This is a genomic window from Streptomyces sp. NPDC007875 (genome assembly GCF_042868035.1).
GTDB classification, from domain to species: Bacteria; Actinomycetota; Actinomycetes; order Streptomycetales; family Streptomycetaceae; genus Streptomyces; species Streptomyces antimycoticus.
Genome location: NZ_JBIADZ010000007.1, coordinates 248,426 through 360,936, shown reverse-complemented (window position 1 = coordinate 360,936; position 112,511 = coordinate 248,426). Strand labels below are relative to the sequence as shown.

Sequence of the window (112,511 nt, the reverse complement as noted above, 5' to 3'; positions counted from 1 at the left end):
AGGGGGACGGGGCAGGGGCCGCGTGGGCGGCGGTCCAGCTGAGGGTGGCGAGAGTGAGGGCGCTGAATAAGGTGGCGACACGTCTCATGCGGTGAGCTCCAAGTCCGTTGGAGGTACCCGAGAGCGTCGGACAACGTTGTCTGACGCTGGTCGCCGGTAGAGTGCCACGACTGGTCCAGACCTGCCATGGTGCCGGACGTCACAATTAGGGATCCCCCTAGCCGGGACGGTCCCTCCAACGCGCTCCTAACGCGAGCCCGCCGGGGCCAGGGTCGCCTCGATGCCCGCCACGACGGTGCGCGACCCCTCCTCGAAGCGCGCCTCGTAGTCCTGGAACAGGTCCGCGCTCACCTCCGCCGACAGCTCGTAGCCCTCGGCGGCCATGCGCTCCTCGCGCTCGGTGACGTCGTAGCCCGGGGCCCGCTCGCCCGGCGGGGGCTCGACCGACAGGGGCGGGCGACCGGGCCCCGGACGCCCCGTGCGCACTGCCGGACGGGACACCCGTCCGCCTCTTCGACGTGCTGCGAGGGCCGCACTTCACCCTGCTGGTCCTCGGCGACGCGACACCGCCGCCCACCGACTTCGGGGGCCTCGCCCCCACCCTGGCGGCGGCCGAACGCCTGCACACCATCCGCGCCGGCGGCCCGAACCCCGACCTCCTGGACCCGGACGGCCACCTAGCCGCCGCCTACGGCCCCGGCCCGGCCGCCTTCCTCATCCGCCCGACGGCCATGCCTGCTGGGCGACGGACGACGCGCGGGGACGACTGCCCACTCGCTGAGCGCGACACCCGCCCCACGGCGGCAAGCGACTCGTGCCACCGGCGGGGGGCCGCAAACGACGGGACGGGAGGGGCCGCACCCCACCCGGCACCCGGCCCCGGGGCCGAATACCGAGTGCGGACCGTGGGCGCCTGGGGCGGAAAGTCCCCCACCCCGCCCCTTCCCGAAACGAGGGACTCTGCCCCTCGCCCCCGCCGGGGCTCAGCCCCGGACCCGCTCCTCAAACGCCGGAGAGGCTGAACTCCCGCCACCGGCGGGGAGCCACGAATGAGACGGGAGGGGCGGGGACGCAGGGGCGGTGTCCTGGACGCTTTCGCATATGTGTGGCGCCAACCCCCGGCCCACCCCACGCCCCCGGGCACCGGCCCCGTAAATATGCGGTCCAGGGCGCCGTACCGGAGGCCCCGCCCCCGGCACACCCACCACACAACGGACCGCGCACCCCAGCACCCCAGCACCCCAGCACCCCAGCACCCCAGCACCCCAGCACCCACCGTGCACCCGCACAGGGCACGATCAGTTGGCGAAGTCCAGCAGCACCTTGCACGACCGACTGCGGTCAGCCGCCTGGCCGAACGCCTCCACCGCCTCCCGCGCCGGCCGCACCCCGCTGATCAACGCGTCGAACGACGGCTCGGCCGCCAACAGCCGCAACGCGTCGTCGAACTCGGCGTGGAACCGCAGCGCGCCGCGCAGCTCGATCTCCCGGGCGACCAGCAGGTTCCCGGCGAACGGGCTCTGCCCGGGGGGCAGCATGCCGAGCTGCACCACCACACCGCCGCGCCGCACCCGGCGCAAACAGGTGTCGAGCCCAGCCGCAACGCCCGACGCCTCGATCGCGACATCCATCTCGTCCGAGGGCCAGTTCGGGTCGTCCGGATCGTCGGCCCGTACGCAGGCCGTCGCCCCGGCCGCCGCCGCGAACTCCAGGGCGCGGGGCAGCAGATCGGTCGCCGTGATGGTCGCCGCGCCCGCCGCGCGGGCCGCCGCGATGGTCAGGCAGCCGATCGGACCGGCGCCCGTGACCAGCACATGGCGGCCCTTCACCGCTCCCGCCCGCCGCACCGCGTGCAGCGCCACGGCCAGCGGTTCGGCAAGCGCGGCCCGGCGCGGCTCCAGCCCCTCGGGCAGGGCCCGGAGCTGCACCGCCGGGACGGCGATCTGGGAGGCGAAGCCGCCCTGGACATGCGGGGTGCGCGCGGCGCTGCCCAGATAGCGGGTGTCGCGGCAGACGTTGGCGCGGCCGTCGGAGCACTCCGGGCACACCCCGCACGGGGTGGCCGGATGGACGGCGACCGGGGTGCCGACCGCGGGTCCGGTCGCGCCCTCGCCGTACGCCACGACCGTGCCGACGACCTCGTGCCCGAGCACCATAGGCTCCTGGAGTCGGAAGTCGCCCACCCCGCCGTGCCGGTGGTAGTGGAGATCCGATCCGCAGATCCCGCCGTACCGGATCGCCACGAGCGCCTGTCCTGGCGCCGGTTCCGGCTCGGGGAGTTCCTCGAGCCGCAGATCACCCTGCCCGTGGATCACACAGCCCAGCACCATCCGCCCAGCCTCCTCAAGTGGTTTCGCGAGGTTTACAGAACGCTCGTCATGCCGCCGTCGACATACAGGACCTGTCCGCTCACGAAGTCCGCGGCGGGCGAGGCGAGATAGAGCAGCGCGCCGACCAGGTCCTCGGTGCGGCCCCAGCGCCCGGCCGGGGTCCGGCCGCGCACCCAGGAACTGAACTCCTCGTCCTCGACCAGCGGCCGGGTCAGCTCGGTCTCGATATAGCCGGGGCCGAGCCCGTTGACCTGGATCCCGTACCGGCCCCAGTCCGCGCACATGCCCTTGGTGAGCATCTTCAGCGCGCCCTTGGTCGCCGCGTAGGGGGCGATTCCGGGGCGGACCACCTCGCTCTGCAGTGAGCAGATGTTGACGATCTTGCCGTGGCCGCGTGGGGTCATTCGCCGGGCGGTCTCCCGGCCCACCAGGAAGGCGCTGGTGAGATTGGTGTCCAGAATCTGCCGCCAGGCGTCGTCGGTGAACTCCAGCAGGGGCGCCCGGTTCTGCATCCCGGCGTTGTTGACCAGGATGTCGAGCGGGCCCACCCGCTCTTCCACATCGGCGATACCGGCGGCCACGGCCGGACCGTCGGTGACGTCGAACGCGGCGGTGTGCACCCCCGCGTCGGCGCCGCCCAGCTCGGCGGCGGCCTTCTCGAGGGCGTGCGGATCGCGCCCGTTGAGCACCACCGTGCAGCCGGCCTCCACCAGACCGCGCGCGAGGGCGTGGCCGATGCCCCGGCTGGAGCCGGTGACCAGCGCGGTGCGGCCCGCGATGTCGAAGAGCGGATGCGTCGTCATGACGTACGTACCTCTCCGGTGCTCACGTCACCAGTTCCTAGATCACCAGGGACAGCAGCAGGACGAAGACGAGCCCGACGACGGAGATGATCGACTCCATCACCGACCAGGTCCGCACCGTCTGTCCCACGCTCATCCCGAAGTACTCCTTGACCAGCCAGAATCCCGCGTCGTTGACATGACTGAAGAAGAGCGACCCGGCACCGATGGACAGCACCAGCAGCGCCACATGGGTGCTCGACATATCGGCGGCCAGCGGGGTCATCAGCCCGGCGGCCGAGATCGTGGCCACCGTCGCGGAGCCGGTGGCGAGGCGGATGGCGACCGCGATCAGCCAGGCGAGCAGCAGCGCGGAGACGTTCCAGTCCTGCGAGATATCCATGATCATCTTGCCGACGCCGATGTCGATCAGCGTCTGCTTGAAGCCGCCGCCCGCGGCGACGATCAGCAGCATTCCGGCGATCGGCGCGAGCGAGTGCTCGACGGTGGAGGAGATCCGGTCCCGGGTGAAGCCCGCGGCCCGGCCGAGGGTGAACATGCCCACGATCACCGCGGCCAGCAGCGCGATCAGGGGAGCGCCGATGACATCGGCGACCCGCTGGACGCTGTTCTCCGGGTCGTCCACCACGATGTCGACCAGCGCCTTGATCAGCATCAGCACGACCGGGAGCAGCACGGTGAGCACGGTGACGCCGAACCCGGGACGCCGCTCCAGTTCCTCCGACGGCCGCGTGGGCATCAGCCGGTCCGGCGGGGTGACATGCACCCAGCGGTCGGCGACGCGCGAGAAGACCGGGCCCGCGATGATGGCGGTGGGCACGGCGATGAGGACGCCGAGCGCCAGGGTGATCCCCAGGTCGGCGTGGACCGCGTCGATCGCGGCGAGCGGGCCGGGGTGCGGCGGCACCAGGCCGTGCATCACGGACAGGCCCGCGAGCGCCGGGATGCCGATGCGCATCAGGGAGAAGTTGCCGCGCTTGGCGACCAGCAGCACCACCGGGATCATCAGCACCATGCCGACCTCGAAGAAGAGCGGCAGCCCGATGATCCCCGCGATCAGCACCATCGCCCAGGGCATCGTCCGGTTACTCGCCTTGGCGAGGATCGTGTCGACGATCTGATCGGCGCCCCCGGAGTCGGCGAGCAGCTTGCCGAGGATCGCGCCGAGCGCGATCAGCACGCCGACGCCCGCGACGGTCGACCCGAGGCCGGCCGAGAAGCTGGTGATGACCTTGTCGAGCGGGGCTCCCGCGACGGCGCCGAGCGCCAGTGAGCCGATCGTCAGCGACAGAAACGCGTGCAGCTTGGTCTGGGTGATGAGGAGGACGAGAACGGCTATGCCGACGAGGACGGCTATGCCGAGCTGTGCGTGACCTGCCGACGTGATCGGGTCGACGGTGTCCGCTGCCAGCATCTCGACGCTGAGTCTGGTCACGGGAGTTTCCTAACCTGCGTTACTGGTGTTCGAGCCGCCGCAGTTCGGCGGCGGCCCGCTCGGTGATGAGCTCGGGTTCCGGGCCGACGTCCACGGCGACGCCGTACTCGTCCGGCTGCAGCGGTTCGAGCGTGGCGAGCTGGGAGTCGAGCAGTTCCCCGGAGAAGAAGTGGCCCTTGCGCTCCTTCATCCGCTCGGCGATCAGCTCGCGGTCGCCGGTCAGATGGAGGAAGACGATGCCGGGCGCGGCGGACCGCAGCCGATCGCGGTACTTCCGCTTGAGCGCGGAGCAGCTCACCACGCCCCCGCCCGCGGCGTGGTCATGGGCCCAGGCACCTATGGCGTCCAGCCAGGGGCGCCGGTCGTCGTCATCCAGCGGGGTCCCGGCCGACATCTTGGCGATGTTGGCCGGCGGGTGGAAGTCGTCGGCCTCGGCATACGGGACGCCGAGCCCCTCCGCCAACAGGGGGCCGACCGTGGTCTTGCCCGTTCCGGACACTCCCATGACCACGACAACCTGGGGGGCGTGCATTGTGTGAAACCTCGCTGTCTTCTTCGACCTCGGCGCCGGGGACACTCAACCCCACAGATACGACGTATTCAAGAGTCCGTGACTTAAAAGTCATACTTATTTGAGGAGTGGGTCGCCGCGTAGGCTGAGCGCATGGACGAACAGGGGCCCCAGGGCCGTGGTCAGAGGCCCAGGCCCCAAGGGCTGCACGACCGGCTCCTGGAGTCCCTCGGCCCCGCGATCACGGGGGGCGACTATCCGCCGGGCACCGTCCTGCGCACCGATGAGCTGGAGCGGCGCTACGACGTCTCGCGCACGGTCGTCCGGGAGGCGGTGCGGGTCCTGGAGTCCATGCACCTGGTGGAGTCCCGCCGCCGGGTCGGGGTGACGGTCCGCCCCACCGAGGAGTGGGACGTCTTCGACCCCCAGATCATCCGCTGGCGCCTGGCCGGCCCCGACCGCCCCCGCCAGCTCCGCTCCCTCACCGCCCTCCGCTCAGCTATCGAACCCGCCGCCGCCGCGCTGGCCGCCGAGCACGCCACGCCGGAGCAGTGCGCCGAGCTCACCGAGCACGCCCTCAACATGGTCGCCACCTCACGCGGCCAGCAGCTGCCCGCGTACCTGATCCACGACGTCGCCTTCCACCGCGTGATCCTGCGCGCCTCGGGCAACGAGATGTTCGCCCGCCTGGGCGACGTCGTCGCCGAGGTCCTGACCGGCCGCACCCAGCACCGCATCATGTTCACCGACCCCGACCCGGAGGCGGTCACCCTCCACGTCCGCGTGGCCGAAGCGGTCCGCGCGGGCGACGCGGAGGCGGCGGAGCGCTATACGCGGGAGATCACGGTGGGGGCCCTGCGGGAGCTGGACATCCTGGCGCCCTGAGGACAGCGGGGCCCGCACCCGGAGCACCTCCGCGTGAACACCGGGTCTTCGAGGTCCGGTTCACCTCAGCGGTCCAACGAGTCCCAGAGATCGGTGAGCACCTGGGCACCACGGCCGGGGTCCTGGGTCATCCACCAGTGGCCGAGCCCGCCCAGCGTCGCGGTCCCGGCGCCGGCCCGCCGCGCCGCGCGGCACCGCTGTGCGACGGTCCCGACAAAGCGGTCCTCGGTGGCGAGCAGGGCGAGGCCCGGCCGCTGCGCCGCGCGTTCGAGGTTCCGGCCCAGCTCGGCCATCACCGGTTGGGCGGCTGATCGGTAGAGCGAGTGCGCGGCTGGCCCCATCGCCTCGTCCTGGCCCACCGCGACCCGCCTCGCGACCGGCTCGCCCATCGACAACCTCCTGGGACTCCGGCGCCGCCGGAACCAGATGACCCGTGTCCTCGAGGCCGTGCCGTTCAGCCGCGGATCAGCCGACGCGGCGTAGGACCAGGCCCCGCCCGATGTGCGCTACGTCTCACCCGTGGGCTGTTACAACGGATGCGCCGCTGGTGTCTCGAGGCCGAGTCCATAACGCGAGAAAGAGATCATGAACGGGACCGTCGAGGTGGTCGTGATCGGCGGCGGGTACGGGGGCGTGACGGCGGCCAACAGCCTGGCTCGGCGCGATGGCGTATCGGTGACCCTGGTCAATCCGCGTCCGCACTTCGTCTCGCGGATCCGCCTGCACCAGCTCGTGACCGGCTCCGATGACGCGGTCGAGGACTTCGGTGGGGTTCTGGGCGGGAAGGTCCGGCTGATGGTCGACACCGCGACCCGGATCGACGCTGCCGAGCGCCAGGTGTCGCTGGCGGGCGGTGGCACGGTCTCATACGACCACCTCGTCTACGCGGTGGGCAGCGGCGCCGCCGATCCCGGCGTGCCCGGAGCGGCGGAGTTCGCTCATTGGGTGTCGGACCTCGAGGGGGCGGAACGACTCCGGTCGGCGCTGGCCGCGACGCCGGCGTCGGCTCCGGTGGCTGGGCCTTCCGCGTGGAGAACGGCCGCGTCACCGGCCACTATTACGTCCGCAACCCCGAAAAGCTCACCCGCGTCGAGTCGGAGACCCCCCTCACCTCCCGCTGACCGTCCCCTACGACGCCGGGGCCGCGGGGGCGGGCGCCGGTGGCGGCCGGTGCGCCCGGGTCAGATCTGGTTCTCGCCTCCGTCGACATAGAGGTTGGCGCCGAGGATGAAGGCGCTCTGCTCGGAGGCGAGGAACGCCACGAGCGCGGCGACCTCCTCGGGGCGTCCCATCCGGCCGATCGCGGCGGTCGTGGCGAGGTGCCCCCTGGCGTCGGCCGCGTTCTCCTCGCCGAAGAGGTCCGTGATCCCCGGGGTGTCGATCGGCCCCGGCGAGACCGCGTTGACCCGGATGCCGCGGCCCTTGAGTTCGTTGGCCCAGGTCCGCGCGAAGGAACGGATCGCGGCCTTGGACGCCGCATACGCGCCGAATGCCTCCGTGCCGTTGTCGGCGGCGGTGGAAGCGTTCAGGATCACCGAGGCGCCGTCGTTGAGCAGCGGCAGCGCCTTCTGCACGGTGAACAGCGTGCCCCGCACATTGACGGCGAAGGTCCGGTCGAGGTGCTCCTCGGTGACCTCCTCCAGTGTCGCGAACGCGGCGGTCGCCGCGTTCGCGAAGACCACGTCCAGACCCCGGCCCCGGGCGCGGACCGCGTCGTAGAGCCGGTCCAGGTCGGCCAGGTTCGTGACGTCCCCCGCCACGGCGGTGGCCCCCGCCGGGCCGATGGCCTCAACAGCCGCGTCCAGCTCCGCCTTCCGCCGACCGGTGACGAACACGTGCGCGCCCTCGGCCGCCAGCCGTACGGCGGTGGCCCGGCCGATCCCGGTGCCGCCACCGGTGATGACGGCGGTCTTGCCCTCAAGCTGTCCCATGTCAATAACCTCCGCAGATTTCTGTACCGCTCGGTACTGAAGGCGAGCGTAGCGCACTTCTGCACCGACCGGTACTGAAGAGGTATGCTGCCTGCCATGAACGTGCGGCAGAAGGCACCGATCGGCCGACCGAGGGGTTTCGACGCCGACGAGGCCCTCGAACGTGCCATGCGGGTCTTCTGGGAGCAGGGCTACGAAGGCGCCAGCCTCACTGACCTGACCAGCGCCATGGGCATCACCCGCACCAGCATGTACGCGGCCTTCGGCAACAAGGAGGATCTGTTCCGCAAGGCCCTGGAGCGCTACACCGAGGGCCCCGCCGCGTACGCGGAGCGGGCCATGCGGGAACCGACCGCCCGGCAGGTGGCCACCGCGTTCCTGGACGGCTCCGTCCGGGCCAACACCCGCCCCGGCTGCCCGGCCGGATGCCTCGGCGTCCAGGGCTCCCTCGCCGCCGGCGACCCCGGACGCAACGCCCGCGAAGCCCTCACCGCCTGGCGCAACGAGGGCACGGCCCGCCTACGCGACCGGTTCCGGCGGGCCGTCGACGAAGGCGACCTGCCACCCGACACCGATCCCGGAGTGCTCGCCCGCTACCTCATGACCGTGGCGAACGGCATGGCCGTCCAAGCGGCCAGCGGCGCTACGCGTGACGACCTGCAGCAGGTGGCCGACATGGCGCTGCGCAACTGGCCGCCCGTATAGGTGTCCGACGGATCGCCACGATCCCGGACGTCACCAGATGTCCGGTGTCGGGATCGCCCGACTGAAGTCGCCACCACGCAGTGCGTCGGCGGGAATCGACCAGTGCATCCAGCCGCCGTCGCCGCCGATCCACCACTCGTCCTGCCCGGACAACTGAAGCAAGTGGTGGTAATGGCTCGAATCTTCGCCGTCCGGCAGCGTCGGCGAGGATCCCGTGGGGAACAGCGGCCAGCCGAAGGCCATGTCCTCGGCGTGGAGCGCATACGGCTGCTCCGACCAGCCGGGGAGCAGGTCGGTAATCTCGTAAACGGGCATGCGGTCGACCACGGATCCCAGGTCGACCGTGTCCCAGGCCGGGTCCCACGTGTCGGGGAAGGCGAACCCGGGTGACGCCGCCCACGCGACCGGCTCGAAGACGCTCGACCGGGCCGGTGCGTCCGTCTCCACGGCGTGGGCGGAACGGGCCGGGATGACCGCCCCCAGCCGCGGGTCGGTGAGGTCCATCTTGAGCGACACTTCAAGGGCGGCGGGATCGCACCGCTCCGATTCGGAGTCGAGGGAGAAGAAGTTCAGCAAGCCCGTCCCAGTGGGGAGAAGGCCACCGAGCCAGGGGGCCAAGGCGTCGGTGTCAAGGACGGCGAGCAGGCTCAGCGGTACGCCCTCACAGTCCGGCCACGGCGTGCCCGGCTCGAGCATCGCCCGGCCACCGAATCGACTGTGTCCGGCCACCTCGCCCGGCCCGGCCTCGGCGAGCTCGAAACCGGGCCGGGCGAGACGTACGAGGCGCGCGGCCAAGGGGGCGCCGAGTCGCTCGGCACAGAAGTCATGCAGGGCGGAAAACGTAGCCTCAGGGTCCATCCGGGAAGTCAAACACCCACCAGTGACAGGCGGGTCACCTCGGGTCCCGATCTCCGCCCACACCGCCTTGCCGATCAACTCGGGTACGACACCCCACCGGTCGGCCAACTCATCGACCAGCAGCAGCCCGTGCCCGCACTCGCGCGGCGCCTCGGGCCAGCAACGACTGCGTAGAGGTCGCCGCGACCCCCGCCACCATCCACATCCGCGACTCCAGGAACCCCAACGGCCCCCAACTCGCCGTCACCCCCACCGCCTGGACCGCGTTCGTGACCTACGCCAGCAACAGCTAGGGGCCCGACGGACCGTGTCGCCTGCGGCGGGCTGCTCCCCTCCCGGCCCCTTCCCGGCAGCGGGAAGGGGCGGGGAGGGGAAAGACCCACCGGTCACCCCTAGTCGCGGCGGGCGCCGACCGGCTGATCGTTCCGCAACCGCTCGAAGAGCCGCTTCGCCCGCCCCTGGTCCCACTTCAGCGCGTCGCCCTTGGACGTGGCGACCCCGCGACCAGCCACGGGGACGTTCAACCGGTTGCCGCTGCCGCCCGAGACCCGCTTCATCGCCTTGAACAAAGACACCAGCGTCCGCAGGTCCGTGTCCTTGTCCACGATGAGCGTGTCGAGGCCCGCGCCGACGGTCGGCAGGGACTTCCACGGGACGAAGACCTGGTCCGGCTGCGCGGCCCGCTTTGCCAGCGCGGACAGGAACTTCTGCTGGTTCTGGCTGCGGCCGAGGTCACCGTTGGCCTCCTGGTGGCGCTGGCGGACGAAGGCCAGGGCCTGGCGGCCGTCCAGCATCTGACAGCCCGCCTTCAAATCGGCGCCCGACTTCTTGTCCTTGACGGGCTTGTCGAGGCACATCCGGACGCCGCCCACCGAGTTGACCACGTTGACGAAGCCCGCGAAGCCGATCTCCGCGTAGTGGTCGATCCGCAGCCCGGTGTTGTACTCGATGGTGCGCACCAGCAGTTCGGGACCGCCCAGCGAGAACGCGGCGTTGAGCTTGTTCTTCGACGGCCCGGGACGCTTACCGGTCATGGGGTAGGTGAACGGCGGGAGGGTCACCCATGAGTCACGCGGCAGGCTCACCATCGTGGCGCCGTGGGCGCCGGTGTGCAGCACCATCATGGAGTCGGTGCGGCGGCCCTCGGCCGAGCCGGTGTGCAGCGTCTTCTTGTCGTCCGGGGAGAGGCCGTCACGGCTGTCGGAGCCCACGATGAGGTAGTTGGTGCCCTTGCCCGGCGCGGGGCGGTGCTCGACCTTGGCCAGGTCGACGTCGTTGTTCAGCTGGGACCAGGCCCAGCCGTACGTGGAGGCGGCCCCGACCAGGACCACCGCGAGCACGACGACCACCGTGCGTCGCAGCCGCCGGGGCCACCGGCGGCCGGGGGCGGGCTCGTCGGCGTCGTTCGACATGGTTCTCCGTCCCCTGCTCATGACAGACCCTGACGCGCGGCCGGTCCGACCGTCCGCTGTTCCCCGGCGGAGCCGCTCCGCTGCATGCGGTGCCAGCGCAGCCGGGTACCGAACAGGGCGCTGACCACGGACTGGATGATCACGAGGTACATCAACTGCCGGTAGACGAGGAGCTGGAAGGGCATCGCCCACAGCGCCCGCAGCCGTTCCTTGTCCAGCCGCAGCGCGTATCCGGCGCCGAGCAGCTGCACCACGAGGAAAACGAGCCACACCCCGATCGACTCCAGGGGATCGGCGAACGCCACGCCGTACAGGGCGAAGACGTCCACGATAGGGGCGAGCAGCGGCAGCACCACCTGGAAGAGGAGGAGGTAGGGCAGCGCTCGGCGGGCGAAGCGCCCGGCCGGGCCGACCTCGCGGAGGGCGCGGCGGTGCTTCCACATGGCCTGGAGCGTGCCGTAGCACCAGCGGTACCGCTGCCGCCACAGCTGGCGCAGGGAGGTGGGCACCTCGGTCCAGGCGATCGCGGACTCCTCGTACACCACCCGCCAACCGGCCCGCCACAGGGCCATCGTGAGATCGGTGTCCTCGGCGAGAGTGTCCTCGCTGACCCCACCGACGCCCATCAGCGCGTCCCGCCGGAAGGCGCCGATCGCGCCGGGCACGGTCGGCATGCACTCCAGCACCTCGTACATCCGGCGGTCGAGGTTGAAGCCGAAGACGTACTCCAGATGCTGCCACCGGCCCAGCATCCGACGGCGATTGCCCACCTTGGTGTTGCCGCTCACCGCGCCGATGGCCGGGTGGGCGAGCGGCTGGATGAGCTGGTGGATGGCCTCCGGTTCGAAGACGGTGTCGGCGTCGACCATCACCACGATGTCGTACTGGGCGTGGACCAGGCCGGTGTTGAGGGCGGCCGCCTTGCCCGCGTTGGGCTGGCGGATCACCGAGACGCGGGGATCGTCGATCCAGGTGGCGAGGTCCGCGGTCTGGTCGGTCGAGCCGTCGTCGATCACGATGATCTGAAGCCATCGGTGAGTGGAGGCGAGCAGTGACCGCACGGTGGTCTCGATGCCCGCCTCCTCGTTGTAGGCGGGGACGAGCACCGTCACCGGCTCGTTGACCTCGCGCAACCTGGGCGAGCCGGGCCGGAAGCGGTGCAGGCGCCGGACATGGGCCCGCGCGAAGAAGACGATCAGCACCAGCCGCAGCAGGGCCAGTGCGCCCGCGATGCCCAGCACCCAGGTCATGCCCTGGACGAAGCCGTGCCCGATCGCCTGGACCTGGAGCAGCGCCTTGCCCTGCAACTCGCCGACGGTGGAGGCGGGGGTGCTGAGCGGGGCCTGGCCGAGCCCCTCGGACACCGTCGTGTACTTCTCGATCTTCCGGTTCCGGAAGAGCTTCTTGATCTCGCTGTAGGCGCTGTCCGTCTGGCTGTACTGCTGGACGACACCCTGCTCCGGCTTCCGCTCCGGCCGGTCGGCCGCCACCAGCAGATACCCCTGCTCGGCGGCGCGTCGGGCGGCCGTCCACTCGCCGCCGCACATCGTGTCGGCCTGGCTGGTGAGTGGCAGCCGCAGCAGTTTGGTGGTGGTCCCCGCGCTGCCCGCCAGCGCCGTCTGGGTGAGGGACAGCTCCAGCCGGGTGCGCACGGCGGAAGCCGAGCCCAGGTCGGAGCCGGTGTAGGTGAGCGAGCCGATCTCATGGCCCGCGTCGCGGATGCGGCGCACCAGTTCGGGGTGGCGGGCCGCCTGGACGCCGGAGAGGAAGAAGGTGGCGTGCGCGTGATGGGTGCGCAGCAGGTGCAGCAGCCGTGGGGTCCATACGGGGTCTGGTCCCCCGTCGAAGGTGAGGGCGACGGTGCGAGCCGGCATCCCGGCCGTCTGCACCCTGCCGCCGTCGATGCGCACCACCGGTTTCCCGGTGTCGGCCACCTTCGGGATGGGACTCGTACAGGGGCGGCGCGTCGGCTGGGAGGCGACCTCGTGGGTGGTCCAGCCTTCGAACACCAGTGCGGCGGCGACCGCGGAGACGACGACGATCAGCAGCAGCCAGTGGCCGCGCGGCTCGGGGCGGTGTGCGTGCCTGCTCACCAGGGGCCGCCCCGGGACGGTGAGTCTGCGACAAGGGGGTCGGTCACCACGGTCCCGAAGGTGTACGAACTGGGCCAGGGCTCCGCGGTCGGGGCGCTGCCGGTGGTGGACCGCTCGGCGGTCCTGGGCGGCTCCTGGTCGTCCTGCCACAGCACACCGGACAGGGCCGCCACGAGCAGCAGCAGATAACCGACGCAGGCACAGCCGACGGCCAACGCCGCGAGCGCCAGAAGCTGCCTCCGGCCGCCGGAGGCATTGACGAATATCTGACCCTTCTGTTTTCTTCTCCGACGCTTTTCGGTCACCCTCTTCACCATGTGGCGGAAGTGTAGCGATGCGTTCGCACGCTTGTGACCACGCGAGATGGCGCCCTCCTCATTACCGGAGGTAGCCGTGGCCTGGCATTTCTCTCTCAAGCGGGTATGTCTGAAAAGTATGAGAGAAGGGTCACTGCGGGCCGGGGCGGGACACCTGGGGCCAGCGCTCGTACCACCGCTGGTCGGCCTCCAACTGGGCCGCCAGCGAGATCAGCACGGGCTCGCTGTTGGCCGGGCCGAGGAACTGGGCGCCCAGCGGCAGCGTGCGCTCGGGGTCGGCGAACCCGGCGGGGACGTTCATCGCGGGCCACCCCAGCACATTCCACGGCCAGGCGTACGGACATGCCGCGATCATGGCCCGATCGGTCTGCCAGCCCGACAGCGCGGCCATCGCGCCGATCCGCAGCGGGGGCGTGGCCGTCGTCGGGGAGAGGACGACGTCGAAGCGCTGGAAGATCGCCCCGACCTGGCGCCGCAGCGGCTCCTCGTACGACCGCGCCCACCGCAGCGCGGCGCCGCCCAGCAGCCGGCCGTTGCGGGCGGCGTGGCGGGTGCGGATGTCGAGCAGCAGCGGATCGGGGACGCGGCCGGACCATTCGAAGAGCCCGGCCGTGGCGCGCGGCAGAAACGAGAAGCCCACGAGTCCGTAGCGCGGCTCGGCCTCCACGACCTCATGGCCGAGGGCCGCCAGCCGCTCGGCGAGCCGGACGACCGAGGCCCGCACGAGCGGGTCCAGCCTCTTCGGGGTGCCGGTGAAGGCCGTCTTGAACGAGAGGGCGATCCGCAGCCGCCCCGGGTCACGGCCCACCGCGGACAGCACATCCACCGGCTCCGGGCAGTGCAGATCCCCCTCGCGGTTGCCGCTCACGGCGTCCAGCAGCAGCGCCGCGTCGGCGACCGTACGGGCGAGCGGGCCGTTGCAGGTGATGCCGTTGAAGGACTCGGCCTCCGGCCAGGTGGAGATCCGGCCGCGCTGGGGCTTGATGCCGATCAGGTGCGTCCAGGCGGCGGGGATACGGACCGAGCCCGCGCCGTCGGAGCCGAGCGCGGCGGGGACCAGACCGGCGGCGACGGCGGCCGCGGCGCCGCCGGACGAGCCGCCGGGGGTGTACTCCGGGTTCCAGGGGTTGCGGGTGTCGCCGAAGGCCGGGCCCTCGGTGAACGGCCACTGGCCCAGCTCGGGGGTGTTGGTTTTGCCGACGATCACGGCTCCGGCCGCCCTCAGCCGCCGCACCGTCTCGCCGTCCTCGACCTTGGCCGGGAAGTCGCCGCAGCAGCCGAAGGCGGTGGGCTCGCCCGCCACATCCGTATCGTCCTTGACCGCGAGCGGCACGCCGAGCAGCGGCAGCCGCTCTCCCGCCGCCAGCCGCCGGTCGGCCTCGGCGGCCTCGCGCAGGGCGGCCTCGGCGCGGATGCGGCGGAAGGCGTTCAGGGAGGGCTGGGTCTCGGCGATGCGCTCGAGCGCCTGCTCGACCAGCGCATGGGAGGTCACCTCGCCTCCGGCCAGGGCGCGGATCTGCTCGCCCAGACCCTTGGGAATGACGCTGGTCACCGTGGTCCTCCTCGGGTGAGTTCGGCCACTTCCCCTTTACCCCTGGCGGCTGCTCCGCGCACCCTGAGCAACGGTGATGACCCGTTTCATCACTTTCATCACGATCATCGCTGAGCACAGAGGACACCCGCATGACCGACATCGCGGCGCGCCGCACCGGCCTCCACTCCCGCACCGGAGGCCCCTCCGACGGCGAGGATCACCTGTTGGAGCATCTGCTCGGCTGGTCGCTCGTCGTCGTCCTCGCATTGCTCATCACCCAGCTCGGACTGTTCTAGACGTACTCGGCCCGGACCGGGCCCGGACCGGGGGCTCGGGCCCGGACCGGGGGCCTAGCCGACGAATCGCACCTCCGGGTAGCGGGCCGACGGCCCGTCAAGCAGCCCCGCGTCATCGCGGTGGCGCAACTCGCGGTCGAAGAACGCCGGGACATACGCGCGCTGCACGGCCACCGCCCGCTGCGGGGCGACCGTGCCGATCGCGTCGGTCACCACCTTCTCCGGCAGACCGAGCCGCGCGGCGATCCGCGGCAGCATCGACGTGGCGTCGGTGTAGGTCGCATGGTCCGAACCGAGCAGCGTCAGATCGAGGCGCGGGCCCGAGCTGTGCTCCCACAGCGCGGCCCACGACGGCACGGTGTGGTGGTCGTTTCCGTCCTTGCCCATGGCCAGCACGGGACGGTCCACCCCATCCGCGGCGACCGTGGAGAGGGGGCCGGGGTCCTGGTCCCCCTCGACGTACGCCAGCACCCCGTCCAGATTCGCGGCCGCCGCGATCCTCCGGTCGTCGTGCATCGCCTGAAGGGCCGCGAAACCGCCCGCCGACTGCCCGAACGCACCGATGGCGGACCGGTCGAGCGGCATCGGGGCGAGCGTCTCCAGCCGGTCGAGGACAAAGCGAAGATCCGCCACCCGCACCGCACAGGTCTTCCGCAGCAGTGCGACGACCGTGCCCTCGCGCTTGGCGCGTTCGTACTCCTCCGGCAGCCTGCTGGTCTCGACCCGGCCATCCGGGAACTCGACCGCCGACCCGTCGTAGGTGTGGTCGACACAGATCACGACATAGCCGCGCGAGGCCAGCTCATCGGTGAGCGTGGTGCCCAGCGAGCGCGGGTCGCCGACGCCGGGCGAGTAGAGCACCACCGGGCGCGCGGCGCCCCGGCGCGCCCTCGCGGGCGGGGCCTCCTGGTGCGCGAAGGTGCGCGTCGCCGCCCAGTCGACACGGCCCTTCGGCACGCCCCCGAAGTTGTTCAGCCGGTCGAAGCCGGCCGCCTCACCCGGCAGCAACTGCGCGGCGCGCGGATACCGCTCGACGTCCCGAGCCGGATAGCGGACGCTGACCATCAGTTCGCGCGACGGCCGGGAGGCGACCCAGGGATCGGGCCGGTCCTGATCGACGAGGCGGTGGGAGACGGTGCCCACGGGGTACGGCCCGGTGGGCGCGGGCAGCGTCAGCCGCACCCGCCGGGCGGCCGGGGCGGCGACCGCCTTCGGCTGGGCCGAACCCACGCCTACGGTGGCGAGCGCGGTGGCGGCCAGCAGGGCCCGGCGGCGGGGGCCGGAGTCGGAAGTACGTGTGGTCATGCCGAAGAGCGTGCCGCTCCCGGCCGTACGCCACCATCAGGCCGCCCACCGTCTCCGGGGTGGGGGTGGCCCCAGCGCCCGCACGGGGTGACCCCAGCGCCCGTACATCACACTGCACCGCACCGTATGCCATAGTGGACCGCATGACGAACGACGCCGCAGGCTGGCTGGACTCCGCCGCCATCGACCCCGCCGTGCACGCCCTGCGCCCCGACTACCGGGCGCTGCTCATCACCGCCGAGGGGCTGCGTCCCGGGCCGAGCGACGAGCTGAGCGAGCGGCTGCTGGCCGACGCCGAGCAGGCGGCGCGGGAGCGGTTCGGGGACGGGCCGGTGGAGGAGCATCCGCATCTGGCCGCCTGGCGCGAGGCGTTCCGCGCCTTCGGGGCGAAGCCCCAGCGCACCCGGCCCAGCGCGGAGGCACTGCTGCGGCGCGCGCCCGCCGGGCTGCCCCGGGTGGACCGGCTGACCGACATCTACAACGCGATCTCGGTCGGGCATGTGATCCCCCTGGGCGGCGAGGACCTCGACCACTACGTGGGCGCGGCCCGGCTCGTGCGCGCCGAGGGCGACGAGACCTTCGAGACGACGGCCGGGGGCGAGCCCGTGGTGGAGCACCCGGCGCCCGGCGAGGTGGTCTGGCGGGACGAGGCGGGCGTCACCTGCCGCCGCTGGAACTGGCGCCAGTGCACCCGCACCCGGCTCACCCACGCCACCACGCGGGCGATGTTCGTGCTGGACGCGCTGGGGCCGATGGACGACACGGCGCTGAAGGCCGCCGGCGACCAGCTCATGGAGGCCCTGACGGACGCCGGCCCGGGGGTGACGCTCGCCTCCCGGCTGGTGGACGCGCCGTAGCGGGGCGCTGGGGCGCCGGATCCGGCGGGTCTTCCCCACCCCGCCCCTTCCCGCAGCATCGATCTGTGGCTCCGCCGCGTGGCAGGGGCTCCGCCCCTGGACCCCGAGGTCCGGGCCAGATCCCCGGACACCCCCAGCGCACCGGCACGCCAGGACGACGGAGCCTGGGCGCTGGGCCAGCCTGGCCCCGGGGGCTGGGGCGGAGCCCCAGTTTCGGGAGGCGGCGGGGAAGCGGGCACCCTCCCCACCCGTGCCCGCCGCCAGGGGATCCGCCCCGGGCCCCGGGGCGGGGGCGGAGCCCCAGTTTCGGCCCCGCTGCCAAGGGCTCGGCCGCGGGGTCTGGGCGGAGCCCCGCCACGCGGCGGAGCGCGTATCGATACTGCGGGAAGGGACAGACCCGCCGCAGGCTAGAAGAGCGACTGCTGCCCCGGCGTCGGTGGCTCGTCCTCCCCGAAGAGCTTCGGCGGGGTGGTCAGCAGCGGCGCCATCCGCCGCGAACCGGGGCAGGAGATCAGCTCAAGGGCGGAGCGCCGCCCCGGCGGGTCATGGCGGGCGAAGCGCCCACCGACGACCGCGATCTCACGGGTGCAGACCGGGCAGGCGCGGCGGGGTGACGACGACATGGCTCCAGTGTCACCCAACCCCCTGACAACCGCCCCGGACCCGCCCCGGGCCGGCCCCGGCCGCCTCAGAACGCGTCCACCGGCTTGTACGTCCCCCACACCTCCCGCAGCGCGTCGCACACCTCACCAAGCGTGGCCCGCGCCGCGAGCGCGTCCTTCATCGGGTACAGCACATTGGCCGTGCCCGCCTCGCTCTCGGCGGCCTTCCGCAGGGACGACAGCGCCGCGCCCACCGCCGAGCGGTCGCGTTCGGCGCGCAGCCGGGCGAGCCGGTCGCGCTGCCGGGCCTCGATCTCCGGGTCCACCCGCAGCGGCTCGTACGGAGCCTCCTCCTCGAGCTGGAAGCGGTTGACGCCGACCACCACGCGTTCGCCCGCGTCCGTCTGCTGGGCGATCCGGTAGGCGCTGCGCTCGATCTCCTCCTTCTGGAAGTTCCGCTCGATGGCGGCCACCGCACCGCCCAGGTCCTCAACCCGCCGCATCAGATCGACGGCCGCCGCCTCGACGGCGTCGGTCAGCGACTCGACGGCGTAGGAGCCCGCGAAGGGGTCCACGGTCGCCGTCACATCGGTCTCGTACGCCAGCACCTGCTGGGTGCGCAGCGCCAGCCGGGCGGAGGTGCCGGTCGGGAGCGCGATGGCCTCGTCGAAGGCGTTGGTGTGCAGCGACTGGGTGCCGCCGAGCACGGCGGCCAGGCCCTGGACGGCGACGCGTACGAGGTTCACCTCGGGCTGCTGGGCGGTGAGTTGGACGCCCGCGGTCTGGGTGTGGAAGCGCAGCATCTGGGACTTCGGATCGCGGGCGCCGAACTCCTCCCGCATCACCCGCGCCCAGATCCGGCGCGCGGCGCGGAACTTGGCGACCTCCTCCAGCAGCGTGGTGCGGGAGACGAAGAAGAAGGAGAGCCGGGGTGCGAAGTCGTCGATGTCCATCCCCGCCGCGACGGCCGTACGGACGTACTCGATGCCGTCGGCCAGGGTGAAGGCGATCTCCTGCGCGGGCGAGGCCCCGGCCTCCGCCATGTGGTAGCCGGAGATCGAGATGGTGTTCCACTTCGGCAGCTCGGCCTTGCAGTACTTGAAGATGTCCGCGACCAGCCGCAGCGAGGGGCCGGGCGGAAAGATGTAGGTGCCGCGGGCGATGTACTCCTTGAGGATGTCGTTCTGGATGGTGCCGGTCAGCCGGCTCCCGGCCACGCCCTGCTCCTCGGCCACGAGTTGGTAGAGGAGCAGCAGCAGGGCCGCGGGCGCGTTGATGGTCATGGAGGTGGAGACCCGGTCCAGCGGAATGGCTCCCAGCAGCACCCGCATGTCCTCGATCGAGTCGATGGCCACGCCCACCTTGCCGACCTCGCCGTGCGCGAGCGGTGCGTCGGAGTCGTAGCCCATCTGGGTCGGCAGATCGAAGGCCACCGACAGTCCGGTGGTGCCGTGCTCGATCAATTGCCGGTAGCGGGCGTTGGACTCGGTGGCGGTGCCGAACCCCGCGTACTGCCGCATCGTCCAGGGGCGGCCGGTGTACATCGTCGGATAGACCCCGCGGGTGAAGGGGTACTCCCCCGGCTCGCCCAGCCGCCCGGCCGGATCCCAGCCGCTCAGCGCGCCGGGCCCGTACACCGGCTCGACGGGGAATCCCGACTCCGACTCGCGCGCCATGGGTCCACGCCTCCTGGTGGCTGATACCGGGCGTTCTCCCGGTACGGGGCCTTGTTCACAGCATGCGTCGATGTTCGCCTCCTGGCAGCTTCGGGAAGCATTCAGAGCAAAAAGATCAGCGAGTGGGGGGTTCAGATGCACCGGACAGCGGTGGTCGGCACGGCGCTGGCCACGGCCACGGCGGCGGCACTGGTCGCGGGGTGCCGGGCGGGGGAAGCGACCGTGGACGGCCGGGGGCAGGAAAGACCGCAGGCCCGGGCCAGTACGAGCACACCCGCGCGGGAGACGCCCCGGCCGCATCGCACGTTCACGCACACGGCCAAGCCCAAGCGGGTCCTGGCGCCCCCGACGCGCACCACGACGCCCGTCACACCGCGGCGCACCGCGCCGAGGGTGGCCCCGCCCGTGATCGCCGTCGGCACCAGCGGGGACCGGGTGCGCGAACTCCAGGCGCGGCTGCGCGCGCTCGGCCTCTTCAACCGGAACCCGACGGGCTACTACGGCACGATCACGCAGGCGTCGGTCAGCGCGTACCAGCGGGGCCACGGCCTCTCGGTCACCGGCTCGGTGAGCCGGCGCACCTGGACCTCACTGCGCTCGGCGACCAAGGCGCCCACGCGCGACCAGCTGTATCCGCCGACCACTCTTCCGCTGGCCAAGCCGGATCCGCGGTGCCTGACCGGCCGGGTGCTGTGCATCAGCAAGACCAGCCGCACCCTGGCCTGGATGGTCAGCGGGCGGGTGGTGTCGGCGATGGATGTGCGCTTCGGCTCGGAGTACACCCCGACCCGGGAGGGGCTGTTCCAGGTCAACTTCAAGAGCCGGGACCATGTGTCGACGATCTATCACACCCCGATGCCGTACGCGATGTTCTTCAGCGGCGGTCAGGCGGTGCACTACTCGTCGGACTTCGCCGCCCGCGGCTACAGCGGCGCCTCGCACGGCTGTGTGAACGTTCGCGACAAGAAGAAGATCGCTGCGCTCTTCGGGAAGGTCAGGGCGGGCGACAAGGTCGTGGTCTACAAGTAGGCCCTATCGGTCTGCGGTGCGCACGTCCCAGCGGCAGGGGGCAAGCCGACGGGCGCCGTAGTGCTTCCGGGGCTGGGGTCTTCCGGCGAGTGAACCGAGCCCCAAAAAAGAGGGGCGGCGCGGGCAGAGCCGGGGGAACGTGCTCTGCCCGCGCCGAATGCGCGGAGCCGTCGGTACGGGGGGAACCTCGGCTCCCGCGCGGCCGATGACCAGTCGGCCCATTTCTTTCAGCGTCACCGCTGAAAAAAACGTCACACCTGGGTGCCGGAGTCTCAGTCGGCACCCGTTTCCGTGGCCGTCACCGGGTCCGTTGACGCCGTGGAGTCATCTGCGGGCGTCGGTGTCGTGGTGGCGCTCGGCGTGCCTGTGGTGCCGGTGGTGTCGCCCGGCGGAGGCGGGGGCTGGGGGACTGTGGTGTCGTCCCCGCCACCTTTTCCCGAATCGCCACCGGAGTCGCCGCCGCTGTCCGAACCGCCGCCGTCACCGGAGCCGGAGCCGTCGGAGCCACCGATGCCGCCGCCGTTGTCCGAACCGCTGTCGGTGCTGTTGTCGCCGCCACCATTGTCCGTGCTCTCGCCGCTGTCGTCGCTGCGCGGGGTGTCCGTGCTGTCGTCGGCGAGGATCTGGGTGCAGTAGCCGTGGATGGCGGACGCGCTGCCGGCCGCCTTCGTCAGCTTCTTCAGCGACTTCTTGTCGAGGTCCACGCCCGCCAGCTCCGCGGCCAGGTACCGGGGGCAGACGCGGAGGGCCCATCTCGGGGTGCTGTGCTTCCCCTTGGAGGAGGCGTCCCCCTCCTTGCCCTTGTCGCCGCCCCCCGGATCGGAGGTGACGGTTCCGCCCTGGGCACCGTTCGAACCCACATCGCTGGCATCGTTGTCGCCTGAACCACTGGGACCGGGCGCCGTCGTACCGCCGTCCTCGGAGATGTCCGGATGGGCGGATTCCCCGCCGGGTCCGGCGTCCGACATGCTCACCGAGGGGCCCGGAGTGTGGTGGCTCGGCCCGAACGGGGTGGGCAGCACGCCCGCCGCGGCCGCGACCGCGAAACCGCCCAGCGCACAGCCGGCCACCATCGCGATCATGCCCGCCCGCAGCGGGCGGCGCAGCCGCGGCTGTCTCTCTCTGAACTGCCGGATCCGCTGCGGCCGCCGGGTCACCCCCGGCTCGGCGACGGCATCCGCTTCGGCCTCGACCCGGGCCGCCCGGAAGGCGGCCATGGCCGCTTCCTCGCCCGGAAGCGCGGACGCGTCGGAGGGGGCCGCCGGGCGGCCCGCTCCGGCGACGGCGCTGAGTACTGCCGCCAACCGCTCCGCTTCGGCATATGACTCGTCGCCCCGGCCGTCGGGAGCCCCGGGCTGCCCCTCGACCGGTTCGCCGCGAAGCAACCGCTCCGCGGCACTGTCATCCAGCCAGCTGTAGCGGTGGTCTTCGGCCATCACATGTCCTTCTGCGTTGGCGCGCGTGAATCCGTCACACCAGCAGACTTCGCCACACCCGGCTTGGTTGCGCCGCCGCCGTGTGACTCACGTTGCCCCGGGATCCCCTCGAGCACCGCCGGATCGTCCCCCGCCGCCGGGCCGATCAAGTCCGCGAGCCGCCGCAGACCCCGGTGGGCGGCCGTGCGCACCGCCCCCGGCCGCTTGCCGAGCACCGCGGCCGCGCTCTTGGCGTCGAGGCCGAGGACCACCCGGAGCACCACCGCCTCGGCCTGGTCCTGTGGCAGCTGGGCGATCAGCCCGAGCGCCCGGCCGGTGCCGAGGGCCTCCATCGCCTCACCGGCCGTGTCCGCGTCGGAGGCGCGGAACTCCAGCTCCGACTCGTCGCCGCCGATGGCCGGGCGGCGGCCGCGCATCCGTATGTGGTCCAGTGCGCGATTGCGGGCTATTCGGGCCGCCCAGCCCCGGAAACGGTCGGCGTCTCCGCTGAAGCGTTGCAGGTCACGGGCGATCTGCAGCCATGCTTCGGAGGTGATGTCCTCCGCGTCTCCGTCACCGACCAGCGTGCGCACATAGCCGAGGAGGCGAGGGTGCACGGACCGGTAGACGGTCCGGAAGGCGGTCTCGTCCCCTTCCTGCGCCGCGAGTACCGCGGCGGTCAGTTCCGCGTCGTCCGCCTGCACGCTCTCTTCCTGCCCCACTCGGAGAATCCGTGGTCCAGTCGATTCCGGTGTAGCCGCGGGCTAGCCCTGCCCGAAGGGCGGGTACTGCTGACCGGGCTGGCCGGGTGGCGGGGTCGGCGGCATCTGGGGGGCGCCGTACGAGCCGGGCCCGGGGGCCGGGGCACCGTACGGGGCCGGTCCGGGCGCCGGGGCGCCGTACGGGTTCGGCGCCGGCATCCCGTACGGCGCCGGGCCGGCCATCTGCGGGGGCAGCGAGGCGCGCTGCTCCTGCATCGCGGTGATCTGCCGGACCAGCAGTAGCGCGAGGACCGCCGCGGCCATGAAGATCACGATCGCGAACATGTCGAAGGCCAGGATGGAGTGCAGGCTCTCGATGTCGCTCTTGGCCTCGGAGGGAGAGGGGGCGTAGCCGTCGCCCTCCACCTTGCCCCGCAGCAGGTTGTAGCGGATACCACCGATGGCGTTGGTGACCAGCGCGACGATCCAGGTGACCCACCAGCCGTTGAGCAGACCGCGGCTGACCGCGTGCGGCCCCTGCGGGGAGCTGGCGCGCCAGATGTCGTTGGCGATCTGCTTGGGGAACCAGAAGTTGACGACGGGGGTGAACCATGAACCGGCCGCCCAGCCGCTGCTGAAGCGGTGCTGGCCGGGCGCGAAGACCTCGGCGTTCAGCCGCAGCCGCCGGAACCAGATCGCCCAGACCACGGCGATCGCGACGGTGAGCAGCGAGTAGATGATCTGCGCGGTGGTGAAGAGGTCGTCGGCGTCGTTGAGATCGTCCTCGGTGATGGAGACGGACTTGCCCTCGACCGCGTCCAGCATGTCCCCGATCACGCTGTACTGGCCGGAGCGCCCCACGAAGAGGAAGATGAGCGCCGGCAGCGCCACGCCGAACAGCGCGACGAGCGTGGTGGAAAGCCCGCGCCGCAGATCGACCCCGCCGGTCGGCATACCCATGGGCGGGGCAGCCGGGTAGCCGCCGGGCGTCGGCGGCACCTGCGGCGGGACGGACGGCTGCTGCGGCGGCGCGGAGAGCTGCTGCAGCTGCTGCTGGTACGTCCCGCATGCGGCACAGCGCCCGTCGGGGCCGACGGCGACAGCGCGGCAGTTCCCACACGGATACATGGTCTTTTGAGTCCCCCTGGGAACGTGGCCCGCTGCGGGCCACGCGAGAAAATAAAGCCTCCGACCGCGCCCAGAGCGCGGACCTGCACGTTACGGGCATCCGACCGGTCAAGTCCAGAGCGGAACGGACCCTGGACGCGGGGTGAGGTCCCCGGTTTCGTGCAAGGGGAGGTGTGACGCAATCGAGGCGTGCGACGCTGTAAGGGGTGCGAGCCTTTCGACGGCTCTCCCTGATCGACGGTCGGGGCCTCTCCTGTGGGGGGTGGCGGCCCCGACCGTCCTTCTTTTCTCCCTCTTCTCTCCCGCCCGGGCCCCGCGCTCAGACCCCGAGCCGCTCGGCGAGCCGGGTGAAGTCGGACCAGTTCAGCGGCGGCTTCCCGGGATCCCACACCCGCTGGGCCAGCGCCGCGAGCGGCAGCCGGATGCCCTGGGCCACCTGTGCGGGCGTCTGGGCCTCGGGCCGGTCACCCCAGATGGCGAAACGGGCACCGAGGATCCGGTTCGGTCCGGTCAGGGACTTGTCGGCGACGGGCGTGGAGCTGCGGAGTACCGCGGGGGACCAGCTCTCGTAAATGCGTTCGCCCGTCGGGTAGGTGAAGCCGCCGGGCTCGCCGAGGACGTAGTAGAGGTACGAGTCGTTGAGGTTGACCACCTTGCGGCCCTCCTTCAGATACTCCAGCGGCTGCCGGGCCGTCTCCTTCAGCCGTCCCGTCCAGTACTCGACCTCGATGTTCTTGTCGGGCTTGACGACGCCGCCGGCGAAGAAGCCGTCGTTCCACGCCTTGGGCTGCTTGCCCAGCTGCCGCGCGAGCCGGGCCCGGTCGTTCAGCCAGCCGGTGACCAGGTCCTGCACCCGGGCGTTGGGGCCGTACTTCGCCTTCGCGGCGGCCACCAGCTTCGGGAACGACGCCTGGGGGTCCTTGACGGTCAGCGCGAGGTACTCATCGGCGCCCAGATGCCACCAGCGGCCGGGGAAGAGCGGGGCGTACTCGCGCATCAGCTGATCGACGATGCGGGCCGCGGCCGGACTGGAGATGTCCACGGACCCCTGGAACGTGGTGCCGCCCGCGTTGCGCAGCTGGAGCTGCGGATGGGCCCTGATGACGGCGCCGAGGTGGCCCGGCGAGTCGATCTCGGGGATGACGGTGATGTGCAGCCGCCGTCCGAGCGCGACGATCTCCCGGACCTGGGCCTTGGTGAGGTGCTGGGCCGAGACGATCTCGGGGTGGCTGGTGCTCTGTATGCGGAAGCCCTGGTCGTCCGAGAAGTGCAGGGCCAGCTGGTTGAGCTTGAGGTCGGCCATCTCGCGCATCCGGGCCTCGATCCACCCGGCCGAGAAGAACTTGCGCGCGATGTCCAGGTTGAGGCCGCGCTGGGCTCGGGCGGGCCGGTCGTGGATCACGCCTTCGGGGAGGCGGCCGCCGGAGCGCAGGGCCTGTTTCACGGTGCGGGTGCCGTAGAAGACGCCCGCGTCGGCCGGGCCGGTGATCCGGGCGCGGCCGCCGCCTACCGTCAGCGTGTACGCCTCGCCGCCGCCGCTCTGCCCCGGCTCGAGGGCGAGGGAGAGATCACCGCGGCGGGCGGTGCCGGAGGCGGTGCGCAGCCCCAGCTCCGCGGCGATGGTGCGGGCCTCGTCGGCGAGCGGGCCATCGGGGTCGGCCACCACCCGGCTGCCGCTGCCGGGCCGCCAGCCCGGGCCCGTGGCCGGGGTGAAGTCGCGGACGGAGGGGATGGTGCGCGGCGGGGCGGAGGCCGCCGTTCCGTGGGGCGAGGCGGAGGGAGACCGCGCCGAGGTGGCGGTCGTGGCGTGCGCGGAGTGCGCCGGCGAGGAGCGGGTGCCGGCCTGGCCCTGGCCGCCGTCCGTCTGCTGGCAGCCGAGGGCCGCCAGGACGAGGGTGGCGACGGCACCCGCGACGAGACCGCGGACGCAGGACGCCTTGGTGGCTCTGAGCGGCAATCCCATGGCGGTGTACCTCCTTAAGGCCCTCCCCGCTTCGGGCATTCGGCCGCCTTGGGGCCGAAAAACACCCTGCGCCCCGAATGCCGTCCACCGCATGCAGTAAAACCTCCCCGTTCGGGTGATATCGCGTTCCCCCCGGACCCCCCGTCCCCGCCCCTCGTTAACGTGTACTGCTCACGCGCCCAGCCCATGTCTCCCACGCCTGCCCCGGGTGTCCGCTTCTCCCGGGCGCGGCGCCCGTTCCCCGCGTCTCTCATGCGTGTCCGAGGAGTCCACGCTGTCCAGGTCCAGGTCCCGCGCCGCCGCCTCCCGCCTCGACCGGCTCAACACCGCCACCGCCGACGCGGCCGAGGCCGCGCTGCTCGCCTGTTGCGGCAGCCGTCGCTGGGCCCGGCTGATCGTGGCCCACCGCCCGTACCCCGATCTGGAGGCGCTGCTGGCCGCCGGGGACGAGGCCAGCTATGACCTCACCCCGGCCGATCTGGACGAGGCGCTCGCGGACGAGTCGGTCGTCGGCCATGAGCTGCCGCCCGCGGAGAGCCTGGGGTCGCTGGCCGCGCACACCGCGCTCCAGGCCGCCCACGATGCGTACGAGAGTCGATTCGGTCACGTTTTCGTCATCTGTCTGGATGGTCTGCGGCCCGAGGAGCGGCTCGACCGGCTGCTGACCGGGATCCGGAACCGGCTGGGCAACGAGCGGGAGCGGGAGCGCGACAACACCGCCGAGGAGCTGCGGCGCATCGCCCGCGGCAGGCTCGTCCGGCTGGCCGCGAACACCTCCCGTCTGCCGGACGCATCCGGGTTCCGTATCGCATGATCGCCCGTTCGTGCTTGTTAGATCACACCTGAGCCCCCCGGACGAACCTGCCGACAGCACGTCGGTACGATGTCCAGGGCCGGTGGACCGTACCCGGCCGGGCCCGACCGACCGTGAAGCCGGCAGGCCCCAAATCCGCTTCCGGAGGGTTTTTCCGTGCCGGCTGGAACGCTGTATCGCGGCCGGGAAGGCATGTGGTCCTGGGTGGCTCATCGAGTCACCGGCGTCCTCATCTTCTTCTTCCTGTTCGTACATGTGCTGGACACCTCGCTGGTCCGCGTCTCGCCCGAGGCGTACGACAACGTGGTTGCCACCTACAAGAATCCCGTCGTGAACCTGATGGAGTACGGCCTCGTGGCCGCCATCCTGTTTCACGCCCTCAACGGCCTTCGCGTCATCGCCGTCGACTTCTGGTCCAAGGGAGCGAGGTACCAGCGCCAGATGCTCTGGGGCGTCGTCGGTATCTGGGTCGTGCTGATGGCCGGTGCCTTCTACCCGATCCTCCAGCACACGCTGCGCGAACTGTTCGGGAGCTGACGCACATGTCCGCCGAGACCACCACCCCCGCGAGCGACGCGGTCAGCGCGTACGACGTGGATCATCCGGCCCCGGTCATCGAGCCGCCGCGGGCCCGTACCCGCAAGACGCCCAGGGCGACCCGTACGAACTTCGAGATGTACGGCTGGCTCTTCATGCGCCTGTCCGGCGTCCTGCTGGTCGTCCTGGTCCTGGGCCATCTGCTGATCCAGCTGGTGCTGGACGGCGGTGTCACCAAGATTGGCTTCGCCTTCGTGGCCGGCCGCTGGGCCTCGCCGTTCTGGCAGGCATGGGATCTGATCATGCTCTGGCTCGCCACGCTGCACGGCGCGAACGGCCTGCGCACGATCATCAACGACTACGCGGAGCGGGACAACACCCGCCTGTGGCTGAAGGCGCTGCTCTACACGGCGGCAGGATTCACCATCGTGCTCGGCACTCTGGTGATCTTCACCTTCGACCCGAACATCCGCTAGGCCCCGGGGCTGAGGTATCCACTCATGAAGATCCATAAGTACGACACCGTCATCGTCGGCGCCGGCGGGGCCGGAATGCGCGCGGCCATCGAGTCGACCAAGCGCAGCCGCACCGCGGTGCTCACCAAGCTCTACCCGACCCGCTCCCACACCGGCGCGGCACAGGGCGGCATGGCCGCCGCCCTCGCCAATGTCGAGGAGGACAACTGGGAGTGGCACACCTTCGACACGATCAAGGGCGGCGACTACCTGGTCGACCAGGACGCCGCCGAGATCCTGGCGAAGGAGGCCATCGACTCCGTCCTCGACCTGGAGAAGATGGGCCTGCCGTTCAACCGCACCCCGAACGGCACCATCGACCAGCGCCGCTTCGGCGGCCACAGCCGTAACCACGGCGAGGCCCCGGTCCGCCGGTCCTGCTACGCCTCGGACCGCACCGGCCACATGATCCTCCAGACGCTGTACCAGAACTGCGTCAAGGAGGGCGTGGAGTTCTTCAACGAGTTCTACGTCCTGGACCTCCTGATGACCGAGGTCGACGGGGTCAAGCGCACCGCCGGTGTGGTGGCGTACGAGCTGGCCACCGGTGAGCTGCACGTCTTCCAGGCGAAGGCCGTCGTCTTCGCCTCCGGCGGCTGCGGCAAGTTCTTCAAGGTGACCTCCAACGCGCACACCCTCACCGGTGACGGCCAGGCGGTCGCCTACCGGCGCGGGCTGCCGCTGGAGGACATGGAGTTCTTCCAGTTCCACCCGACCGGCATCTGGCGCATGGGCATCCTGCTGACGGAGGGCGCCCGCGGTGAGGGCGGCATCCTCCGCAACAAGGACGGCGAGCGCTTCATGGAGAAGTACGCGCCGGTCATGAAGGACCTGGCATCCCGGGACGTGGTGTCGAGGTCGATCTACACGGAGATCCGTGAGGGCCGCGGCTGCGGTCCGGAGGGCGACCACGTCTATCTGGACCTGACCCACCTGCCGCCGGAGCAGCTGGACGCCAAGCTGCCCGACATCACCGAGTTCGCGCGGACGTACCTGGGCATCGAGCCGTACACGGACCCGATCCCGATCCAGCCGACCGCGCACTACACGATGGGCGGCATCCCGACCAACGTCCAGGGCGAGGTGCTGGCGGACAACGACACCGTCGTCCCGGGCCTGTACGCGGCCGGCGAGGTCGCCTGCGTCTCGGTGCACGGCGCCAACCGCCTGGGCACCAACTCGCTGCTCGACATCAACGTCTTCGGCCGCCGGGCGGGCATCGCCGCCGCGGAGTACTCCGCCAGGGCCGACTTCGTCGAGCTTCCGGAGGACCCGGCCGGGTTCGTCCAGAGCCAGGTGGAGAACCTGCGGGACGCGACCGGCACCGAGCGGGTCGCCGAGGTCCGCAAGGCGCTGCAGGAGACCATGGACAAGAACGTCATGGTCTTCCGCACCGAGCAGACGCTCAAGGAGGCCGTCGAGGAGATCGGCCACCTGCGGGCGCGGTTCAAGAACGTCAGCGTCCAGGACAAGGGCAAGCGGTTCAACACCGATCTGCTGGAGGCCATCGAGCTGGGCAACCTGCTCGACCTGGCCGAGGTCATGGCGATCTCGGCGCTGGCCCGCAAGGAGTCGCGCGGCGGCCACTACCGCGAGGACTACCCGAACCGCGACGACGTCAACTTCATGCGGCACACCATGGCGTACCGAGAGGTGGGCGCGGACGGCTCCGAGTCCATCCGCCTCGACTACAAGCCGGTCGTGCAGACCCGCTACCAGCCGATGGAGCGTAAGTACTGATGAGCACCCCCACCCTCGAGAAGTCCGACCAGGCCCCCGAGGCGGCCGACGCCACCGCCTCCCACCTGATCACCGTCACCTTCCGGATCCGGCGCTTCAACCCGGAGGTCTCGGACCAGGCGGTCTGGGAGGACTTCCAGATCGACATGGATCCGAAGGAGCGCGTCCTCGACGGTCTCCACAAGGTCAAGTGGGAGCTGGACGGCACCCTGACCTTCCGCCGCTCCTGCGCCCACGGCATCTGCGGATCCGACGCGATGCGGATCAACGGCCGCAACCGGCTGGCCTGCAAGACGCTGATCAAGGACATCAACCCGGAGAAGCCCATCACGGTCGAGCCGATCAAGGGGCTCGCGGTCCTCAAGGACCTGATCGTGGACATGGAGCCGTTCTTCCAGGCGTACCGCGATGTGATGCCCTTCCTGATCACGACGGGCAATGAGCCGACGCGTGAGCGGCTGCAGTCCGCCGAGGACCGCGAGCGGTTCGACGACACCACCAAGTGCATCCTGTGCGCCGCGTGCACCTCCTCGTGCCCGGTGTTCTGGAACGACGGCCAGTACTTCGGCCCGGCGGCGATCGTCAACGCGCACCGCTTCATCTTCGACTCCCGTGACGAGGGCGGTGAGCAGCGGCTGGAGATCCTGAACGACAAGGACGGCGTCTGGCGCTGCCGCACCACCTTCAACTGCACCGAGGCGTGCCCGCGGGGCATCGAGGTCACCAAGGCCATTCAGGAGGTCAAGCGCGCTCTGATCACGCGCCGCTTCTGAGGCACGGAGCCTTTGGCTCGGAGCTTGCCTGTGGCTCTGAGCTTGTGGCTCTGAGCTTGTGGGCGAGGGCCCCGCTTCCCGGATTCCGGGGGCGGGGCCCTTGTCATGTGCTGTGCCTCGATCCGCTATACACGCGATGTATACCCATGGCGTATAGTCCTGCGCATGGCCACCGCCTACCTTCTGCCGATCAAAACGGCCGCCGCGCTCTTCCCGCTGCTGGCACTCTTACTGCTGCTGCCGACAGCCGTCGTCCTGTACCGCCGTCATGGCGTGATGTCCCGGGGGCGGACGCTGTCGCTGTACGGCTTCCTCTACTACTCGCTCACCGCCTTCTGCATGACGATCGTGCCGCTGCCGAAGCAGACCGGTGACATGTGCGAGCGGTTCGCACCCGTGGCCCATCCGCAGTGGACGCCCGGGAACACCTTCAGCGACATCTGGAAGGAGGCCCACCACAAGGTCGGGCTCAACTCGCTGGTCCTCCAGAACCCCGCCGTCGCCGGGACCGTCTTCAACCTGCTGCTGCTTCTGCCACTCGGTGTCTTCCTGCGCTACCACTTCGGGCGCTCGCTGCGCGCCACCGCCGTGATCGGCTTCGTGGTCTCGCTGTCCTTCGAGCTGACACAGTGGACCGGGGTGTGGGGTCTCTACAGCTGCCCGTACCGCCTCTTCGACGTGGACGACCTGATCGTCAACACGGCGGGGGCGGCGGTCGGTTGGCTGCTGGCCGGGCCGGTCGCACGGATGCTGCCCGCCCTGGAGGCGCTGGACGGGCGGGCGCTGGCGGCGCGTCCGGTGCCGTTCGGGCGGCGGCTGACGGCGCTGGTCGTGGATGTGGCCGGATACGTCGTCGCATCGGTGTCTGCCGCGGCCGTGATGACCTATCAGGGCGGCGCGGCCCCCTCATGGATACCGGTCGGAATCTACGTGGCCTGGTTCATCCTCCTGCCGCTGGCGACCGGCGCGACTCCCGGAAAGCGGCTGTTGCTGTTGAAGCTGGTGTCGGACGACGGCGGCCCGTTGGTGCCCTGGCGGCTGACCCTGCGCGCGCTGCTGCTCGGGGCGCTGGTGATGCCGTTCCTGTCGGGGCTGTTCCTGGCCATGCTCACCTTGCTGCACGAGCCGTGGCCGTCCGGTCTGTTCGCCACCGTCCGCGACTCGGGCGCCCAGGGCGCGGCGGCGGTCCTTACGGCGCTGAGCCCCGTCCAACTGCTCGCGGTGATGGCCGGGTTCACGCTGACCGCCGCCTGCGTACGCAAGACGCTGCGCCACCCGGACCGGCTGGCCCCGCATGACCGTATCTCGGGCATACGCAACGCCCCGCTGCCGCACCGCCGCGCCAAGCGGGCCGACGCGCAGGACCGGGTACGGGCTGCCGCGCAGGCCGCCGACCGGTCGGAGCCGATCGCGGTGGTGGTGGCGGTGCGGGCGGCCGACGACGACGCACCGGCGGGCACCCCCGACCGTCCGCTGGTCAGCACGGGTCCCGTCGCTCCCACCGGCTCGGCGGAGGTTCAGCGGTCCGCCGCCGACTCGCGCTGAGGCGGGGGGGCCGGGATGGCGGGCACTCAGGCGCTCAGGTACGGGTCGAGGCCAGCTCCACGACGGTGACGTCCGGTGGCGCCCCGACCCGTACCGGCGGGCCCCAGGCGCCCGCGCCGCGGGTCACATAGAGCTGGGTGTCGCCGTACCGCTCGAGACCGGCGGCGGTGGGGTTGGCGAGCTCGGCCACATAGGTGCCGGGCCACACCTGACCACCATGGGTGTGGCCGGACAACTGGAGATCGACGCCCGCCTTCACCGCGTCGTGGATCATCACCGGCTGATGGGCGAGCAGCACGGAGGCACGCGAGCGGTCGCGGTCGCCGAGCGCCTTGCCGAAGTCGGGGCCCTGGCCCTCGCTCTCGCCCGCGACGTCGTTCACCCCGGCGAGATCGAAGCCGGGCAGCTCGGTGCGCTCGTTCTCCAGGGGACGCAGGCCCAGCTCACGCACATGGTCCACCCACGCGTCGGCGCCCGAGTAGTACTCGTGGTTGCCGGTGACGAAGTAGCCGCCGTGGCGGGCGCGCAGCCCGCGCAGCGGCTCGGCGGCCGGGCCGAGGTCCGCGACACTGCCGTCCACGAGGTCGCCGACGACGGCGATGAGGTCGGGGTTGGTGCGGTTGACCGCCTCGACGACCCGCTGGGTGTGGGCGCGGCCCAGGATCGGCCCGAGGTGGATGTCGCTCACGACGGCGATCCGGAAGCCGTGCGCCCGGCGCGGCAGCTTGGCGAGCGGCACGGTGATCCTCTTGACCCGCGGCCCGCGCAGCACGGTGTACGTCCCGTACCCCACCGTTCCGGCAGCCACGGCCGTGGCCCCGACGGCCACGGCCCGCGCGACGAAAAGCCGCCGGGAGGCGGCGGGCGCCGCGCCCGCAGTGCGGTCCGTGGCGGCCTTCGAAGCCGTCTGCGCGGCGGACTCGGCGGCGACGCCCGCAGCCGAGTTGGCCGCCCCGCTCCCGGCGGCCCTCACCGCACCATCCGCGGCGGCCTGTGCGCTGGGCTTGGCCGCGACGCCCTCGGCCGCCTCATCCGCTGCGGACTCAGCCATCCCGGCCGCGGGGCCCTTGGCGGCCACGCCCGCGGCGACCTTGGCAACCTCGCCCGCGCCGTCCCCGGCCGCCGGGGCGGGGCCGACAGCGCCGGTGTCGTCGGCGGTCACCGCCGGGCCCTCGGTCGACCGCACATCAGCGGACTTGGCGGAGTCACGACGGTCCAGCCACGCGCCCAGCAGAGGCCGCACCGCCTCGCCCACGAGCAGGGCGAGGGTCAGGTACAGGAGCAGGGCGAGCCAGAGGTAGCCCGGCCAGGCCAGCACCCGCTGGAGCGCGAAGGGCGCGCCCGCGCGGCCCGAGATCACCGCGCCGACGCTCATCAGCGGCAGCACGAAGGCCGCCGCCGTGCCCGTACGGCGCACCCACCCCCCGCGCGCCGTCGTGTCACCGACGAGCCGCCGCCACACATACCAGTGGACGCCGGTCAGCAGACCGATGACGGCCAGCGCGATCAGGACGTAGAGCACGACCATCCCCGGTCCTCTCCCCTAGCGACTAACCGACGGCTGCCTGGAACGGCTGCTCGGAGGCGTCGTTTCGACGCAGAGCGCGCACCCCACGCAACCCGATGGCCCCGATCGCCGTCCCCAAGAGAAACGAGGTGATCGCGAGCAGCAGATGCACCCAAAAGTACGTGGTGGGGTCGCCGGAGTCGTCGAAGGCGAGTCCGCTGGCGTCCTTCCACAAATTTTTGACAAAGGTGAACCAGATGACCCAGCTCCAGACCCCGAAGGCGAGCAGGAACCAGGACACGGGGCGGCTGAGCTTCATGGGTTCCAGTATGGGCACGGCCCCGGATACCTCCACGCGGGGGTCTGCCGTCAATACGTCGGCGCTGCTGTCGCTCTCCTCAGCGACGCCAGGTACGTTCACCTCCGTGCCCACACCTTCCTTCACCAGCACTCACGTCCGAGACCGCACCCGTAAGAGCACCGGCAAGAGCAGTCGTCGTACCCCCGCCCGCCGCGCCGCCGCACCGCTGGCCGCCACCGCCGCCGCCCTCCTGCTGTGCGGGCCGCTCGCCGCCACCCCGGCGCACGCCGCCGACCAGCCGGGCGGCTCCACCGACGCGGTCAAGCCGCCCGCCCATATGTCCACGGTGGGCGGGAAGCGGCTCGGCCGCCCCGGGACCCAGGTGGACCCCAAGGCGGGCGCGCCCGCGCTGCCCAAGCAGCTCAGCGGAAAGTCCTGGCTGGTGGCCGACGCCGAGTCCGGTGATGTGCTCGCCTCGCACAACGCCCACTGGCAGCTGCCGCCCGCGTCCACGCTGAAGATGCTGTTCGCGGACACGCTGCTGCCGAAGATGCCGAAGACGAAGACCCACAAGGTGCAGCTGTCCGACCTGGAGGGGATGGGTGAGGGCAGCAGCCTGGTCGGGGTCAAGGAGAACTACACCTACTCGGTCCACGACCTGTGGCTCGGCGTCTTCCTGCGCTCGGGCAACGACGCGGTACATGTGCTGTCGGCCATGAACGGCGGTGTCCCGGCGACCGTAAGGGAGATGCAGGCACACGCGAAGCATCTGAACGCGCGCGACACCCATGTGGTCACACCGGACGGCTACGACGAGAAGGGCCAGGTCAGCAGCGCGTACGACCTGACCCTCTTCGCCCGCTCGGGGCTGCAGAAGGCGGACTTCCGGGAGTACTGCTCGACGGCGACCGCGCAGTTCCCCGGCACGTTCGAAAAGGGCAAGAAGAAGCGCTCCAGCTTCGGCATCCAGAACACCAACCGGCTGCTGACCGGCTTCGGCGTCGAGCCCTACAAGGGCATCGCCGGGGTCAAGAACGGCAACACCACGAACGCGGGCGCCACCTTCACCGGGGTGGCCCAGCGCGGAAGCCGGGTGCTGCTGGTCACCGTCATGAATCCGCAGGAGAAGGAGGCGAACGAGGTCTACAAGGAGACCGCGAGGCTCTTCGACTGGGGCTTCAAGGCGGCGGGCTCGGTGAACCCGGTCGGCACCCTCGTCCGGCCCGGTGCGGCGGGCGCGAGCCACCCCTCGGCCGGCACTGAGAACGGCCACAAGCACGCCCAGGCGTCCGTCTCCACGGACGACGGAAGCTCCGGCGGGGCGTGGACCGCGGTGGGCATCGCGGGCGGCTCACTGGCGCTGCTGGGCGCGGTGGCCTTCGGGGTGCACCGCCGCTGGCCGCTGCCGGAGCTGGTGCGGCGCCGCTCGCGCGACTGAGCGAGCCCTTACGGCCGAGCCGGCCCTCTTACGGTCGCTGTCACGCCGCCGCCTGCGGGCCTTCGGGCCCGCGGGCGCGGGGTTTTCCGATCTCCGGCTCGGGCGGCCGGGCCCGGTCCGGCTCGGACGGCTGGGCCTTGTCCGGCTCGGACGGCTGGGCCTTGTCGGCCTCGGCCGCCCATTCGGCCTCGCGCTCGGCCTGGGCGGCGGGCGGGGTGGCGGTCCAGGCGGCGCAGTACAGCGTGAGTTTCGCGGTGAAGTTCATCCACAGCAGCAGGGCGATGGGCACCCCGAACGCCCCGTACATGCTCTTGGCCGCCACGTCCTTCAGATAGCTGCTGAGCAGCACCTTGAGCAGTTCGAAGCCGATCGCGCCGATGAGCGCGGCGACCACGACCGTACGGCGCGGCGGCTGCACGCCGGGGAGCCAGGTCAGGACGTAGCTCAGCAGCACGAGGTCGGCGCAGACGGCGATGGCGAACGCGGCGATCCGCAGCAGCCAGCCGCCGATCCCGTTCTCGGGGATGCCGATGAGCCGGGCGATCCGGCCCACGGCGGTGGCGGCCAGGGCGGATACGGCGAACGACACGAGCGCCACACCGCCCAGCCCGATCAGCACGAAGCCGTCCTTGACCTTGCGTACCAGCGGGTTGCCGGGGTCCTCCTCCAGCTCCCATACGGCACGCAGGCACTCGCGCAGCGAGCCCACCCAGCTGATGCCGGTGAACAGCAGCAGGGCACCCGCGACGACTCCGATCGTGGCGGCGTTCTCGACGAGTTCGCCCAGGTCGAGCTGGCCGGAGATACCCGGGATCTGCTGGGCGATCTTCCTCTGCAACTGGGCCATCTGCGCTTGGCTGAGCGTCGCCGCGCCGATGGCCGCGCCAACGGCGATGAGCGGGAAGAAGGCGATGAAGCTGGTGAACGTGATCGCGGCGGCGAGCCGGGTCCAGTGGACGCGGTCCAGCCGTTCGTAGGTACGCCAGGCGTGGGTGCGCATCAGCCAGGCCATCGCGGGGCCGACGACAGGCAGCCGGGTCAACGATTCCATGATCAGCAAGTACCCTTCTGCGCGGTGTCACTCCTCGGCGCGACGGTGCGCGATACGGATATCCGGGTTCCCCGGACAGCCGCTCCGCTCATCACTCTTTTCGGTGAGGCCGTGAGTGCGGGCGCACAATCACTCCGTATGCCCCGCATCGGGGGATACGTTCACCCCATGAAGGACGTGATCGGTTCCCCGCAGTCGGTGCTCGTCCTGGGCGGCACGTCCGAGATCGCCCTGGCGACCGTCCGCCGCCTGATCAGCCGTCGCGCCCGTACGGTCTGGCTGGCCGGCCGCCCCTCCCCCGCTCTGGAGTCGGCCGCCCGGCAGCTGCGGGACCTCGGTGCCGACACCCTTACGGTGCCCTTCGACGCGCTCGCCCCCGAGGCTCACGAGGTGACCCTGGGCAAGGTCTTCGCCGAGGGCGACATCGATCTGGTGCTGCTGGCCTTCGGGGTCCTGGGCGTCCAGGCGCGGGACGAGACCGATCCCCCGGCGGCGGTCCGCATCGCCCAGACCAACTACACCGGCGCCGTCTCCTCGGCCCTGATCTGCGCCAACGCCATGCGCCGCCAGAGCCACGGCTCGCTGGTGGTGCTCTCCTCGGCCGCCGCGGGACGGGTCCGCCGCACCGACTTCATCCACGCCTCCGCCAAGGCCGGGCTCGACGCGTTCGCGCAGGGGCTGGGTGAGGCGCTGCGCGGCACGGGCGTCCATGTGATGGTCGTCCGCCCCGGCTTCGTCCGTACGAAGCTCACGGCCGGGCTGCGGCCCGCACCGCTGGCCACCACGCCCCAGGCGGTCGCCGAGGCCATCGAGGAGGGGCTGCGACGGCGCGCCGCGATCGTCTGGGCACCGGCTGCGCTACGGGTCGTGACGGGAGCGCGTCGCCTCCTGCCCCGGTCCGTCTTCCGCCGACCGCTGGTCTGAGCGGGGCGCCCCGAACGGGCCGCGGGGAACTGCGCGATCAGCCACGACGGACCCGCAGACGGCGCGCCGGAATGGGGGACGGCGCACCCTGGGGCGCTTAGTGGGGCGCGGCCGGGCGCGAGAGATCGGCCTGACGGGGCACCACGGGCGGGGCGCCGCCCGGCTGTTCATCCGAGCCGAAGGGGTACTCGCGGTCCAGCCGCCAGACCCCGTCCTCCCCCTGCTCGTACAGCGCGAAGCCAGTGATCGTCCAAGCGGCCTCGTACTCCTTGAGCTCGACGAACGCCCGGTCCATCGCCTCCTCGTCGATGCCGTGGGCGATCGTGACATGCGGGTGGTACGGGAACTGCAGCTCCCGCGCGCACGGCCCGGACTCCACCCGGATCCGCTCCTGCAGCACCGCGCACTCCTCCGCGCCCTCGACGATCCTGACGAAGACGACCGGCGAGAGCGGCCGGAAGGTGCCGGTGCCCTCCAGGCGCATCGGGAACGGCCGCCCCTCGGCCGCGACCCGCGCCAGATGGTCCTCCACGGCGGGCAGTGCCGAGGTGTCGACCTCGGTCGGCGGCAAGAGGGTGACGTGAGTGGGGATGCCATGGGCGGCCGGGTCCCCGAAGCCCGCGCGCCGCTCCTGGAGGAAGCTGCCGTACGGCTCCGGGACCGCGATCGAAACGCCGAGCGTTACGGTCCCCACTGCGTTCTCCCTCCTGGCCCTCCCGGGCTGCTGAGTTGTGGCCGCTGCACCCGTGTCAGTGTGGCGGCTGCGCCGCCTTCGCGGCTAGATTCCTCGGTTCTTCCCCACACCGGTCCACAGGCCCCCTGGTCAGGGGGCCGGAGCGGTGTGTTCCGCTGTCCGCGCGGGTCCGTATCCATACGTGCGCGGGGCGCGCCGTGCTCACCGGGCGGTGCGAACGACGCTCGACGTGCCGCTCAGCGCACCGCGGGCAGGAAGCCCACCTTGTCGTAGGCGGCGGCCAGCGTCTCGGCGGCGACGGCTCGGGCCTTCTCGGCGCCCTTGGCCAGGATTCCGTCCAACGTGGCGGGGTCGGCGAGGTATTCCTGGGTACGCTCGCGGAACGGCGTGACCCACTCGACCAACACCTCGGAGAGCTCGGTCTTGAGCGCGCCGTAGCCCTTGCCCTCGTATCGGCGCTCCAACTCCGGGATGGCGGTGCCGGTCAGGGTGGAGTAGATGGTCAGCAGATTGCTGACACCCGGCTTCTTCTCCTCGTCGTAGCGGATCTCCGTCTCGAGGTCGGTCACCGCGCTCTTGATCTTCTTCGCGGAGGCCTTGGGCTCGTCGAGGAGGCTGACGATGCCCTTCGGCGTGGACGCCGACTTGCTCATCTTGATCGTCGGGTCCTGGAGGTCGTAGATCTTCCCCGTCTCCTTGACGATGTACGCCTCGGGGACGGTGAAGGTCTCGCCGAAGCGGCCGTTGAAGCGGTCGGCCAGATCCCGGGTGAGCTCGATGTGCTGGCGCTGGTCCTCGCCGACCGGGACGTGGTTGGCCTGGTAGAGCAGGATGTCCGCGACCTGCAGGATCGGATAGGTGAAGAGGCCGACGGTGGCCCGGTCGGCGCCGTGCCTGGCCGACTTGTCCTTGAACTGCGTCATCCGGGACGCCTCGCCGAAGCCGGTGAGACAGTTCATCACCCACCCGAGCTGGGCGTGCTCGGGCACATGGCTCTGGATGAAGAGCGTGCAGCGGTCCGGGTCCAGGCCGGAGGCGAGCAGCTGGGCGGCGGCGAGCCGGCTGTTGGCGCGCAGCTCCGCCGGATCCTGCGGCACGGTGATCGCGTGCAGGTCGACCACGGTGTAGAACGCGTCGTGGGTCTCCTGCAGCGCGACGTACTGCCGGATCGCACCGAGGTAGTTGCCGAGGTGAAAGGAACCTGCGGTGGGCTGGATACCGGAGAGCGCACGGGGACGATCGAGGGCCATGGCACCCATTCTCTCAGGTGTGGAACCAGACTCCGTCCGCCGGTGTATGAAAGGTGTGAGGACTCGTGAAGCACAGATCATCGCGCGGGTGCGGGCCGGCGACACCGAGGCATATGCCGAGCTGGTGCGGGCCCATGCGCCGATCGCGCACCGCACCGCCCGGCTGCTGGGGGCGGGCACGGATGCCGAGGATGTGGTGCAGGACGCCTTGGTGAAGGCGTATCTCGCGCTGGGGCGGTTCGAGAGCGAGGCGGCGTTCCGGCCCTGGCTGCTGCGGATCGTCGCCCATGAGACGAGTAACGCGGTGCGTTCGGCGCGCCGGAGGCGGACGGCGGCAGACCGGGAGGGAGCGCTGCTGTCCGGGGCCGAGCCGGTGATACCGGAGTCCGCCGATCCGGCGGCCGTGGCGCTTGCGGGCGAGCGGCGGGAGCGGCTGCTGGCCGCGCTGGAGGAGCTGAGCGAGCCGCAGCGGCGGGTGGTGATCTACCGCTATCTGCTGGATCTGGACGAGGGGGAGACCGCGGAGGCGCTGGGCTGGCCGCGCGGCACGGTGAAATCACGGCTGAGCCGCGCCCTGAGACGGCTGGAGCGGCTGCTGGGGCCGTCGGAGACCGCCGATGAGACGCGGTGGACGGCCGATGAGAGGCAGTGGACGGCTGATGGGACCGAGTGGGGAGGCGAAGGAGATGGCCGAGGAAGGGCTGCCCGGAGAGCTGCGGGCGCTCGGGCGGGCGTTGGAGATACCGCCGTCCGGCGGACCGTCGCGGCACGGCGTGTCGCGGGCGGGCGGCGTGCCGTCGGAGAGGGGCGTGCCCTTGGAGGGCGGCGTGCCGCCGGAGGGCGGGGAGACGCTGGTCGAGCGGGTGCTCGCCCGGATCGTGGGCCTGCCGGTGCCGGTGGCCGACGACCGGATCCGGGAGGAGCAGTGGTGGCGGCCGCTGCCCGGCCTGGAGGCCGGGCAGGGGCCCGCGGGGGGCGTCAGCCGGTCGGCAGACCGGGAGCCGGGTAGGCCGCCATCAGCTCGGACACCTCGGCCCTGATCTTGATGAGGGCGCCCTGGTCACCGCTCTTCGCGGCGGTCACCCCGCGGTCGATCCAGTCGGCCACGGCGGGCATGTGCTCGGTGGACAGACCGCGCGAGGTGAGAGAGGGGGTGCCGATCCGGATGCCGGAGGGGTCGAAGGGCTTGCGCGGGTCGTAGGGGACGGTGTTGTAGTTCACCACGATCCCGGCCTGGTCCAGGGCCTTGGCCGCGACCTTGCCCGGCACCTCCTTGGGCGTCAGGTCCATCAGGATCAGATGGTTGTCGGTGCCGCCGGAGACCAGATCGAAGCCGCGGGTGAGCAGTTCCTCGGCGAGCGCCTTGGCGTTGGCGACCACGGCATGGGCGTAGTCACGGAAGGCGGGCTGGGCGGCCTCGTGCAGGGCCACCGCGATGGCGGCGGTGGTCTGGTTGTGCGGACCGCCCTGCAGCCCGGGGAAGACGGCCTTGTCGATGGCCTTGGCATGGGTCTCGCGCGCCATCAGCATGGCGCCGCGCGGGCCCCGGAGCGTCTTATGAGTGGTGGTGGAGATGACATCGGCATACGGAACCGGCGAGGGGTGGGCGCCGCCCGCGATCAGACCGGCGATATGCGCGATATCGGCGACGAGCACCGCGTCCACCTCGCGGGCGATCTCCGCGAAGGCGGCGAAGTCGATCGTGCGGGGCACCGCCGTGCCACCGCAGAAGATCAGCTTGGGCCGCTCCTGGAGGGCCAGCTCGCGCACCTGGTCGAAGTCGATCGCGCCGGTGTCCTGGCGCACCCCGTACTGGACGCCGCGGAACCAGGTGCCGGTGGCGGAGACGCCCCAGCCGTGGGTGAGATGACCGCCCATGGGCAGTGACATGCCCATCACGGTGTCACCGGGCTGGGCGAAGGCCAGATAGACCGCGAGGTTGGCGGGCGAGCCGGAGTAGGGCTGCACATTGGCGTGCTCGGTGCCGAAGACGGCCTTGGCCCGGTTGATCGCCAGGGTCTCCACCTGGTCGATGACCTGCTGGCCCTCGTAGTAGCGGCGGCCGGCGTAGCCCTCGCTGTACTTGTTCTGCAGCACCGTCCCGGAGGCTTCCAGGACGGCGGCGGAGACATAGTTCTCGCTCGGGATCAGGCGCAGGGTCTCGGATTGCAGCAGCTCCTCGGAGCCGACGAGGGAGGCGAGTTCGGGGTCGGCGGCCGACAGGGCGGGATGGATCAGGGGCAGGCTCATCGAGTCCTCCGGGGCGATCGGTGACGGTCCGGTCGTGTCCCGGGGTGCCCAGGCGGGCGGCACCTCGTGGCGCTAAGGCCGCGCATCGCTTCCTCGTGGTCGGTTCCACGCTCGGCTCGCCAGTCACGGTGCGCACCCCCACTCTAGCTAGTGAGACAAGGAGGACAAGATGGGACCGGGACGCTCCGCGGAGCGGGTCATCGCCGCCGCCGAGGCGCATGGCGCGCACAACTACCGTCCGCTGCCGGTCGTCGTCGCGTCCGCCGAAGGCGCCTGGATGACCGATGTCGAGGGCCGCCGGTATCTCGATCTGCTCGCCGGATACTCGGCGCTCAACTTCGGGCATCGCAACCGCCGGCTGATCGAGGCCGCCAAGGCACAGCTGGACCGGGTCACCCTCACCTCCCGCGCGTTCCACCACGACCGCTTCGGCGCCTTCTGCTCCGAGCTGGCCGAGCTGTGCGGCATGGAGATGGTGCTGCCCATGAACACGGGGGCGGAGGCGATGGAGACGGCCATCAAGACCGCCCGTAAATGGGGCTACCGGATCAAGGGCGTACCGGACGGCCGGGCCAGGATCATCGCCGCCAGGAACAACTTCCACGGCCGGACGACCACCCTCATCAGCTGCTCCACCGATCCGGAGGCCCGCGCCGACCACGGCCCCTTCACCCCCGGGTTCTCGGTCGTGCCGTACGGGGAGCTGGCGGCGATGCAGGCGGCACTCGACGCCGCGCCCGAGGAGACGGTCGCCGTGCTGCTGGAGCCGATCCAGGGCGAGGCCGGGGTGGTGGTGCCGCCGCCCGGCTATCTGGCCGGGGTCCGGGAGCTGACCCGGGAGCGGAATGTGCTGTTCATCGCCGATGAGATCCAGTCGGGCCTCGGGCGCACCGGCACCACCTTCGCCTGCGAGCACGAGGGGGTGGTGCCCGATGTCTACGTGCTGGGCAAGGCGCTGGGCGGCGGAGTGGTGCCGGTGTCGGCGGTGGTGTCCTCCCGCGAGGTGCTCGGGGTGCACCGCCCCGGGGAGCACGGCTCCACCTTCGGCGGCAGCCCGCTCGCCTGCGCCATCGCCCTGGAGGTCATCGCCATGGTGCGGACGGGCGAGTTCCAGCGGCGCTCGGCCACGCTGGGCGAGCTGCTCCACCGGGAGCTGGGGCTGCTCGTGGGAAGGGGAGTTGAGCAGGTGCGTGGCCGGGGGCTGTGGGCGGGGGTGGACATCCATCCGTCACGGGGCACCGGGCGGCAGATCTCCGAGCGGCTCATGGACCGCAGAGTGCTGGTCAAGGACACCCATGGCGCCACCATCCGGATCGCCCCGCCCCTGGTGATCAGCGAGGAGGATCTGGAGTGGGCGCTGGACCGGCTCAGGGCGGTGCTGGCCGAATGACCCGATACGGCTCGGTGGCCCTGCGCTGTTCACAGGCCCCGTACGGCTCCTCGGCCCCGCGCGGGGCCGAGGATCAGTGTGGTTCAGAGGATCACATGGGGGATGAAGCGCGCGTACTCATCCGTCACCAGCCCCGCCGACTCGCGGATGCCGAGGCCCGCCGCCTCGCCCTCGACCACCCAGGTGCCGAGCACCACCCGGTTGCCGTCGAAGTCGGGCAGCGGCGCCAGTTCCTGGTAGCAGCACGGCTCATCGCGGAGGACGGGCTCCTCGCCCGGCGGGTGCACGGTGACCCCGGCCCCCTCGCGGCCGAGCAGCGGCTTGGCCACATAACCGGTGGTGCGGGCCAGTTCCCGGGGGCCGTCGAGGTAGGCGGGCAGCAGGTTGGGGTGGTCCGGGAAGAGCTCCCACAACACGGCCAGCAGCGCCTTGTTGGACAGCAGCATCTTCCAGGCCGGTTCGATCCACAGCGTGGATCCGGTGCCGGCCCCGTTGTCGAGGGTGTCCAGCACCTGCGGGCCGAACCGGTCGGTGGCCAGCCACTCCCAGGGATAGAGCTTGAAGCAGCTCCGGATGAAGCGGAACCGCTTGTCGACGAAGCGCCCCGACAGCCGTTCCCAGCCGATGTCCTCCATGGAGATCGCCTCGGTGCTCAACCCGGCCTGGTCGGCCGTCTCGCGGAGGTAGGCCACCGTCATCAGGTCCTCGCCCAGCTCGTCCCCGGCCGAATGGGCGAAGTACAGGGGCGTCCCCGGCGGCAGCAGGTCGGCCTGGGTCCGCCAGGCGTCGACCAGCCGTTCGTGGAGGGAGTTCCACTGGTCGGCCCCCGGGAAGCGGTCCTCCATCCAGAACCACTGGGCGCTCGCCGCCTCCACCAGCGAGGTGGGCGTATCGGCGTTGTACTCCAGCAGCTTCGCCGGGCCCGCATCACCGTCGTAGCGCAGATCGAACCGGCCGTAGAGGCTGGGCTGTTCGGCCCGGCGGTGCCAGGACTCGGCGATCAGCCCGGCCAGCCGCGGATCGTCGATGCCGAGGTCGGCGAAGCGGCCGGTCTCGACGATATGGGCGGCCGCGGCCAGCGACATCCGGTGCAGTTCCTCGACGACCTCCTCCAGCGCCTCGACCTCGGGCAGCGTGAAGGCGTAGTAGGCGCTCTCGTCCCAGTAGGGGCGCAGCGAGCCGTCCGGGTAGCGGGTCAGCGGATAGATGACCCCCTGCTCCTCCACCGTGGACTGCCAGTCGGGGCGGGGGTCGATGGTGTGGCGCTTCATCGTGGGGCGACCCGCTCAGCCGCCGCTGGAGCCCGAGCAGCCGAAGCCGCCCCGGTCGGCCGCCTTGCTCTTGTCGAAGGTGCCGTAGTCCGCCCAGCGGCCGCTGACCTCGGAGTCGTAGTACCACTGGCCGTCGGCGCTCTTCGTGCCCCGGCTCTTCTTGCCCTTGCCGCCCGTGGTGGACGAAGAGCCCTTGCAGGCGCTGGAGTCGACGACCCGGTACCCGTTCACCGCGTCATAGCTGTTCCGGTCCACACAGCGCTTGTCCGGTTCCGAACCACAGGAGGTGAGCGCTGCCGCCAGCGCGCCCATACCGCCCAGGATCACCGTGCTCGACCGCAGTCGCCGCGTCGTCTTCCGTTCCATCCCCGTCTCCCCCGTTCCTCTCCCCCGAGGCCATCGTCTCTCCCGAGGGCGTGGTCTCCCCGGTCTCCCCAAGGCCGCAACCGCCCACCCTAGGGGGAGCTGCCGCGCATACGGACGGCGGGGCTCGGCCGAAGCGTGTGGCCTCGGGCCGCTGAAACGCATGGCTTCAGGGCAGCACCCGGCACAGCGCCTCCAGGGCGCCCGCGAAGGCGTGGTCGGGTGGGGTGCCGTAGGCGAACACCAGCGCGTCCGGCTGCCCGCCCGGCTCCTGTTGCTGCTTCTGCCCCTGTTCGTCGCGGTAGCGGTAGCGGGACAGCCCGTCCAGCGCCAGGCCCTGCCAGGCCGCGCCCTGCACCACGGACTGCTCGGTGCCCGGCGGCAGTTGGAGCACCGCGTGCAGCCCGGCCGCGATGCCCGAGACCCGCACCCGCGGGGCGCGTTCGGCGAGCGCCGCCACCAACTGGTCGCGGCGGCGCCGGTAGCGCATCCGCATACCGCGCACATGACGGTCGTACGCCCCGGAGTCGATGAACTCCGCGAGCGTCAGCTGGTCGAGCCTGCCCGACTCCCACTCCCCCGTTCTCTTGAGCGCCAGGAGGCCATCCATCAGATGGTCCGGCACCACCATCCACGCCAGCCGCAGCGCGGGCGCCAGGCTCTTGCTCGCGGTGCCCAGATAGACCACATGCTCCGGGTCGAGCCCCTGCAGAGCCCCGACCGGCTGACGGTCATAGCGGAACTCCCCGTCGTAGTCGTCCTCCAGCACCAGTCCGCCCACCCGCGAGGCCCAGTCGACCACGGCGGCGCGCCGGTCGGGGTCCAGCGGAACGCCGATGGGGAACTGATGCGCCGGGGTGAGCAGGACGTTCCGCAGCCCGGCCGACCGGTCCAGCTCCGCCGTCCGCGCCCCCTGCTGATCGATCGGCAGCGGCACGGTGCGCAGCCCCGCCCTGCGCATCACGTTCCAGTGGACGTCGAGCCCGTAGGACTCCACGGCCACCTCACGGTGTCCGGCCTTCTCCCGCACCTTGCTGAGCAGGGCCAGCCCCTGCACGAACCCCGCGCAGACCACGATCCTCTCGGGTGCGGCCCGCACCCCGCGGGCGCGCGCCAGATAGTCGGCCAGGACCCGCCGCAGCTCGGGCCGTCCGGCGGGGTGGCCGTAGCCGAAGGCGTCGTTCGGCGCGGCGGTCAGGGCGCGCCGGGCCGCGGAGAGCCAGGCGGTCCTGGGGAAGGCCGAGAGATCAGGTTCGCCGGGCCGCAGATCATAGGTGGGCCGGGCGGCGGCCACGGCGGCGGCCGGGGGTGTGCGCGGCGGGGCGGGCTCGGGCGGCACGACGCGTTCGGCGACCCGGGTGCCCGAGCCCTGCCGGGCGGTCAGCCAGCCCTCGGCGACCAGTTCTCCATAGGCGTCGGCGACGGTGTTCCGGGCGATGCCGAGGTCGGTGGCGAGCGAGCGGGAGGAGGGCAGCCGGGTGCCCGGGGCGAGCCGCCCGGTGCGGACGGCGTCGCGCAGGGCGCGGATGAGCGCGGCCCGCACCCCGGTCCCGCCACCCGGTGGCAGATCCAGATGGAGGTCCGTCCCCAGCCCGCCCGTCCGCTGATCGGAGCCGCCCGCCCGCTGTTCACCATCGCCCGTCCGCTGTCCGGAGCCGGTCGTCCGCCGCCCGGGCTCGCCTCTTCGAGTGGCCCATGAATCCGCCATGGAAATGGACCATACTCCTGGGCCGCCGGGCCTCTAGCGTGGAAGCATGACGACCGGAACTTCTCATGCACACGGCCCCCGGATGGAGTTCGCCAAGGCGGCCCCCGAGGTCTACAAGGCCTTGATCAGCCTGGACACGGCCGCCCGGAAGGGCGTGGACCCGGCGCTGGCCCATCTGGTCAAGACGCGTGCCTCGCAGCTCAACCACTGCGCCTTCTGCATCGACATGCACACCAAGGACGCCCGCGCGGCGGGCGAGTCCGAGGAGCGCCTCTACCTCCTCAACGCCTGGGAGGAGGCCAGCGACCTCTACACCGAGAAGGAGCAGGCCGCCCTCGCCCTGACCGAGGCCGTCACCGTCCTGACCGACGGCTTCGTCCCCGATGAGGTCTACGAGCGCGCCGCCAAGCACTTCGAGGAGCAGGAACTGGCGCAGGTGATCGCCCTGATCTTCACCATCAACGCCTGGAACCGCATCGGTGTGACCACCCGCATGGTCCCCGGCGCCTACCAGCCCGCGGGCCACTGAGCGGGTCCGCCATGACGGCACCCGCGACCACGGACGGGGCCCGGGCGCTCCGCGCGCTGCACCACGGCCGGGAGCCCGGTGACCCGCTGGTGCTCCCCGGGCCCTGGGACGCCGCCTCGGCCCGGGTCTTCGCCGACGCGGGATTCCCCGCGCTCGCCACGCCGAGCGCGGGGATCGCGGCCTCCCTCGGCCACCGGGACGGCCACACCCCGCCGGAGGAGATGTTCGCCGCGATCGCCCGGATCATCCGGGCCGTGGACGTCCCCGTCTCGGCGGACGTCGAAAGCGGCTACGGCCTCGCCCCCAAGGAGCTGGTCGAGCGGATGCTGGAGACCGGCGCGGTGGGCTGCAACCTGGAGGACTCCGACCATGCGGCAGGCGGGCTGATCGAGCCCGCGCGCCAGGCGGACCGGCTGGCGGCGGTGCGGGCCGAGGCGGGCGAGGACCTGGTGATCAACGCCCGTGTCGACACCTTCGTCCGTGGCGGCCCGGACCTCGACCCCGAGACCGCGCTCGCGTCCGCGATCGAGCGCGGACGGCTCTATGTGGAGGCGGGCGCGGACTGCGTGTACCCGATCCTCGCGCCCCCGGAGCTGCTGCCCCGCCTGGCGGCCGCCATCGACGCCCCGCTCAACGCGGCGGCGTTCGACCCGGACGGCCCGTCCCCGCGTGAGCTGGGCCGGCTGGGCGCCACCCGGATCACCTTCGGCCCCAGGCTGCTCCGCCAGACCATGGCCGAGGCAGGGGACCTCGTCAAACGGCTGGACCCCGCCCCGTAAGGCAGACCCGCCCCGTAAAACGGCTGGACCCCGCCCCGTCCCGTGCATGAGTGCATGAGGACGAAGCGGGGTCCATTCCGTGTATCTACGGCTGGAGCGCCGCCCTTACGGCATCCACTTCTTCCAGACGTCCGGGTGCGCCTCGACCCACTTCTTCGCGGCGTCCTGGGCCGACATTCCCTTCGAGGCGATCAGCTCGGACACCTCGTTCTGGTCCTGCTTGGTCCAGTGGAACTTCTTCAGGAACGCCGACGCCTTCCCGCCCTGCTTCGCGAAGTCCGCGTTGAGGTACTTCTGCAGCGGTGTGGTCGGGTAGGCACAGTCGATGGACTCGGGGTCCTTGGTGCCCTCGTTCGCACATTCGTCGGTGTACTTGGGCAGCTTGACCTCGACCATCGGCACCTGGTTGAACAGCCACTGCGGCTCGTACCAGTACGTCAGGAACGGCTTCTTGCCCTTGGCGAACTGCTTGATCTGGGTGATCTGCGCCGCCTCCGAACCCGAGAAGACGATCTGGTAGTTCAGCTTCAGGTTCTTCACCAGCGCCTTGTCATTGGTGACATAGGACGGGGACCCGTCCAGCAGCTGGCCCTTGCCGCCGCTCTCCGCGGTCTTGAAGGTCTTGGCGTACTTGTTGAGGTTCTTCCAGTTCAGCACGTCCGGATGTTTGTCGGCGAAGTACTTCGGCACCCACCAGCCGATATGGCCGGTGACGCCGAGCCCGCCGCCCGGCACGATCAGCTTCTTGTCCTTGACGTAGCGCTGTTCCTGCTCCGGGTGGCCCCAGTCCTCCAGGATCGCGTCCACCCGGCCCTGGCTGAGCGCGTCCCACGCCGGAATCTCGTCCACCTGGACGGTGTCGACGCGGTAGCCCAGCTCATGCTCCAGCAGATACTGGGCGACCGCGACATTGGACTGGGCGCCGACCCACGACTGGACCGAGAGCGTGACGCTCTTCGCCCCGCCCACATTGGCGTACGGCGAGGACTGCTTGGTCATGTCCGCCGCGCCGCAGCCGGTCGCGGTGAACACGGCCGCGATCCCGGCGGCGGCCATCAGCAGCTGAATGCGGGTGCGAGCCATCTCAAGCCCCCTTCCTGTCGCGGCGCGAGGTCGGCTGGGTCACGCGGTCGAGCATCAGCCCCAGGCACACGATCGCCGTGCCCGCCACCAGACCGGTCGCCAGATCGCCCTGTGCCAGGCCGAACAGCACGTCGTAGCCGAGCGCGCCCGAGCCGACCAGACCGCCGATGACGACCACGGCCAGCACCAGCACCACGCCCTGGTTGACGGCGAGCAGCAGCGCCGGGCGGGCCAGCGGGAGCTGGACCTGGCGCAACTGCTGCCCCTGGGTGGCGCCGAGCGAACGCGCCGACTCCAGCGCGGCCGGGTCGACGTTCCGGATCCCCTGGGTGGTGATGCGGATGACGGCGGGCAGCGCGTAGACGATGGCCGCGGCCGCCGCGGGGGCGCGGCCGACGCCGAACAGCGCGACCACGGGGATCAGGTACACGAACTGCGGCATGGTCTGGAACATGTCCAGCACCGGTCGCATCATCCGCTCCAGCCGGGTGCTGCGCGCGGCCCAGATGCCGATCGCGAAACCGAGGACCAGCGTGACGAAGACGGCCGCCAGCACCTGGGAGAGGGTGTCCATGGACGGCTCCCACACTCCGAGCACACCGATCGCGGCCATGGCGGCGGTGGCGGTCAGCGCGGTGGCCCAGGTGCCGATCAGCCAGGCCAGCGCCGCGACGATCAGCAGCACCGCGTACCACGGGAGGCCCTGCAGCCCCTCGCGCAGCGGGTCGAGGATCCACTTGACGTAGTCCGCGGCCCAGTCGGCGGTGCCGCCGACGACCGGCACTCCGGTGTAGAGGTGGTCGACCATCCACTCCTTGAACTGGTTGACGGGCTCCTCGATGGCGACGGTCCAGCCGGTCGGCCAGGTCTGGGAGCCGGTCAGCCGTCCGACGACGGTGATGACAACGGTGACCACCGCGACCCCCGCCCACGCGGGCCAGCCGCGCAGCAGCCGGTGCCCGCCCTCGGCCGGAGGCGTGCCGAGCCGCTCGCCCGCCGATCCGATGGTGCGGTCCATCACGACGGCGAGGAGCACGATCGGGAGGCCGGCGGCGAGCGCCTTGCCGACGTCGACGCTGGACAGCGCCTGGTAGACGCGGTCACCGAGACCGCCGCCGCCGATCACGGAGGCGATGACGGCCATGGACAGCGCCATCATGATCGTCTGGTTGATGCCCAGCAGCAGCTCCTTGCGGGCCAGCGGCAGCCGGGCGGACAGCAGCCGCTGCCGCCAGGTCGCGCCGAGCGAGGTCACCGCTTCCAGCACCCCGGCGTCCGCGCCGCGCAGGCCGAGGGCGGTGAGCCGGGCCATGGGCGGAGCCGCGTAGATCACGGTGGCCAGCACCGCGCCGGGCACGCCGTTGCCGAAGATCATCACGACGGGGAGCAGATACGCGAACGCGGGCAGCACCTGCATGGTGTCGAGCACCGGCCGGAGCACCCGGAACGCCCATTCCGAGAGGCCGCCGGCCAGGCCCAGCAGTCCGCCGATGATGACGGAGGCGGTGACGGCGATGACCATCAGCGCGAGCGTCTGCATCGTCGGCACCCACATGCCCAGCAGCCCGCAGACGGCGAAGGACACCAGGGTCGTGACCGCGATCCGCACCCCGGCGACCCGCCAGGCGATCAGGGTCAGCCCGGCGGTGACACCGGCCCAGCCGAGGGCGAGCAGGGCCACATAGACGGCGCGGACACCAATGATGATGACGTTGCTGATGTGGCCGAAGAAGTAGAGGAAGATCCAGTGACTGTCGCGGTTGTCGAGGATCCAGTCGCTGGCATCGCCGAGCGGTCCGGACACATCGACGGTCAGCGCATGCGGCCAGCTGCCGCTCGCCCACTTGGCGTGCGCGAGCGGTATGAGCACGGCGGCGATCACCACGAGCACCGCCAGCTTGCGCGCGGCGGGGCTGCGGACGGCGGAGTTCAGCAGGGACGGGCGCGGTTCGGCCGCCGCCGTCCCGGTGGCGGCGGGGTCGGTGGCGGGGTCGGTGGAGGGGCGGGTGGCCGTGGCACTCATACGCGCCCCCCGGTGCCGCCCGGCGGAGAGAGGGTCGAGGCGGTGCTCATGCCGCGGCCACCCCCTTGCCGTCCAGGCCGGCGACGACGCTGAGCAGACAGGCGTGGTCGACGACGCCCAGGCAGCGGCCGTCGTCCACGACGCGCGCGGGGCCGCCGGTGCGGGCCACGGCCTCGATCGCGTCGGCGACCGTGGTGCCCGGGGCCAGCGCGGGCCCGCCGTCCTGCTCGTCCGACTTCGCGGGGCGCATGGCGCGGCGCACGGTCAGCACCTGCTCCCGCGGAATGTCGCGGACGAAGTCCCGTACGTAGTCGTCCGCCGGGGAGCCGACGATCTCCTCCGGGGTGCCGAGCTGCACGATCCCGCCGTCGCGCATCAGCATGATGCGGTCGCCGAGCCGCAGCGCCTCGCTGAGGTCGTGCGTGATGAAGACCATCGTCCGGCCCTCGTCGTGGTGCAGGCGGATGACCTCCTCTTGCATATCGCGGCGGATCAGCGGGTCGAGCGCGCTGAACGGCTCGTCGAAGAGCAGCACCTCGGGGTCGACGGCGAGCGCCCGGGCCAGGCCCACGCGCTGCTGCTGACCGCCGGAGAGCTGTCCGGGGCGGCGGCGCTCGAGACCGGTGAGACCGACCTTCTCCACCACCTCGGCGGCCTTGGCACGGCGCTCGGCCTTGCCCATGCCCTGGATCTCCAGGCCGTAGGCGACGTTGTCGATGACGGAGCGGTGCGGCAGCAGTCCGAAGTGCTGGAAGACCATGGCGGCGCGGTGCCGGCGCAGATCGCGCAGCCGGGCCTTGTCCATGGCCAGGACGTCCTCGCCGTCGATCTTCAGGGTCCCGGAGGTGGGCTCGATCAGCCGGGTGAGGCAGCGTACGAGGGTGGACTTGCCGGAGCCGGACAGCCCCATGACCACGAAGACCTCGCCCGGCTGGACGTCGAAGGAGACCTCGCGGACGGCGGCGGTGCAGCCGGTGCGGGCACGCAGCTCGCCGGCGGGCAGCTCCGCCTCGGCGGAACCGGGGATGCGCTCGGCCTTGGGGCCGAAGACCTTCCACAGGTCGCGGACCGAGAACACCGGGGCGCGCTCGCCGCTCTCGGGGATCTCGGGGGTGTCGGGCGTCTCGGGGACCAGGGTCGTGGCCATCACGCCTCACCTCCCGGCGCGAGCGTGGCAGCCCGGTCGTCGGGCCTGCGCCGTTCCCGGTCTCGATCCTCGAACAGCAGCTCAGCGCACTTCTCGCCCACCATCAGGACTCCGATCATCGGGTTCACGGCCGGCATCGTCGGGAAGACGGACGCGTCGGCGATACGGACGCCGTTCAGACCCCGGATCCGCAGATCGGGGCCGACCACGGCGAGTTGGTCCGACGAGGCACCCATACGACAGGTGCCCGCCGGGTGGTACACGGTGTGCGCGACCTTGCGGGCGTACTCGCTGATCTCCTCGTCCGAGGTGATCTCCGGGCCCGGGCACACCTCGCGCTTGAGCCAGCTCGCCAGCGGTTCGGTCTTGGCGATCTCACGCGCGACCCGGATGCCGTCGACCAGCGTGCGGCCGTCGTAGTCGTCCTCGTCCGTGAAGTACCGGAAGTCGAGTGCGGGCTTGACGGACGGATCGGCGCTGGTGAGGTAGAGCCGGCCGCGGCTGCGCGGCTTGGGGATGTTGGGGGTCATCGACACTCCGTGCTCGGGCTTTTCGTAGCCCAGCCGCTCCGGATTGTCGGTGAACGGGATCTGGTAGAAGTGGAACATCAGGTCCGGGCCCCGGGATTCGGGGTCCCGCCGGATGAACAGGCCCGCGTCGGAGTCCATCGCGGAGTTGTCCGGGATCGGGCCGTCCGTCTCCCACACGATGACCGACTCCGGGTGGTCGAGCAGATTCTCGCCGACGCCCGGCAGATCGTGGACGACGGGGATGCCCAGCGCCTCCAGATCGGACTTGGGGCCGATACCGGAGTGCATCAGCAGCCGCGGAGTGTCCACGGCGCCCGCGCAGACCAGGACCTCGGTCTCGGCCCGGACGACGGTCTCCTCGCCGTCCTTGGTCCGGACATGGACGCCGGTGATCCGGCCGGTGTCGTCCAGCTCCAGCTTGTACGCCCAGGTCTCCAGCATCAGATGGAGGTTGGGCCGGTCCAGGAACGGGTGTAGATAGGCGACGGACGCCGAGGAGCGCTTGTTGTTCTCCGGGTGGTACGCGAGGTCGAAGAAGCCGACGCCCTCATGGAACGGCTTCCTGTTGAACCCCTCGACCCGCGGCACCCCGGCGGCGGCCTGGGCGGCGTCGACGAAGTCCCGCGCGATCGCGTTCCGGTCCTTCTCGTCCACCGGGACGATGTTGTTGCGCAACCGCTGGAAGTACGGGTCCATGGACTCCGCGTCCCAGCCCTCGGCGCCGGCCTCGGCCCACTCGTCCCAGTCACCCGGCAGCGGCTTGAAGGAGATCAGGGTGTTGTGCGAGGAGCACCCCCCGAGCACCCGCGCCCGGCTGTGCCGGATATGCGAGTTTCCGCGTGGCTGCTCGGTGGTGGGGTAGTCGTAGTCCAAGTCCCCGCCGAGCAGCCCGAGCCAGCGGCGCAGGGTCAGCACATCGGGCCGGTCGACATCGGACGGTCCGCCCTCGATGACGGCGACACGGATGTCCGGGTCCTCGGTGAGCCGGGAAGCGATCACCGATCCTGCGGTGCCGCCGCCGATGACGACATAGTCGTATACGACAGGTACGGACATGTGGGGTTACTCCTCGCGGTCTTACCCAAACGGCTCGCGCCGGTGCGGGACGGGGGCTGCCGCCCCTGGGGGTGGGGGTGTTGCTGGGTGCCTCGGTGTCCACGGGCTGGTCCCCGCCGGTCGCCGTGATCGGGGGCGGCCGGGCCCGGGCCCCGGGGGACGAGTCCGGGCCCGGCCGAGCCCCGGGCGGGCCCGACGGCGGGGCGTCAGCCGGCGAACCAGCGCACCGGGCTCGGTCGCAGGTTCTCGTAGACGTGCTTGGTCTCGCGGTATTCGTCAAGGCCCGCGGGACCGAGCTCGCGCCCGACCCCGGACTTGCCGAAACCGCCCCATTCGGCCTGCGGAAGGTAGGGGTGGTAGTCGTTGATCCACACGGTGCCGTGCCGCAGCCGGGCGGCGACGCGGCGCGCCCGCGCGGTGTCGGCGGACCAGACGGCGCCGGCCAGTCCGTACTCCGTGTCATTGGCGAGTGTGACGGCCTCGTCCTCGGTTTGGAAGGACTCGACAGTCAGAATCGGCCCAAACGTTTCCTCCCGCACCACCCGCATCTCGCGGTGACACTGGTCGAGCACGGTCGGGAGGTAGAAGTAGCCGGTGGCCGGGCGGACCTCGTTGGGCTCCGGCTGCTTGCCACCGCAGCGCAGCAGGGCGCCCTCCTCCAGGGCGGACGCCACATACGCCTCGGTCTTGTCCAGCTGCTGGGCCGAGACCAGCGGACCGCATTCGACACCGCCCTCGGTGCCACGGCCCAGCTTGATCTTCTCCGCGCGGCGGGCCAGCTCGGCCACGAACCGCTCGCGCACCGACTCCTCGATGATCAGCCGGGCACCGGCGGAGCAGACCTGGCCGCTGTGGATGAAGGCGGCATTCAGGGCCTGGTCGACGGCGGTGTCAAAGCCCTCGGCGGTGGCGCAGGCGTCGGCGAAGACCACATTGGGGTTCTTGCCGCCGAGCTCCAGCGCGACCTTCTTGACCGTCGGGGCGGCGGCCTGCGCGACCTTGGTGCCGCTGATCAGCCCGCCGGTGAAGGAGACCAGGTCCACATCGGGGTGCTCGGACAGCCGGGCGCCGACGGGGTCGCCCGTGCCGGTGACCAGGTTGGCCACCCCGGCAGGCAGCCCGGCCTCGGCCAGCAGCCGCACCAGATGGACGGTGGACAGCGGGGTCACCTCGCTGGGCTTGATCACGAAGGTGTTCCCGGCGGCCAGCGCCGGGGCGATCTTCCAGCTGGCCTGGAGCAGCGGATAGTTCCAGGGGGTGATCATCGCGCAGACGCCGACCGGCTCATGGACCACGACACTGTGCACATCGGGGGTGCCCGCGTCGATGACCCGCCCGGCGGACTCGCCCGCGGCCAGGTCGGCGAAGTAGCGGAAGGCGTTGGTCACGTCGTCGACGTCGACCCGCCCCTCCTCCAGGGTCTTGCCGGTGTCACGGCTCTCGATGAGCGCGATCGTCTCGCGGTCGCGCTGCAGCAGCTCGGCGACGCGGCGCAGCAGCGCCGCCCGCTCGGCCACCGGCGTCCCGGGCCAGGGGCCCTGGTCGAAGGCGCGACGCGCGGCCGCGACCGCCGCGTCGGTGTCCTCGACACCGCCCTCCGCGACGACGGCGAGGGTCTTGGCGTCCGCGGGGTCGAGAACCTCCCGCTGCGCCCCGGATGCGGCTGCCTGCCACACCCCATCCACATGAATGGTCTCGACTGCCGCCACGTGAATTCTGCCTTCCGGTTCTGCGAGCTTTACCGCTGGTCCAAGCCAGCAACATGGACCCCTAACCGGAAGGCGGGAACCTATGCGCGATTCGCAAGAGAAAGTGTGCCGGCTCACGTGATCCGAAGGCGGACCCGACCTCCTGGGTCATGATGGGCCGATCTGTCAAGATCTGGTGCACGTCGGTCGGTGGCAGAAGGCTGTCAGGAAGCCGTGCAGTAGGCGGTCGGGCAGAAGGTGTCCACCGCCGCCTGGTGGACCTCCCGCTCCGCCGCCCGGTCCCCGGAGGGGCCGATCACCAGCACCGCGTACATCGTGCCGTCGGGGGCGGCGAAGCGGCGGTCGAGTATCCGGCGGTGGCCGTCGCTCTTGGACTGGTACGTGTACTCCAGCTGTGCCGGGTCCAGGGCGTCCGAACCCAGCCGCGCGAGGGCGATCTGCTCGTAGTCGCGGTGGGTGGAGGCGATCCGCTCGGCCTCCTGGGCGGACTCGTACGGCGTCGACTCGGGGCCGTGCAGCTCGAAGACCTGGATCACGGTGCTGTCGTCGGGCGAGGTGTAGTAGACGCTGGGGCCCTCGGCCGTCCGCTCCCAGCCGTCCGGGACCGCGAGGTGGTATCCGGCGGGGTCGGCCTGGGTGCTGTAGCCCGCGGGCGGGGCGGCACCGGTCAGGGAGGGGGAGGACGGGGTGCCGAAGGGTGTCGCGGACGGGGACGCCCCGGTCGGAAGGTCCGTGGGGAGACCGGTCGGGAGATCGGTGGGCCCACCGGTCTCGGGGCCGGGCGAGGGATAGAGGTCGCTCGGCTGGGAGGCGTCCGCGCTCGGCGTGGCCGTGGGGCTCTTTTGGTCCCAGGGCAGCGGGCCCGCCTGATGGCGGGAGGTGCCGTCGCCGCCGAAGGCCACCCAGCCGGAGAACGCGATCCCCCCGACCAGGAAGATCGCCACCGCCAACGCCCGCAGTGCCCGCCGGGCGTCCTGCCCAGGCGCTCCCGGCACCCCCGGCGCTCCCCCGTCATGCATGCTCATCTATCCCCCCGATAGTGGAACTCTGCTCCCATAAGCCGACAAGCCACGCCAGCCGACATCGGTGTACCCGGTTCGAGGGCCTCCCCACCCTCGGTCACCCCACCGATACGGATATGTCGCCTTAGGTGCGCCGCCGTGTGCCCGCCCCTGCCTGCCGCCGCCCTGCGCCTGGCGCGGGCCGTGCCCGCCCCCACCTGCACCCGGTCAGGTGGCCGGGCAGTAGGCGGTGGGGCAGAAGGACGCCAGCACGACGCGCTGCCGCTTCCGCTGTTGCGGCCAGTCGTCGGCCGGGCCCGCGACCAGCACCGCGTACTGCACCTGGTCCGGACCGGTGAAGGCGCGGTCGAGTATGCGGCGCGGGCCGTACTTGGCGCTGCGGTAGCCGTACTCCAGCTCCGCGTCCGCGTCATCGCCGGGACCGAGCCGCTTCAGCTCGTACCGCTGGTAGCCGGGGTTCTTCTTGAGCCCCGTCTCCGCTTGGCGCAGCGCCTCATAGGGGGTGACGTCGGGCTCGGTCAGCGCGAAGACCTGGATCAGGCTGCTCGCGTCGGACGACTCGTAGAACACCCCGGTATCGCGCTTGACCCGCTGCCAGCCCCTGGGCACATCCAGCCGGAACCCCTCCGCGTCGGTGGTGCGCACATAGTCCGCCGGCGGCGCCTGCGTGCTGTCCGTGGACACCGACGGCGGCGCCGAGGTCGTCTCCGAGAACGGCCCCGACGGCACCGCCGAGGGCTGCTCGGCCGACGGCGACCAGGACGGCGCCGAGGGCGAACCGCCGTCCGCCCGGGGCTTGTCATCCCCGTCGTCCGACACCAACTTCCAGACGCCGACGCCGATCCCGCCGACCAGCACCACGGCGAGCACCGCCAAAAGCACCGTGCCCAGATGCGGATTGGGTGGTCTTCGGCCCGGGGCCGGCGGCTCCGCGCCCTCGCCCACCCAGCGCTGGGCCTCCTCGTCCCATCGACGGCCCCCCTCGCCGCCCGGTGTGCTCATCTCAGCCGCCCAGGAGCGCGCCGACCGCCTGTCCGACGGCGACGCCGGAGGCGAGCATGCCGACGCTGGCGCTCGCGTCCTGCAACATCACCCGGATCCTGGCAAGTCGACCGGCCCCGGCCCGGCCGGTGCGCTGGATCTCGTCCTGGGTCTGGTCCAGTTCATCGGAGAGGGCGCCTACCTCCGGGCTCGGGACCACCCGCCGCAGATCCTCGGCGAGCTGCCGAACAGCCTCCAGCAGCTCCTGATAGGCAGGGTCGCAGGGGGCGTCCCCCTGCGACCCGTTCACAATGTGGTTGTGGTCGCCGATGCCGACGGCGCTGCCGCTCACCTTGCCGAACCGGATGTCCCCGAATGTGCGCCCGCCGCCGCCCGCCGGGCCCGCGCCGCCACCGCTCGCGGCCGCCGTGTGGTCCGCACCGCCGCCGCTCATGCCGCTGCCGTCCTCCGTGTCAGCCATCGCCATGGCCGCCTCCCGCTCCATTGGTTCCGGTGGTGTTGCTGATGGTGTTGTGGTCACCGAAGCCGAAGGCGCTGTTCGCCGCGGACTCGATGAAGACCCCGCCGCCGCTCACATTGATGACCTTCTGCTCGAACTCGCCCGTCTCCCAGCCGGCTTCGTCGAGCGCCCTTCGCACGCCATTGGCCACCCGGTCCTCGACGCTCTTCAGATAGCGGCTGACGTCCATCTCCTGGAAGAGCGACGCGCCGACGTCGCTGCCCAGCTCCCGCACCGAGACCCAGGGCCCGTCGGGGATGGCCGCCTCATAACCCCCCGCATACATCCGCCAGACGAAGGCGGCCGAGCGGAAGGCGTGGATGACCGCCCGGCCCGCCGCCGTCGGCGTCCGCCCCAGCGCCCAGACCGCCTTGCCCGGCAGTCCGCCGCGGCGGTGGGAATCGGAGAGCCGGTCGACGGCCCGGAAGTCCGGGCGGATCGGGCGCAGCACATGCGGCGCGAACTCCAGCATCAGCATGCCGCCCTGCGTGTGCACCCGTACGAAGACGGTGGTGACCACCTCTTCCCGCCATGCGCCGACGCGGATGCGCAGAAAGTGCCGGCGGACCTCTCCGCCCTCCTCGACGGCCTCCGCCCGCTCCCGCGCGAAGTCCGCCTCGCCATACGGCACGAAGGAGCGGCTCCGCAATCCGGTGACCTTGAGGAAGACGCATTCGTCGAGCTCCAGGCCGCGCAGCCGGTCGCGGCTCGCGGCGGCGGGCCGGGCGCTGCCCCGGCCGGAGGGGGTGCCCTGGCCGGAGGGGGTGCCCTTGGCGGCCGGAGTGCGCAACTTCTCGACCAGCGGCCGGATCCGCTCCAGGATCACGCGGTTGTCCAGCGGCGCCGGATCGCCATCCTCGCGCGGCCGCAACTCGACGGCGAGGGTCCAGGTGTCATGGGCGATGCCCGCGCCGAGGAAGGGGTGCCGATCGTGGTAGAGGATCACCGGTGAGTGCTGCTCCCGGCGGATCAGGGCCCGCACCCGCTGGAAGCGCCCGCCCTCGAACCGCTCCGCGGGGTCCGCGGCGAGGTCGGCGAAGGTCTCCGGCGCCAGGTCGGTGGCCAGCACCCGGGCCACATGCTCACGGTGCAGGGCGACCGCGGTGGCCATCACGGCCGGGATCACCAGCGCGAACCAGGCGGCGCTGGTGTCCGACCCGGCCGCCGGGGCCGGTGCGAAGTCCTGGAGCCCGCTCGTACCGGGCTCGCCCGTGAACGCCTGCGTCACGGCGGAGACCGCATAGGACAGCAGGATCAGGCAGCCGAGCACCCGCAGCACCGCGGCCGCCCGCCGCCGGGTGACGGTGACCCCGCCGGCCCCGGGATAGTCGGCGCGGAAGGGGCCCATGGCGCCGCCCCTGGCCCAGGCCGCCAGCAGAAGCAGCGCACAGGACAGCAGGAACAGATAGAAGAAGCCCTGCGCCAGCAGAAAATCCAGCACCCATAAGGACACCAGCAACGCGGTCCAGCATGCCTCCAGACGGCGGGCGCGCAGCGCGTGCGCGAGCACCCGGGCCGCGTCGATGCCCAGCGAGGGCGCCACGGCGCGCTCCTCGTGGACATACAGCTCGTCCAGGACCGCGTCCCGGAAGTCGTCGTCCAGATAGGCGCCCGCGCACAGCAGCCGGGTCGCCTCGCTGGTGGCGTAGGGGGACGCATCGTCGGCGGCGTGAGGAGAGGGGACGGCCGGTGAAGACTCCGGCCGCGGCTGCGGCAGATGAGCGGAGTGATCGCCCAAAGAATGATCATCGCGCGTGTTGGCCATGTTTCCCCCCGAGGCCGTAGCAACTACCTCCACGCTAGGGGAAGATGGCCCGCGATTACAGTGAATGGCCGAAGGGTCACACTCCGGAGTGAAAACCGGAGTATGACCCTTCGGAAACGGCCTCGGTGGGGCGCGTCAGATCAGGCCGAGACCCCGCACGGCCTCGCGCTCCTCCTCGAGCTCCTTCACCGACGCGTCGATGCGGGTCCGCGAGAACTCGTTGACGTCCAGGCTCTGGACGATCTCGAACTTTCCGTTCGCGGCGGTGACCGGGAACGAGGAGATCAGGCCCTCCGGCACCCCGTACGAGCCGTCGGAGACCACGCCGGCGGAGGTCCAGTTGTCGGTGTCGGTGCCGTTGACCCAGGTGTGGACGTGGTCGATGGCGGCGTTGGCGGCGGAGGCGGCCGAGGAGGCGCCGCGCGCCTCGATGATCGCGGCACCGCGCTTGGCGACGGTCGGGATGAAGGTGTCGGCCAGCCACTGCTCGTCGTTGACGACCTCGGCGGCGTTCTTGCCCGCGACCTCGGCGTGGAAGACGTCCGGGTACTGGGTGGCGGAGTGGTTGCCCCAGATCGTCAGCTTCTTGATCTCGCTGACCGGGACGCCGGTCTTCTTCGAGAGCTGCGACAGGGCACGGTTGTGGTCCAGCCGGGTCATCGCGGTGAAGCGCTCGGCGGGTACGTCCGGCGCGGCGGCCTGCGCGATGAGCGCGTTGGTGTTGGCCGGGTTGCCCACGACCAGGACCTTGATGTCGTCCGCGGCGTGGTCGTTGATGGCCTTGCCCTGCGGCTTGAAGATGCCGCCGTTGGCCTCCAGCAGATCACCGCGCTCCATGCCCTTGGTGCGCGGGCGGGCGCCGACGAGCAGGGCGACGTTCGCACCGTCGAAGCCCACGTTCGGGTCGTCGGAGATGTCGATGCCCTGGAGGAGCGGGAAGGCGCAGTCGTCGAGCTCCATCGCGGTGCCCTCGGCGGCCTTCAGCCCCTGCGGGATCTCCAGGAGACGCAGCTTGACCGGCACGTCCGCGCCGAGAAGCTGACCGGAGGCGATGCGGAAGAGCAGCGCGTAGCCGATCTGGCCGGCCGCGCCGGTGACGGTGACGGTGACGGGAGTGCGGGTCATGGCGGTCTCCTGCGCTGTGTTGTCAGTCCAAGATCTCTTGGTGTCGAGATACCTGCGTCAGGCTATCCGACGGCACCTGACCCAGGTTCTCTCGGGCCACCGTGTAACCGCTCACCGCGCGTTCCGGACCTCGCGCACTTTGGCGGCCGCCTGCCAGGAGGGGGAGTGCAGGCGGCCGCCTAGTGCCGCACCCGTGGGGGGCTCGGACACCGCCTGCCCCGATTCCCCCGGCTCATTCCCCCTGTTTCCGAATTCCCCCGGACGGGCTTCCCTCGCCCGCGCTCACCCCTGGGCGCCGGGGGCCGTGCAGGCGCGCGTACCGCCCGTGAGAGTGGCGCACGCGGTGGTCCGCGCGGTGGCGTCCCCCGAGATCATCTTGGTGTAGGCGTCGCCGTCGGCGCCGACCCTGCTGTTCTGTGCGCGGGCCGCGCCACCCTTCGTCCCCGGTGCCTTGATCTGGATCACATCGCCCGGGGCCGCCCGGGTGATACGGGCCCAGGCCGCTCGGCAGGTCTTGCTGTAGCGGACCTCGACATACGCGGTGCCGACGGTGACGTCCGCGGTGGTCGTCGCGGCGGTGCCGCACCCCATGGCCTGCGGATCCTGACCGGTGCAGTCCTCCCCGGCGCACTTCACGCCCGCCGGCAGCTGACGCGCGCTGGTGGCCGGTGCGGTGGTCGGCTTCTCCCCGCGCTTCTCGCCGTCGCCGCCCGCATCGATCAGCAGGACGGCGCCGGCGACGAGTAAGAGCGCGCCGACGAGCCCCCCGGCGAACAGCGCGACACGCTTCCGCCCCGTCCGGGACGGCGACGGCGGCCCCGACGGGAAGGTTGACGGTGACGGAGGGGACGAGACGGGCGACGGCGGTCCGGAGGAGCCCGGTGCCCGCTCGGCCGGCACCGCGGGAGCCGAGAACACCGGAGCCGTCGCGACCAACGGCTGCTCGGGTTCCGGCGGTTCGACACTCGACCGCTCCTTCCCCGGGTGACGGCCGTTCTTCCGGGCGCCCGCCCCCCGCGCCGCCGGGTCGAACTGCTCGATGGCGGCCCGCGCCTGCGCGACGCTGATGGCCTCCATCGTGACGTCGTGCCGCATCTCGGAGCGGCTCCAGGCCCGCTCCGCCAACTCCCACAGGGTGCTGAGGTGATGGACATCGGCGCCCGTGGCCTCGGCCAGGGCCTCCACCGCGCCCTGCGGGGGCAGCAGCCGTCCGCCCAGATAGCGCTCCCAGGAACTCTTGCTGTAGCCGGTGCGGTCGGCGACGGCGACGACGCTCAGCCCGCTGCGCTCCACGAGCGTGCGCAGCTGGCCGGTGAACTCCTGCACCTGCGGATCGAGCCCCTCCGGCAGGTCCCTCCAACGAGGCATTGCCTCCCCCTGTCCCCCCGCACGTGCCTGTCAATCTCCTGCACTACGGCCCCTGTTGGCGTCGCCGGGCCCCGAACTGCCTACCCAAAGGGACGCCTTGCCCCAGGATGTCAGCTCCTCGGGTGGGGGCGCATCGGAGCATTTCGTGCACCGGTGTGTACTCCGCCGCGCCCGGCTCGTCGTTGCACGGCCGAGACCTCGTGCTGGAACGGTCACTTCCGCGCCACAGGGTTCTGACGGTCATTGCTCCGGCAGAGTCCACACACAACCCTGATTACCAGGTGGTCCGTCCTTCTTCGGGGGAGAGGGCGGACCACCGCCGGACCGTTCGGATCCGGCCACAACGACGGCGGCCCGTCCTTCCACGGGGGAGGGGACGGGCCGCCGTTTCACGCCGTCGGCTAGCGCACCGTGAAATGCACCACGTCGTCCAGGAACGGGATCGATACCCACGGATCCGGCTGGGCCATCAGGGACAGCAGCACGATCGCCGCGCCCAGCAGCCCGTAGGTCAGCATGTCGGTGAAGCGCGACCGCACCGCGAGCATCCCCACCTCGGGCAGCGCCCACCGTATGAAGGCGCCCGCCAGCAGCGACAGCCCGATCACCACCGTGCCCGCCCGGAACGCGTCCAGGGCGACGATCAGCAGCCCCAGGCCCACACCGCCCATCACCGCGAGCAGCGGCCACTGCCGGGCGGGCGCCGGGGCGGCACCGGGCGCGGCCCGGCCGCCGCCCTCCGGGCGCGCGGTGTCCCGGGTGATCAGCGGAAAGCGGCGCGACGTACGGATGAGCCGGGCGGGGCCAGAAGGCTGCGCGGGCGGCGTCTGCCGCTGCTCTCCGGCCGCCGGCTCGCTCGCCTCAGCCGTCATGGCCGGCACCGGCGTCGGCGTCCGCCTTCGCGTTCCGCTCCGCGGCCTCCACCACGTTGACCAGCAGCTGGGCGCGGGTCATCGGGCCGACGCCGCCCGGGTTCGGCGAGATCCAGCCCGCGACCTCGGCCACACCGGGGTGCACATCGCCGGCGATCTTGCCGTGCTCGTCCCGGCTGACGCCCACGTCGAGCACCGCGGCGCCCGGCTTGACGTCATCCGGCCCGATCAGATGCCGCACCCCGGCGGCCGCCACGATGATGTCGGCCTGGCGCAGGATCCCGGGCAGGTCGCGGGTGCCGGTGTGGCACAGGGTGACCGTGGCGTTCTCGGAACGGCGGGTCAGCAGCAGCCCGATCGACCGGCCGACGGTGATGCCCCGGCCGACGACCACCACATGCGCGCCGTTGATCTCCACACCGTGGTGGCGCAGCAGCTGGATGACGCCCTGGGGCGTGCACGGCAGCGGGCCGCTCTCGTTGAGCACCAGCCGACCGAGGTTCATCGGGTGCAGCCCGTCGGCGTCCTTGGCCGGGTCGATCAGCTCCAGCACCCGGTTGGTGTCGATGCCCTTGGGGAGCGGCAGCTGGACGATGTAGCCCGTGCAGGTCGGGTCCTCGTTGAGCTCCCGCACCGCCGCCTCGATCTCCTCCTGGGTGGCGGTCTCGGGCAGGTCGCGCCGGAGGGAGGCGACGCCGATCTCGGCGCAGTCGCGGTGCTTGCCCGCGACGTACCACTTGCTGCCGGGGTCCTCGCCCACCAGCACCGTCCCGAGGCCGGGATGGATGCCCTTGGCCTTGAGCGCCTCCACGCGGCTGACGAGATCGGACTTGATCGCGGCTGCGGTTGCCTTGCCATCGAGAATCTGGGCGGTCATGGCTTCATCCTCCCGGATGCGGGGACGTCGGATCCAATCAGGGGCCGGTCGGTGCCGCACCGGCGAAGGCCGCACCCCGTGATCCGGTCGGGGTGCGGCCTCCTTGCTCGCTCGGCGGTCACTCAGTGGAAGAAGTGGCGCGTGCCCGTGAAGTACATGGTGACGCCCGCCTTCTGGGCGGCCTCCACCACCTGCTCGTCACGGACCGAGCCGCCCGGCTGCACCACGGCCGTGACGCCCGCCTCGGCCAGCACCTCGAAGCCGTCCGGGAACGGGAAGAACGCGTCGGAAGCGGCGTACGAACCGGCGGCCCGCTCGGCACCGGCCCGCTCGACGGCCAGCTTCGCCGAGTCCACGCGGTTGACCTGGCCCATGCCGACGCCGACCGTGGCGCCGTCCTTGGCGAGCAGGATCGCATTGGACTTCACCGCGCGGCAGGAGCGCCAGGCGAAGGCCAGCTCGGCGAGGCCGTCGGCGTCCAGCGCCGCGCCCGTGGCAAGAGTCCAGTTGGCCGGGTCGTCGCCCTCGGCCTGGAGGCGGTCCTTGGCCTGCAGCAGCAGGCCGCCCTCGATGGGGCGCTGCTCGGCGACGTCCGCCGGCGCGTCCGCGCAGCGCAGCACGCGGATGTTCTTCTTACGGGCCAGTACCTCGACCGCGCCGTCCTCGTACGCCGGGGCGACGATCACCTCGGTGAAGATCTCGGCGACCTGCTCGGCCATGGCGACCGACACCGGGCGGTTGACGGCGATCACACCGCCGAAGGCCGACAGCGGGTCGCAGGCGTGTGCCTTACGGTGCGCCTCGGCGACATCCGCACCGACTGCGATCCCGCACGGGTTGGCGTGCTTGATGATCGCAGCACAGGGCTCGGTGTGGTCGTAGGCGGCCCGGCGGGCGGCCTCGGTGTCGGTGTAGTTGTTGAACGACATCTCCTTGCCGTGCAGCTGCTCGGCCTCCGCGAGCCCCTTACCGCTGCCGTCGGAGTAGAGCGCGGCCGGCTGGTGCGGGTTCTCGCCGTAGCGCAGCACGTTCTTACGGGTGACGGTGGCGCCCAGGAACTCCGGGAAGGAGGAGTCGTCCGCCGCCACGCTGCGTCCATCAGCGGCTCCGCCGGCCGCGAACCAGTTGGCCACCGCCACGTCGTAGGCCGCCGTGTGCTGGAACGCCTCGGCCGCCAGCCGCTTGCGCCCCTCCAGGTCGAAACCGCCGTCCGCGGCGGCCTTGAGGACGTCGTCGTACCGCTCGGGGTTGACGACCACGGCCACGGACGGGTGATTCTTGGCGGCGGCGCGGACCATGGAGGGGCCGCCGATGTCGATCTGCTCCACGCACTCGTCCGGCGAGGCGCCCGAGGCGACCGTCTCGCGGAACGGATAGAGGTTGACCACGACCAGCTCGAAGGGCTCCACACCCAGCTCCTGGAGCTGCGCACGGTGCGAGTCGAGCCGCAGGTCGGCCAGGATGCCCGCGTGGACGCGCGGGTGCAGCGTCTTGACGCGGCCGTCGAGACACTCGGGGAAGCCGGTCAGCTCCTCGACCTTGGTGACCGGGACGCCCGCGGCGGCGATCTTCGCGGCCGTCGAGCCGGTCGAGACGAGCTGGACACCCGCCGCGTGCAGCCCTCGGGCCAGCTCCTCGAGACCCGTCTTGTCGTAGACGCTGACCAGCGCGCGGCGGATGGGCCGCTTGGTACCTTCGGCGGTCACGGGATCCTTACCTTTCGTCCCTCTATGCGGTAGCCGTGACGCGCCAGACGCCCCACGACCTCGACGAGCAGCGAGCGCTCGACTTCCTTGATCCGCTCATGAAGAGCGGACTCGTCGTCCTCGTCCCGGACCTCGACCACGCCCTGGGCGATGATCGGGCCGGTGTCGACCCCGTCGTCGACGAAGTGGACGGTGCATCCGGTCACCTTCACACCGTGCGCGAGCGCCTCGCGGACGCCATGGGCACCGGGAAAGCTCGGGAGCAGCGCGGGGTGGGTGTTGACGCAGCGGCCGCCGAACCGGGCGAGGAACTCCGGCCCCAGGATCTTCATGAACCCGGCCGAGACGACCACGTCCGGCTCATGGGCGGCGGTGGCCTCCGCCAGGGCCGCGTCCCACTCGGCGCGGTCGGCGTGGTCCTTGACCCGGCACACGAACGTGGGGATCCCGGCGCGCTCTGCGCGCGCCAGGCCCTCGATGCCGTCGCGGTCGGCGCCCACGGCCACCACCTCGGCGCCGTAGCGGGCCACGCCCTCGGCGGCGATGGCGTCGAGCAGCGCCTGCAGATTCGTACCGGAGCCGGAGACGAGTACGACGAGGCGGACCGGGCGCCCGGGGCGGGCAGGGCTGGCGGGGGAAGGCGGGGAGGCCACGGCGGGGCTCTTTCTCGCGGGCGGTGCTGCCGTTTGTGTGGTCGTACAAGGTCGCGGACTCATCAATTCCGGGGAACTCTACGAAGCCGCCGACCGTCAGCAACGATACCGGCACACGAAGCGGCCCCCAGGGGACGGGGGCGGGCACGGGAGGTAGCGTCTGGACTGCGCATCCAACTGACGCCGTGGGAACGACCGCCTCCAGCCGTACACGCCCCCGGCGTGCAGGACGACGACACAAGGGGAAGACACACTCCACATGCCGGACCGACGCCGCCGCGCGGCTCATCGCCTCACTTCGACTCCCGCCACGACCGGGGGGCGGCGATGAGGCGCGCCCGCATGTCGCGTACGACGCCGCTGCTCCGGGAGCAGCAGTCGCCGTCCTCCTCGGCCCCCGGCGGGCAGAACGGGGACCAGCACGAGGACAATCCGTTCGCCCCGCCACCCGAGGACAGGCCGGACCAGCCGTGGCAGCCCCGGCCGGACGACGCCGACGGGCAGGGCGGCGAGGACGACCAGAACGGCCGCCGGCCGCAGCAGCCCCCCGCCTGGGGCAGCCAGTGGAGCAGCCGCCAGCCCAGCCGCCAGGGCGGCAGCTTCGGCGCCGGCCCCGGCTCCAACCGCCCCACCGGCCCCAGCGGCCCGCGCTGGGACCCCAACGACCCGGCCCAGCGGCGCGCCCGGTACGCGCTGCTCGCGGGCATGTGGGCGTTCTTCTTCGCGCTCTTCAGCCTGCCGCAGATCGCACTGCTGCTCGGGACGCTGGCCCTGTACTGGGGCATCAGCTCACTGCGGGCCAAGGCACGCCGCACAACGCCGCCCCCGACCGCTGCCGCACCCCTGAACGCCCCGCCCCCGCCCCCGGGCGCCACCCCGGCGGCACTGCCCGCACCCGGCAGCGGCCCCGCGAAGCCGCAGGCGACGGCGGCGATCAGCGGCCTGGTGACGGGCGGGCTCGCGCTCGCCATCGTCGCGGCGACGTTCAGCTTCCAGGTCGTCTACAACGACTACTACACGTGCGTGGACGACGCCCTCACCCAGAGCTCCCGCCACGACTGCGAAACCCTGCTCCCCGAACAGCTCCGCCCCCTGCTGAGCACCCAGGACTGACGGCGCACGCCCGCCTGCGACTGCCTTACAGCCGCCCAGGGGACTGTCGGCCGCCTTACGGTTCGCGGCGGGTGTCGTCCGGTCGGGGTGAGAGGTCCGGGCGGAGGGGGTTCGGGGCCGCGGGCTGTGACTCGGTGGGCGGCCGCGGGTGCGGCTCGGGGGTGCGCTTCCGGTTCAGCGTCCAGCGGCGCGGGCGGTCCGCCGTCCCGGCGGCGCTCGGGGTGCCCGCGGGGGTCGCGAACCCGGCCATCGTGCCCACGCCCGTCTCCCGCCCCGCCTCCCCACCGGCGCCGGCTCCCGGCTTCCGGTCCCGTTTGCGCTGGGTGCCCGACGGGCGCAGCCACTGCCACCACGGCTCGGCCATCGCCTCGCGCACCTCGGTGGACTCCATGGGCGACGACACCGCGGGCCGCATCGCCGCCTCCTCCGCCTTGGCCGCGGCCCGCACCGCCCGAGCCTCCGCTTCGGCCGCGGCCCGCGCCGCACGGGCCTCCTTCGCCTCCGTACGGGCCTGTGCGCGGGACGCCCGCCGTGCCGCCCGCGTCGCCTTCCACTCCGGCCAGGAGGCCCTGGTAGGAACGCACAACCGGTACCAGCGCAGCACCACCGCGCCGGGCACCCCGATCACTCCCGTCCAGGCCAGCGTGATCATGCCCGTACGCCACCAGCTCGGACCCAGGTCGGCGAGGATGCCGATGCCCAGCGGTCCGCCCGAGACCCCGGCCAGCAGCGCCATCGCGGCCGCACAGCCGCCCGCCGCCAGCCCGGCGAGTACCAGCGTCTCGCCCCAGCCCCAGGGTGGCCTGGGTTCGCCCTTGCCCGGTCGCCGCACCGCCGCGACCCCGATGAACCAGGCCACCGACACCCCGGCCGCGATCCCCGTGAGCCAGACCAGCGGCCCGCCGGAGCCGTCCGTGGGCAGCGCGGCGACCAGGGGGAAGTGCGGCAGTTGGGGGTAGGAGGTGATGCCCAGCGGCGCGACCACACTGCCGCCGCCGACCGTGAAGCCCGCGCCGACGCCGTACGCGGCGCCCCAGACGATGGCGTTCGGCAGCAGAGCCAGGCTGACCAGCAGCACCGCGAACCGCCCCGACCAGACATCGCTGAGGTTGAGGAATGTCACTTGTACGGCACCCGCGTGGCTCAGCATCGACGTCGCCGTAAGGAGCGCACCGCTGCCGAGCAGGACGACGAGACCGCTGGTCCCGGCCCGTAGCGCGGCGGCCAGCCGGTGGCGCCGGCACCAGCTGCGCGCGGCCAGGGAGGCGGTCAGGGAAGCGGCCGTCCGTACGGTCCAGCCGATGCCGGGGAGCCGCCGCAGTCCGGCGTTCACCCGTCCGGGCAGGCGGAGCGGGAACCGTCCGCTTGCCGTCCACACGCCGACGGTGGCGATGGCCGCGGCGACGACCGGCAGATGCAGCAGCGCGCTGAGCAGGTCGACATGCAGCGGCCCGCCCGAGGCGTACAGCGCGGCCGCGGTGCCGACCATCAGATAGCCGCCGGTCACCCAGGCGAAGGCGGTGCGCGGATCGACGACGGACTCCGAATCGACGACGGAGTCCTCGGGCACCCACTGCCCCTCCTGCCCCTCGCTCTCGTCCGGCTCCGCCTGGTAGACGGCGTGCTGGGCGGCCCGGTAGAGCAGCCAGCACGGCACCATGCCGAGCAGCAGCGGGGTCAGCCCGACGGGCGCGGTGTGGCCGGAGAGCGTCTCGGTCCGCACGAGGTCGGCGCCATGGCCGAGCAGCCACAAGTCGGCGGCGACATGCAGAGCCCCGTCGGGGCTGCTGTCGGGGGACGAGGAGGTGATCCACAGCAGCAGTACGACCACGGCGAGCGTGCCGAGGCCGAGCCCCGCGGCGACCACACCGCCGAGGAACGCCTCCCTGATGGCGGAGGAGCGCCGGGGCGCGGAACGGTCACGTGAGGACACCGACGGGCTGCGATCGGTCGTTTGCGTCACATGACCATGCTGCCAATAACAGCCGTTTCATCCTCACATCAAGGGTTTGGTCGCCGTGTCGCGGCTAGTCCGCTTATGCGTCTTTTATGGCGCTGTGGGACGAATGGGTGGCTTGCCGATGTCCGCCCCGGATATCCGTCGCCCGGGAACGGCGCGGGCCCGCACCACCACAGTGGTGCGGGCCCGTGGCATCGAACCGTGGCGGCGTCAGCCGGCCAGGGCGGCGCGCGCCAGGCGCGCGGTCTCGGACGGGGTCTTGCCGACCTTCACGCCCGCGGCCTCGAGGGCCTCCTTCTTCGCCTGAGCGGTGCCGGAGGAGCCGGAGACGATGGCACCCGCGTGGCCCATCGTCTTGCCCTCGGGAGCGGTGAAGCCCGCCACATAGCCGACGACCGGCTTGGTGACATTGGCCTTGATGAAGTCCGCGGCCCGCTCCTCGGCGTCGCCGCCGATCTCGCCGATCATGACGATCAGGTCGGTGTCGGGGTCGGCCTCGAAGGCGGCGAGGGCGTCGATGTGGGTGGTGCCGATGATCGGGTCACCGCCGATGCCCACGCAGGACGAGAAGCCGATGTCGCGCAGCTCGTACATCATCTGGTAGGTCAGCGTGCCGGACTTCGACACCAGACCGATCCGGCCGGGCTTGGTGATGTCGGCCGGGATGATGCCCGCGTTCGACTGACCCGGCGTGATCAGACCCGGGCAGTTCGGGCCGATGATGCGCGTCTTGTTGCCCTTCTTGCCCGCGTAGGCCCAGAAGTTGGCGGTGTCGTGGACCGCGATGCCCTCGGTGATCACGACGGCGAGCGGAATCTCGGCGTCGATCGCCTCGACGACCGCGCTCTTGGTGAACTTCTCCGGGACGAAGATGACCGTGACATCGGCGCCGGTGGCGTCGATGGCCTCCTTGACGGAACCGAAGACCGGGATCTCCGCGCCGTCGAAGTCCACGGTGGTGCCGGCCTTGCGGGGGTTCACGCCACCGACGATGTTGGTGCCCGAGGCAAGCATCCGACGGGTGTGCTTCTGCCCCTCGGACCCGGTCATCCCCTGGACGATGACCTTGCTTTCCTTGGTGAGGAAGATAGCCATGGTTTCTGGTGACCTCGTCCCTTACTTCGCAGCCAGCTCGGCGGCACGCTCGGCCGCGCCGTCCATGGTGTCCACCTGCTGCACGAGCGGGTGGTTGGCGTCGGTGAGGATCTTGCGACCCAGCTCCGCGTTGTTGCCGTCGAGGCGCACGACCAGCGGCTTGGAGACGTCCTCGCCCTTGGACTTCAGCAGCTCCAGGGCCTGGACGATGCCGTTGGCGACGGCGTCACAGGCGGTGATGCCGCCGAAGACGTTGACGAAGACCGACTTGACGTCCGGGTCGCCGAGGATGATCTCGAGACCGTTGGCCATCACCTCGGCGGAGGCGCCACCACCGATGTCGAGGAAGTTGGCGGGCTTCACATTGCCGTGGTTCTCACCGGCGTAGGCGACGACGTCGAGGGTCGACATGACCAGACCCGCGCCGTTGCCGATGATGCCGACCTCGCCGTCGAGCTTGACGTAGTTGAGGCCCTTGGCCTTCGCGGCCGCCTCGAGGGGGTTGGCCGCGGCCTTGTCCTCGAGCGCCTCGTGCTCCGGCTGGCGGAAGGCGGCGTTCTCGTCCAGGGAGACCTTGCCGTCAAGCGCGATGATCTTGCCGTCGTCGGTCTTGACCAGCGGGTTGACCTCGACGAGCAGCGCGTCTTCCTTGATGAAGACGACCCACAGCTTCTGCAGGACCTCGACGACCTGGTCCGCGATCTCGGCCGGGAACTTCGCGGCGGCGACGATCTCGGCGGCCTTCTCCTGGGTCACACCCTCGATGGCGTCCACCGGGATCTTGGCGAGCGCCTCGGGGTTCTGCTCCGCGACGACCTCGATCTCCACGCCGCCCTCGACAGAGGCCATGGCGAGGAAGGTGCGGTTGGTGCGGTCCAGCAGGAAGGAGACGTAGTACTCCTCCTTGATGTCCGCGGTCTGGGCCAGCATCACCTTGTGGACCGTGTGGCCCTTGATGTCCATGCCCAGGATCTGGCCGGCCTTCTCCACGGCGTCGGCCGGGTCGGAGGCCAGCTTGACGCCACCGGCCTTGCCGCGGCCGCCGACCTTCACCTGCGCCTTGACGACCGCGCGGCCGCCCAGGCGCTCGGCCACCTCGCGCGCCGCCTCAGGCGTGTCGATGACTTCACCGGCCAGCACCGGTACACCGTGCTTGGCGAAGAGGTCCCTCGCCTGGTATTCGAACAGGTCCACGCGCGTCCGTCCCTTTTCCATGGATATCGCGGTCGTTATCTGCGCGGGCGTGCCGCGGGGGCAGCGTGAGGACGCGATCTATAACGAGGGCGGCACACGTTCGCCGGGTACGCGGCATGTCCGTCTCGCAGGTTATCTCCGCAGGACGTGCGGCCCTAAATCGCAGATCACACTGGAGCGGTGATTACGGTCACAGATCGCGACCGTTTCCATCTATCTCCATACGACAACCGGGCAGCCCCCTCCCCAACGAGGGCTGCCCGGTCGATGTCGCTCGCCTTACGGTTTTACTGATTTCCGGCCTTCATAGCGTGACCGCCGTACGCCCGCCGGGGCGATCAGACGGTCGGGAGCGTGCCCGGAACGGTCGGCAGCTGGGCCGGGACCGAGGGCAGGTCCACCGGAACCTGCGGGAGCTCGGCCGGGAGCTGCGGGAGCTCGGCCGGGAGCTGCGGGAGCTCGGCCGGAACGGTCGGCAGGTCGGCCGGGAGCTGCGGCAGATCGGCCGGAACGGTCGGCAGGTCGGCCGGGAGCTGCGGCAGATCGGCCGGAACGGCCGGCAGGTCGGCCGGGAGCTGCGGCAGATCGGCCGGAACGGCCGGCAGCTCCGCCGGGAGCTGCGGCAGATCGGCCGGAACGGCCGGCAGGTCGGCGGGCAGGACCGGGAGGGCCGGGATGTTGGCGGCGTCGGTCAGGTCGGTGGGCAGCGCGGGGAGCAGGCTCAGCGCACCGTCCTTGACGTTGCCCACGGTGGTCTGGGCGTCCGCGACCGTGCCCAGGGCCAGGTCCTGGGCGAACGGCACAGTGGTGCCCGCCAGGTCCTGCGCGAACGGGACGGCGGTGGACGGCACGCTCACCACGACCGGCACCAGGCGGTCGACGGTGTCCTGGGCGGCCGGAACCACGTTGGAGACGGTGCCCAGCGCGAAGCCCTGGGCGCTGCCGGTCACGACGCCGACGTACGGGGTGGTGCGGGCCACGGCGCCGTCGGCCAGCGCGCCGGTGTCACCCACGGTCCGCTGCGCGACCGGGACGACCTTGACCACGATGCGGTGCACGGCGGGCGGCAGCACGTCCGAGGCCACACCGTCGACGACCGGCTTGGTGGTGCCGACGACACCCTGGACCTTGCCGGTCAGCTCCTCCGGGCGGATGCCGGCGCCGGAGAGGCAGGCGAGCAGGTCATTGGCCGAACCCGGGGCGGCGGGCAGCTTCGGGGTGGCGGGGAGCTGCGCGGGCAGCTTGCCCGTGACGCCCTTGACGTCCGTCAGCGAGCCGGTGGGCAGCGTGGAGGTGTCGGGCAGGGTCGGCAGCGAGCCGAGGCCGGGGAGGCTGGGCACCACGCCGGGGACCTCGCCGGTGGGCAGGTCGAGGTCGGTGGTCTTCTTCACGGTCTTCTCGAGGCCCTTGACGGCCTTGTGGGCCTTCTTGACGACCTTGTCCGGCTTGGCGGCGTCGCCGGTGAGGCCGTCGGTGGTGCCCTCGACGGTCTTGGTGACGTCCGAGACCCGCGGCAGGTTGGCGGCGCCGGGGACGCGGTCCCGCACGGGGGCGGTGACGCCGTCCACGGTGGAGGCGGCGCCGTCCACGGTCTTCTTCGCGGTGTCGGTGACCTTGGAGGTGTCGGCCACGCCACCGGTCACGCCGTCGACCGTGTTGGTCACCTTGTCGGTCGACAGGGTCTGGTTCACCGTCTTGGTGACGCCGTCCACGGTGCTGGTGACACCGTCGGCGGTGGGGACGGCCGGGTTCTCGGCGGCGTTGGCGGCGGCGGAACCGAGGGCCCAGATACCGGTGGCGGCAGCGGCTACGAGGATGGAGCGGCGAAGGTTGTTGCGCATGGTGGAGGAAGTCCTTCGAAGTCAAGAGGGGTGTCGGACGGGCAGACCTGACCCGCCCCCGCGCGGCAGGTCTCAACAGACGGGGGTGAGGTCTGCCCTAGCCGGGGAATTCGAGGACTTCGTTGAACCGCTCGCGCGTCGGCGCCGAGCTCTCCGCGCGGACCGTGCCGGGCTTCAGCCCGAACGACGCCGCGGCGGACGGCGGAAGAGCGGCCTGGGTGTTCCCACCACGGGAAGCGCCGCTGTCGCCGGTGCACTGTGCGGTGGCCCCGAGCGGGGACCGCGGAAGGGGCAGCGGCGCCGGGGCGCCACCGTCCGGACCGGTACCGGAGGCTGCCGCCCGGACGACGGGCCCGTGCCCGGCGTGGGAGGCGGCCGCGTCGTGGTGGATGGCGACGGCCAGGGTGTGGGCCACGGGCCCTATCGGGTCCGCGGCGGCGGGCGCCGCCTTGTGCACGGTCACCGGCTCGGCCTTGGCCGCGTGGTGCTCGGCAGCCGGGCCATGGTCCGCCACGGGGCCAGGGGAGCCCAGGCCGATTGCGTCACCGATGCCGACGTCGGGCAGCCGCACCGGCAGCTCGCCGCTCGTGGCGTCGCCGACCAGATCGTCGATCGGCTTGGTGATCTTCTGTGCCTCCCGCTCGACCGGCTCCTGGATGGGCCGCACGGTCTCCCGTACGACGTCCTGTGCCGTGTGAGTGGTGCGCCCCACCACGGGCGGTGCGTGCCGCTCCACCTGCTGCCGAGCCCGCTCGGCACCCGAGGGGTCGAGCAGCCCGGAGACGGCGGAACGGCCGGCCGACGCGCCGGTGGTGGCGCCCTGCTCGCTCCGCTCGGCGGCGTGAGCGCTGCCACCGAAGAGGAACGCCAGGGCCAGGAAGCCGCCGAGGAAGAGCCCCGCCAGCAGCGCCCGCCGCGCGGCCACCGTGCGCGGCAGGCGCACGGTGACAGGCATGGCGGACACGACAGACAAGAGCGGGGCCTTCCCTGAGTACGGGGCGTACCTACGAGGCGAACAACGGGCACGTAAGCGTGGCGATATGGCTTTGAGGCCGCACTGAGCAGGACGACATCGCCAACCGGATGGCTGGATTCACGTCCTGGGCGACGGGGTTGATCCTTGCACGACCCACAGGGGTCGGCGCAAGCCCCGGATCACTGATGGATCACCATGTCCGGTATGAGCAGTTGGCGTCGTTCGATGGCCGCCGCCATCACCTCCGGGAAGAGATCGGGGGTGCAGGCGAAGGCGGGCGCGCCCAGCGCGGCGAGCGCCGCCGCGTGCTCGCGGTCGTAACTCGGCGCCCCCTCGTCGGACAGCGCGAGCAGCGTCACGAACTGCACTCCGGACGCCTTCATCGCGGCGACCCGCCCCAGCATCTCCTCGCGTATGCCGCCCTCGTAGAGGTCGCTGATGAGGACGACGACGGTGTCGGCGGGCCGGGTGATCTTCGACTGGCAGTAGGCCAGCGCGCGGTTGATGTCGGTGCCGCCGCCGAGTTGGGTGCCGAAGAGGACGTCCACCGGATCGTCGAGCTCCTCGGTCAGATCGACCACGGAGGTGTCGAAGACGACCAGCCGGGTGGCGAGGGAACGCATCGAGGCGAGCACGGCGCCGAAGACCGAGGCGTAGACCACGGACGCGGCCATCGACCCCGACTGGTCGACGCACAGCACCACGTCCTTCTTCACCCCGCGCGCCGCGCGCCCATATCCGATGAGCCGCTCGGGGACGACCGTACGGTGCTCGGGCAGGTAGTTCTTGAGGTTGGCCCGGATGGTGCGGCCCCAGTCGATGTCCCGGTGGCGCGGGCGGCTGATCCGGGTGGAGCGGTCGAGCGCTCCGGTGAGAGTGGCGCGGGTGCGGGTCGCCAGCCGCTTCTCCAGATCCTCGACGACCTTACGGACGACGGCCCGAGCGGTGTTCTTGGTCGTCTCCGGCATCGCCTTGTTGAGGGACAGCAGGGTGCCCACGAGGTGGACGTCCGCTTCCACGGCCTCCAGCATCTCCGGCTCCAGCAGCAGGGCGGAGAGCCCCAGCCGGTCGATGGCGTCGCGCTGCATGACCTGGACCACGGAGGTGGGGAAATACGTACGGATGTCGCCGAGCCAGCGGGCCACTTGGGGCGCGGAGCCGCCGAGCCCGCCGGAGCGCGCACCGCTCGACGCACTCTGAGGGCCGCCACTGCGCCCGGCGACCGTGCCACCGCCGCCGTGGCCGTCACCGCCTCCGGAGCCGTAGAGGGCCTCGAGCGTGCGGTCCATGACGGCGTCGGACCTGCTGAGCGAGCAGCCGGTGCCGTCGGCGCCCTGGCCGCCGAGCACCAGCCGCCAGCGCCGCAGCCGTTCCTGATCGCCTTGGCCGCGACCGTGGTCGTGGTCGGCGTCGGCGTCGGTGTGAAGGCCTGCGTGACCGTGAGGGTTGCCGTCGCCGTGAGGGTTGCCGTCGCCGTGAGGGTTGCCGTCGCCGTGAGGGTCGCCGTGTGTCATCGGGCTGCCTCCATGGTGTCGTTGCCGTGCGGGGCCGGGTCGAGGCCCAGGAGGAGGCGCACCGTCGGGACGACGGCCGCCGCGCGGTGCGGGTCCAGCCCGGGGCCGAAGCCGGGTGCGGCGGGGGCACCTTGACCGCCGTCGTGCCCCTCGGCCGCGGGGCCCCGGCGGACCAGCTCGCCCAGGGTGCGGCGCACGCCCGTGTCGTACGCGGAGAAGGTGCGCCGCAGCAGGGGCAGGACGTCGGTGAACGCCTCGGCAGGAACGGAGATCAGCCAGCGGTCGACCAGGCCGAGCAGCCGCTCGTCGTGGACGAGCAGCATGCCGCCGCCCGCGCCGCCGCCGATGAATCCCTCGAGCCAGGAGGCCGCTTCGGGCGGCTCGGTGCCGGGCGAGAGCGCGAGCCCCATCAGCCGGGCCGCCTCGTCCTCGGCGAGCCGGGCATCGTCCAGCAGCAGCCGCGCGGCGCGGCCCCGGATCAGCCCGGGGGTGGCGGGGGTGCCGTCCCGTACGGCGAGGGAGCGCAGCATGGCCGCCCAGCGCCCCCGCAGGCCGTCGGCGGCGCGGGCGCCGGCCCCGGCCGCGTGGGCCTCCGCCGTGCGCGTGTGGGTCCGCGGCTGCAGCTGCGGCTGGGTCTCTGCCGCCGGCCAGGTCTCCGGTTCTGCCCCGGTCCCTTCCTCCGGCTGCGGCCCGGTCCCCGTCTCCGGCTGCGTCCCGGTCTCCGGCGCCGACTCCGACAGCAGTCCGATCGCCCGGTGCACGGCCTCCATATGGCCGCGCATCTCGGCGGCGCCGTCGGCGTCGAGGCCGACGCAGGCGGGCGGCAGCCCGACCAGGATCCGCTCGGCCAGCCCCACCGCGACCTCGCCGAGGACGGCCGTGTCGGTGCCCCGTACGTCCCCGTAGCGCACCGAGCGCACCAAAGCGGGCAGGGCCTGGGCGAGATGGCCGACGTCCGCGTCGAGCGCGGCCCGGTCGGCGAGCGAGCGCATCACGACGGGAAGGGCCCCGGAGAGCGCGCCAAGCAGACAGCGCTCGGCCAGCTCGGTCACCTCGGCGAGCCCCTTGGCGCTCCGGGCCTCGGTCTCCGCCTTGGCCGTGGCCGCCGACAGCACCGTGGTGCCCCACACCCCGGCTTCGGCGACCCGCACCGACAGCTCCGGCTCCCATCGCAGCCGCCAGGTCTCCCGGAAGGTGCCGGTGCTGCCTCGGGAGACGGCCGGGCTGCCCCAGTCGACCCCGAGCAGCCGCAACCGGTGCAGCAGGCGGCTGCGCCCGGCGTCGGTCTCCTTGCGCAGGTCCAGCTCCAGCTCGCGCTCAAGCGCCTCGGGCTTGAGCCGCAGTGAGCGCTGGGTGCGCGTCAGGTCGCGCTGGAGCGGCGCCGCCGGAGCCGACTCGGGCACTTCGCCCAGCACGTCGCCGACCACCAGCCGGTCCCACACCAGCGCCATCGGCACATCGGAGCCCTCGCACATCACCGCCCTTACGGCGTCGAGGGTCTCGGCGAGCCCGGCGAGCGGACGTCCGCGCATGGCGGCCAGCGTTTCGGCGAGCCTTACGGCCTCGATGACATGGGCCGAGGACACCGCGAAGTCCTCGGCCCGCAGCAGCCCGGCGACCTTGGTGAGCCAGCGCTCAACGGGCCGGTCCGGGGCGTGGAAGAGATGGTCGTACCAGCCCGGCGAGGTGATGCCCGCCCCGTATCCGCTGTGCCGGGCCAGCCGCCGGTGTGTCCACGGCACCCAGCTGATCTCGGTCTTGACCTTGGGCAGCCCCTTGAGGAGCTTCCGGTCGGCGGTCGCGGTGGTCCGCTCTCCCAGCGCCGGTACATGCCAGGCCCCGCAGACGACGGCGACCTCGTCCCCGAACTCCCGCCGCGCCTCGCGCAGCCGCAGCCGCATATGGGCTTCGCGCACGGCGTCGTCCTCGTGCCCGCCGTGCCCGTACTCGGCGCGCAGCGCCTCCATGGCCTCCGCCACAGCTGTGAACGCTTCCGCGCCGCCGGTGCCGCGGTGCTCGATGACGTCCTCCCACCAGCGCTCCGGGTCGTCGTATCCGGCCGTCTCGGCGAGGACGGACAGCGGATCGACGCGCAGCCGCTCGGCGGAGCCGACGCCCGGAGCGGCCTGGTCGCCCGGGTCCACTGGTTCGAGCGGGGCGGCCGGATCGGGCAGAGCGGCCGGGGCGGGCGGCCCCGCCGGGGCGGGCGCGGCCGCCGGGGTCTGCTTCGCCGACATGGCCAGCGAGTTGGCCGCCGGGAGGTCGATGAACCGTACGGGGACCTCGTGGGCCAGCGCCCACTGGATGGCCACCCACTCCGGGGAGAACCCGGCCAGCGGCCAGAATCCGGCGCGCCCCGGGTCGTCCGCGGCATGGGCGAGCAGCGCGACGGGCGGGCGCATGTCCTTCTCGGCGGCGAGCCGCACGATCGCGTCCGCCTCCGGCGGCCCCTCGATCAGCACCACACGCGGTGCGCACGCCTCCAGCGCCGCCCGTACCGCCCGCGCCGACCCGGGCCCGTGATGGCGCACGCCCAGCAGCAGCGGGCCGGCGGCCCGCGCCCGCGGGGCGCCCGTCATGCGGTCACCTCTCGGCACGAGCGGTAGAAGTCCTTCCAGCCGTCGCGCTCGCGGACCACCGTCTCCAAATACTCCTGCCAGATGACGCGGTCGGCCGCCGGGTCCCGGACGACCGCGCCCAGGATGCCCGCGGCCACATCGCCCGCCCTCAGCACGCCGTCGCCGAAGTGGGCGGCGAGGGCGAGGCCGCCCGTGACCACGGAGATGGCCTCGGCCGTCGACAGCGTGCCCGAGGGCGACTTCAGCTTCGTACGGCCGTCGCCTGTCACTCCCTCGCGCAGCTCGCGGAAGACCGTGACCACCCGGCGGATCTCCTCGACGCCCTCCGGGAGCTCCGGAAGATCCAGCGAGCGGCCGATCTGGGCGACACGGCGGGAGACGATGTCGACCTCGTCCTGCGGGGTGGCGGGCAGCGGCAGCACGACCGTGTTGAAGCGGCGGCGCAGGGCGCTGGAGAGTTCGTTGACCCCGCGGTCGCGGTCGTTGGCGGTCGCGATCAGGTTGAAGCCGCGGACCGCCTGCGCCTCCTCCCCCAGCTCCGGGATCGGCAGCGTCTTCTCGGACAGGATGGTGATCAGCGTGTCCTGCACATCGGCCGGGATGCGCGTCAGCTCCTCCACGCGCGCGGTCATGCCCTCCGCCATCGCGCGCATCACCGGGCTCGGCACGAGCGCGCCGCGGCTCGGGCCGTGGGCGAGGAGCTGGGCGTAGTTCCACCCGTACCGGATGGCCTCCTCGGGCGTCCCGGCGGTGCCCTGGACCAGCAGGGTCGAGTCGCCGCTGACCGCGGCCGCCAGATGCTCCGATACCCATGTCTTGGCGGTGCCGGGCACGCCCAGCAACAGCAGGGCGCGGTCGGTCGCGAGGGTGGTGACGGCGACCTCGACGATGCGGCGCGGGCCCACATACTTGGGTGTGATCACGGTGCCGTCGGGCAGCGTGCCGCCGAGCAGATAGGTGGCGACCGCCCACGGCGACAGCCGCCACCGCGCGGGACGCGGACGGTCGTCGGCGGCGGCCAGCGCGCTCAGCTCGTCGGCGAAGGCGTCCTCCGCGTGTGGACGCAGCGCTTCCGCGGCTCCGGCGGCCTCGGTGGGCCCTGCCGCTGCGCTGCTGTCGGTGGATTCGGTTCCGGGCACAGTGACGGTCACAGCTCCCCCACGACTTGTTTCCTCGTTCCGTTTCCGGACGTGTGAACCACCCTGCACCACCCCACTGACAACCCGGCCCTGGTCAACTGACGCCCAGGTCAGGGCGATTGTCAGTGGGCGCCCGTACCGTCGCAGACATGAATCCGCAGGGGGAACGCTGGACGGCGGAGCAGGTACTGGCCCTGGCACCTGACGTCACGTCACGCACGGCGGGCGGCAAGCTGGCCGCGGCCGGAAAGTGGTCGGGCGCGGGCGCGCACGGCCAAGCGGTGTGGGGGCTGTGCTCAGGCAGCGGCAGCAAGCCGTACCAGACGGTCGTCGATCTGAACGGGCCCGGATATCGGTGCAGTTGCCCGAGCCGGAAGTTCCCGTGCAAGCACGCGCTGGGTTTGCTGCTGCTGTGGACGTCCGGCGAGGGGGGCGTGCCGGGGGGCGGGGAGCCGCCGGAGTGGGCCGAGCAGTGGCTCGGCGACCGGCGGGAGCGGGCCGAGAAGCTCCCCGCCGCGGCCCGGGATGGGGGCCCGGGCCGCGTCGGCGGGACGGGGGACGGCGCGGGGAGAGGGGAGTGCGGAGGCGCGGCCGATCCGGAGGCGGTCCGCCGCCGCGCCGAGCGGCGGGCCCAGCGCATCGCCGCGGGCGCCACGGAGTTGGAGCGGCGGCTCGCCGATCTGCTCCGCGACGGTCTGGCCTCCGCCGACCGCGCCGGGTACGGGGCGTGGGACGAGACGGCCGCGCGGATGGTCGACGCCCAGGCTCCGGGGCTCGAGACGCGGGTGCGGGAGCTGGCAGCGATTCCGTCGTCCGGTCCGGGGTGGCCCGCCCGGCTGCTGGAGGAGTGTGCGCTGGCCCACCTCCTCAACCAGGGCTTCCTGCACCTGGACCGCCTCCCGGAGAAGCTGGCCGCCACCACGCGCACCCGCGTGGGCCTTACGACGCCGGTGGCCGAGCTGCTGGCGACCGGGGAGCCGATCCGGGACCGCTGGCTGGTCCTGGGCCGCCAGGACGGCACGGACGGCAGGCTGACCACCCGCAGGATCTGGCTGCGGGGCGAGCGCACGCACCAGATGGCGCTGCTGCTCTCGTTCAGCGCCCCCGGCCAGCCCCCGGAGCCCGCCCTGCCCACCGGCCTGGTCCTCGACGCCGACCTCACCTATTACCCGGCGGCCCGGCCCCTGCGTGCCGCGATCGGCACCCGGCACGAGGAGTTGCCGCACGCCCCGTCTCCCTCGGCGTCTTCGGCCCCCGATGGGTGCGATGTCGATACCGCGCTCGCGGCCTATGGGGCGGCGCTCGGGGAGGATCCGTGGCTGGACGGCTGGCCGGTCGTGCTCGCCGATGTGGTGCCGGTCCCGGGGGACGGCGGATGGCAACTGGCGGATGAGCGGGGCGGCTCTGCGCTGCCCGTCGATCCGCGCTGTGCGGGGCGCACCGATCTATGGCAGCTGATGGCCATATCCGGCGGTGGCCCGGTCACCGTCTTCGGCGAATGCGGCCATCGCGGCTTCTCCCCCCTCACGGCCTGGGACCCGACCCCCGTCTCGCTCCTCGACACGGCAGCGCAGGGAGGCACCCGTTGACCACTACGACCCCCACCGCGTCCTGGGACGATCTCGTCGCGGCCGCGCTGCTCGGCACCGAGCGGCGCACCCCGCCCGTCGCGCCGCGCCCCGGACAGGACGCGCCGTCCGCTCTGCTGGACGCGGCCGCGCTCAGCACCGTACGGCGGCGGGCCGGGCTGCGGCCCGCACCCGCCCGGCCGGGACCCGGCCGGGCGCCCGAGGATCCGCGTCCGGCGCTGCCCACGGCCGCCCGCAGCAGGCTGGCGATGCTGCTCGCCGACCGCTCGGCGCCGGGGCGCGGCGGTCCGCGCTCCGCGCCCGACCTCGCCGAACTGCTGCCGCAGTGGCTCGCGCTGGCCAATCACCACGGCTATCGCGTGCCCGACGCGCTGCTCCCGGCCCTTCTCGACGCGGCTCGTGCCCGCACCGATCTGCGGCCCGAGGCACTGACGCTCGGCGGACCGCGTGCGCTGTGGCTGGCCCGGCTCAACCCGGACTGGAAGTTCGCGCTGCGGGGCACGGCGGGCCGGGCTCCCACAGCGCTCCCGGAGCCGTCCGGGGCGGCCGCCGGCCCGGACGATGAACAGCGGCTGTGGGAGGAGGGGTTGTTCGCCGAGCGGGTGTCACTGCTGGCGGCGGCGCGCCACCGCGCCCCGGCGGCGGGGCTGGCCCTGCTCAGCGGCACCTGGTCGACCGAGCGGGCCGAGGACCGGCTGATGTTCCTGGACTCGCTGCGCGACGACCTCTCCCCGTCCGATGAGCCGTTCCTCGAACAGGCGCTGTCCGACCGCAGCCGGAACGTCCGGGCGACCGCCGCCGAGCTGCTCTCCGCGCTCCCCGGCTCCGCGCTCGCCGCGCGCATGGCCGAGCGGTCGCGGGGCTGCGTCTCGCTGACCACCGACGAGGTGACCGGCGGTGAGCCGACCGGCGGCGAGCCGACCACTGACAAGCTGACCGCCGCCGAATGGATAACCGTCCGGCCGCCGGACGAGTGCGACAGCGGAATGCAGCGCGACGGCATCGTGCCCAAGCCGCCCTCCGGCCGGGGGGAACGATCCTGGTGGCTGGGCCAGTTGGTGGAGGCGACCCCGCTGGACCGCTGGAGCGCGTGGTTCGGCGGACGCGGTGCCGCCGAGATCGTGGCGCTGCCCGTCGCGGACGGCTGGCAGGCGGATCTGCACGCGGCCTGGTGCCGGGCCGCGGTGCGGCAGCGCAGTGCGGAGTGGTGCCGCGCACTGCTCGGCACCCCGGCGGTGGCGCCGGTCACCGCCGGGGAGGCGGCCCCCGCCGCCTGGCGGGACCCGGCGAAGCTGCTGTCCGCGCTGCCCGCCCGGGAGCGGGCGGAGTGGGTAGCCGAGTTCATCGCGTCCCACGGGCTGTCCGACGCCTTCCGGCTGCTCGGGGTCTGCACCGTGCCCTGGGCCGAGCCGCTGGGCCGGGCCGTCGTCGACGCGCTGGACATCGCACGGGACGCGGGCAGCTACCCGTGGAGCTTCAGCGGGGTCATGGGCCTGGCCGAGCGTTGTCTGGACCCGGCGCAGGCGGATCGGCTCGAGGTGCTGACGGCGATACCGGACGAGTCGGAGGGGGCGGCGCCAGGAGCCGGGGGTTATTGGGCGGAGGCGTTCCAGCGGCTGGTGGGCACGCTCCGGCTGAGGGCGGCCATGCAGGCCGAGCTCGAACCGTCGTGATCGGCGAACCGGGCCCGAGGGCCGGCGGAAGCCCTGGCCTCCGGTCGTGCGCGGGGCCTCTACCGTGCCCGAACCGGTAATGCTCCGTGGCCCGCGTGCGCGCCCGGGCCGGAGGTGCTCCGGGATCCGGCCGCGTCCAGGGATCCAGTGGGGCTCCGGCGCCTCCCGTTGGGCTCCGGGCCGGTCGAACTCCGGACCCGGTCGCGCCCCGGGATCCGGTCCTGCCTCCGAGGAGTGGGGCGGCCCCGGTCGGACTCCGGGCCCGGTCGGGTTCCGGGGCGGGCCGGGGCGTCAGCCTCTGGGGCGAGCCCGGGCATCAGCCTCGGACTCGGGCCCGGGTGTCGGGCACGGAGGCTGACTCAGGCATCAGGTATCAGGCCGCGGGTTGCGGGCTGCGGGCTGAGAGCCGGATGTCCACCGCCACGGGGCCAGGGGCCACCAGCACAACGTGGCACCGCACAGCCCGGCGCCATGCGGCCCAGCGCCGTACCGCCCCACACAGAACCGGCAGGTCAGGCGGCTACCGGGCGGACGTTCTCGCGCACCCACTCCACGATGGACGTCGTCGTCGCGCCCGGGGTGAAGATCTCCGCGACGCCCTGCTGCTTGAGCGGGGGGATGTCCGCCTCGGGGATGATCCCGCCGCCGAAGACCTTGATGTCCTCCGCCTCGCGCTCCCGCAGCAGCTCCAGCACCTTGGCGAACAGGGTCATATGGGCACCGGACAGGATGGAGAGCCCGATCGCGTCGGCGTCCTCCTGGATCGCGGTGTCGACGATCTGCTCGGGCGTCTGGTGGAGCCCGGTGTAGATGACCTCCATGCCCGCGTCACGCAGCGCCCGCGCGATCACCTTCGCCCCACGGTCATGGCCGTCCAACCCCGGCTTGGCCACCACCACACGGATCGGACCGGTCACACCCATCGCAGCCTCCAAGCCCTTCGAGCCCTTCGAGCCCTCGCCGGCATCGACGTGAACGAACGTTATCTCCAGCATCCCCTACCCGGCAGTTTCGCGGCGCGCCGCGAGGGGGAAATCACACGTGGGACACGTTCGCTGAAGGCCGCGCCCGCATCCGCGCACGCCGCGCATCCACCGCGCGGACGCCGCATACGCTTCGGGCCGGCCACACCAGGGGAGCCGCAGCGGGGACCGTCGCACCGCGCAGCGCCGTCGAGAGCCGCATGGCGCCGCGGTGCGACGGGCGGTCCTGCGTCATGCGGTCACAGCGCCCTTCCCCGTGCGGTGCCGGAGGACATCGGGCCACCGCACGGCCGAAGTCGCCATGACCCACGCCCTGACCGGCCCTGACCAGGGTTCATGACCGGGGCTCATGACCACGACCGATGCGACCGGCTGCCCATGAGGGCATACGGGGGGAGCCTCCAGCCGCCTCCTGTGCGCCGCATCGCGGGAGGTCGGCCGCCATGGGCCTCGTACAGATCCGGCAGCTCCGGGCCATCGCCCTCGACCTGGCGCTGCTCGCCGGGCATCTGCTGCTCTACCCGACCGGGCTGCGCCAGGAGCGCCCGCCCGCTCCGCCGCCGCCCGGCGCTGCGGCGCGCCTGCCCACGGACGGCCGGACCCACCGGCCCGTCCTGCTTCTCCACGGCTTCATCGACAACCGGTCCGTCTTCGTACCACTGCGCCGCTCGCTCGGCCGCCACGGCCGGCTGCACATCGAGGCGCTCAACTACTCGCCACTGCTGTGCGACCTGCGTACCGCCGCCGCGCTTCTCGGCCGCCATGTCGAGGAGGTCTGCGCCCGCACCGGCCATGGCCAGGTGGACGTCATCGGCCACAGCCTGGGCGGTCTGATCGCCCGTTACTACGTCCAGCGTCTCGGCGGGGACGCCCGCGTCCACACCCTGGTGACGCTCGGCACCCCGCACAGCGGCACCCGTGTCGCGCCCTTGTTGTCCGCACATCCACTCGTGCGCCAGATGTGCCCGGACTCCGAGGTGATAACGGAGTTGCGACAACCTGCCCCTGATTGCCATACGCGTTTCATCGCTTTCTGGAGCGATGTGGATCAGTTGATGATCCCGGCGGAGACGGCCCGGATAGACCATCCGGATGTGATCTCCCAGAACATCCGCGTCAACGGAATCGGACATCTCGCCCTGGCGGTGCATTCCTCCGTGGCCATACGGATCCGCGAGGCCCTGGATGCCGCCGACGAGGCGCCGACGGACGCCTCCGGCGCGGTCTCGGTGGCATGAGACGAGGGACCGCCGCACGGCGACAGAAGGCCCCCTCCCGGTAGTTCAGCAGGCCCGGAATTGCCGAACGTCAATCGAACACCCGGCCAAGGAAGTGCGTACAGTCAGCCGAAAGACGGCCAAATGCCCTTTGCCGTGATGCTCAAAACTCACTGAAGATTGTCGCTGCCGCGTACCGCCGGGTACAGTCGCCGCTAATTCTCCTGCAGCCGAGGCGAAAGAGAAGTTGGTGGTGAACGACCGTCACCCGTCGGGGGCCCCTCCGACCGTCCCCGCTCCTGACGCCTCGTATCCGTACGACGAGGCCTACGGTCAGCCACAGGACACAGCGCACGGCTACGCCGGGTACGACGGCTATTCCACCGGCAGCTTCGCCCACCTGGCCACGGCCTACGGTGACGGCGACCCGCTCTTCGGCACGCTCCCGGGCGCGTACGACGACGCGCAGGGCGCCCACAGCGGTCAGTACGACGCCTCGCAGTGGGCCGCCGTCGCCCAGCATCAGACCGGGTCGTACGAGACGGGCCACTACAACACGGCCCACTACGACACCACTCAGTACGACTCCGGCTCCTACGACACCACCGCGATGTGGGCCGCCGCCGGCTATCACCTGCCGACCGGCACCCCCGCCCAGCAGGACACCGAAACCGGCGCCCAGTGGGACATCGGCGCCTGGGACACGGGCGCCACCGGCCACACCGAGATGCCGGGTCAGTGGGACCAGGGCGCGGGGTACGAGGCCGAGGCGTACACCTCGGGCGTGGACACCGGCCAGACCCAGTTCTGGGACACCACCGCCTACGGGACCGTGGACGAGGGGCAGCACTACGACCACTCGGGGCTGACCCAGCAGGGACTCGACCACTCGGGCTTCGACCAGCAGGGGCCTGACCATCACCCCGGGCTCGATCAGACAGGGTTCGACCAGCACCAGCCCGAGCACGAGGCGAACAGCCTCGAGCAGACGGCCGTGTTCGAACCCAACGCCTTCGACCAGAACGGCGCCTTCGAGCAGCCGAACGCCTACGAGGCCAACGCCTTCGAGCAGACAGCCGCGTTCGACGAGACGGCCGCATTCGAGCAGGCCGCCGGCGCCGAGCAGACCGGCGGCTTCGAGCACACCGCCGTCTTCGACCCGGTCCACGAGTCCGACCAGTCGTACGATCCGACCCCCGAAGCGGAACCTGAACCCGAGGCGGCGGCCGTGCGGGAATCCGCCCCCTCCCCCCGCCGGGAGGCGAGCCGCGGTCGCCGCCGTACCCCCTCGCCCCGTCCCAAGCGCTCCGCGCTCCTTACCGTCGCCGTCCCCTCCGTCTGTGCCTTGGGCGTCACCGCCGTGGCCGCCGCCTCGGTCAGCGGCGTGGGAAGCGACAAGAAGGACGAGTCCACCACTCAGGCCGCCCCCGACACCGCGGCGGCCCCCGTGAAGCCCTCCGTGGCCAACAGCAAGCTGGACTCCCAGCTCGCCGGGGTCCGGGAGGGCGCCGACGACTTCCGCGACCGCGCCAGCCGCACCCAGGAACGGATCGACCTCCAGGCACGCCAGGCCGCCGAGAAGAAGCGCAAAGCCGCCGAGGCGGCGCGCAAGGAGGCGCTGCGCCCGAAGTTCGCGCTGCCCGTCGCCCAGCACGGCCTGAGCGCCATGTTCGGCCAGGCCGGTATCAACTGGATGTCCGTGCACACCGGCATCGACTTCCCGGTGAGCTACGGGACGCCCGTGATGGCCGCCACCGACGGCACCGTGACGACGCAGTGGAACGACGCCTACGGCAATATGGTCGTCCTGACCAGCCCGGACGGCACGGAGACCTGGTACTGCCACCTCAGCAGCGCCAAGATCCGCTCCGGCACCGTCAAGGCCGGGGAGACCATCGCGTACTCCGGGAACTCCGGTAACTCCACCGGCCCGCATCTGCACTTCGAGGTCCACCCCGGCGGTGGCTCGGCCATCGACCCGCTGCCCTGGCTGCGCGGTCAGGGCCTCGACCCGACCTGACCGGCCCCGGGTCTGGCCCCACTCCCGACCCGGGCCCTGACCGCTGTAGCGCGCCACCGGCGCGCTACAGCCTCAGCCCTTCGGCCGGCCGCTACAGCTACAGCTTCTCCACCGGTGCGTACCGCAGCAGCAGCCGCTTCGGCTTCTCCTCGCCGAAGTCGATCGTCGCCTCCGCGTTGTCCCCGCTGCCCTTCACCGCCACCACCGTGCCGAGCCCGAACGAGTCATGGGTGACCCGGTCGCCGATGGCCAGCGCGACCACCGGGCGCTCCTTGGCCCGCCGGGTCGCGAACCCGCTGCCCCCGGTGCGCGACCGCGACGACGACAGACCGGACGACAGCCCCGACGGCGGGGTCGAGGCGACGCTGCCCATGGACGCCGACGGGGTGGCGGGCCCGGTGCGCCGCCACCGCACATACTGGTCCGGGATCTCCTCCAGGAAGCGGGACGGCGGGTTGTACGCGGGCTGGCCCCAGGCGCTGCGCATCGTCGAGCGGGTCAGATAGAGCCGCTCGCGGGCCCGGGTGATCCCCACATAGGCCAGCCGCCGCTCCTCCTCCAGCTCCTTGGTCTGGCCGAGCGCCCGCATATGCGGGAAGACGCCGTCCTCCATACCGCTGAGGAAGACGACCGGGAACTCCAGGCCCTTCGCCGTGTGCAGGGTCATCAGCGTGATCACGCCGGAGCCGTCGGTGTCCTCGTCGGGGATCTGGTCGGAGTCGGCGACGAGCGCGACCTGCTCCAGGAAATCCGCGAGGGTGCCGGGGTTCTCCTCGCCGCGGTCCTGCTCGAACTCCAGGGCCACGGCCGCGAGCTCCTGCAGGTTCTCGATCCGGGTCTCGTCCTGCGGATCGGTGGACGCCTGGAGCTCGGCCAGATAGCCGGTGCGCTCCAGCACCGCCTCCAGGACGGTCGCCGGGCCCGCCCCGGACTCCACGATGGTGTGCAGCTCCTCCATGAGCGTGTTGAACCGCTTGACCGCGTTGGCCGAGCGGGCCGCCATGCCGTACGCGTCGTCGACCCGGCGCAGCGCCTGCGGGAAGGTGATCTTCTCGCGCAGCGCCAGCGCGTCGATCATGGCCTCGGCGCGCTCCCCGATGCCGCGCTTGGGCACGTTGAGAATCCGGCGGAGCGGGACGGAGTCCTCGGGGTTGGCCAGCACCCGCAGATAGGCGAGGACGTCCCGGACCTCCTTGCGCTCGTAGAAGCGCACGCCGCCGACGACCTTGTACGGCAGCCCGACCCGGATGAAGATCTCTTCGAAGACACGGGACTGGGCGTTGGTCCGGTAGAAGACCGCCACGTCACCGGCCTTGGCGTCGCCCGCGTCCGTGAGCCGGTCGATCTCGTCGGCGACGAACTGGGCCTCGTCGTGCTCGGTGTCGGCCACATAGCCGGTGATCTCGGTCCCGGCGCCGGCCTCGGTCCACAGGTTCTTCGGGCGGCGGTTCTCATTGCGCTCGATGACCGCGTTGGCCGCGCTCAGGATGGTCTGGGTGGAGCGGTAGTTCTGCTCGAGGAGGATCGTCCGCGCGGTGGGGTAGTCCTCCTCGAACTGGAGGATGTTGCGGATCGTGGCGCCCCGGAAGGCGTAGATCGACTGGTCGGCGTCGCCCACCACGCACAGCTCGGCGGCCGTGGTCTCCTCGGTGTCCGTGCCCACCAGCTCGCGCACGAGGGTGTACTGCGCGTGGTTGGTGTCCTGGTACTCGTCCACCAGGACGTGCCGGAAGCGGCGGCGGTAGTGCTCGGCGACGTCCGGGAACGCCTGGAGCAGATTGACCGTGGTCATGATGATGTCGTCGAAGTCCAGTGCGTTGGCCTCGCGCAGCCTCGCCTGGTACATCGCGTACGCCTCGGCCAGCGTCTTCTCGAAGCCGTCCGTCGCCTGTCCGGCGAAGGTCTCCTCGTCGATCAGCTCGTTCTTCAGGTTGGAGATCTTGGCGCTGAAGGACTTCGGCGGGAACCGCTTGGGGTCGAGATCCAGATCCCGGCAGACCAGCGACATCAGCCGCTTGGAGTCGGCGGCGTCGTAGATCGAGAACGATGAGGTGAAGCCGAGCTTCTTGGACTCCCGGCGCAGGATGCGGACGCAGGCGCTGTGGAAGGTGGAGACCCACATGGCGTTCGCCCGCGGGCCGACGAGCTCCTCCACCCGCTCCTTCATCTCGCCCGCCGCCTTGTTGGTGAAGGTGATGGCGAGGATCTGGCCGGGGTGTGTCCCGCGGGCGCCGAGCAGATAGGCGATGCGGTGGGTGAGCACCCGGGTCTTGCCGGAGCCGGCGCCCGCGACGATCAGCAGCGGCGAACCGGTGTGCTCCACGGCGGCTCTCTGCTGCTCGTTCAACCCCTCGAGCAGGGCGGACGGGTCCACGACGGGCCGCGCCGCGCCGTCCCGGTAGTGGGCCTCCCGGGGCACGGGCGCGTCGAAGCCGCCGCTGAAGAGGTGATGCGGCACGTCCTCGGCACCATCGGGGCCGGGGTGCGCCGAATCCTCGGGCGGCGGTGGTGGCTCCTCGTTCGAAGGAGGCCCGAGGTCCGCCAGGAAGCTGTCGTCAAAGAGGCTGCTCATCGCTCCCCGAGTCTAGGCCGCCCCACTGACAGCCGATGCCCGAACATCACGAAACGGTTTCGGGCAAAACGGCCACCAGTCTTCACAGGAGCCCCACGCGTTGGCTACCGTCCTGCGTCAGGCGGCCCGGAAGATCCGTCGGCGAACCACGTCGGCACGGGCGGCCTCCGCCGAGTCCGGCACCGCCGTAAGGCGCCCGGAGCCGGGGACCCGACAACGCAACACCGGGGTGAATCGGCCCGAACGGCGTGGCACGCAGGTGCCGCCCGGACACGGCCGTAGGGCAACCTTCCGTACCGCCCGAACCCGACAGCTAACCCGGTAGGCGGTCCACGGAAGGAGTCGCCTCCCTTGGCGTCGCACCGCAAGCCGCGGAGCCGAATACCGGCCCCGCTCACCGGTCACGGCCGCCGTACGGCCGTCGGGTTCACCACGGCCGCCCTCGCATCCGTCACCCTGCTCTCCCAGACGGCCAACGCCGCGCCGGGCGACCCCAAGCCGGCCGGCCAGTCGATCGAGAAGGTCAAGGAGAAGGTCGACACCCTCTACCACCAGGCGGAGAGCGCCACCCAGCGCTACAACGCCGCCAAGGAGCGCGCCGATCAGCAGCGGGCCAAGGTCGACAAGCTGCTCGACTCCGTCGCCCAGCGCACCGAGAAGCTCAACGAGGCGCGGCGCACGCTCGGCGCCTACGCCGCCGCCCAGTACCGCGACGGCGGAATGGCCCGCTCCGCCGCGACCCTGCTGTTCTCCAATGACCCGCAGGACGTCTTCGACCAGTCGCATCTGATGGACCGGCTGACCGGTCGGCAGAAGCAGGCCGTCGACGACTTCCAGAAGCAGCAGGCGAGCGCCGCCAAGGAGCGCGGTAGGGCCAGCGAGAGCCTCGCCTCGCTGACCGCGTCGCAGAAGCAGCTGAAGACCCAGAAGAAGACCGTCCAGGACAAGCTGACCGAGGCCCGGCGGCTGCTGGCGAATCTGACCGCCAAGGAGAAGGCGCGGCTGGCGGCGATCGAGAAGAAGAAGGCGGAGGAGGCCCGCCGTAAGGCGGCCGCGCTCGCCGAGAAGCAGCGGCAGGAGGCCGCGCGCAAGAAGCAGCAGGAGCAGAACAAAGACAGCAGCTCCGGTTCGACGGCGCCCTCGGCCCCGGCCAACAGCTCCAAGGCGGCCCAGGCCATCGCCTTCGCGAAGTCGCAGCTCGGCAAGCCGTATGTCTGGGGCGCGACCGGCCCCAGCTCCTTCGACTGCTCAGGGCTGACGCAGGCGGCCTGGAAGGCGGCCGGGATCTCGCTGCCGCGCACCACCTGGGACCAGGTGAAGGTCGGTACGCGCGTCTCGACGTCCGAACTCCAGCCGGGCGATCTGGTCTTCTTCTACGACGACATCAGCCATGTCGGCCTCTACATCGGCGACGGGATGATGATCCACGCGCCGAAGCCGGGCGATGTGGTGAAGAAGGCGCCGATCACCGAGATGCCGATCTACGGGAGCGTGCGGCCCGCGTAGGGCGGGCGCGGGGGCCGTACAGGCCCTTGGCGTGGGGGGGGGGGGGGGGGGGGGGGCCCCCCCCCCCCCCCCCCCCCCCCCCCCCCCACCCCTGCCTCACCTCAACCGCTACGTTTCCGCGTCCGAGTTGCCGCGCAGTTCAGCCGCGCGCCGGTGGTTCCGGCACCCCAGGCCGACGGAGACGAGGGGTGAGGGCGTCCGCCGTGAACCCGACGTAGGTCCCGCGTAGCGACGCGTTCACGTGAAGAGGCGTGCAGGGTGCGGAATTCGGTGTGCACGGCATGGATGTACGGGCGGGCCGTCCGAAGTGATCCGCGATGTCACAACTGTGTGCTGGGCGCGATCTGGAGCGGTCACAACCCGTCGGCGGGGCGGCAGTTGGCGGCCGGGCGGCGTTCTCCATTGCGCACACTGGTTCTGCAGAGCAGGTCAGCACGGGCACAACGGATGACGAGTGGGGGGAACGCGCCATGGCGGACGGTTGCCGGGACTGTGAGACGTGTACGAGGTCGTGGCTGGGGCGGCTGCTCCAGAACGCGGCGGTGGGGCTGATGCATGTGGTGACGATCGGCATCAGCTATCTGGTCAAGAAGGGGTTCAGGCGGCACTGCCCGCAGTGCAAGCACCTGCTGTCGCGACACTCGCGCAGGGCGGACGGTTCATTCCGGGACTGAGCGCTCCTCACGGCGCGAGGGTCGTTCGTCCGAGGACGCCGATATCGCCTGGGCCCCGTAATGGATCAAGCGCCCGCCGGGCCCGGGATGGTCGCGCTGATCATGCCGGTCAGGCGGTGCAGTTGCGCGGCCAGGGCGCGGCGCTCCTGCGGGGTGAACTGCGACAGCGCCTCGTACTGGCGCGCCCGTAGCTCGGTTTGCATCGCGGTGAGGCGTTCGGCGCCTTCTTCGGTGAGGCGGACGAGGACCTGGCGCTCGTCCTGCGGGGAGCGACGCCGCGTGATCACACCCTTGGCCTCCAGTTGCTGGAGCATGCGGGTCGCGGTGGGCACGCTGACCTCGGCGCCGGCCGCGAGGCGGCCGACCGGCAGGCCCTCCCCCTCGGCGTCCTGCGCCAGGGGGTCGAGCAGGGCCACCTGCGACATGGACAGGCCGACCGCGGACTGGCCGACGGTGGCCGCCCGCGAGCGCCGCATGGCGTAGAAGAGCCGGTCGGCGGCCTGGGCCAGGTCTTCCACGCCCGCCTCGGGGGCCGCCTCGACGGCCGATTCGAGGGCGGGACCCGTCTCTGGTTCGCCCGCCTCTTGGTTGCCTGCCTCGCGCATGATTGTTAGCTTACTAAATAAGATTGGTTAGCAAGCTAAGTACTAGGAGGCTCATCATCATGCCCTTCCCCGCCCGTATCGACGTCCACCAGCACATCGTCCCGCCCATCTGGGCCTCGACCCTCGCCGCGCACGGCCTCGACTCCGGCGGCTGGGCCATCCCTGCCTGGAGCCCGACCAGCGCCATCGCGATGATGGACCAGCAGGGCATCGCCACCGGCGTCCTGTCGGTCACCTCCCCCGGCATTCACCTGGGCAGCGACGCACAGGCGCGCGACCTCGCCCGCGCCGTCAACGAGTACGGCGCCGAGGTCGTCAGGGACCACCCCGGCCGCTTCGGCCACTTCGCCAGCGTCCCGCTGCCCGACGTGGACGCCGCCCTGACCGAGACCGCGCATGCGCTGGACACCCTGGGTGCCGACGGCGTCGTCCTGATGTCCAACGCCCACGGCCGCTACCTCGGCGACCCCGACTTCGAACCGCTGTGGGCCGAGATCGACCGCCGCGGCGCCACCGTCTTCGTCCACCCCGCCCAGCCGCCGATGCCGCTGCTGCCCGGCACCCCCGCCCCGCTCGCCGACTACGTCTTCGACACCACGCGCACCGCCCTCAACCTGGTGCTGAACGGCGTCATGAGCCGCTACCCGGACATGCGGGTGATCCTCTCCCACGGCGGCGGCTTCCTGCCCTACGCCGCGTACCGCTTCTCCGGCCTGACCTCCACCGTCGTGGACCGCGAGCGCAACGCCGAGGACATCCTGCGCGACCTGAAGCGGTTCTACTTCGACACCGCCCTGTCGGCCAGCCCCAGCGCCCTGCCCGCGCTGCTGGCCTTCGCCGAGCCCGGTCACGTCCTCTACGGCAGCGACTGGCCCTTCGCGCCCCAGGACGCCGGCACCTACTACAACCACTACCTGGAGACCTACCCCGACTACGCCCCCGGCCAGGCCGAGGCCATCGACCGCGGCAACGCCGAGGCGCTCTTCCCCCGCCTCGTCCGCTGACCCACCCATCCCGACCCGAGAAGGGAGACGCAGGTCACATGCGGTCCTGTCACATCTCCCCGAGCCGTTCCGTCAGGGAGGTGTCACGACAACAACGGCATAGGAGAGCCCGTCATGGATGCTCGTTTGAACCTCTTCGGCAACCCGCTCCTCGGCACGTTCCTGAAGCACATCAACTCCGCGGGCAAGGCGGTCACGGACTCGGCGCTGCCGGCCGCGACGCAGGAGCTGGTGAAGCTCCGCGCCAGCCAGATCAACGGCTGCGGCTTCTGCACCGACATGCACACCAAGGAGGCCGCGAAGGCCGGGGAGACCTCGACGCGCCTCAACCTCGTCGCGGCCTGGCGGGAGGCCACGGTGTTCACCGATGCCGAGCGCGCCGCCCTGGAGCTGGCGGAGCAGGGCACCCGCATCGCCGACGCGGCCGGTGGCGTCACGGACGAGGCGTGGGCGAACGCGGCCAAGCACTACGACGAGGAACAGCTCGCCGCCCTGGTGGCCATCATCGCCATCATCAACACCTACAACCGCCTGAACGTCATCGTCCAGCAGCCCGCCGGCGACTACCAGCCCGGCCAGTTCGGCTGAGACCGGCGTCCGCCGTCGGAAACCCTCAAGGGCGGTCGAGCCGGAGGCGCTCGGCCTTCGGCAGCCCCGCGACCACCAGGTCGTAGGAGTCCTCGATGAGCTCCCGGACCAGCCGGTCCGGGAGGCCGCCGTCGACCGTCACCGTGTTCCAGTGGCGCTTGTTCATATGCCACCCCGGGATGATCAGCTCCGGATACCCCTCACGGAGCCGGCCCGCGTCCGCCGGGTCGCACTTCAGGTTCACCGTGAGGGGACGCGCATCCAGCGTCGTCAGGGCGAAGATCTTGCCGACCACCTTGAAGGCCGCGACCTCCGGGTGACGGGAGAACGGGAACTCCTCCACCGCCGCGTTGAAGGAGAGGCAGAAGGACCGCAATTGTTCGGGGGTCACTCCGGATTCTCCTCGCACTCGACGTACTCGACCGAAAAGGCTCAAGGGGTGCAACAACGAACTCACCGTAGCCCAGGCCCCCGACAGCCGACTGGCGAGAATCCGTGGAGGCTCGGCAGAGACGCTCTTGGTTGCTGTCACGGCCTGTGCCTAGCCCCGGCGGACGCGTCGACGAGGTGCTGCTCGACCGCACCAAGCTCGACCATCGACTTCGGGCTCCTCGCCCGCACCGTCTCGCGGGCGTTGGAGCAGCGCGGAGCGGCTCAGCCGTAACACCGCTTACGCGCGGACCAGCATGATCGTCTCGTTGGGCACGATCGCGCCCTCCGCACGGCGTTCAAGCACGAGGAGGCCGACCGCGATGTTCCGGTAGGTGCCCGCCAGGCGGGGATCTCCCAGCAGAAGGAGGGCCACCTCGGACAGCGCCAGCGCTTCCAGACGGAGGAAGGTGGCCTCCGACGCCGTGAGGGGCCGTAGTGCCGCGGCGTGATCGGTGGTCGCCGCCACGATCCTGGCGGCCATCTCCTCGAAGGCACCGGCGAATACGCTGTGGTTGCGGCTCCGGACCAGGGACTCCTTCGCGTCCCTGGCGATGTCCGCGAGCGCCTCCGGCATCAATACCCGTACGCGGGAGGCGGTGAAGTCGACGCCGCTCAGCACCCGGTGGACGAGTGCCTGATAGGTGTCCGACCGCGCCGTGCCACGCCGGGAGCCCCTCCGCCAGCCGGCCAGACGGAGCAGCAGGGCGGCCAGTCTCAGGGCTCGGTAGGCATCGTAGGAGTAGCCGCGTGCCATGGCTTCACCGCCGGTCTCGTAGCCGGTTGTGACGAGTTCGCCGACGTCCGGCACGAGGGAGAGCCCCAGATCCGTGGCGCTGACGATGGCATCCCGGACGGCCGGGATCACGGCTCTGCGCGATTCGAACGTGACTCCGGCACGGAACATGGCACGGAGGTCGTCGCATGCGAGGGCCACGGTCAGGAGCAGGGCCGGATACTCCGGGTCGTTCCAGACCACGTTGCCGGCCGAGCCACGCGAACGGGTCATGACGTACTCGGTTGAACCACCGCCCGGACGGATGACGCCCGCTTGGTCGATGAGGTCCCGCACCAGGGCAAGCGCCCACCTGCCCTGGTCCAGGATCGCCTCGTCCCGATGACTCCGGCCGAGCCAGGAGTCGGACTCGCCGAGCCTCGCGCCGCCGAGCCCGCCGGCCGCCCCGTTGCCCTGGACCGGGTGGGGCGCGAGGCCGGGCCGTAAGTCCTCGGGAGCGAGCCACCAGGGATTGGGCGCACCGTCCGGCACCCACAGCGACAGCGACAGGGGGTTACCGTCCGAGGGGGCGTACCAGACGGTGTGCTCGGTCGTCGGAGCGGCGAGGCGGAACCCAGGGTCGGCGACTTCCGCTTTGGTGGGCAGCCGATAGCTGACGTCCTCGGGCAGGAGGCTGTTCAGCCACCGCACGAAATCCCAGGACTGCACCCTGGTCATCCCCGTGGCGGCCGCCTGCGGCGGGGCGTCGATCGGGCCGCGCTCCGTCGGCAGGAGGTGTTCCGCCGCGAAGAGACCGTAGATTTCCCGCGTCACCGGCCGCGCGCAGACCAAGGTGTCCTCGCCCAGCCGCACCGTGTCGCGAAGCCACCGCATGACCGTGACGGCCGTCATCAGACGGCGCCGGAGCGAGTCGACGGGCTCCCAGAGGGCTTCCTCGCGCAGCGCTTCCAGACGGCGGACCACCGACACGTCGAGTTCGGTCGCCTCCTCCTCGCAGTCGAAGGCCAGGGCGAGCGCCCTGACGGTCTCCGAGGACAGGCATGCCTCCACCACCGGGGCCGGGTCCACGCGGGCCGCGTACAGCAGTGTGGTCTCGCGCCACCAGTCGTCGTCCACGTTGGCGGCCAGGACGTCGACCCGGCCCCGGCGCTGGATGTGCAGGGCGGCCAGATGTTCCTGGAAGGTGAGATGGGCGAAGGAGTACAACCCGCGCTCCCGCTCGATCAGCAGTCCGCTGACAACGATCGCGTCCAGGAACTCCTGTGAGGACAGAATCGAGGAGACCCGGAACAGAAGAGGACGCAATACGTCCGAGGCGTACTCGCCACGGATGTCGCGCATCCGGTCGGCCATCATCACGAAGGCCAGCTCCCGCAGCACCACCTCCTTCTTGGCTCCCGTCAGCTCATCCCGCGACGCCGCCGCCCCGCCCTTGGCCTCATGGCGGCGCCACAGCAGCACCTCGCAGATCTCGCCGTACAGCTCGGCCCGGCTGCCGGGCAGCGCGCCCCGGTAGCGGTGCACATTGGCGATCATCGTCAGCAGGAGCGGATTGGCCGCCAGGTCGTACAGAACGGGGCGGGCTCGCAGCCGGGCCAGCAGGTCCTCGGCACCCTCCTCGGCGCGGTCGGCGACGGCGGCGTCGTCCGTGCCCGTACTCAGCCGCTCGATCGCGCGGTACCAGCCGTGGACGAAGCGCCGGATCTGCTCGCCGGTGAAGCGGCGCACCTGAAGCACCCTCGCGCGGTTGACCGGGGCGCTCGCATAGCCGTGGGGCGTGAGGTGAGGACGAAATCGTTCCCCTCGTACTGCTCGATCTGCTCCTCGACCCACTTGGACACATGGCGCCGGCCCTCCTCACGGGCCACCTCGTCCAGACCGTCCAGCAGTACCACGCACCGCCCCTCCTCGAGCTGACGGGCGAACCACCCCGGTGGCTCATCGCCCTTCAGCCGCCGCAGCGAAGCCCCGATGATCTCCGGCAGCGAGACGTCCGGGCGCGCGCTGATGGCCTCGGCGTGGTCCCGTAACAGCAGCAGCACCGGCAGGTCGCGTCCGCCCCGCTCCCGTGCGAGCCCCAGCGCCAGATGTTTGAGCAGCGTGGTCTTACCGGTGCCGGGGGCTCCGATGATCGCGAGTGCGGCGCCTTCCGGCTTACCGAGGAAGTCCCGTACGGACTGCCGCACCCCTACGGCACCGTCTACGCCACCGCCGACGTCCCCGGGGAGCGTCCCCGCCAGGGACTCGCGCGACGCCTCATGTGTCGGCCTCGGCGCCAGGCTGACGTCGACGAAGACCTCCTCGAGGCCAGGGGTGTAATCCCCGCGCGTGGCCAAGCCCTTGAGGTCTATGAAGCGGTGGTGGCTCAATACGTACGCGCGGTAGTCCCGCTCGAAGCGTGAGAGCCGCCACCGCAGCCGCCGGTCCACGGCGTCGGCGACCCGCTCAACCCACCGGTCGGCGACTTTGCCGTACACCTTGGCAAGAAATCCCAGACCCGCCAGCAGCGCTCCGTACCCGAGGAAGAGCAGCAGCGAGACGACCGGATGCGCGCTGACGGACGACCAGAATCTCGCCCCCAGCACCGCCGGCGGCACCAGACTCGCCACCGCGAGACCGAACCGCGTCAACACCTCCGCATTGCCCTTGCCGACCGCCACAGGTCTCCCCCGCCCCCTCGGTCCCCGCTCCCGTGCCGTCCCTTATACCGGCACGCATGCCTCGGCCCAATGGTTGCCTCGCATCAAAGGATTTCCAGTGGGCCCCAACCCCGAGTTGCGGCCCCCCACGCGCGGGGTGACGGTGGACACAAGGGGGACACGGGGGCGTGGGAGAACGTGGGGGGCTGAAGAAGACGCACAGGACCGCGCCGGTACACGGGAGCAGCGGACCGTCGTCCTTGGGGCCTGGCTTTCCGCGCAGTGGCGCGTGTCCGCGTTTCGGGGGAACGCACTGACCGCGAGCGCGCACAGGAGCGGAGAAGGCAATGACGAACGGACCTGGGCCCGCGGGGCCCATGGGCAGGGGCCCGAACGGGGAGCGGCCGCAGCGTGCCGGTACGCCGCTGGGGACGCAGCCGACGGAGTACACCGGGCGGTATGTGGTCCTGCTCGATCAGCAGGAACCCGAGCGCGGGATGGAGGCGCTGCGCTCGTCCGTCGGGATCGCGTCCGTGGAACGCGTCCGCGGGGCGGACCCCGGGGCGGCGGAGCTGCTGGCGCGGCCTGATGTGTCGGTGGTCTTCGACGAACTCGGCGTCGCCGTCGTCGATGTGCAGCCGGACCAGCGCCATGCGCTGGTCACCACGGCGGAGGCGGAGCCGACGATCATCGCGACGGAGCCGGAGCGCGTGGTGTACGCGTCGGTGATCACGGAGCCGCACCACACGCTGACCGGCTTCTTCCCGACGTACCGCAGCGACGAGGACGAGGTGACCCGGCACACCCGGGCCGAGCTCGCCACCTCGCTGGGACCGGCGTGGGACGAGCAGAACACCACCTGGGGGCTCCAGGGGATCCGCGCCAACTGGTCACATCTGACGGGCAGCGGGGTGAAGGTCGCCGTGCTCGACACCGGTGTGGACACCGACCATCCGGATCTGACCGAATGCGTCGAGGCGACGGCCTCCTTCGTGCCCGGGGCGAGTGTCGAGGACGGCCATGGCCACGGCACCCATTGCGTCGGCACGGTGGCCGGTCCGGCCAAGCCCGGGCACGCGCCGCGGTACGGCGTGGCCGGTGAGGCCGGGGTGCTGGTGGGCAAGGTGCTCAGCGACCAGGGTGTGGGCTCCGACGGCCAGATCCTGGCGGGGATGGCCTGGGCGGTCTCCCAGGGCGCCCGGGTGATCTCCATGTCGCTCGGGGCTCCGGTGGAACCGGGGGAACTGTTCCCGCAGACCTACGAGAACGTGACGCGGCGAGCGCTGCGGCTCGGCACCGTGATCGTGGCCGCGGCGGGCAACGAGAGCCGGCGGCCCGGCTTCGTGGCGCCGGTGGGGCGGCCCGCCAACTGCCCGTCCATCCTGGCGGTGGCGGCGCTCGGCAAGGACCTGGGGACCGCGTTCTTCTCCTGCGGTGCCATCAACGGGGAGGGCGGGGAGGTCAATATCGCGGCGCCCGGGGTCGACATCTTCTCGGCCGCGCCCGGCGGGACGTACCAGACGATGAGCGGCACGAGCATGGCGGCGCCGCACGCCGCCGGTGTCGTCACGCTGCTGGCTCAGGCGCATCCCGAGGCATCGGCGGCCGACCTCGGCACCCGACTGCGGTCCGGGGCCCATCCGCTGGCGCAACCGGCCACGGACGTCGGCTCGGGTCTGCTCCAGGCCCCGTGAACGGGGACGCTGTGGGGCAGGCGGCACCGTCCGGGCCGGTGGGGGTCATCCTCTCGGTCGACCCGGACCGGTTCGCCCAGGTCGTGGAGGCCGCGCGCCGGGTCGGGCTGACGGTCACCGGTGAGCAGCCGATCCTCGGCTCGCTGTCCGGGACCATCGCCGAGGAGCGGATCCCGGTCCTGGAGGCGGTGGACGGCGTCGAGTCGGTGGACCGGGAACAGATCGTCCGGCTGCCGCCGCCGCCCGACTCGCCGATCCAGTGAGCTCCGGCTCGCGCCTGGGGCTCGGCGTTCCGGGGTCCGGGGGCCGGGCTGCGGGCTGCGGGCTGCGGGCTGCGGCTGCGGGCTGCGGGCTGCGGGCTGCGGCTGCGGGCTGCGGGCTGCGGGCTCAGACGTGGTTGAACGGCTCGGCGTACGCGAAGGCCCCCTTGAGGGTCGGCTGATAGGCGGTCAGGGTCCGGACCTGGAAGTAGTCGCCCCAGGCCGGTTCCGGGGCCGTGATGCCGTACTCGGTTGACGGGCGGAAGCCGAACCGGCCGTAATAGGCAGGGCTGCCCAGCAGGGCCACCAGCGATTCGCCGAAGGCGTCCGCGGCGCCGAGCACCGCGTGGACGAGCGCCTGGCCGACGCCGCGGCGCTGATGGGCGGGGTGCACGCTGAGCGGGCCGAGACCGAGGGCGAGGGCCAGGTCGGAGCCGACATGGCCGCGGGTGCAGACGACATGTCCGATCACCTCGTCCCGGTCGCCGGTGGCGACGAACGACAGCGCGGGCAACCAGCCGTCGCTGATCCGGAGTTCGTCCAGCAGCGTGGTCTCGACCGGGACCGGGGTGCCCGTGGTGCCCATGGTGTCCGAGGTATCCGGCTTCGCGAACGCGGCCGAGGTGACGGCCCTGATGGCGTCGATGTCGGAGCGGGTCTCTCGTCGGATCAACATCGGGTCAGGATGCGTCCCAACGCGGTGCGGGAGCAAACCAATTGTGCGCCGTCACGCGGGACGGGCTCCGGGGTCAGCCCTTCGTGGCGCGGACGGAGAGGGCCCGTTCGACCTGGATGTACGTCACGTCGTGGTCGGCCAGGACATGCGCGGCGACACCGGGGCGAGCGGTGAGGGCGAGCAGCAGATGCTCATCGCCGATGTGCTTGTCGCCGCGGGCGAGGGCGATCCGCAGCGAGCGCTCCAGCACCGACTTGGCCTCCCGGGAGAACGGGCGGCGCAGGGGGCGCCTGCCGCGGCGGGGAGCACGTGCGGAGGCGGATTCGGGGGTGGATCCAGGAGTGGATCCGGCCGTGGCGAGGGCGCCCACGCCATGGGCCTCCTCCACCCGCGCGACGATCTCGTCCACATCGATGCCCAGCCCGGCCAGCGCCTCCACATCGGCGCCGGTGATGCCCCCGCGCCGGCGGACCTCGGCCAGGGCCCGCTCGATCGAGGCGCGTCGGCCATGCGCGCCGAGGGCGGTGAGAATCTCGGCGGCGGGACTGCCCTTACGGTCGCCGCGGATATGGGCGCGGTCCTTACGGCCGCCGCTCGCCTCCGTATGACTGCCGCCGTCCTCCGTACGGCTGCCGCCTGCACCGCTGCCGTCCGTACGGTCCAGGAGTGCGAGCAGCAGCTCGGCCTCGCCGACCGTGTCGGCCCCGGTGTCCTCCGCGTGGCGGACGGCGCCGCGTACGACCTCGCGGGCACTGGTGGTGAACCTCTCGAACATCAACGCCTCCCGTGCTTCTTGTGGACCGCCTGCCTGCTGACGCCCAGTTCGGCGGCGATCTCCTGCCACGACCAGCCCTGGGCACGGGCGCTGCGCACCTGTACGGCCTCCAGTTGCTCCAGCAGTCGGCGCAGCGCGGCGACGGCACGCAGTCCGACCCGGGGGTCCCGGTCGCCCGCGCGCTCGGCGAGATCCGTTGCTTCGGTCATGCCGTCAATGTAGGTTGACGCCTCGCACGCCGTCAACATGGGTTGACGAATGGGTCCGTAATTGGTTCGACACGGCCGCCTACGTCCGGCAGCCTCCCGTCATGGACCCCCATTACTGGCCCCTGTACGGGCTTCGCCTTCGTACGCCGCGTCTGGAACTGCGGCTTCCCGACATCGCCCTGCTCGACGAACTCGCCGCGGTCGCGGCGGACGGGGTACACGACCCGGCCGAGATGCCCTTCAGCACCCCCTGGACGGACACGCCCCCGGAGGAGCGCGGACGCGGCACCTTCCAGCATGCGCTGGGCACGATCGCCGAGTGGCGGCCGGAGAAGTGGACGCTGAGCCTCGCGGTGCTGCACGAGGGCGCGGTGATCGGCCGACAGGACCTGATCGCGACCGAATTCGCGGTCACGCGGGAAGCCGAGACCGGCTCCTGGCTGGGCACCGCCCATCAGGGCAAGGGCCTGGGCACGGAGATGCGGGCTGCGGTGGCGCACCTGGCGTTCGAGGGCCTGGGCGCGCTGTCGCTGACCTCGGGCGCGATGGTGGAGAACGGCCGCTCGATGGGGGTTTCCCGGCGGCTCGGCTACCGCCCCGACGGGCTGTCCGTGGTCGCCGTAAGGGGCGAGGCACGCACCATTCAGCGGCTGCGGCTGGACCGCGCGGCCTGGGAGGAACACCGCACCACCCCGGTCGAGATGGCCGGACTGGAGCCGTGCCGCTCGCTGTTCGGCGCTCCGTGATCGCCCGATGGGGCCCGATGGGCCCTGCCGCCCTTCTGATGCGCCCTGATGCGAGAGTGCGAGGCCGCATCGCCCGCTCTACGGTGGCTTGAGGGGGTCGGTGCGGCTGATGGAGGTGGCATCCATGGCGGGCAAGTTCGAGATCTACGAGGACAAGGGCGGCAAGCACCGCTTCCGGCTGAAGGCGGGCAACGGCGAGATCATCGCCGTCGGCGAGGCCTACGAGTCCAAGTCGGCCGCACAGAAGGGCGTCGAATCCGTCAAGAAGAACGCCCCGACGGCCGAGATCAAGGAAATCCCGAGCGACAAGAAGTAAGCGCGGCAATCGCGGCGAGCGCGGAACGGCCGAGGGCGGGCGCGCGCCCGAGGACGGCCGCCCCGCGGCGAGCCGGGGACGGACCGGGGACGGGTCGGGGCAGGGCCGGGGACGGACCGGGGAAGGGCCGGGGAAGGGCCGGGTAGCCGTGCCCTCATGCGGGCAGACCGCGTTCGCACGGCGCTGGTTACCCTCCCTTCCGTGGTCAAACCTCATATATCGAAGCTCCTGGCCAAGGGGCGCGGCTCGCTCCGGCGTCTGCGCAAGGCGTACCTGCGCCGCTGGCGCCATCCGCGGCTGAAATGGCCCAAGCGGATCGTGGCCGCCCTCGTCGGCTGCCTGGTGCTGGCCGTACTCGCCGCCGGGATCTCCCTGCGGCTGCTGTACGCGGGCGATCCCGGGCCCGGTACGCAGACCCGGGGCCGGGACGCCGTATGGCTCGGACACGCCTGGGTGGACGGCCGCAAAGGCGACGCCGAACTCCAAGGGCTGGCGCGGCGGGTGCGCGGCACCGGGATCCGCGATCTGTACGTCCACGCGGGCCCGTTGGAGCATGACGGCACCCTGCCCAACGGGCGCTACCCGAAAGCGGGGTGGCTGCTGGAGGCGGTGCACCGCGAACTGCCCGGCGTCCGCGTCCAGGCGTGGCTCGGCGACGTTCTGGACACCGAGGGCCCGACCGGGCTCAGCCTCGCCGACGGCGACAACCACACGCGGATCGTGGCCTCGGCGCGGCAGGTGCTGGACGCGGGGTTCGACGGCGTCCACTTCGACCTGGAGCCGCTGCACTCCGAGGACCGCGCCTACCTCGCCCTCCTCGACGCGCTGCACGCCCTCACCCGTCCCCGCCACGTCCCGCTGTCGGTCGCGGCCCACCAGATCGACCCGCTGCCCGCCCTGCACTCGGTCGCGGGGTTCCTCACCGGCCACCCCAAGTGGTGGTCGCAGTCGTACTTCGGGCAGGTGGCACGGCGAGTCGACCAGATCGCGGTGATGTCGTACGACACCTCGATGCCGCTGGAGAGCCTCTACGGCGGCTATGTGGCCCAGCAGACGGAACTCGCGCTCGAGATCACCCCGCCGACCACAGATCTGCTGATGGGCCTCCCCGGCTACCACACCGACAACTTCGGCCGTCACGCCTGGGCGGAGACCGTCCCGGCGGCGGTCCGCGGCGCCCGCCTCGGCCTCGGCCGCGAGGACCGGCGGCGTGAGCGCTTCGGGGTGGCGCTGTACGTGGACTACGCGGCGACGGACGACGACTGGGCGGCGTACCGGGACGGCTGGGGGCGGCGCGAGGCGGACTGACCCGGGGGTGGCATCTGGAGCGGGGGCGTCCGGGGCGGCGCGCCCGGTCAGGAGCGGGACGGGGTGACCAGGCCGGACTCGTAGGCCGCGATGACCAGTTGGGCGCGATCGCGGGCGCCCAGTTTGCCCATGATACGGCTGACATGGGTCTTGGTGGTGAGCGGCGAGAGGCCGAGAGTCTGGGCGGCCTCGGCGTTGTTGAGGCCGCGGGCGACGAGGGCGAGCACCTGGCGCTCGCGCTCGGAGAGCGCGGCCAGTGCGGCGGGGGCCGGGGCACCGGGCGGCGGGGCGTCCGGGAGCCGCAGGACGCGGGCGATGAGGCGGGCGGTGGGGCCGGGCGAGAGCAGGGACTCCCCCGCCGCCACGGTCCGTATGGCGTCCAGGAGTTCGGCGGGCCGGGTGTCCTTCACCAGGAAGCCGGACGCGCCCGCGCGCAGCGCCTCGACGATGTGCTCATCGGTGTCGTAGGTCGTCAGGACGAGGACCCTGACACCGGCGAGGTCCTCGTCGGCGGCGATGCGGCGGGTCGCCTCGATGCCGTCGAGGTCGGGCATCCGGATGTCCATGACCACGAGGTCGGCGCGGGCGGTGCGGGCCAGTTCGACGGCCTCGCGGCCGGTGCCCGCCTGCCCGACCACGTCCATGTCGCGGGCCGAGGAGACCAGCATGGCGAAGGCGGAACGGACCAGCCTCTGATCGTCGGCGAGCAGCACCCTGATCGGCGCGGCGGTGCCGGATGCCGGGTCCGGTGCGGCGGTTCCGGGGGCAGCGCCTGACGCCGGGTCCGCTGGGCTGGTCCCTGGTACCGGGTCCGGTGCGGTGGTCATGCGGTGGCCTCCCTGGGCGCTGCGGCGGTCTGTGCGGTGCCCGTACGGCCGCCGGGCGCGCCGCCCCAGCCCCACGGCAGCGCGGCCCTGATCGCGAAGCCTGGGCCGTCCTCGCGTGGTCCGGCGGTCAGGGTGCCCGCGACGCTGCGGGCCCGCTCGCGCATGCCGACGATGCCATAGCCCGGTTCCGCGGGCGCGGTAAGGGGCTCACCGTCGCCGCCGGGGCCGTCGTCCACGGCGACGACGCACAGCTCCCCCTCGTCCCGTACGAGCGTGATCCGCACCCGTGTGCCGGGGGCGTGGCGGACGGCGTTGGTCAGGGCCTCCTGCACGATCCGGTACGCGGCGGCGCCCAGGGCGGGCGACAGCTCGGCCGCGTCCACGCCGACCGTAAGGTCCACGCGTACGCCCGCCGCCTCCGCCGCCGCGGCCAGGTCGGCGAGTCCGGCGAGCCCCGGCAGCGGGCCGATGTCCTCCTCGTCCGCGTGGTCGGTGTCGCCGTCCGCGCTCCCACGGAGCACCTGGAGGGTGGCCCGGAGTTCGGCGCGGGCGTCCCGGCAGGTGTCGGCCATCGCGTCGAGCGCCTTGGCCATCGCCTCGCGGTCCAGCCGCTCGGGGTCGGCGATCAGGACATGCGCTGCGACGGAGGTCTGGACGCCGATGAGGGTGATGCTGTGCGCCAGCAGATCGTGCAGATCGCGCGCGATGCGCAGCCGTTCCTCGGCGACCCGCCGGGCCGCCTCCTCCTCACGCGTCCGCTCGGCGCGCTCGGCCCGCTCCAGGATCGCGGCGATGTACTTACGGTGGATGCGGACCGCCTCGCCGATCACCACGACCGACAGCACCCAGCCGGAGCTGCGCAGCATGTTGGCGCCGGCCTGCACGTTGCTGCCCAGGGTCATCATCGTCACCATGCCCGCGAGCAGGATGCCGACCGAAAGGAAGGACCGCAGCGGCGGGCCGATCACGGCCAGGGTGTAGACGGCGAGGAGCCCGGCCGGGACGACCGCGATATGGACGTTGTCCATGGCGTGGTACGGCCCGACCATGAGCACTACCGCCGCGGTGACCATCATCGGGCTGTGCCGCCGCCCCACGAGCGCCACGGCGCTGGCGGTGAGCAGCGCCCAGCCGAACGCGTCGGGGCGATGGCCGTTCCGATCGAGGTTGAGCAGGGCCAGCGTGATCTGCAGGACCAGCACCGCACCGGCGACCCCGGCGTCCACCCGCCGCCGCCTGCGGGCCTCGTCCCGGGTCTCGGCGGGGCGGGGGCCGCTGTGCAGGGCGCGCAGCACGGAGGCGAGCGCGCGGGGGGCGGTGAAGTGCGCGGTGGGGTGCGCCGGTGGGGTGGTCGCGGGGTGGGTCGCGGAAGGTGCGGGCACGGGCTCCATCCTCGGGGATCCGCCTCGGGCCGATCCATAGGGCGGTACGAAAGGGGCGGCGCGAACAGGCGGTGCGAACGGGCGGTACGAGGGGGGTTCCGGAACCGGCCGTCCCCTGTGCGGCCGGTCCGGGCTCAGGGGGCGGCCTCAGCCGCCGCGTACGGCCGGTTCGGGACGGGCCTCGGGACCGGCGGGGCCGCCCTGGCCTCCCGACGCCGAGGATGCCGACGAAGGTGACGAGGAGGGCGGGGCGGGCGTACCGCGGAAGAGGGCACCCGGCCACCACACCCACCGCTTCAGCAGCAGGCTCGCCGACGTCACCAGGTACGTCCGCACGAGGAAGGTGTCGAGCAGCACGCCGACCGCCACCACGAACCCCATCTCGACCAGCATCACCATCGGCAGCGTGGCCAGCACCGCGAAGGTCGCCGCCAGCACCAGACCGGCCGAGGCGATCACCCCGCCCGTCGTGCGCAGCGCGGTCACGGCCGCGTCCGGGACGTCCGCCCCGCGCAGCGACTCCTCTCGCATCCGGTGCATCAGGAAGATGCCGTAGTCGACGCCGAGGGCGACCAGGAAGACGAACGAGAGCAACGGCAGCCCGGGGTCCACTCCGGCGAAGCCGAAGACCGGGTCGAAGAAGAGCCCGCCGACTCCCATCGCCGCGCCCCATACGGCGACCACGGCGACGACCAGGACCAGCGGCGCGACGAGGCTGCGCAGCAGGGCCGCGAGGATCAGCAGCACGGCGATCAGCACCAGCGGGATGACCAGCATCCGGTCGCGGGCGTTGGTGTCCTTCAGATCGAGCTGCTGGGCGCTGGGCCCGCCGACGACCGCGTCGGCGTCCTCGACCCGTACGAGACCGGAGCGCAGGGCGTGCAGGGTGGCCGTCTCCCCGGCCGACTGCGGGGCGCCCTGGGGGAAGACGTCGATCTCCGTCCAGCCGCCGCCGCTGCGCCCGCGATCCGCCCGCGCGACCCCCTCCGTGTCGCGCGCCCGCCGCAGCACCTCGTCCGCCCCCGCGGTGCGCGTCATCACGCTGATGGGCTGGCTGCTGCTGTCGGGATAGGCATGGGCGAGGGTCTGGGTCGCGGCCACCGACTCGGGCTTGTCGGTGAAGGTGTCCTCCTGCTTGAGGTCGCCGGGCAGATTGAGCACGCCGATGGCGAGAGCGCCCAGCAGCGCGGCGCCGCCGAGCAGGACGGCTCCGGGCCGGCGGCGGGCCGAGCCGCCCATCGCCTCGAAGAGCCCGCGCCGGCTCGCCCGCGGCTCACTGCCGTAGGTGGGGATCAGCGGCCAGAACACCCGCCGCCCGAGCAGCACCAGCACCGCGGGCAGCAGCGTCATCATGGCCGCCAGCGCGCAGACGACCCCGACCGCGCCGACCGGGCCCAGTCCGCTGCTGCTGTTGAGGTCCGCGGCGAGCAGACACAGCAGCCCGGCGGCGACGGTGCCGCTGGAGGCGAGCACGGCTGGACCGCAGCCGCGCAGGGCCTCGCGCATCGCGTCGTACGGGGCGCGGTGGCGGCGGAGTTCCTCACGGTAGCGGGAGACGATCAACAGGGCGTAGTCGGTGCCCGCGCCGAAGACCAGCACCGTCATGATCGAGGAGCTCATGCTGGTGACGACGAGGTCGAAGCCCTGGACGAGGCCGTAGACGATCGCCATCGCGGCCATGGCGGCGACCCCGACCACCCCCAGCGGAACCAGCCACAGCAGGGGGCTGCGGTAGGTGATGATCAGCAGCAGGGCGACCACCCCGGCGGTGGCGAACATCAGCGTGCCGTCGGTGGAGGCGAAGACCTCCTGCGAGTCGGCGCTGAGCGCCCCAGGACCGCCGACCTGGACGCTCAGCCCCTCGGGGTGGGAGGCGAGCTCGGCGCGGACGTCCTTGACGGCCTCCGCCCGCTCCTTCTCGTCCGTCACGCCGGTGAGCGCCATGGGGTACATCAGGGTCGTGCCGTCCTTGGACGGTATGGCGCGCGGCGCCTGCCCACCGACGATGTCGTGGCGCCCCGCCACCTCGGCGACCCTCCCGCCGGCCGCCTTACGGTCGGCGTCGGTCAGCCCGCCGTCGCGGTGGTAGACGAGGACGAGGTCGATGGTGTCGCCACCGGGCAGCCGCTCCTGGAGCCGGGCCACCTGGGTGGAGTCGGCGCCCGCGGGGAGGTAGTCGACGGCCGTGTCCCGCTTGACGCCCTCGAGCTTGCCCGCGAAGGGGACGGCGACGAGGAGCAGCAGCACCCAGCCCGCGATGAGCGCCCAGGGCAGTGAGCGGTGCCGCTTGCCAGCGGGCCCGGCGGGCGGCCCGGCCGCGGAGGGCGGCGCCGCGTCCGATTGATGGGGATCGCTCGGGATCCCTGACGATGTCGTCTCCATGCCCCCAGGCTTCCGGCACGGGGGCGCCGATACGTCGCGCCGACGACGGAGATGGCGGCTACTGCGCCGGGGGCGGGACTGGGCCGATTACTCCCTGGGGAGTAGGGAGGCGAACCGGAATCTCCGTTTCAGAACGCCACCCTTGCGGCTTCAGGACTTCTGCCCTTGTGTCGGCTTCAGAACGCCGCCCGCGTGGCGGCCAGCAGCCGGGCCGTGTCGTCCGGGCAGATCATCAGGGCCCGGCCGACGGTTTCCAGGACCGCGCGCTCGGCCGGGCGGTACGGTCCGTCGGCCACGGCGATCCGTGCGCCCTGGAGGAGGATGGCCTCCCGGCCGGTGGGGGCCAGATGCGGGGCCAGCGGCTCCAGGGCCTCATGCAGCTCGATGGCAAGCGCCGTGCCGCACGGGTCCAGTCCGTCGCGCTCGCCGCACGCGCCCGGGAGCCGCCCGGTGTCGGCGGCGAGCGCCTCGATGAGCGCGAGCAGCTGGTCCTCGCTGCAGTCGGCGAACCCGGCGGCGCGCACCGCGCCCACCGCGACCTGCCGGACCGCCGTCGCCTCGGTGCCGCCCGCGGCCAGGACCGCGAGGGCCACGGTGTGCACCGCGTCGCGGAGCATCGCGGAGAAGCGGATGGTCGTGGGGTGGTCGAGCACCTCCGTGCCGTAGCGGCTGCCGCAGGCCGCGCATTCCACGATGGGCGCGACCGGTCCGCGCGGCAGCACGGGCAGGCCGAGCACCACGATGCGGCGGCGGCCGGTACGGCGGCGGAAGTTGCGGTCACCTCCGCATTCAGGGCAGAAGAACTCACCATCGCCGACGGTCCGCCACAGAGTGCGCACGCCTACCACACACAGGTCCCGGTCACGGCGGGCTCGCCGGTGCACCACGTCACACCTCCATAACGCTTCGGCCACGTTGCCGCGTTGACGTGATGCTAGCCACATCCATGATGTGACGTCAGTACCCCGAACGGAGACAACAGGCCAAACCCGAGGCCCCGCCCACCTCGCATGGTGAACGGGGCCCGTGTGGGTGACAAGGTCAACGGGGTGATGAGCCCGTCGGATCCGTCGGATGAGAGATCATCTACGCGCCGGAAAAATTACCGGCGCGCCCGGTTCACCGCCGAGACGACCGCCTTGAGCGAGGCCCGCACGATGTTGGCGTCGATCCCGACACCCCACAGCACCTGCCCGTCGATCGCGCATTCGATGTACGCGGCGGCCTGGGACGCGGCGCCCTCGCTCAGGGTGTGCTCGGAGTAGTCCAGCAGCCGTACGTCCACATCGATCGAGGCCAGGGCGTCGAAGAAGGCCGCCAGCGGGCCATTGCCGGTGCCGGTCAGCACCGTCTCGACGCCGTCCACGACCGCCTCGACGGTGAGCGCGTCGGTGCCCTCGCTGGTGGTGGACGTCTGTGCGCTGCGCAGCGCGATCCGGCCCCACCGGTTGTCGTCGGTCGGCAGGTACTCGTCCTGGAAGGCCGCCCAGATCTGGCCCGGGGTGACCTCGCCGCCCTCGGCGTCAGTCTTGGCCTGAATCGTCTTGGAGAACTCGATCTGCATCCTGCGCGGCAGGTCCAGGTTGTGGTCGTTCTTCAGGACATAGGCGATGCCGCCCTTGCCGGACTGGGAGTTCACCCGGATCACGGCCTCGTAGGAGCGGCCGACGTCCTTGGGGTCGATGGGCAGGTACGGGACCGCCCATTCGATCTCGTCCACGGTCTTGCCCTGCTCGGCGGCGCTCGCCTCCAGCGCCTCGAACCCCTTCTTGATGGCGTCCTGGTGGGAGCCGGAGAAGGAGGTGTAGACCAGATCGCCCGCGTAGGGGTGGCGCGGGTGGATCTCCATCTGGTTGCAGTACTCGGCGGTGCGGCGGATCTCGTCGATCTGCGAGAAGTCGATCTGCGGGTCGACACCCTGGGAGAACAGGTTCATGCCCAGCGTCACCAGGTCGACATTGCCGGTGCGCTCGCCCTGCCCGAACAGACAGCCCTCGATCCGGTCCGCCCCGGCCATGATGGCCAGCTCGGCGGCGGCGACGGCGGTGCCGCGGTCGTTGTGCGGATGCACCGACAGGCAGATGTGCTCGCGCCGGGACAGCCGGCGCGACATCCACTCGAAGCGGTCCGCGTGGGTGGACGGGGTCGAGCGCTCGACGGTGGCCGGCAGATTGAGGATGATCTCGCGACCCTCCTCGGGCTGCCAGACGTCCATGACGCCCTCGCAGACCTCCAGCGCGAAGTCCAGCTCGGTGTCGGTGAAGATCTCCGGGCTGTACTGGTAGCCGAAGACCGTCTCATCGCCGAGGATCTTGTCGGCGTACTCCACCACCAGCCGGGTGCCGTCCACCGCGATCTGCTTGACCTGCTCCCGGGTGCCGCGGAAGACGACGCGGCGGAAGGTGGGGGCGGTGGCGTTGTACAGGTGCACGGTGGCCTTGTGCACCCCGCGCAGCGACTCCACGGTGCGCTCGATCAGCTCCTCGCGCGCCTGGGTGAGGACGGAGATCGTCACGTCCTCCGGGATCGCGCCCTCCTCGATGATCGACCGTACGAAGTCGAAGTCGGTCTGGCCGGAGGAGGGGAAGCCGACCTCGATCTCCTTGTAGCCCATGCGTACCAGCAGGTCGAACATCTCGCGCTTGCGGGCCGGGGACATCGGGTCGATCAGCGCCTGGTTGCCGTCCCGCAGATCGGTGGACAGCCAGCGCGGGGCGACGGTGATGCGGTTGTCCGGCCAGGTGCGGTCCGGGATGTCGACGGCCTCGTACGGGCCGTACTTGTGGATCGGCATACCGGAGGGGCGCTGGGTGACGGTCGCGGCCGTGAGGGGCGTGGGGCGGCCGACGGCGCTGCCGGAGGTCGCGGAATGGCCGGGCGTATCGGAGTGAGTCGTCATGGTGCGCGGGGCTCCTTGGGTAATCCGCTGTCCACAGGACGAATCCGCTGTCGCGGACATCCTGGGGCGGCCGACAGGGCGTGATCACTGCAACGCCGAACTCCGCGGGGAGGGGGTCGGCCTTCGACTACAGGCCCTCGCCGCGGCAGCTAAGAAGAAGCAGCCCGAAACGCATGATGCGGAGCAGCCTAACCGAGACGCACCGGCGCGGCGGAACCCGTATCACTATGCGGACGGAGACATGGTCTGTGGAGGAATACACATCTACCACTCGATTTCAGCAATCATGACCGCAAGGCGTGACACTCGCATCACGCGGTGCGACATTGCCAGCCATGGACGCCAACGCCAATGCCCCCGCGCAGGCCCGCAGTCGCCGCCGCGGCACCTTCTGCACGATCGTGCCGCCACATGTCCTCGACAAGCTGTCCCATGCCGAGAACACCTCGCTGGCCGATCTCGCCCGCCGCACCCTGGAGCACGACGCCCTGCAGCGCACCCGCCGCCGGATCACCACCGTGCGCGGGGTCCCCGCGGCGCGGGCCGCCGCGCCCTCCGACAAGCCCGAGCGCACCATCTACGACGCCCACCGCAAGACCTCGCTGCCGGGGAAGAAGGTGCGCGGCGAGGGCGACCAGGCGAGCGGGGACGACTCGGTGAACCGCGCCTACGACGGGCTCGGCGCGACCTTCGAGCTCTTCCTCAAGGCGTACGGCAGGCGCTCGATCGACGACTCCGGCCTGCCGCTGAACGCGAGCGTCCACTACAGCGAGGACTACAACAACGCCTTCTGGGACGGCGAGCAGATGGTCTTCGGCGACGGAGACGGTGAGGTCTTCCTGGACTTCACCATCCCGGTCGACGTCATGGCCCACGAGCTCACCCACGGCGTCACCCAGTACACCGCCAACCTCGAGTACTTCGGCCAGTCCGGGGCGCTCAACGAGTCGATGTCCGACGTCTTCGGCTCACTGGTCAAGCAGCATGTGCTCGGCCACAGCGCCGAGGAGGCCGACTGGCTGATCGGCGCGGGGCTGCTGACGGACCGGGTCACCGGAGTGGCCCTGCGCTCGATGAAGGCCCCGGGCACGGCGTACGACGACGATGTGCTGGGCAAGGACCCGCAGCCGGGCACGATGGACGACTACGTCCGCACCTCACGCGACAACGGCGGCGTCCACATCAACTCCGGCATCCCCAACCACGCCTTCTACCTCGCCGCCACCGCCCTGGGCGGCAACGCCTGGGAGCGCGCCGGGCAGATCTGGTTCGACGTGCTGACCGGCGGCGATCTGGCCTCCGACGCGGAGTTCGCCGACTTCGCCCACCTTACGGTGGCCGCGGCGCACGCCCGCTACGGCGAGGGTGAGGAGCAGACGGCGGTGCAGGAGGCCTGGGCCGGGGTGGGCATCACCGATCTGCGGGCCCGCGTGGGCGCGCGCTAGAGCACGCCATCGGGTAGTGATGGAGCCATGCGCATCTCCGTCATCCGCACCGGCGGTTTCGCCGGAATCGAGCGCCGGGCCGAGCTGGACACCACCGGCCGGCCCGACGCCACGCATCTGGACGCCCTGGCCCATCAGGCCGTCGAGACCGGCCACATCTCGGCCGCCCGCGGCGTCCCCGACGGCTTCCAGTACGAGATCACCGTCGACGGCCGCACCGTCCACGCCGCGGACCCCCATCTGAGCGACGCCCAGCGGGAACTGATCCGCACGGTGCTGAAGGAAGGCGCGTAGGGGCGCTCAACGGGGCCCAGAACCCCGTTTCCGCGGCGGCGTGGGCCCGG

98 protein-coding genes, 4 pseudogenes and 2 riboswitches (1 of these 104 cut by a window edge) are annotated in these 112,511 nt (G+C 71.7%); of the genes and pseudogenes, 36 read left to right on the top strand and 66 right to left on the bottom strand.

The window, feature by feature from the left end; genetic code table 11:
* From ACFYOY_RS17730 to ACFYOY_RS17705, 6 genes are all read right to left on the bottom strand, one after another.
* Positions 1-88, bottom strand: partial view of a hypothetical protein gene (locus tag ACFYOY_RS17730; RefSeq protein ID WP_351881175.1) — the 5' portion only. Its footprint begins 899 nt before the window's first position; only the first 88 of its 987 coding nucleotides appear in the window; it begins with the start codon at positions 86-88; the stop codon falls past the left edge of the window.
* A gap of 158 nt (positions 89-246) precedes the next feature.
* Entirely contained in the window at positions 247-501 is a 255-nt protein-coding gene (locus tag ACFYOY_RS17725) for a hypothetical protein (protein ID WP_388587912.1), read from the bottom strand.
* Between the two features lie 797 nt (positions 502-1,298).
* Positions 1,299-2,330 (bottom strand): L-idonate 5-dehydrogenase, encoded by a 1,032-nt coding sequence (locus ACFYOY_RS17720; protein WP_351881181.1) that lies wholly within the window; start codon positions 2,328-2,330, stop codon positions 1,299-1,301.
* Between the two features lie 32 nt (positions 2,331-2,362).
* The gene (locus ACFYOY_RS17715) at positions 2,363-3,133 is read right to left on the bottom strand and encodes an SDR family oxidoreductase (RefSeq protein WP_351881184.1); all 771 of its coding nucleotides are present in this window, start codon (positions 3,131-3,133) and stop codon (positions 2,363-2,365) included.
* A gap of 37 nt (positions 3,134-3,170) precedes the next feature.
* Positions 3,171-4,568, bottom strand: a complete 1,398-nt coding sequence (locus ACFYOY_RS17710; protein ID WP_351881187.1) for a gluconate:H+ symporter — start codon at positions 4,566-4,568, stop codon at positions 3,171-3,173.
* A 19-nt stretch (positions 4,569-4,587) separates the two neighbouring features.
* A complete protein-coding gene (locus ACFYOY_RS17705; RefSeq protein WP_351881190.1) occupies positions 4,588-5,100 on the bottom strand; it encodes a gluconokinase in 513 nt (170 codons plus the stop codon).
* A 132-nt stretch (positions 5,101-5,232) separates the two neighbouring features.
* On the opposite strand from ACFYOY_RS17705, the gene ACFYOY_RS17700 reads away from it, so the two are divergent.
* Positions 5,233-5,964: an FCD domain-containing protein gene (locus tag ACFYOY_RS17700; RefSeq protein ID WP_351881193.1), complete on the top strand. Its 732-nt coding sequence runs from the start codon at positions 5,233-5,235 to the stop codon at positions 5,962-5,964.
* A gap of 65 nt (positions 5,965-6,029) precedes the next feature.
* Here the strand turns inward: ACFYOY_RS17700 and ACFYOY_RS17695 are convergent, their stop codons facing one another.
* Positions 6,030-6,353: a hypothetical protein gene (locus ACFYOY_RS17695; protein WP_351881195.1), complete on the bottom strand. Its 324-nt coding sequence runs from the start codon at positions 6,351-6,353 to the stop codon at positions 6,030-6,032.
* A 196-nt stretch (positions 6,354-6,549) separates the two neighbouring features.
* Between ACFYOY_RS17695 and ACFYOY_RS17690 the strand changes: the two are divergent.
* Both ACFYOY_RS17690 and ACFYOY_RS17685 read left to right on the top strand, forming a co-directional pair.
* Positions 6,550-7,017: pseudogene (locus ACFYOY_RS17690) on the top strand (FAD-dependent oxidoreductase); the annotation flags it as partial.
* A pseudogene (locus ACFYOY_RS17685) lies at positions 6,981-7,085 on the top strand (RNA polymerase subunit sigma-24); the annotation flags it as partial. The pseudogenes ACFYOY_RS17690 and ACFYOY_RS17685, both read left to right, overlap by 37 nt.
* Positions 7,086-7,145: 60 nt before the next feature.
* Here the strand turns inward: ACFYOY_RS17685 and ACFYOY_RS17680 are convergent.
* Positions 7,146-7,895, bottom strand: coding sequence for an SDR family oxidoreductase (locus tag ACFYOY_RS17680; protein ID WP_351881198.1), 750 nt, complete (start codon positions 7,893-7,895; stop codon positions 7,146-7,148).
* A gap of 96 nt (positions 7,896-7,991) precedes the next feature.
* Here ACFYOY_RS17680 and ACFYOY_RS17675 point away from each other — a divergent pair, with 96 nt between their 5' ends.
* Positions 7,992-8,600, top strand: coding sequence for a TetR/AcrR family transcriptional regulator (locus ACFYOY_RS17675; RefSeq protein ID WP_351881201.1), 609 nt, complete (start codon positions 7,992-7,994; stop codon positions 8,598-8,600).
* Between the two features lie 30 nt (positions 8,601-8,630).
* On the opposite strand, the gene ACFYOY_RS17670 is transcribed toward ACFYOY_RS17675, so the two are convergent.
* Positions 8,631-9,458, bottom strand: coding sequence for a DUF1963 domain-containing protein (locus tag ACFYOY_RS17670; protein ID WP_351881204.1), 828 nt, complete (start codon positions 9,456-9,458; stop codon positions 8,631-8,633).
* 170 nt (positions 9,459-9,628) lie between these two features.
* Here ACFYOY_RS17670 and ACFYOY_RS17665 point away from each other — a divergent pair.
* Positions 9,629-9,751 (top strand): annotated as a pseudogene (locus tag ACFYOY_RS17665) (DUF397 domain-containing protein); the annotation flags it as partial.
* Between the two features lie 99 nt (positions 9,752-9,850).
* Here ACFYOY_RS17665 and ACFYOY_RS17660 read toward each other — a convergent pair.
* The 4 genes from ACFYOY_RS17660 to ACFYOY_RS17645 form a co-directional block, all read right to left on the bottom strand.
* Positions 9,851-10,870, bottom strand: a complete 1,020-nt coding sequence (locus ACFYOY_RS17660) for an LCP family protein (RefSeq protein ID WP_388587904.1) — start codon at positions 10,868-10,870, stop codon at positions 9,851-9,853.
* Positions 10,871-10,887: 17 nt separating this feature from the next.
* Positions 10,888-12,963, bottom strand: a complete 2,076-nt coding sequence (locus ACFYOY_RS17655) for a bifunctional polysaccharide deacetylase/glycosyltransferase family 2 protein (RefSeq protein ID WP_388587902.1) — start codon at positions 12,961-12,963, stop codon at positions 10,888-10,890.
* On the bottom strand, positions 12,960-13,268 hold the full coding sequence (locus ACFYOY_RS17650; RefSeq protein ID WP_351882282.1) for a hypothetical protein: 309 nt from the start codon (positions 13,266-13,268) through the stop codon (positions 12,960-12,962). Before ACFYOY_RS17650 ends, ACFYOY_RS17655 begins: the two co-directional genes overlap by 4 nt.
* 142 nt (positions 13,269-13,410) lie before the next feature.
* Positions 13,411-14,832 (bottom strand): amidase, encoded by a 1,422-nt coding sequence (locus ACFYOY_RS17645; protein WP_388587899.1) that lies wholly within the window; start codon positions 14,830-14,832, stop codon positions 13,411-13,413.
* Positions 14,833-14,963: 131 nt separating this feature from the next.
* Here ACFYOY_RS17645 and ACFYOY_RS17640 point away from each other — a divergent pair, with 131 nt between their 5' ends.
* Positions 14,964-15,110 carry an SCO1431 family membrane protein gene (locus ACFYOY_RS17640; protein ID WP_388587896.1) on the top strand — a complete coding sequence of 49 codons (147 nt, stop codon included), beginning with the start codon at positions 14,964-14,966 and terminating at the stop codon, positions 15,108-15,110.
* A 54-nt stretch (positions 15,111-15,164) separates the two neighbouring features.
* On the opposite strand, the gene ACFYOY_RS17635 is transcribed toward ACFYOY_RS17640, so the two are convergent.
* Complete coding sequence (locus ACFYOY_RS17635; protein WP_388587893.1) at positions 15,165-16,415, bottom strand: alpha/beta hydrolase family protein; 1,251 nt, start codon at positions 16,413-16,415, stop codon at positions 15,165-15,167.
* Positions 16,416-16,558: 143 nt separating this feature from the next.
* Between ACFYOY_RS17635 and ACFYOY_RS17630 the strand changes: the two genes are divergently transcribed.
* Entirely contained in the window at positions 16,559-17,272 is a 714-nt protein-coding gene (locus tag ACFYOY_RS17630; RefSeq protein ID WP_351881217.1) for a phenylalanine--tRNA ligase beta subunit-related protein, read from the top strand.
* Positions 17,273-17,679: 407 nt separating this feature from the next.
* Here the strand turns inward: ACFYOY_RS17630 and ACFYOY_RS17625 are convergent, their stop codons facing one another.
* Both ACFYOY_RS17625 and ACFYOY_RS17620 read right to left on the bottom strand, forming a co-directional pair.
* Entirely contained in the window at positions 17,680-17,895 is a 216-nt protein-coding gene (locus ACFYOY_RS17625) for a hypothetical protein (RefSeq protein WP_351881220.1), read from the bottom strand.
* Between the two features lie 65 nt (positions 17,896-17,960).
* Positions 17,961-19,550 (bottom strand): methylmalonyl-CoA mutase family protein, encoded by a 1,590-nt coding sequence (locus tag ACFYOY_RS17620; protein WP_351881223.1) that lies wholly within the window; start codon positions 19,548-19,550, stop codon positions 17,961-17,963.
* Between the two features lie 135 nt (positions 19,551-19,685).
* Here ACFYOY_RS17620 and ACFYOY_RS17615 point away from each other — a divergent pair, with 135 nt between their 5' ends.
* Complete coding sequence (locus tag ACFYOY_RS17615) at positions 19,686-20,579, top strand: L,D-transpeptidase family protein (protein WP_351881226.1); 894 nt, start codon at positions 19,686-19,688, stop codon at positions 20,577-20,579.
* A 272-nt stretch (positions 20,580-20,851) separates the two neighbouring features.
* On the opposite strand, the gene ACFYOY_RS17610 is transcribed toward ACFYOY_RS17615, so the two are convergent.
* From ACFYOY_RS17610 to ACFYOY_RS17595, 4 genes are all read right to left on the bottom strand, one after another.
* Positions 20,852-22,015, bottom strand: coding sequence for a hypothetical protein (locus ACFYOY_RS17610; protein WP_351881229.1), 1,164 nt, complete (start codon positions 22,013-22,015; stop codon positions 20,852-20,854).
* Entirely contained in the window at positions 22,015-22,698 is a 684-nt protein-coding gene (locus tag ACFYOY_RS17605; RefSeq protein WP_137970031.1) for an RNA polymerase sigma factor, read from the bottom strand. Before ACFYOY_RS17605 ends, ACFYOY_RS17610 begins: the two co-directional genes overlap by 1 nt.
* A gap of 60 nt (positions 22,699-22,758) precedes the next feature.
* Positions 22,759-23,823 (bottom strand): DUF4328 domain-containing protein, encoded by a 1,065-nt coding sequence (locus tag ACFYOY_RS17600; RefSeq protein WP_351881232.1) that lies wholly within the window; start codon positions 23,821-23,823, stop codon positions 22,759-22,761.
* A gap of 319 nt (positions 23,824-24,142) precedes the next feature.
* Positions 24,143-25,786: a glycoside hydrolase family 20 protein gene (locus ACFYOY_RS17595; protein ID WP_351881235.1), complete on the bottom strand. Its 1,644-nt coding sequence runs from the start codon at positions 25,784-25,786 to the stop codon at positions 24,143-24,145.
* Between the two features lie 256 nt (positions 25,787-26,042).
* Here ACFYOY_RS17595 and ACFYOY_RS17590 point away from each other — a divergent pair, with 256 nt between their 5' ends.
* The 6 genes from ACFYOY_RS17590 to ACFYOY_RS17565 all read left to right on the top strand — a co-directional run bounded on the left by ACFYOY_RS17590 (position 26,043) and on the right by ACFYOY_RS17565 (position 31,710).
* A complete protein-coding gene (locus ACFYOY_RS17590; protein ID WP_351881238.1) occupies positions 26,043-26,600 on the top strand; it encodes a 2-oxo-4-hydroxy-4-carboxy-5-ureidoimidazoline decarboxylase in 558 nt (185 codons plus the stop codon).
* 156 nt (positions 26,601-26,756) lie between these two features.
* On the top strand, positions 26,757-27,137 hold the full coding sequence (gene sdhC / locus ACFYOY_RS17585; protein WP_014061379.1) for a succinate dehydrogenase, cytochrome b556 subunit: 381 nt from the start codon (positions 26,757-26,759) through the stop codon (positions 27,135-27,137).
* 5 nt (positions 27,138-27,142) lie between these two features.
* A complete protein-coding gene (locus ACFYOY_RS17580; RefSeq protein ID WP_037953443.1) occupies positions 27,143-27,613 on the top strand; it encodes a succinate dehydrogenase hydrophobic membrane anchor subunit in 471 nt (156 codons plus the stop codon).
* 24 nt (positions 27,614-27,637) lie between these two features.
* Positions 27,638-29,392, top strand: coding sequence for a succinate dehydrogenase flavoprotein subunit (gene sdhA / locus ACFYOY_RS17575; RefSeq protein ID WP_388587886.1), 1,755 nt, complete (start codon positions 27,638-27,640; stop codon positions 29,390-29,392).
* Positions 29,392-30,165 carry a succinate dehydrogenase iron-sulfur subunit gene (locus ACFYOY_RS17570; protein ID WP_351881243.1) on the top strand — a complete coding sequence of 258 codons (774 nt, stop codon included), beginning with the start codon at positions 29,392-29,394 and terminating at the stop codon, positions 30,163-30,165. The genes sdhA and ACFYOY_RS17570 overlap by 1 nt, the downstream gene beginning before the upstream one ends.
* Before the next feature lie 165 nt (positions 30,166-30,330).
* Complete coding sequence (locus ACFYOY_RS17565) at positions 30,331-31,710, top strand: VanZ family protein (RefSeq protein ID WP_388587883.1); 1,380 nt, start codon at positions 30,331-30,333, stop codon at positions 31,708-31,710.
* A 34-nt stretch (positions 31,711-31,744) separates the two neighbouring features.
* On the opposite strand, the gene ACFYOY_RS17560 is transcribed toward ACFYOY_RS17565, so the two are convergent.
* Positions 31,745-33,238, bottom strand: coding sequence for a metallophosphoesterase (locus tag ACFYOY_RS17560; RefSeq protein ID WP_351881249.1), 1,494 nt, complete (start codon positions 33,236-33,238; stop codon positions 31,745-31,747).
* Between the two features lie 22 nt (positions 33,239-33,260).
* Positions 33,261-33,536 (bottom strand): SCO4848 family membrane protein, encoded by a 276-nt coding sequence (locus ACFYOY_RS17555; protein WP_388587880.1) that lies wholly within the window; start codon positions 33,534-33,536, stop codon positions 33,261-33,263.
* A 106-nt stretch (positions 33,537-33,642) separates the two neighbouring features.
* Between ACFYOY_RS17555 and ACFYOY_RS17550 the strand changes: the two genes are divergently transcribed.
* Positions 33,643-34,956 carry a D-alanyl-D-alanine carboxypeptidase gene (locus ACFYOY_RS17550; RefSeq protein ID WP_351881255.1) on the top strand — a complete coding sequence of 438 codons (1,314 nt, stop codon included), beginning with the start codon at positions 33,643-33,645 and terminating at the stop codon, positions 34,954-34,956.
* 40 nt (positions 34,957-34,996) lie between these two features.
* Here the strand turns inward: ACFYOY_RS17550 and ACFYOY_RS17545 are convergent, their stop codons facing one another.
* Positions 34,997-36,007 (bottom strand): YihY/virulence factor BrkB family protein, encoded by a 1,011-nt coding sequence (locus ACFYOY_RS17545; protein ID WP_351881258.1) that lies wholly within the window; start codon positions 36,005-36,007, stop codon positions 34,997-34,999.
* 168 nt (positions 36,008-36,175) lie between these two features.
* Between ACFYOY_RS17545 and ACFYOY_RS17540 the strand changes: the two genes are divergently transcribed.
* A complete protein-coding gene (locus ACFYOY_RS17540; protein ID WP_351881261.1) occupies positions 36,176-36,931 on the top strand; it encodes an SDR family NAD(P)-dependent oxidoreductase in 756 nt (251 codons plus the stop codon).
* A 97-nt stretch (positions 36,932-37,028) separates the two neighbouring features.
* Here the strand turns inward: ACFYOY_RS17540 and ACFYOY_RS17535 are convergent, their stop codons facing one another.
* On the bottom strand, positions 37,029-37,625 hold the full coding sequence (locus tag ACFYOY_RS17535) for a 2'-5' RNA ligase family protein (protein ID WP_351881264.1): 597 nt from the start codon (positions 37,623-37,625) through the stop codon (positions 37,029-37,031).
* A gap of 236 nt (positions 37,626-37,861) precedes the next feature.
* On the bottom strand, positions 37,862-38,875 hold the full coding sequence (gene trpS, locus ACFYOY_RS17530) for a tryptophan--tRNA ligase (RefSeq protein WP_351881267.1): 1,014 nt from the start codon (positions 38,873-38,875) through the stop codon (positions 37,862-37,864).
* 46 nt (positions 38,876-38,921) lie between these two features.
* Here trpS and ACFYOY_RS17525 point away from each other — a divergent pair.
* Positions 38,922-39,473: pseudogene (locus tag ACFYOY_RS17525) on the top strand (RNA polymerase sigma factor); the annotation flags it as partial.
* Positions 39,474-39,853: 380 nt separating this feature from the next.
* Here the strand turns inward: ACFYOY_RS17525 and glyA are convergent.
* Positions 39,854-41,125, bottom strand: a complete 1,272-nt coding sequence (glyA, locus tag ACFYOY_RS17520) for a serine hydroxymethyltransferase (protein WP_351881270.1) — start codon at positions 41,123-41,125, stop codon at positions 39,854-39,856.
* Positions 41,126-41,164: 39 nt separating this feature from the next.
* A riboswitch (ZMP/ZTP riboswitch) is annotated at positions 41,165-41,262 on the bottom strand.
* A gap of 32 nt (positions 41,263-41,294) precedes the next feature.
* Between glyA and rocD the strand changes: the two genes are divergently transcribed.
* A complete protein-coding gene (gene rocD, locus ACFYOY_RS17515) occupies positions 41,295-42,515 on the top strand; it encodes an ornithine--oxo-acid transaminase (RefSeq protein WP_388587874.1) in 1,221 nt (406 codons plus the stop codon).
* 83 nt (positions 42,516-42,598) lie between these two features.
* On the opposite strand, the gene ACFYOY_RS17510 is transcribed toward rocD, so the two are convergent.
* The 3 genes from ACFYOY_RS17510 to ACFYOY_RS17500 form a co-directional block, all read right to left on the bottom strand.
* The gene (locus ACFYOY_RS17510) at positions 42,599-43,786 is read right to left on the bottom strand and encodes a glutathionylspermidine synthase family protein (protein WP_388587871.1); all 1,188 of its coding nucleotides are present in this window, start codon (positions 43,784-43,786) and stop codon (positions 42,599-42,601) included.
* 15 nt (positions 43,787-43,801) lie between these two features.
* Positions 43,802-44,152, bottom strand: coding sequence for a hypothetical protein (locus ACFYOY_RS17505; RefSeq protein WP_351881278.1), 351 nt, complete (start codon positions 44,150-44,152; stop codon positions 43,802-43,804).
* Positions 44,153-44,318: 166 nt separating this feature from the next.
* The gene (locus tag ACFYOY_RS17500; RefSeq protein ID WP_388587868.1) at positions 44,319-45,857 is read right to left on the bottom strand and encodes a PLP-dependent aminotransferase family protein; all 1,539 of its coding nucleotides are present in this window, start codon (positions 45,855-45,857) and stop codon (positions 44,319-44,321) included.
* Between the two features lie 46 nt (positions 45,858-45,903).
* Here ACFYOY_RS17500 and ACFYOY_RS17495 point away from each other — a divergent pair, with 46 nt between their 5' ends.
* Together ACFYOY_RS17495 and ACFYOY_RS17490 are read left to right on the top strand one after the other, a co-directional pair.
* Positions 45,904-46,386 carry a carboxymuconolactone decarboxylase family protein gene (locus tag ACFYOY_RS17495; protein WP_351881284.1) on the top strand — a complete coding sequence of 161 codons (483 nt, stop codon included), beginning with the start codon at positions 45,904-45,906 and terminating at the stop codon, positions 46,384-46,386.
* A gap of 11 nt (positions 46,387-46,397) precedes the next feature.
* Positions 46,398-47,165, top strand: coding sequence for an isocitrate lyase/phosphoenolpyruvate mutase family protein (locus tag ACFYOY_RS17490; RefSeq protein WP_388587865.1), 768 nt, complete (start codon positions 46,398-46,400; stop codon positions 47,163-47,165).
* Between the two features lie 105 nt (positions 47,166-47,270).
* Here ACFYOY_RS17490 and ACFYOY_RS17485 read toward each other — a convergent pair whose 3' ends face one another.
* The 15 genes from ACFYOY_RS17485 to purN form a co-directional block, all read right to left on the bottom strand.
* A complete protein-coding gene (locus ACFYOY_RS17485) occupies positions 47,271-48,248 on the bottom strand; it encodes an ABC transporter substrate-binding protein (RefSeq protein ID WP_351881290.1) in 978 nt (325 codons plus the stop codon).
* A 1-nt stretch (position 48,249) separates the two neighbouring features.
* On the bottom strand, positions 48,250-50,271 hold the full coding sequence (locus ACFYOY_RS17480) for an ABC transporter permease subunit (protein WP_351881293.1): 2,022 nt from the start codon (positions 50,269-50,271) through the stop codon (positions 48,250-48,252).
* Between the two features lie 46 nt (positions 50,272-50,317).
* The gene (locus ACFYOY_RS17475) at positions 50,318-51,418 is read right to left on the bottom strand and encodes a glycine betaine/L-proline ABC transporter ATP-binding protein (RefSeq protein ID WP_388587861.1); all 1,101 of its coding nucleotides are present in this window, start codon (positions 51,416-51,418) and stop codon (positions 50,318-50,320) included.
* Positions 51,418-53,004: a GMC oxidoreductase gene (locus ACFYOY_RS17470; RefSeq protein ID WP_351881299.1), complete on the bottom strand. Its 1,587-nt coding sequence runs from the start codon at positions 53,002-53,004 to the stop codon at positions 51,418-51,420. The genes ACFYOY_RS17475 and ACFYOY_RS17470 overlap by 1 nt, the downstream gene beginning before the upstream one ends.
* A gap of 206 nt (positions 53,005-53,210) precedes the next feature.
* On the bottom strand, positions 53,211-54,713 hold the full coding sequence (locus ACFYOY_RS17465; protein WP_351881302.1) for an aldehyde dehydrogenase family protein: 1,503 nt from the start codon (positions 54,711-54,713) through the stop codon (positions 53,211-53,213).
* 203 nt (positions 54,714-54,916) lie between these two features.
* The gene (locus tag ACFYOY_RS17460) at positions 54,917-55,708 is read right to left on the bottom strand and encodes a serine/arginine repetitive matrix protein 2 (RefSeq protein ID WP_388587858.1); all 792 of its coding nucleotides are present in this window, start codon (positions 55,706-55,708) and stop codon (positions 54,917-54,919) included.
* Positions 55,709-55,942: 234 nt separating this feature from the next.
* Entirely contained in the window at positions 55,943-56,737 is a 795-nt protein-coding gene (locus tag ACFYOY_RS17455) for a hypothetical protein (RefSeq protein WP_388587856.1), read from the bottom strand.
* A gap of 1 nt (position 56,738) precedes the next feature.
* Positions 56,739-57,203: a hypothetical protein gene (locus ACFYOY_RS17450; RefSeq protein WP_388587853.1), complete on the bottom strand. Its 465-nt coding sequence runs from the start codon at positions 57,201-57,203 to the stop codon at positions 56,739-56,741.
* Complete coding sequence (locus ACFYOY_RS17445) at positions 57,190-58,974, bottom strand: hypothetical protein (protein ID WP_388587850.1); 1,785 nt, start codon at positions 58,972-58,974, stop codon at positions 57,190-57,192. Before ACFYOY_RS17445 ends, ACFYOY_RS17450 begins: the two co-directional genes overlap by 14 nt.
* 162 nt (positions 58,975-59,136) lie before the next feature.
* Entirely contained in the window at positions 59,137-60,126 is a 990-nt protein-coding gene (locus tag ACFYOY_RS17440; protein WP_388587847.1) for a malate dehydrogenase, read from the bottom strand.
* A gap of 282 nt (positions 60,127-60,408) precedes the next feature.
* Positions 60,409-61,494, bottom strand: a complete 1,086-nt coding sequence (locus tag ACFYOY_RS17435) for a DUF2690 domain-containing protein (RefSeq protein WP_351881320.1) — start codon at positions 61,492-61,494, stop codon at positions 60,409-60,411.
* Between the two features lie 401 nt (positions 61,495-61,895).
* Positions 61,896-62,366: a DUF3017 domain-containing protein gene (locus tag ACFYOY_RS17430; RefSeq protein WP_351881323.1), complete on the bottom strand. Its 471-nt coding sequence runs from the start codon at positions 62,364-62,366 to the stop codon at positions 61,896-61,898.
* Complete coding sequence (locus ACFYOY_RS17425) at positions 62,356-63,243, bottom strand: bifunctional methylenetetrahydrofolate dehydrogenase/methenyltetrahydrofolate cyclohydrolase (RefSeq protein ID WP_351881326.1); 888 nt, start codon at positions 63,241-63,243, stop codon at positions 62,356-62,358. The genes ACFYOY_RS17430 and ACFYOY_RS17425 overlap by 11 nt, the downstream gene beginning before the upstream one ends.
* A gap of 122 nt (positions 63,244-63,365) precedes the next feature.
* Entirely contained in the window at positions 63,366-64,949 is a 1,584-nt protein-coding gene (gene purH, locus ACFYOY_RS17420) for a bifunctional phosphoribosylaminoimidazolecarboxamide formyltransferase/IMP cyclohydrolase (RefSeq protein ID WP_388587843.1), read from the bottom strand.
* Positions 64,946-65,602: a phosphoribosylglycinamide formyltransferase gene (purN, locus tag ACFYOY_RS17415; protein WP_351881332.1), complete on the bottom strand. Its 657-nt coding sequence runs from the start codon at positions 65,600-65,602 to the stop codon at positions 64,946-64,948. The genes purH and purN overlap by 4 nt, the downstream gene beginning before the upstream one ends.
* A 342-nt stretch (positions 65,603-65,944) precedes the next feature.
* Here purN and ACFYOY_RS17410 point away from each other — a divergent pair, with 342 nt between their 5' ends.
* The gene (locus tag ACFYOY_RS17410) at positions 65,945-66,715 is read left to right on the top strand and encodes a hypothetical protein (protein ID WP_351881335.1); all 771 of its coding nucleotides are present in this window, start codon (positions 65,945-65,947) and stop codon (positions 66,713-66,715) included.
* A gap of 55 nt (positions 66,716-66,770) precedes the next feature.
* Here ACFYOY_RS17410 and ACFYOY_RS17405 read toward each other — a convergent pair whose 3' ends face one another.
* From ACFYOY_RS17405 to ACFYOY_RS17370, 8 genes are all read right to left on the bottom strand, one after another.
* The gene (locus ACFYOY_RS17405) at positions 66,771-68,678 is read right to left on the bottom strand and encodes a DUF6350 family protein (protein ID WP_388587839.1); all 1,908 of its coding nucleotides are present in this window, start codon (positions 68,676-68,678) and stop codon (positions 66,771-66,773) included.
* 207 nt (positions 68,679-68,885) lie between these two features.
* On the bottom strand, positions 68,886-69,770 hold the full coding sequence (gene sucD / locus ACFYOY_RS17400) for a succinate--CoA ligase subunit alpha (RefSeq protein WP_351881341.1): 885 nt from the start codon (positions 69,768-69,770) through the stop codon (positions 68,886-68,888).
* Between the two features lie 21 nt (positions 69,771-69,791).
* Positions 69,792-70,964, bottom strand: a complete 1,173-nt coding sequence (sucC, locus tag ACFYOY_RS17395) for an ADP-forming succinate--CoA ligase subunit beta (RefSeq protein WP_351881344.1) — start codon at positions 70,962-70,964, stop codon at positions 69,792-69,794.
* Between the two features lie 338 nt (positions 70,965-71,302).
* The gene (locus ACFYOY_RS17390) at positions 71,303-72,805 is read right to left on the bottom strand and encodes a hypothetical protein (protein ID WP_388587836.1); all 1,503 of its coding nucleotides are present in this window, start codon (positions 72,803-72,805) and stop codon (positions 71,303-71,305) included.
* Positions 72,806-72,902: 97 nt separating this feature from the next.
* Positions 72,903-73,760: a hypothetical protein gene (locus ACFYOY_RS17385; RefSeq protein WP_351881350.1), complete on the bottom strand. Its 858-nt coding sequence runs from the start codon at positions 73,758-73,760 to the stop codon at positions 72,903-72,905.
* A 200-nt stretch (positions 73,761-73,960) separates the two neighbouring features.
* The gene (locus ACFYOY_RS17380; RefSeq protein WP_351881353.1) at positions 73,961-75,295 is read right to left on the bottom strand and encodes a VWA domain-containing protein; all 1,335 of its coding nucleotides are present in this window, start codon (positions 75,293-75,295) and stop codon (positions 73,961-73,963) included.
* On the bottom strand, positions 75,292-77,874 hold the full coding sequence (locus ACFYOY_RS17375; RefSeq protein WP_351881356.1) for a DUF5682 family protein: 2,583 nt from the start codon (positions 77,872-77,874) through the stop codon (positions 75,292-75,294). The genes ACFYOY_RS17380 and ACFYOY_RS17375 overlap by 4 nt, the downstream gene beginning before the upstream one ends.
* Positions 77,871-79,025 carry an AAA family ATPase gene (locus ACFYOY_RS17370; protein ID WP_351881359.1) on the bottom strand — a complete coding sequence of 385 codons (1,155 nt, stop codon included), beginning with the start codon at positions 79,023-79,025 and terminating at the stop codon, positions 77,871-77,873. The genes ACFYOY_RS17375 and ACFYOY_RS17370 overlap by 4 nt, the downstream gene beginning before the upstream one ends.
* A gap of 137 nt (positions 79,026-79,162) precedes the next feature.
* Between ACFYOY_RS17370 and ACFYOY_RS17365 the strand changes: the two genes are divergently transcribed.
* On the top strand, positions 79,163-80,602 hold the full coding sequence (locus ACFYOY_RS17365) for an SWIM zinc finger domain-containing protein (RefSeq protein WP_388587831.1): 1,440 nt from the start codon (positions 79,163-79,165) through the stop codon (positions 80,600-80,602).
* Positions 80,512-82,275 carry a DUF5691 domain-containing protein gene (locus ACFYOY_RS17360; protein WP_388587828.1) on the top strand — a complete coding sequence of 588 codons (1,764 nt, stop codon included), beginning with the start codon at positions 80,512-80,514 and terminating at the stop codon, positions 82,273-82,275. Before ACFYOY_RS17365 ends, ACFYOY_RS17360 begins: the two co-directional genes overlap by 91 nt.
* 512 nt (positions 82,276-82,787) lie before the next feature.
* Here ACFYOY_RS17360 and ACFYOY_RS17355 read toward each other — a convergent pair.
* Complete coding sequence (locus ACFYOY_RS17355) at positions 82,788-83,198, bottom strand: cobalamin B12-binding domain-containing protein (RefSeq protein WP_211125067.1); 411 nt, start codon at positions 83,196-83,198, stop codon at positions 82,788-82,790.
* 503 nt (positions 83,199-83,701) lie between these two features.
* On the opposite strand from ACFYOY_RS17355, the gene ACFYOY_RS17350 reads away from it, so the two are divergent.
* Positions 83,702-84,496: an alpha/beta fold hydrolase gene (locus ACFYOY_RS17350; RefSeq protein ID WP_351881369.1), complete on the top strand. Its 795-nt coding sequence runs from the start codon at positions 83,702-83,704 to the stop codon at positions 84,494-84,496.
* Between the two features lie 232 nt (positions 84,497-84,728).
* Positions 84,729-86,495, top strand: a complete 1,767-nt coding sequence (locus ACFYOY_RS17345) for a M23 family metallopeptidase (RefSeq protein ID WP_388587825.1) — start codon at positions 84,729-84,731, stop codon at positions 86,493-86,495.
* 97 nt (positions 86,496-86,592) lie between these two features.
* Here the strand turns inward: ACFYOY_RS17345 and pcrA are convergent, their stop codons facing one another.
* On the bottom strand, positions 86,593-89,067 hold the full coding sequence (gene pcrA / locus ACFYOY_RS17340; RefSeq protein WP_237516122.1) for a DNA helicase PcrA: 2,475 nt from the start codon (positions 89,065-89,067) through the stop codon (positions 86,593-86,595).
* A 173-nt stretch (positions 89,068-89,240) separates the two neighbouring features.
* Positions 89,241-89,411, top strand: a riboswitch (cyclic di-AMP (ydaO/yuaA leader).
* Between the two features lie 7 nt (positions 89,412-89,418).
* Between pcrA and ACFYOY_RS17335 the strand changes: the two genes are divergently transcribed.
* Together ACFYOY_RS17335 and ACFYOY_RS17330 are read left to right on the top strand one after the other, a co-directional pair.
* Positions 89,419-90,573 carry an NlpC/P60 family protein gene (locus ACFYOY_RS17335; protein ID WP_388587823.1) on the top strand — a complete coding sequence of 385 codons (1,155 nt, stop codon included), beginning with the start codon at positions 89,419-89,421 and terminating at the stop codon, positions 90,571-90,573.
* 470 nt (positions 90,574-91,043) lie between these two features.
* Complete coding sequence (locus ACFYOY_RS17330; protein WP_059146343.1) at positions 91,044-91,247, top strand: hypothetical protein; 204 nt, start codon at positions 91,044-91,046, stop codon at positions 91,245-91,247.
* A gap of 65 nt (positions 91,248-91,312) precedes the next feature.
* Here ACFYOY_RS17330 and ACFYOY_RS17325 read toward each other — a convergent pair whose 3' ends face one another.
* Positions 91,313-91,852 carry a MarR family winged helix-turn-helix transcriptional regulator gene (locus ACFYOY_RS17325; protein WP_388587820.1) on the bottom strand — a complete coding sequence of 180 codons (540 nt, stop codon included), beginning with the start codon at positions 91,850-91,852 and terminating at the stop codon, positions 91,313-91,315.
* A gap of 59 nt (positions 91,853-91,911) precedes the next feature.
* Here ACFYOY_RS17325 and ACFYOY_RS17320 point away from each other — a divergent pair, with 59 nt between their 5' ends.
* Both ACFYOY_RS17320 and ACFYOY_RS17315 read left to right on the top strand, forming a co-directional pair.
* Positions 91,912-92,856: an amidohydrolase family protein gene (locus tag ACFYOY_RS17320; protein ID WP_351882573.1), complete on the top strand. Its 945-nt coding sequence runs from the start codon at positions 91,912-91,914 to the stop codon at positions 92,854-92,856.
* Between the two features lie 114 nt (positions 92,857-92,970).
* Positions 92,971-93,444, top strand: coding sequence for a carboxymuconolactone decarboxylase family protein (locus tag ACFYOY_RS17315; RefSeq protein ID WP_351882572.1), 474 nt, complete (start codon positions 92,971-92,973; stop codon positions 93,442-93,444).
* Between the two features lie 25 nt (positions 93,445-93,469).
* Here the strand turns inward: ACFYOY_RS17315 and ACFYOY_RS17310 are convergent, their stop codons facing one another.
* The 3 genes from ACFYOY_RS17310 to ACFYOY_RS17300 form a co-directional block, all read right to left on the bottom strand.
* Positions 93,470-93,835, bottom strand: a complete 366-nt coding sequence (locus tag ACFYOY_RS17310) for an MmcQ/YjbR family DNA-binding protein (protein ID WP_351882570.1) — start codon at positions 93,833-93,835, stop codon at positions 93,470-93,472.
* Positions 93,836-94,114: 279 nt separating this feature from the next.
* Positions 94,115-96,337, bottom strand: coding sequence for an NACHT domain-containing protein (locus ACFYOY_RS17305; protein WP_388587819.1), 2,223 nt, complete (start codon positions 96,335-96,337; stop codon positions 94,115-94,117).
* A complete protein-coding gene (locus tag ACFYOY_RS17300; protein WP_388587816.1) occupies positions 96,268-97,269 on the bottom strand; it encodes an NACHT domain-containing protein in 1,002 nt (333 codons plus the stop codon). The genes ACFYOY_RS17305 and ACFYOY_RS17300 overlap by 70 nt, the downstream gene beginning before the upstream one ends.
* A gap of 326 nt (positions 97,270-97,595) precedes the next feature.
* Between ACFYOY_RS17300 and ACFYOY_RS17295 the strand changes: the two genes are divergently transcribed.
* Positions 97,596-98,942: a S8 family serine peptidase gene (locus ACFYOY_RS17295; RefSeq protein WP_388587813.1), complete on the top strand. Its 1,347-nt coding sequence runs from the start codon at positions 97,596-97,598 to the stop codon at positions 98,940-98,942.
* On the top strand, positions 98,939-99,205 hold the full coding sequence (locus ACFYOY_RS17290) for a hypothetical protein (protein WP_351882564.1): 267 nt from the start codon (positions 98,939-98,941) through the stop codon (positions 99,203-99,205). Before ACFYOY_RS17295 ends, ACFYOY_RS17290 begins: the two co-directional genes overlap by 4 nt.
* A gap of 124 nt (positions 99,206-99,329) precedes the next feature.
* On the opposite strand, the gene ACFYOY_RS17285 is transcribed toward ACFYOY_RS17290, so the two are convergent.
* From ACFYOY_RS17285 to ACFYOY_RS17275, 3 genes are all read right to left on the bottom strand, one after another.
* A complete protein-coding gene (locus tag ACFYOY_RS17285; RefSeq protein WP_351882562.1) occupies positions 99,330-99,878 on the bottom strand; it encodes an N-acetyltransferase in 549 nt (182 codons plus the stop codon).
* A gap of 73 nt (positions 99,879-99,951) precedes the next feature.
* A complete protein-coding gene (locus ACFYOY_RS17280; protein ID WP_388587809.1) occupies positions 99,952-100,653 on the bottom strand; it encodes a Clp protease N-terminal domain-containing protein in 702 nt (233 codons plus the stop codon).
* Positions 100,653-100,862, bottom strand: coding sequence for a helix-turn-helix domain-containing protein (locus ACFYOY_RS17275; RefSeq protein ID WP_018087470.1), 210 nt, complete (start codon positions 100,860-100,862; stop codon positions 100,653-100,655). The genes ACFYOY_RS17280 and ACFYOY_RS17275 overlap by 1 nt, the downstream gene beginning before the upstream one ends.
* Before the next feature lie 101 nt (positions 100,863-100,963).
* Between ACFYOY_RS17275 and ACFYOY_RS17270 the strand changes: the two genes are divergently transcribed.
* The 3 genes from ACFYOY_RS17270 to ACFYOY_RS17260 all read left to right on the top strand — a co-directional run bounded on the left by ACFYOY_RS17270 (position 100,964) and on the right by ACFYOY_RS17260 (position 103,232).
* Entirely contained in the window at positions 100,964-101,608 is a 645-nt protein-coding gene (locus tag ACFYOY_RS17270) for a GNAT family protein (protein ID WP_351882558.1), read from the top strand.
* A 124-nt stretch (positions 101,609-101,732) separates the two neighbouring features.
* Positions 101,733-101,924, top strand: coding sequence for a YegP family protein (locus tag ACFYOY_RS17265; RefSeq protein ID WP_351882556.1), 192 nt, complete (start codon positions 101,733-101,735; stop codon positions 101,922-101,924).
* A 201-nt stretch (positions 101,925-102,125) separates the two neighbouring features.
* Complete coding sequence (locus tag ACFYOY_RS17260; protein ID WP_388587804.1) at positions 102,126-103,232, top strand: hypothetical protein; 1,107 nt, start codon at positions 102,126-102,128, stop codon at positions 103,230-103,232.
* A gap of 47 nt (positions 103,233-103,279) precedes the next feature.
* On the opposite strand, the gene ACFYOY_RS17255 is transcribed toward ACFYOY_RS17260, so the two are convergent.
* The 5 genes from ACFYOY_RS17255 to leuA all read right to left on the bottom strand — a co-directional run bounded on the left by ACFYOY_RS17255 (position 103,280) and on the right by leuA (position 110,722).
* Positions 103,280-103,900, bottom strand: a complete 621-nt coding sequence (locus ACFYOY_RS17255) for a response regulator transcription factor (RefSeq protein ID WP_059146367.1) — start codon at positions 103,898-103,900, stop codon at positions 103,280-103,282.
* 155 nt (positions 103,901-104,055) lie between these two features.
* Positions 104,056-105,450, bottom strand: a complete 1,395-nt coding sequence (locus ACFYOY_RS17250) for a sensor histidine kinase (RefSeq protein WP_388587801.1) — start codon at positions 105,448-105,450, stop codon at positions 104,056-104,058.
* Between the two features lie 138 nt (positions 105,451-105,588).
* Positions 105,589-107,823 carry an MMPL family transporter gene (locus tag ACFYOY_RS17245; protein ID WP_388587798.1) on the bottom strand — a complete coding sequence of 745 codons (2,235 nt, stop codon included), beginning with the start codon at positions 107,821-107,823 and terminating at the stop codon, positions 105,589-105,591.
* Between the two features lie 176 nt (positions 107,824-107,999).
* A complete protein-coding gene (locus ACFYOY_RS17240; protein ID WP_059146351.1) occupies positions 108,000-108,710 on the bottom strand; it encodes a TerB family tellurite resistance protein in 711 nt (236 codons plus the stop codon).
* A 215-nt stretch (positions 108,711-108,925) separates the two neighbouring features.
* A complete protein-coding gene (leuA, locus tag ACFYOY_RS17235) occupies positions 108,926-110,722 on the bottom strand; it encodes a 2-isopropylmalate synthase (RefSeq protein ID WP_351882547.1) in 1,797 nt (598 codons plus the stop codon).
* Positions 110,723-111,057: 335 nt separating this feature from the next.
* Here leuA and ACFYOY_RS17230 point away from each other — a divergent pair, with 335 nt between their 5' ends.
* Positions 111,058-112,167, top strand: a complete 1,110-nt coding sequence (locus ACFYOY_RS17230) for a M4 family metallopeptidase (protein WP_351882545.1) — start codon at positions 111,058-111,060, stop codon at positions 112,165-112,167.
* A 27-nt stretch (positions 112,168-112,194) separates the two neighbouring features.
* Entirely contained in the window at positions 112,195-112,461 is a 267-nt protein-coding gene (locus tag ACFYOY_RS17225; RefSeq protein ID WP_351882543.1) for a protealysin inhibitor emfourin, read from the top strand.
* Positions 112,462-112,511: the final 50 nt, after the last annotated feature.

Excerpts from the sequence above, each read along its gene's own strand:
- ACFYOY_RS17560 (WP_351881249.1), bottom strand. The coding sequence starts at position 33,238 with ATGGTCGTGCTCTACGTCCTGATCGCGCTGGCCGTCATCGGTCTGCTG.
- ACFYOY_RS17385 (WP_351881350.1), bottom strand. The coding sequence starts at position 73,760 with ATGCCTGTCACCGTGCGCCTGCCGCGCACGGTGGCCGCGCGGCGGGCG.
- pcrA (WP_237516122.1), bottom strand. The coding sequence starts at position 89,067 with ATGAGCAGCCTCTTTGACGACAGCTTCCTGGCGGACCTCGGGCCTCCT.
- ACFYOY_RS17635 (WP_388587893.1), bottom strand. The coding sequence starts at position 16,415 with ATGACCACACGTACTTCCGACTCCGGCCCCCGCCGCCGGGCCCTGCTG.
- ACFYOY_RS17720 (WP_351881181.1), bottom strand. The coding sequence starts at position 2,330 with ATGGTGCTGGGCTGTGTGATCCACGGGCAGGGTGATCTGCGGCTCGAG.
- ACFYOY_RS17355 (WP_211125067.1), bottom strand. The coding sequence starts at position 83,198 with ATGGGTGTGACCGGTCCGATCCGTGTGGTGGTGGCCAAGCCGGGGTTG.
- ACFYOY_RS17410 (WP_351881335.1), top strand. The coding sequence starts at position 65,945 with ATGTCGCGTACGACGCCGCTGCTCCGGGAGCAGCAGTCGCCGTCCTCC.
- ACFYOY_RS17245 (WP_388587798.1), bottom strand. The coding sequence starts at position 107,823 with ATGGAGACGACATCGTCAGGGATCCCGAGCGATCCCCATCAATCGGAC.
- ACFYOY_RS17580 (WP_037953443.1), top strand. The coding sequence starts at position 27,143 with ATGTCCGCCGAGACCACCACCCCCGCGAGCGACGCGGTCAGCGCGTAC.
- glyA (WP_351881270.1), bottom strand. The coding sequence starts at position 41,125 with ATGAGCCTGCCCCTGATCCATCCCGCCCTGTCGGCCGCCGACCCCGAA.
- ACFYOY_RS17475 (WP_388587861.1), bottom strand. The coding sequence starts at position 51,418 with ATGGCCACGACCCTGGTCCCCGAGACGCCCGACACCCCCGAGATCCCC.
- rocD (WP_388587874.1), top strand. The coding sequence starts at position 41,295 with ATGGGACCGGGACGCTCCGCGGAGCGGGTCATCGCCGCCGCCGAGGCG.
- ACFYOY_RS17625 (WP_351881220.1), bottom strand. The coding sequence starts at position 17,895 with ATGTCGTCGTCACCCCGCCGCGCCTGCCCGGTCTGCACCCGTGAGATC.
- ACFYOY_RS17375 (WP_351881356.1), bottom strand. The coding sequence starts at position 77,874 with ATGACGGGCGCCCCGCGGGCGCGGGCCGCCGGCCCGCTGCTGCTGGGC.
- ACFYOY_RS17480 (WP_351881293.1), bottom strand. The coding sequence starts at position 50,271 with ATGAGTGCCACGGCCACCCGCCCCTCCACCGACCCCGCCACCGACCCC.
- ACFYOY_RS17540 (WP_351881261.1), top strand. The coding sequence starts at position 36,176 with ATGAAGGACGTGATCGGTTCCCCGCAGTCGGTGCTCGTCCTGGGCGGC.
- ACFYOY_RS17600 (WP_351881232.1), bottom strand. The coding sequence starts at position 23,823 with ATGTATCCGTGTGGGAACTGCCGCGCTGTCGCCGTCGGCCCCGACGGG.
- trpS (WP_351881267.1), bottom strand. The coding sequence starts at position 38,875 with ATGGCCCTCGATCGTCCCCGTGCGCTCTCCGGTATCCAGCCCACCGCA.
- ACFYOY_RS17640 (WP_388587896.1), top strand. The coding sequence starts at position 14,964 with ATGACCGACATCGCGGCGCGCCGCACCGGCCTCCACTCCCGCACCGGA.
- ACFYOY_RS17490 (WP_388587865.1), top strand. The coding sequence starts at position 46,398 with ATGACGGCACCCGCGACCACGGACGGGGCCCGGGCGCTCCGCGCGCTG.
- ACFYOY_RS17325 (WP_388587820.1), bottom strand. The coding sequence starts at position 91,852 with ATGCGCGAGGCAGGCAACCAAGAGGCGGGCGAACCAGAGACGGGTCCC.
- ACFYOY_RS17285 (WP_351882562.1), bottom strand. The coding sequence starts at position 99,878 with ATGTTGATCCGACGAGAGACCCGCTCCGACATCGACGCCATCAGGGCC.
- ACFYOY_RS17365 (WP_388587831.1), top strand. The coding sequence starts at position 79,163 with ATGAATCCGCAGGGGGAACGCTGGACGGCGGAGCAGGTACTGGCCCTG.
- ACFYOY_RS17330 (WP_059146343.1), top strand. The coding sequence starts at position 91,044 with ATGGCGGACGGTTGCCGGGACTGTGAGACGTGTACGAGGTCGTGGCTG.
- ACFYOY_RS17715 (WP_351881184.1), bottom strand. The coding sequence starts at position 3,133 with ATGACGACGCATCCGCTCTTCGACATCGCGGGCCGCACCGCGCTGGTC.
- ACFYOY_RS17615 (WP_351881226.1), top strand. The coding sequence starts at position 19,686 with ATGCACCGGACAGCGGTGGTCGGCACGGCGCTGGCCACGGCCACGGCG.
- ACFYOY_RS17380 (WP_351881353.1), bottom strand. The coding sequence starts at position 75,295 with ATGACACACGGCGACCCTCACGGCGACGGCAACCCTCACGGCGACGGC.
- ACFYOY_RS17595 (WP_351881235.1), bottom strand. The coding sequence starts at position 25,786 with ATGGGATTGCCGCTCAGAGCCACCAAGGCGTCCTGCGTCCGCGGTCTC.
- ACFYOY_RS17435 (WP_351881320.1), bottom strand. The coding sequence starts at position 61,494 with ATGCCTCGTTGGAGGGACCTGCCGGAGGGGCTCGATCCGCAGGTGCAG.
- ACFYOY_RS17505 (WP_351881278.1), bottom strand. The coding sequence starts at position 44,152 with ATGGAACGGAAGACGACGCGGCGACTGCGGTCGAGCACGGTGATCCTG.
- ACFYOY_RS17570 (WP_351881243.1), top strand. The coding sequence starts at position 29,392 with ATGAGCACCCCCACCCTCGAGAAGTCCGACCAGGCCCCCGAGGCGGCC.
- ACFYOY_RS17495 (WP_351881284.1), top strand. The coding sequence starts at position 45,904 with ATGACGACCGGAACTTCTCATGCACACGGCCCCCGGATGGAGTTCGCC.
- ACFYOY_RS17450 (WP_388587853.1), bottom strand. The coding sequence starts at position 57,203 with ATGGCGATGGCTGACACGGAGGACGGCAGCGGCATGAGCGGCGGCGGT.
- leuA (WP_351882547.1), bottom strand. The coding sequence starts at position 110,722 with ATGACGACTCACTCCGATACGCCCGGCCATTCCGCGACCTCCGGCAGC.
- ACFYOY_RS17315 (WP_351882572.1), top strand. The coding sequence starts at position 92,971 with ATGGATGCTCGTTTGAACCTCTTCGGCAACCCGCTCCTCGGCACGTTC.
- ACFYOY_RS17280 (WP_388587809.1), bottom strand. The coding sequence starts at position 100,653 with ATGTTCGAGAGGTTCACCACCAGTGCCCGCGAGGTCGTACGCGGCGCC.
- ACFYOY_RS17390 (WP_388587836.1), bottom strand. The coding sequence starts at position 72,805 with ATGCGCAACAACCTTCGCCGCTCCATCCTCGTAGCCGCTGCCGCCACC.
- ACFYOY_RS17565 (WP_388587883.1), top strand. The coding sequence starts at position 30,331 with ATGGCCACCGCCTACCTTCTGCCGATCAAAACGGCCGCCGCGCTCTTC.
- ACFYOY_RS17455 (WP_388587856.1), bottom strand. The coding sequence starts at position 56,737 with ATGAGCACACCGGGCGGCGAGGGGGGCCGTCGATGGGACGAGGAGGCC.
- ACFYOY_RS17470 (WP_351881299.1), bottom strand. The coding sequence starts at position 53,004 with ATGTCCGTACCTGTCGTATACGACTATGTCGTCATCGGCGGCGGCACC.
- ACFYOY_RS17485 (WP_351881290.1), bottom strand. The coding sequence starts at position 48,248 with ATGGCTCGCACCCGCATTCAGCTGCTGATGGCCGCCGCCGGGATCGCG.
- ACFYOY_RS17695 (WP_351881195.1), bottom strand. The coding sequence starts at position 6,353 with ATGGGCGAGCCGGTCGCGAGGCGGGTCGCGGTGGGCCAGGACGAGGCG.
- ACFYOY_RS17705 (WP_351881190.1), bottom strand. The coding sequence starts at position 5,100 with ATGCACGCCCCCCAGGTTGTCGTGGTCATGGGAGTGTCCGGAACGGGC.
- ACFYOY_RS17350 (WP_351881369.1), top strand. The coding sequence starts at position 83,702 with ATGGGCCTCGTACAGATCCGGCAGCTCCGGGCCATCGCCCTCGACCTG.
- ACFYOY_RS17255 (WP_059146367.1), bottom strand. The coding sequence starts at position 103,900 with ATGCTGGTCTCCTCGGCCCGCGACATGGACGTGGTCGGGCAGGCGGGC.
- sucD (WP_351881341.1), bottom strand. The coding sequence starts at position 69,770 with ATGGCTATCTTCCTCACCAAGGAAAGCAAGGTCATCGTCCAGGGGATG.
- ACFYOY_RS17510 (WP_388587871.1), bottom strand. The coding sequence starts at position 43,786 with ATGAAGCGCCACACCATCGACCCCCGCCCCGACTGGCAGTCCACGGTG.
- ACFYOY_RS17670 (WP_351881204.1), bottom strand. The coding sequence starts at position 9,458 with ATGGACCCTGAGGCTACGTTTTCCGCCCTGCATGACTTCTGTGCCGAG.
- sdhA (WP_388587886.1), top strand. The coding sequence starts at position 27,638 with ATGAAGATCCATAAGTACGACACCGTCATCGTCGGCGCCGGCGGGGCC.
- ACFYOY_RS17700 (WP_351881193.1), top strand. The coding sequence starts at position 5,233 with ATGGACGAACAGGGGCCCCAGGGCCGTGGTCAGAGGCCCAGGCCCCAA.
- ACFYOY_RS17630 (WP_351881217.1), top strand. The coding sequence starts at position 16,559 with ATGACGAACGACGCCGCAGGCTGGCTGGACTCCGCCGCCATCGACCCC.
- ACFYOY_RS17225 (WP_351882543.1), top strand. The coding sequence starts at position 112,195 with ATGCGCATCTCCGTCATCCGCACCGGCGGTTTCGCCGGAATCGAGCGC.
- ACFYOY_RS17675 (WP_351881201.1), top strand. The coding sequence starts at position 7,992 with ATGAACGTGCGGCAGAAGGCACCGATCGGCCGACCGAGGGGTTTCGAC.
- ACFYOY_RS17660 (WP_388587904.1), bottom strand. The coding sequence starts at position 10,870 with ATGTCGAACGACGCCGACGAGCCCGCCCCCGGCCGCCGGTGGCCCCGG.
- ACFYOY_RS17555 (WP_388587880.1), bottom strand. The coding sequence starts at position 33,536 with ATGAAGCTCAGCCGCCCCGTGTCCTGGTTCCTGCTCGCCTTCGGGGTC.
- ACFYOY_RS17275 (WP_018087470.1), bottom strand. The coding sequence starts at position 100,862 with ATGACCGAAGCAACGGATCTCGCCGAGCGCGCGGGCGACCGGGACCCC.
- ACFYOY_RS17440 (WP_388587847.1), bottom strand. The coding sequence starts at position 60,126 with ATGACCCGCACTCCCGTCACCGTCACCGTCACCGGCGCGGCCGGCCAG.
- ACFYOY_RS17610 (WP_351881229.1), bottom strand. The coding sequence starts at position 22,015 with ATGGCCGAAGACCACCGCTACAGCTGGCTGGATGACAGTGCCGCGGAG.
- ACFYOY_RS17230 (WP_351882545.1), top strand. The coding sequence starts at position 111,058 with ATGGACGCCAACGCCAATGCCCCCGCGCAGGCCCGCAGTCGCCGCCGC.
- ACFYOY_RS17545 (WP_351881258.1), bottom strand. The coding sequence starts at position 36,007 with ATGGAATCGTTGACCCGGCTGCCTGTCGTCGGCCCCGCGATGGCCTGG.
- ACFYOY_RS17500 (WP_388587868.1), bottom strand. The coding sequence starts at position 45,857 with ATGGCGGATTCATGGGCCACTCGAAGAGGCGAGCCCGGGCGGCGGACG.
- ACFYOY_RS17320 (WP_351882573.1), top strand. The coding sequence starts at position 91,912 with ATGCCCTTCCCCGCCCGTATCGACGTCCACCAGCACATCGTCCCGCCC.
- ACFYOY_RS17425 (WP_351881326.1), bottom strand. The coding sequence starts at position 63,243 with ATGACCGCCCAGATTCTCGATGGCAAGGCAACCGCAGCCGCGATCAAG.
- ACFYOY_RS17270 (WP_351882558.1), top strand. The coding sequence starts at position 100,964 with ATGGACCCCCATTACTGGCCCCTGTACGGGCTTCGCCTTCGTACGCCG.
- ACFYOY_RS17680 (WP_351881198.1), bottom strand. The coding sequence starts at position 7,895 with ATGGGACAGCTTGAGGGCAAGACCGCCGTCATCACCGGTGGCGGCACC.
- ACFYOY_RS17360 (WP_388587828.1), top strand. The coding sequence starts at position 80,512 with ATGCGGCCATCGCGGCTTCTCCCCCCTCACGGCCTGGGACCCGACCCC.
- ACFYOY_RS17430 (WP_351881323.1), bottom strand. The coding sequence starts at position 62,366 with ATGACGGCTGAGGCGAGCGAGCCGGCGGCCGGAGAGCAGCGGCAGACG.
- ACFYOY_RS17265 (WP_351882556.1), top strand. The coding sequence starts at position 101,733 with ATGGCGGGCAAGTTCGAGATCTACGAGGACAAGGGCGGCAAGCACCGC.
- ACFYOY_RS17250 (WP_388587801.1), bottom strand. The coding sequence starts at position 105,450 with ATGGAGCCCGTGCCCGCACCTTCCGCGACCCACCCCGCGACCACCCCA.
- ACFYOY_RS17295 (WP_388587813.1), top strand. The coding sequence starts at position 97,596 with ATGACGAACGGACCTGGGCCCGCGGGGCCCATGGGCAGGGGCCCGAAC.
- ACFYOY_RS17620 (WP_351881223.1), bottom strand. The coding sequence starts at position 19,550 with ATGGCGCGCGAGTCGGAGTCGGGATTCCCCGTCGAGCCGGTGTACGGG.